Source organism: Pseudomonas sp. PSPC3-2, from assembly GCF_049897085.1.
GTDB classification, from domain to species: Bacteria; Pseudomonadota; Gammaproteobacteria; order Pseudomonadales; family Pseudomonadaceae; genus Aquipseudomonas; species Aquipseudomonas paraveronii.
Map to the genome: position 1 here is coordinate 1 of NZ_JAFCVO010000018.1, position 113,817 is coordinate 113,817.

General features: G+C 61.5%; 103 protein-coding genes, 1 tRNA gene and 1 pseudogene (1 of these 105 only partly in view). 53 read left to right on the forward strand and 52 right to left on the reverse strand.

Translation table 11 applies throughout. The annotated features are described in order from the left end of the window. The 11 genes and pseudogenes from ACP7CJ_RS23715 to fdhA form a co-directional block, all read left to right on the forward strand. The coding region (locus tag ACP7CJ_RS23715; protein ID WP_426102260.1) for an RHS repeat-associated core domain-containing protein at window positions 1–3,879 on the forward strand (3,879 nt) is incomplete at its 5' end. A gap of 22 nt (window positions 3,880–3,901) precedes the next feature. Further along, entirely contained in the window at window positions 3,902–4,096 is a 195-nt protein-coding gene (locus ACP7CJ_RS23720) for a hypothetical protein (protein WP_426102262.1), read from the forward strand. A gap of 56 nt (window positions 4,097–4,152) precedes the next feature. Beyond that, complete coding sequence (locus ACP7CJ_RS23725) at window positions 4,153–4,344, forward strand: hypothetical protein (RefSeq protein WP_426102264.1); 192 nt, start codon at window positions 4,153–4,155, stop codon at window positions 4,342–4,344. A gap of 57 nt (window positions 4,345–4,401) precedes the next feature. Further along, window positions 4,402–4,557 (forward strand): annotated as a pseudogene (locus ACP7CJ_RS23730) (bacteriophage T4 gp5 trimerisation domain-containing protein); the annotation flags it as partial. Window positions 4,558–4,970: 413 nt separating this feature from the next. Next, complete coding sequence (locus ACP7CJ_RS23735) at window positions 4,971–6,224, forward strand: serine hydroxymethyltransferase (protein WP_247403722.1); 1,254 nt, start codon at window positions 4,971–4,973, stop codon at window positions 6,222–6,224. 22 nt (window positions 6,225–6,246) lie between these two features. After that, window positions 6,247–7,497, forward strand: a complete 1,251-nt coding sequence (locus ACP7CJ_RS23740) for a sarcosine oxidase subunit beta (RefSeq protein WP_003176546.1) — start codon at window positions 6,247–6,249, stop codon at window positions 7,495–7,497. 15 nt (window positions 7,498–7,512) lie between these two features. Next, a complete protein-coding gene (locus ACP7CJ_RS23745; protein WP_276195207.1) occupies window positions 7,513–7,815 on the forward strand; it encodes a sarcosine oxidase subunit delta in 303 nt (100 codons plus the stop codon). After that, on the forward strand, window positions 7,812–10,829 hold the full coding sequence (locus ACP7CJ_RS23750; protein ID WP_426102266.1) for a sarcosine oxidase subunit alpha: 3,018 nt from the start codon (window positions 7,812–7,814) through the stop codon (window positions 10,827–10,829). The genes ACP7CJ_RS23745 and ACP7CJ_RS23750 overlap by 4 nt, the downstream gene beginning before the upstream one ends. A gap of 122 nt (window positions 10,830–10,951) precedes the next feature. After that, window positions 10,952–11,584 carry a sarcosine oxidase subunit gamma gene (locus tag ACP7CJ_RS23755; protein WP_426102268.1) on the forward strand — a complete coding sequence of 211 codons (633 nt, stop codon included), beginning with the start codon at window positions 10,952–10,954 and terminating at the stop codon, window positions 11,582–11,584. 10 nt (window positions 11,585–11,594) lie between these two features. After that, window positions 11,595–12,452: a formyltetrahydrofolate deformylase gene (gene purU / locus ACP7CJ_RS23760; protein ID WP_247407268.1), complete on the forward strand. Its 858-nt coding sequence runs from the start codon at window positions 11,595–11,597 to the stop codon at window positions 12,450–12,452. 185 nt (window positions 12,453–12,637) lie between these two features. Beyond that, complete coding sequence (fdhA, locus tag ACP7CJ_RS23765) at window positions 12,638–13,837, forward strand: formaldehyde dehydrogenase, glutathione-independent (protein WP_048722231.1); 1,200 nt, start codon at window positions 12,638–12,640, stop codon at window positions 13,835–13,837. Between the two features lie 46 nt (window positions 13,838–13,883). Here the strand turns inward: fdhA and ACP7CJ_RS23770 are convergent, their stop codons facing one another. The 4 genes from ACP7CJ_RS23770 to ACP7CJ_RS23785 all read right to left on the reverse strand — a co-directional run bounded on the left by ACP7CJ_RS23770 (window position 13,884) and on the right by ACP7CJ_RS23785 (window position 16,114). Then, complete coding sequence (locus ACP7CJ_RS23770; protein ID WP_426102270.1) at window positions 13,884–14,300, reverse strand: hypothetical protein; 417 nt, start codon at window positions 14,298–14,300, stop codon at window positions 13,884–13,886. 186 nt (window positions 14,301–14,486) lie between these two features. Beyond that, window positions 14,487–14,849, reverse strand: a complete 363-nt coding sequence (locus ACP7CJ_RS23775; RefSeq protein ID WP_426102272.1) for a hypothetical protein — start codon at window positions 14,847–14,849, stop codon at window positions 14,487–14,489. A gap of 137 nt (window positions 14,850–14,986) precedes the next feature. Further along, complete coding sequence (locus ACP7CJ_RS23780; protein WP_247404332.1) at window positions 14,987–15,247, reverse strand: hypothetical protein; 261 nt, start codon at window positions 15,245–15,247, stop codon at window positions 14,987–14,989. Between the two features lie 408 nt (window positions 15,248–15,655). Next, window positions 15,656–16,114 carry an anti-sigma factor domain-containing protein gene (locus tag ACP7CJ_RS23785; protein WP_426102274.1) on the reverse strand — a complete coding sequence of 153 codons (459 nt, stop codon included), beginning with the start codon at window positions 16,112–16,114 and terminating at the stop codon, window positions 15,656–15,658. Window positions 16,115–16,250: 136 nt separating this feature from the next. Between ACP7CJ_RS23785 and ACP7CJ_RS23790 the strand changes: the two genes are divergently transcribed. Together ACP7CJ_RS23790 and ACP7CJ_RS23795 are read left to right on the forward strand one after the other, a co-directional pair. Then, complete coding sequence (locus ACP7CJ_RS23790; protein ID WP_247404327.1) at window positions 16,251–16,823, forward strand: DUF2780 domain-containing protein; 573 nt, start codon at window positions 16,251–16,253, stop codon at window positions 16,821–16,823. A gap of 154 nt (window positions 16,824–16,977) precedes the next feature. Next, entirely contained in the window at window positions 16,978–17,184 is a 207-nt protein-coding gene (locus tag ACP7CJ_RS23795) for a hypothetical protein (protein WP_426102276.1), read from the forward strand. Window positions 17,185–17,199: 15 nt separating this feature from the next. On the opposite strand, the gene ACP7CJ_RS23800 is transcribed toward ACP7CJ_RS23795, so the two are convergent. Further along, window positions 17,200–18,093 carry an acyltransferase gene (locus ACP7CJ_RS23800; protein WP_276195198.1) on the reverse strand — a complete coding sequence of 298 codons (894 nt, stop codon included), beginning with the start codon at window positions 18,091–18,093 and terminating at the stop codon, window positions 17,200–17,202. Window positions 18,094–18,265: 172 nt separating this feature from the next. On the opposite strand from ACP7CJ_RS23800, the gene ACP7CJ_RS23805 reads away from it, so the two are divergent. Genes ACP7CJ_RS23805 through creD form a run of 4 tightly spaced genes read left to right on the forward strand, consistent with a single transcriptional unit; the run spans window position 18,266 to window position 22,308 of the window. Continuing rightward, window positions 18,266–18,766 carry an ATP-dependent zinc protease gene (locus ACP7CJ_RS23805; RefSeq protein WP_426102278.1) on the forward strand — a complete coding sequence of 167 codons (501 nt, stop codon included), beginning with the start codon at window positions 18,266–18,268 and terminating at the stop codon, window positions 18,764–18,766. A gap of 9 nt (window positions 18,767–18,775) precedes the next feature. After that, on the forward strand, window positions 18,776–19,444 hold the full coding sequence (gene creB, locus ACP7CJ_RS23810; RefSeq protein ID WP_426102280.1) for a two-component system response regulator CreB: 669 nt from the start codon (window positions 18,776–18,778) through the stop codon (window positions 19,442–19,444). Beyond that, complete coding sequence (creC, locus tag ACP7CJ_RS23815; protein WP_276195195.1) at window positions 19,444–20,883, forward strand: two-component system sensor histidine kinase CreC; 1,440 nt, start codon at window positions 19,444–19,446, stop codon at window positions 20,881–20,883. The genes creB and creC overlap by 1 nt, the downstream gene beginning before the upstream one ends. A 51-nt stretch (window positions 20,884–20,934) precedes the next feature. Continuing rightward, window positions 20,935–22,308: a cell envelope integrity protein CreD gene (creD, locus tag ACP7CJ_RS23820; protein ID WP_426102282.1), complete on the forward strand. Its 1,374-nt coding sequence runs from the start codon at window positions 20,935–20,937 to the stop codon at window positions 22,306–22,308. 153 nt (window positions 22,309–22,461) lie between these two features. On the opposite strand, the gene ACP7CJ_RS23825 is transcribed toward creD, so the two are convergent. From ACP7CJ_RS23825 to ACP7CJ_RS23865, 9 genes are all read right to left on the reverse strand, one after another. Then, entirely contained in the window at window positions 22,462–23,091 is a 630-nt protein-coding gene (locus ACP7CJ_RS23825) for a glutathione S-transferase (RefSeq protein ID WP_426102284.1), read from the reverse strand. A 174-nt stretch (window positions 23,092–23,265) separates the two neighbouring features. Beyond that, window positions 23,266–23,448 (reverse strand): hypothetical protein, encoded by a 183-nt coding sequence (locus ACP7CJ_RS23830; protein ID WP_426102286.1) that lies wholly within the window; start codon window positions 23,446–23,448, stop codon window positions 23,266–23,268. Window positions 23,449–23,651: 203 nt separating this feature from the next. Continuing rightward, window positions 23,652–23,834 (reverse strand): hypothetical protein, encoded by a 183-nt coding sequence (locus ACP7CJ_RS23835; RefSeq protein WP_426102288.1) that lies wholly within the window; start codon window positions 23,832–23,834, stop codon window positions 23,652–23,654. Further along, the gene (locus ACP7CJ_RS23840; RefSeq protein ID WP_426102290.1) at window positions 23,831–24,934 is read right to left on the reverse strand and encodes a PepSY-associated TM helix domain-containing protein; all 1,104 of its coding nucleotides are present in this window, start codon (window positions 24,932–24,934) and stop codon (window positions 23,831–23,833) included. Before ACP7CJ_RS23840 ends, ACP7CJ_RS23835 begins: the two co-directional genes overlap by 4 nt. A 62-nt stretch (window positions 24,935–24,996) precedes the next feature. Continuing rightward, window positions 24,997–27,423, reverse strand: coding sequence for a TonB-dependent siderophore receptor (locus ACP7CJ_RS23845; RefSeq protein ID WP_426102292.1), 2,427 nt, complete (start codon window positions 27,421–27,423; stop codon window positions 24,997–24,999). 228 nt (window positions 27,424–27,651) lie between these two features. Further along, window positions 27,652–28,620, reverse strand: coding sequence for a FecR family protein (locus ACP7CJ_RS23850; RefSeq protein WP_426102294.1), 969 nt, complete (start codon window positions 28,618–28,620; stop codon window positions 27,652–27,654). Next, window positions 28,617–29,135, reverse strand: coding sequence for an RNA polymerase sigma factor (locus tag ACP7CJ_RS23855; protein ID WP_253399741.1), 519 nt, complete (start codon window positions 29,133–29,135; stop codon window positions 28,617–28,619). Before ACP7CJ_RS23855 ends, ACP7CJ_RS23850 begins: the two co-directional genes overlap by 4 nt. Window positions 29,136–29,232: 97 nt before the next feature. Then, entirely contained in the window at window positions 29,233–29,940 is a 708-nt protein-coding gene (locus ACP7CJ_RS23860) for a 3'-5' exonuclease (RefSeq protein ID WP_276195188.1), read from the reverse strand. Continuing rightward, on the reverse strand, window positions 29,937–31,859 hold the full coding sequence (locus ACP7CJ_RS23865; protein WP_276195187.1) for a DUF294 nucleotidyltransferase-like domain-containing protein: 1,923 nt from the start codon (window positions 31,857–31,859) through the stop codon (window positions 29,937–29,939). The genes ACP7CJ_RS23860 and ACP7CJ_RS23865 overlap by 4 nt, the downstream gene beginning before the upstream one ends. 247 nt (window positions 31,860–32,106) lie before the next feature. On the opposite strand from ACP7CJ_RS23865, the gene ACP7CJ_RS23870 reads away from it, so the two are divergent. After that, a complete protein-coding gene (locus ACP7CJ_RS23870) occupies window positions 32,107–32,553 on the forward strand; it encodes a response regulator (RefSeq protein WP_247403154.1) in 447 nt (148 codons plus the stop codon). A gap of 174 nt (window positions 32,554–32,727) precedes the next feature. On the opposite strand, the gene ACP7CJ_RS23875 is transcribed toward ACP7CJ_RS23870, so the two are convergent. Then, a complete protein-coding gene (locus tag ACP7CJ_RS23875) occupies window positions 32,728–34,905 on the reverse strand; it encodes a malate synthase G (RefSeq protein WP_426102296.1) in 2,178 nt (725 codons plus the stop codon). Window positions 34,906–35,294: 389 nt separating this feature from the next. Between ACP7CJ_RS23875 and ACP7CJ_RS23880 the strand changes: the two genes are divergently transcribed. Next, a complete protein-coding gene (locus ACP7CJ_RS23880) occupies window positions 35,295–35,813 on the forward strand; it encodes a glycine cleavage system protein R (protein ID WP_247403160.1) in 519 nt (172 codons plus the stop codon). 222 nt (window positions 35,814–36,035) lie between these two features. Here the strand turns inward: ACP7CJ_RS23880 and rarD are convergent, their stop codons facing one another. The 5 genes from rarD to ACP7CJ_RS23905 all read right to left on the reverse strand — a co-directional run bounded on the left by rarD (window position 36,036) and on the right by ACP7CJ_RS23905 (window position 41,793). Continuing rightward, a complete protein-coding gene (gene rarD / locus ACP7CJ_RS23885; RefSeq protein WP_276195184.1) occupies window positions 36,036–36,920 on the reverse strand; it encodes an EamA family transporter RarD in 885 nt (294 codons plus the stop codon). A gap of 180 nt (window positions 36,921–37,100) precedes the next feature. Continuing rightward, entirely contained in the window at window positions 37,101–38,075 is a 975-nt protein-coding gene (locus ACP7CJ_RS23890; RefSeq protein ID WP_276195183.1) for a serine/threonine protein kinase, read from the reverse strand. Window positions 38,076–38,243: 168 nt separating this feature from the next. Further along, window positions 38,244–40,142: a PhoX family protein gene (locus ACP7CJ_RS23895; protein ID WP_426102298.1), complete on the reverse strand. Its 1,899-nt coding sequence runs from the start codon at window positions 40,140–40,142 to the stop codon at window positions 38,244–38,246. A gap of 90 nt (window positions 40,143–40,232) precedes the next feature. After that, entirely contained in the window at window positions 40,233–40,997 is a 765-nt protein-coding gene (locus ACP7CJ_RS23900; protein ID WP_276195181.1) for a TOBE domain-containing protein, read from the reverse strand. A 58-nt stretch (window positions 40,998–41,055) separates the two neighbouring features. Next, a complete protein-coding gene (locus ACP7CJ_RS23905; protein WP_426102300.1) occupies window positions 41,056–41,793 on the reverse strand; it encodes a ComF family protein in 738 nt (245 codons plus the stop codon). 92 nt (window positions 41,794–41,885) lie between these two features. On the opposite strand from ACP7CJ_RS23905, the gene bioB reads away from it, so the two are divergent. The 10 genes from bioB to ACP7CJ_RS23955 all read left to right on the forward strand — a co-directional run bounded on the left by bioB (window position 41,886) and on the right by ACP7CJ_RS23955 (window position 54,169). Then, the gene (bioB, locus tag ACP7CJ_RS23910; RefSeq protein WP_426102302.1) at window positions 41,886–42,941 is read left to right on the forward strand and encodes a biotin synthase BioB; all 1,056 of its coding nucleotides are present in this window, start codon (window positions 41,886–41,888) and stop codon (window positions 42,939–42,941) included. A gap of 144 nt (window positions 42,942–43,085) precedes the next feature. Further along, entirely contained in the window at window positions 43,086–44,267 is a 1,182-nt protein-coding gene (gene bioF / locus ACP7CJ_RS23915) for an 8-amino-7-oxononanoate synthase (RefSeq protein WP_426102304.1), read from the forward strand. After that, window positions 44,260–44,991, forward strand: coding sequence for an alpha/beta fold hydrolase (locus ACP7CJ_RS23920; protein WP_426102306.1), 732 nt, complete (start codon window positions 44,260–44,262; stop codon window positions 44,989–44,991). The genes bioF and ACP7CJ_RS23920 overlap by 8 nt, the downstream gene beginning before the upstream one ends. Continuing rightward, window positions 44,984–45,796, forward strand: a complete 813-nt coding sequence (gene bioC, locus ACP7CJ_RS23925) for a malonyl-ACP O-methyltransferase BioC (RefSeq protein ID WP_426102308.1) — start codon at window positions 44,984–44,986, stop codon at window positions 45,794–45,796. The genes ACP7CJ_RS23920 and bioC overlap by 8 nt, the downstream gene beginning before the upstream one ends. Then, entirely contained in the window at window positions 45,793–46,473 is a 681-nt protein-coding gene (bioD, locus tag ACP7CJ_RS23930) for a dethiobiotin synthase (RefSeq protein ID WP_426102310.1), read from the forward strand. Before bioC ends, bioD begins: the two co-directional genes overlap by 4 nt. A 104-nt stretch (window positions 46,474–46,577) precedes the next feature. Beyond that, a complete protein-coding gene (locus ACP7CJ_RS23935; RefSeq protein WP_426102312.1) occupies window positions 46,578–46,859 on the forward strand; it encodes a pyrroloquinoline quinone biosynthesis protein PqqE in 282 nt (93 codons plus the stop codon). Window positions 46,860–47,108: 249 nt separating this feature from the next. Further along, entirely contained in the window at window positions 47,109–48,914 is a 1,806-nt protein-coding gene (locus ACP7CJ_RS23940; RefSeq protein WP_276195173.1) for a phenylacyl-CoA dehydrogenase, read from the forward strand. 204 nt (window positions 48,915–49,118) lie between these two features. Beyond that, entirely contained in the window at window positions 49,119–50,408 is a 1,290-nt protein-coding gene (locus ACP7CJ_RS23945) for a GGDEF domain-containing protein (protein WP_276195172.1), read from the forward strand. Window positions 50,409–50,498: 90 nt separating this feature from the next. Continuing rightward, window positions 50,499–52,268 carry an acyl-CoA dehydrogenase C-terminal domain-containing protein gene (locus tag ACP7CJ_RS23950; protein ID WP_426102314.1) on the forward strand — a complete coding sequence of 590 codons (1,770 nt, stop codon included), beginning with the start codon at window positions 50,499–50,501 and terminating at the stop codon, window positions 52,266–52,268. A 122-nt stretch (window positions 52,269–52,390) separates the two neighbouring features. Continuing rightward, entirely contained in the window at window positions 52,391–54,169 is a 1,779-nt protein-coding gene (locus ACP7CJ_RS23955; protein ID WP_276195170.1) for an acyl-CoA dehydrogenase C-terminal domain-containing protein, read from the forward strand. Between the two features lie 226 nt (window positions 54,170–54,395). On the opposite strand, the gene ACP7CJ_RS23960 is transcribed toward ACP7CJ_RS23955, so the two are convergent. Beyond that, window positions 54,396–55,295 carry a LysR family transcriptional regulator gene (locus ACP7CJ_RS23960; protein ID WP_276195169.1) on the reverse strand — a complete coding sequence of 300 codons (900 nt, stop codon included), beginning with the start codon at window positions 55,293–55,295 and terminating at the stop codon, window positions 54,396–54,398. Window positions 55,296–55,504: 209 nt separating this feature from the next. Between ACP7CJ_RS23960 and ACP7CJ_RS23965 the strand changes: the two genes are divergently transcribed. Both ACP7CJ_RS23965 and ACP7CJ_RS23970 read left to right on the forward strand, forming a co-directional pair. Continuing rightward, entirely contained in the window at window positions 55,505–56,773 is a 1,269-nt protein-coding gene (locus ACP7CJ_RS23965; protein WP_426102316.1) for an aspartate aminotransferase family protein, read from the forward strand. A gap of 182 nt (window positions 56,774–56,955) precedes the next feature. Then, window positions 56,956–57,114 (forward strand): YqaE/Pmp3 family membrane protein, encoded by a 159-nt coding sequence (locus ACP7CJ_RS23970; RefSeq protein WP_010207008.1) that lies wholly within the window; start codon window positions 56,956–56,958, stop codon window positions 57,112–57,114. A gap of 5 nt (window positions 57,115–57,119) precedes the next feature. Here ACP7CJ_RS23970 and pqqE read toward each other — a convergent pair whose 3' ends face one another. From pqqE to ACP7CJ_RS24015, 9 genes are all read right to left on the reverse strand, one after another. Further along, a complete protein-coding gene (gene pqqE, locus ACP7CJ_RS23975; protein ID WP_282598688.1) occupies window positions 57,120–58,250 on the reverse strand; it encodes a pyrroloquinoline quinone biosynthesis protein PqqE in 1,131 nt (376 codons plus the stop codon). Continuing rightward, window positions 58,243–58,518 carry a pyrroloquinoline quinone biosynthesis peptide chaperone PqqD gene (pqqD, locus tag ACP7CJ_RS23980; protein WP_426102318.1) on the reverse strand — a complete coding sequence of 92 codons (276 nt, stop codon included), beginning with the start codon at window positions 58,516–58,518 and terminating at the stop codon, window positions 58,243–58,245. Before pqqD ends, pqqE begins: the two co-directional genes overlap by 8 nt. After that, entirely contained in the window at window positions 58,515–59,267 is a 753-nt protein-coding gene (gene pqqC, locus ACP7CJ_RS23985) for a pyrroloquinoline-quinone synthase PqqC (RefSeq protein WP_276195166.1), read from the reverse strand. The genes pqqD and pqqC overlap by 4 nt, the downstream gene beginning before the upstream one ends. 11 nt (window positions 59,268–59,278) lie before the next feature. Next, entirely contained in the window at window positions 59,279–60,190 is a 912-nt protein-coding gene (gene pqqB / locus ACP7CJ_RS23990) for a pyrroloquinoline quinone biosynthesis protein PqqB (RefSeq protein WP_253399713.1), read from the reverse strand. Window positions 60,191–60,261: 71 nt separating this feature from the next. Then, window positions 60,262–60,336, reverse strand: coding sequence for a pyrroloquinoline quinone precursor peptide PqqA (gene pqqA, locus ACP7CJ_RS23995; protein WP_003194766.1), 75 nt, complete (start codon window positions 60,334–60,336; stop codon window positions 60,262–60,264). A 159-nt stretch (window positions 60,337–60,495) separates the two neighbouring features. Beyond that, complete coding sequence (gene pqqF, locus ACP7CJ_RS24000) at window positions 60,496–62,886, reverse strand: pyrroloquinoline quinone biosynthesis protein PqqF (RefSeq protein WP_426102320.1); 2,391 nt, start codon at window positions 62,884–62,886, stop codon at window positions 60,496–60,498. 48 nt (window positions 62,887–62,934) lie between these two features. Further along, a complete protein-coding gene (locus ACP7CJ_RS24005; RefSeq protein WP_276195164.1) occupies window positions 62,935–63,729 on the reverse strand; it encodes a carbon-nitrogen hydrolase family protein in 795 nt (264 codons plus the stop codon). Between the two features lie 11 nt (window positions 63,730–63,740). After that, window positions 63,741–65,423: a flavin monoamine oxidase family protein gene (locus ACP7CJ_RS24010; protein ID WP_426102365.1), complete on the reverse strand. Its 1,683-nt coding sequence runs from the start codon at window positions 65,421–65,423 to the stop codon at window positions 63,741–63,743. Between the two features lie 165 nt (window positions 65,424–65,588). Then, a complete protein-coding gene (locus ACP7CJ_RS24015; protein WP_426102322.1) occupies window positions 65,589–66,035 on the reverse strand; it encodes an Lrp/AsnC family transcriptional regulator in 447 nt (148 codons plus the stop codon). A gap of 115 nt (window positions 66,036–66,150) precedes the next feature. On the opposite strand from ACP7CJ_RS24015, the gene ACP7CJ_RS24020 reads away from it, so the two are divergent. After that, window positions 66,151–66,576 carry a VOC family protein gene (locus ACP7CJ_RS24020; RefSeq protein WP_426102324.1) on the forward strand — a complete coding sequence of 142 codons (426 nt, stop codon included), beginning with the start codon at window positions 66,151–66,153 and terminating at the stop codon, window positions 66,574–66,576. Between the two features lie 74 nt (window positions 66,577–66,650). Here ACP7CJ_RS24020 and ACP7CJ_RS24025 read toward each other — a convergent pair. From ACP7CJ_RS24025 to rpsU, 5 genes are all read right to left on the reverse strand, one after another. Continuing rightward, window positions 66,651–66,727: transfer RNA gene (locus tag ACP7CJ_RS24025), tRNA-Ile, on the reverse strand. A gap of 15 nt (window positions 66,728–66,742) precedes the next feature. Further along, complete coding sequence (locus tag ACP7CJ_RS24030; protein WP_426102326.1) at window positions 66,743–70,486, reverse strand: EAL domain-containing protein; 3,744 nt, start codon at window positions 70,484–70,486, stop codon at window positions 66,743–66,745. Between the two features lie 135 nt (window positions 70,487–70,621). Continuing rightward, on the reverse strand, window positions 70,622–72,472 hold the full coding sequence (gene rpoD, locus ACP7CJ_RS24035) for an RNA polymerase sigma factor RpoD (protein WP_276195146.1): 1,851 nt from the start codon (window positions 72,470–72,472) through the stop codon (window positions 70,622–70,624). Between the two features lie 67 nt (window positions 72,473–72,539). Then, window positions 72,540–74,510: a DNA primase gene (gene dnaG, locus ACP7CJ_RS24040; protein ID WP_276195145.1), complete on the reverse strand. Its 1,971-nt coding sequence runs from the start codon at window positions 74,508–74,510 to the stop codon at window positions 72,540–72,542. Between the two features lie 449 nt (window positions 74,511–74,959). Continuing rightward, entirely contained in the window at window positions 74,960–75,175 is a 216-nt protein-coding gene (gene rpsU, locus ACP7CJ_RS24045; protein WP_002551877.1) for a 30S ribosomal protein S21, read from the reverse strand. Window positions 75,176–75,378: 203 nt separating this feature from the next. Here rpsU and tsaD point away from each other — a divergent pair, with 203 nt between their 5' ends. Further along, a complete protein-coding gene (gene tsaD / locus ACP7CJ_RS24050; protein ID WP_247395853.1) occupies window positions 75,379–76,404 on the forward strand; it encodes a tRNA (adenosine(37)-N6)-threonylcarbamoyltransferase complex transferase subunit TsaD in 1,026 nt (341 codons plus the stop codon). Between the two features lie 33 nt (window positions 76,405–76,437). On the opposite strand, the gene plsY is transcribed toward tsaD, so the two are convergent. Continuing rightward, window positions 76,438–77,007 (reverse strand): glycerol-3-phosphate 1-O-acyltransferase PlsY, encoded by a 570-nt coding sequence (gene plsY, locus ACP7CJ_RS24055; protein ID WP_025857033.1) that lies wholly within the window; start codon window positions 77,005–77,007, stop codon window positions 76,438–76,440. A gap of 72 nt (window positions 77,008–77,079) precedes the next feature. On the opposite strand from plsY, the gene folB reads away from it, so the two are divergent. Then, entirely contained in the window at window positions 77,080–77,433 is a 354-nt protein-coding gene (gene folB / locus ACP7CJ_RS24060; protein ID WP_026140135.1) for a dihydroneopterin aldolase, read from the forward strand. Beyond that, the gene (gene folK, locus ACP7CJ_RS24065) at window positions 77,424–77,942 is read left to right on the forward strand and encodes a 2-amino-4-hydroxy-6-hydroxymethyldihydropteridine diphosphokinase (protein WP_276195142.1); all 519 of its coding nucleotides are present in this window, start codon (window positions 77,424–77,426) and stop codon (window positions 77,940–77,942) included. The genes folB and folK overlap by 10 nt, the downstream gene beginning before the upstream one ends. Here folK and ACP7CJ_RS24070 read toward each other — a convergent pair. The 11 genes from ACP7CJ_RS24070 to ACP7CJ_RS24120 all read right to left on the reverse strand — a co-directional run bounded on the left by ACP7CJ_RS24070 (window position 77,937) and on the right by ACP7CJ_RS24120 (window position 92,005). Beyond that, a complete protein-coding gene (locus ACP7CJ_RS24070; RefSeq protein ID WP_426102328.1) occupies window positions 77,937–79,166 on the reverse strand; it encodes a multifunctional CCA addition/repair protein in 1,230 nt (409 codons plus the stop codon). The two genes, folK and ACP7CJ_RS24070, sit on opposite strands and share 6 nt — an antisense overlap. Window positions 79,167–79,229: 63 nt before the next feature. Beyond that, window positions 79,230–80,792, reverse strand: coding sequence for a SpoVR family protein (locus tag ACP7CJ_RS24075; RefSeq protein WP_426102330.1), 1,563 nt, complete (start codon window positions 80,790–80,792; stop codon window positions 79,230–79,232). Then, on the reverse strand, window positions 80,789–82,060 hold the full coding sequence (locus tag ACP7CJ_RS24080; RefSeq protein WP_276195139.1) for a YeaH/YhbH family protein: 1,272 nt from the start codon (window positions 82,058–82,060) through the stop codon (window positions 80,789–80,791). Before ACP7CJ_RS24080 ends, ACP7CJ_RS24075 begins: the two co-directional genes overlap by 4 nt. A 113-nt stretch (window positions 82,061–82,173) precedes the next feature. Beyond that, complete coding sequence (locus ACP7CJ_RS24085; protein ID WP_426102332.1) at window positions 82,174–84,096, reverse strand: PrkA family serine protein kinase; 1,923 nt, start codon at window positions 84,094–84,096, stop codon at window positions 82,174–82,176. Window positions 84,097–84,381: 285 nt separating this feature from the next. Further along, window positions 84,382–84,711, reverse strand: a complete 330-nt coding sequence (glpE, locus tag ACP7CJ_RS24090; protein WP_426102334.1) for a thiosulfate sulfurtransferase GlpE — start codon at window positions 84,709–84,711, stop codon at window positions 84,382–84,384. Between the two features lie 33 nt (window positions 84,712–84,744). After that, window positions 84,745–85,596 (reverse strand): symmetrical bis(5'-nucleosyl)-tetraphosphatase, encoded by an 852-nt coding sequence (locus ACP7CJ_RS24095; RefSeq protein WP_426102336.1) that lies wholly within the window; start codon window positions 85,594–85,596, stop codon window positions 84,745–84,747. Beyond that, window positions 85,596–85,976: a Co2+/Mg2+ efflux protein ApaG gene (gene apaG / locus ACP7CJ_RS24100; protein WP_247395841.1), complete on the reverse strand. Its 381-nt coding sequence runs from the start codon at window positions 85,974–85,976 to the stop codon at window positions 85,596–85,598. Before apaG ends, ACP7CJ_RS24095 begins: the two co-directional genes overlap by 1 nt. 108 nt (window positions 85,977–86,084) lie before the next feature. After that, window positions 86,085–86,897, reverse strand: coding sequence for a 16S rRNA (adenine(1518)-N(6)/adenine(1519)-N(6))-dimethyltransferase RsmA (gene rsmA / locus ACP7CJ_RS24105; RefSeq protein ID WP_017847810.1), 813 nt, complete (start codon window positions 86,895–86,897; stop codon window positions 86,085–86,087). Next, entirely contained in the window at window positions 86,894–87,883 is a 990-nt protein-coding gene (gene pdxA / locus ACP7CJ_RS24110) for a 4-hydroxythreonine-4-phosphate dehydrogenase PdxA (RefSeq protein WP_426102338.1), read from the reverse strand. Before pdxA ends, rsmA begins: the two co-directional genes overlap by 4 nt. After that, complete coding sequence (locus tag ACP7CJ_RS24115) at window positions 87,880–89,220, reverse strand: peptidylprolyl isomerase (RefSeq protein WP_276195135.1); 1,341 nt, start codon at window positions 89,218–89,220, stop codon at window positions 87,880–87,882. Before ACP7CJ_RS24115 ends, pdxA begins: the two co-directional genes overlap by 4 nt. Next, window positions 89,195–92,005, reverse strand: coding sequence for an LPS-assembly protein LptD (locus tag ACP7CJ_RS24120; RefSeq protein WP_426102340.1), 2,811 nt, complete (start codon window positions 92,003–92,005; stop codon window positions 89,195–89,197). Before ACP7CJ_RS24120 ends, ACP7CJ_RS24115 begins: the two co-directional genes overlap by 26 nt. 130 nt (window positions 92,006–92,135) lie before the next feature. Here ACP7CJ_RS24120 and ACP7CJ_RS24125 point away from each other — a divergent pair, with 130 nt between their 5' ends. The 3 genes from ACP7CJ_RS24125 to ACP7CJ_RS24135 are packed head-to-tail and all read left to right on the forward strand — an operon-like array spanning window position 92,136 to window position 94,598. Beyond that, window positions 92,136–93,161: an aminoglycoside phosphotransferase family protein gene (locus ACP7CJ_RS24125; RefSeq protein ID WP_426102342.1), complete on the forward strand. Its 1,026-nt coding sequence runs from the start codon at window positions 92,136–92,138 to the stop codon at window positions 93,159–93,161. Then, entirely contained in the window at window positions 93,158–93,832 is a 675-nt protein-coding gene (gene murU, locus ACP7CJ_RS24130; RefSeq protein ID WP_426102344.1) for an N-acetylmuramate alpha-1-phosphate uridylyltransferase MurU, read from the forward strand. The genes ACP7CJ_RS24125 and murU overlap by 4 nt, the downstream gene beginning before the upstream one ends. Before the next feature lies 1 nt (window position 93,833). Next, complete coding sequence (locus ACP7CJ_RS24135) at window positions 93,834–94,598, forward strand: TerB family tellurite resistance protein (RefSeq protein ID WP_276195131.1); 765 nt, start codon at window positions 93,834–93,836, stop codon at window positions 94,596–94,598. Between the two features lie 26 nt (window positions 94,599–94,624). Here the strand turns inward: ACP7CJ_RS24135 and ACP7CJ_RS24140 are convergent, their stop codons facing one another. Beyond that, window positions 94,625–95,599 (reverse strand): alpha/beta hydrolase family protein, encoded by a 975-nt coding sequence (locus ACP7CJ_RS24140; RefSeq protein WP_276195130.1) that lies wholly within the window; start codon window positions 95,597–95,599, stop codon window positions 94,625–94,627. Between the two features lie 77 nt (window positions 95,600–95,676). On the opposite strand from ACP7CJ_RS24140, the gene ACP7CJ_RS24145 reads away from it, so the two are divergent. From ACP7CJ_RS24145 to ACP7CJ_RS24210, 14 genes are all read left to right on the forward strand, one after another. Further along, window positions 95,677–97,671, forward strand: a complete 1,995-nt coding sequence (locus tag ACP7CJ_RS24145) for a sensor histidine kinase (RefSeq protein WP_276195129.1) — start codon at window positions 95,677–95,679, stop codon at window positions 97,669–97,671. A gap of 18 nt (window positions 97,672–97,689) precedes the next feature. Further along, window positions 97,690–98,319, forward strand: a complete 630-nt coding sequence (locus ACP7CJ_RS24150; protein ID WP_426102346.1) for a response regulator — start codon at window positions 97,690–97,692, stop codon at window positions 98,317–98,319. Between the two features lie 225 nt (window positions 98,320–98,544). After that, entirely contained in the window at window positions 98,545–99,657 is a 1,113-nt protein-coding gene (locus ACP7CJ_RS24155) for an ABC transporter ATP-binding protein (RefSeq protein WP_276195127.1), read from the forward strand. 44 nt (window positions 99,658–99,701) lie between these two features. Continuing rightward, complete coding sequence (locus tag ACP7CJ_RS24160; RefSeq protein ID WP_253399628.1) at window positions 99,702–100,742, forward strand: ABC transporter substrate-binding protein; 1,041 nt, start codon at window positions 99,702–99,704, stop codon at window positions 100,740–100,742. A 149-nt stretch (window positions 100,743–100,891) separates the two neighbouring features. Then, window positions 100,892–102,139, forward strand: coding sequence for an ABC transporter permease (locus ACP7CJ_RS24165; protein WP_276195126.1), 1,248 nt, complete (start codon window positions 100,892–100,894; stop codon window positions 102,137–102,139). Between the two features lie 12 nt (window positions 102,140–102,151). After that, window positions 102,152–102,976 (forward strand): ABC transporter permease, encoded by an 825-nt coding sequence (locus tag ACP7CJ_RS24170; RefSeq protein WP_024077705.1) that lies wholly within the window; start codon window positions 102,152–102,154, stop codon window positions 102,974–102,976. 122 nt (window positions 102,977–103,098) lie between these two features. Continuing rightward, the gene (locus ACP7CJ_RS24175) at window positions 103,099–104,247 is read left to right on the forward strand and encodes an iron-containing alcohol dehydrogenase (RefSeq protein ID WP_276195125.1); all 1,149 of its coding nucleotides are present in this window, start codon (window positions 103,099–103,101) and stop codon (window positions 104,245–104,247) included. Window positions 104,248–104,331: 84 nt separating this feature from the next. Then, window positions 104,332–105,006 carry a ribulose-phosphate 3-epimerase gene (gene rpe / locus ACP7CJ_RS24180; protein ID WP_276195124.1) on the forward strand — a complete coding sequence of 225 codons (675 nt, stop codon included), beginning with the start codon at window positions 104,332–104,334 and terminating at the stop codon, window positions 105,004–105,006. After that, complete coding sequence (locus ACP7CJ_RS24185; RefSeq protein ID WP_426102348.1) at window positions 105,003–105,821, forward strand: phosphoglycolate phosphatase; 819 nt, start codon at window positions 105,003–105,005, stop codon at window positions 105,819–105,821. Before rpe ends, ACP7CJ_RS24185 begins: the two co-directional genes overlap by 4 nt. A 70-nt stretch (window positions 105,822–105,891) precedes the next feature. Next, window positions 105,892–107,373: an anthranilate synthase component I gene (trpE, locus tag ACP7CJ_RS24190; RefSeq protein ID WP_276195122.1), complete on the forward strand. Its 1,482-nt coding sequence runs from the start codon at window positions 105,892–105,894 to the stop codon at window positions 107,371–107,373. Window positions 107,374–107,393: 20 nt separating this feature from the next. Further along, window positions 107,394–107,987, forward strand: coding sequence for an aminodeoxychorismate/anthranilate synthase component II (locus ACP7CJ_RS24195; RefSeq protein ID WP_247401720.1), 594 nt, complete (start codon window positions 107,394–107,396; stop codon window positions 107,985–107,987). 9 nt (window positions 107,988–107,996) lie between these two features. Then, entirely contained in the window at window positions 107,997–109,046 is a 1,050-nt protein-coding gene (gene trpD / locus ACP7CJ_RS24200; RefSeq protein ID WP_247401722.1) for an anthranilate phosphoribosyltransferase, read from the forward strand. After that, window positions 109,043–109,879 carry an indole-3-glycerol phosphate synthase TrpC gene (gene trpC, locus ACP7CJ_RS24205; protein WP_276195121.1) on the forward strand — a complete coding sequence of 279 codons (837 nt, stop codon included), beginning with the start codon at window positions 109,043–109,045 and terminating at the stop codon, window positions 109,877–109,879. Before trpD ends, trpC begins: the two co-directional genes overlap by 4 nt. 176 nt (window positions 109,880–110,055) lie before the next feature. Next, window positions 110,056–110,751, forward strand: a complete 696-nt coding sequence (locus ACP7CJ_RS24210) for a lipoate--protein ligase family protein (RefSeq protein WP_426102350.1) — start codon at window positions 110,056–110,058, stop codon at window positions 110,749–110,751. Here ACP7CJ_RS24210 and crp read toward each other — a convergent pair. Continuing rightward, the gene (gene crp, locus ACP7CJ_RS24215; RefSeq protein ID WP_247406562.1) at window positions 110,748–111,392 is read right to left on the reverse strand and encodes a cAMP-activated global transcriptional regulator CRP; all 645 of its coding nucleotides are present in this window, start codon (window positions 111,390–111,392) and stop codon (window positions 110,748–110,750) included. The two genes, ACP7CJ_RS24210 and crp, sit on opposite strands and share 4 nt — an antisense overlap. A gap of 248 nt (window positions 111,393–111,640) precedes the next feature. Between crp and ACP7CJ_RS24220 the strand changes: the two genes are divergently transcribed. Beyond that, window positions 111,641–112,063: an OsmC family protein gene (locus ACP7CJ_RS24220; protein ID WP_005792019.1), complete on the forward strand. Its 423-nt coding sequence runs from the start codon at window positions 111,641–111,643 to the stop codon at window positions 112,061–112,063. Between the two features lie 57 nt (window positions 112,064–112,120). Here ACP7CJ_RS24220 and coq7 read toward each other — a convergent pair whose 3' ends face one another. The 3 genes from coq7 to ACP7CJ_RS24235 form a co-directional block, all read right to left on the reverse strand. Further along, window positions 112,121–112,768, reverse strand: a complete 648-nt coding sequence (gene coq7, locus ACP7CJ_RS24225; protein WP_426102352.1) for a 2-polyprenyl-3-methyl-6-methoxy-1,4-benzoquinone monooxygenase — start codon at window positions 112,766–112,768, stop codon at window positions 112,121–112,123. A 117-nt stretch (window positions 112,769–112,885) separates the two neighbouring features. Next, window positions 112,886–113,224 (reverse strand): histidine triad nucleotide-binding protein, encoded by a 339-nt coding sequence (locus tag ACP7CJ_RS24230; protein ID WP_010568016.1) that lies wholly within the window; start codon window positions 113,222–113,224, stop codon window positions 112,886–112,888. A gap of 46 nt (window positions 113,225–113,270) precedes the next feature. Then, window positions 113,271–113,817: the 3' portion of an SDR family NAD(P)-dependent oxidoreductase gene (locus ACP7CJ_RS24235; RefSeq protein ID WP_276195118.1), read on the reverse strand. Its footprint extends 242 nt past the window's final position; 547 of the gene's 789 nt are visible here — the last part of the coding sequence; its start codon lies off the right edge, out of view; the stop codon is at window positions 113,271–113,273.

The following is a 113,817-nucleotide window of genomic DNA, read 5'->3' on the forward strand; positions in this document are numbered from 1 at the left end:
CCTTGTCCTGGCGATAAAGTCGACTGCCATAAACACCCGCCGATGCCAGAGCAATACATGGCCGAGGGTTCCAGTCGCGTATTTATCAACGGCCAGCCCGCCGTGCGCAGTGGGGATCGGAGCACCTGCGAGGCCAAGGTTGGGACGGTACAGATTTCGCCGAATGTGATCATCGGCGGAGCGCCCGTGGTGGTTCGCGAGATTCGCAGCGGCAAGACGCCCGGTGTCGGGCTGGCGGTGACGGCGCTGCTGACGTTGCGCGGCGGTGGCGCGAAATTCTTCAGCAAGTTGCCGTGCATGGCCGTGGGCGGGCTGGTGTCGTGGGGCAGCGGCCAGGTGAGCAATGCGTTGACCGCTGCGGCCGCAGGTTCGCCCAACCCGGTACACAGCGCCACGGGCGCGAAAGTTCTCGACGGTGAAGACGACGTGGACTTCGCCCTGCCGGGCCTGTTGCCGATCGAGTGGCAGCGTTACTACAGCAGTCGGGATGAACGCCGCGATGGCCTGTTCGGCGCCGGTTGGAGTGTGATCTACGAAGTCTTCGTCGAGACGGGTGGGCTTCCCGAGGGCGGCGAGCGCCTGGTCTACACCGACGAGCAGGCCCGGCAGATCGACATGGGCGTGATCCCCTTGGGCGGCGCGGTGTTCAGCGCGGGCGAAGGCCTGAGCGTGCGGCGCCATGCCGACGGGCAGTTGCTGATTGAAAGCGTCGACGGGCTCTATCGGCTGTTCGAACCAACGCCCGGCAACCCGTCGCACCTGCGCCTGAGCCAGTTAGGGGACCGCAACGACAACCGCATCCTCCTCGACTATGACGCCCAAGGTCGCTTGAGCCGGTTACGCGATTCCTTCAATGATGTGCGAATCGAGCTGGGCTACAGCCAGCAAAAACTCGGGCGGGTCGAGCAGATTGAACGGCTGTTCGCCGACCACAGCCGCGAAACCCTAGTCAGCTATGCCTATGACGCTCATGGCGACCTGGCCGAAGTTCGCGATACTTCCGGGCATCTACAGCGCCGCTTTGCCTACGACAGCGGCCGGCACATGGTCGAGCACCAACGGCCTACCGGGCAGCGCTGCTATTACCAGTGGGCCTGTGTGGACGACGCCGAATGGCGCGTGATCCGACACTGGACCGATGAGGGCGACGACTACCAGTTCGACTATGACCTACACGCTGGGATCACGCGGATTACCGATGGCTTGCAACGGGTCAGCACCCGTCGGTGGAATGCCCAGTACCAGATCACCGAATACACCGACAACCTCGGCCAAACCTGGCAATTCGAATGGAATGACGAGCGCCAGTTGCTCGGTGCCACCGATCCTCAGGGCGGTCAGTGGAGGTTCGGTTACGACGAGTCCGGCAACCTGTGCGAGACGCAAGATCCGTTGGGGCCGATCGAATCCACCTTGTGGCTGCAGCATTGGTCGCTGCCGTTGGTGGAAACCGATGCCGCCGGACAGGCCTGGCAATACCGGTACGACCCGCGCGGCAACTGCGTCAGCGAAATCGATCCACTTGGTCAGACAACGCGCTACCGCTATGACGCGTTTGGCCAGGTGGTGGAAATCATCGACGCCACCGGCAAAAATAAAAAGCTGCGCTGGAACCCATTCGGGCAATTGTCCGAGCATGTCGATTGCTCAGGCCACCCCACGCGCTTTCGCTACGACGAGCGCGGCTATTTGCAGGTCATCACCGACGCCCTCGGCGAACGCACTCAATTCAGCTACAACGCTCAAGGGCGCTTGCTCAGCAGCCAACTGCCGGACGGGCGCACCGAGCAGTATCAGCGTGATGCCAGCGGTCAGTTGGTGGGTTACACCGACCCCGCCGGCCACACCACGCTCTACCAGCACAACCGTCGCGGCCAGGTACGCCAGCGCACCGACGCCCATGGACGACAGGTGCAATTCAGGTATGACAGCTATGGGCGACTGCAAGCGCTGACCAACGAGAACGGCGAACGTTATCGGTTTGCCTGGGATGCCGGGGATCGGTTGACCGAGCAACAAGATCTTGACGGCAGCGCCAAGCGCTACGACTACGACCGGCTGGATAACATCACGATGGTGACCGCCTTCGCGGCACCTTACGGAAACGGCCTGGCCCTGATTCCCGAGACACCTCCCGCCCCCATCGTGCATCGGCTGGAGCGCGATGCGGTTGGCCGGTTGATTGCCAAGACCACCGACGATGGCCGCACCGACTACAGCTACGATGCGGTGGACCAGCTAACCGCCGTCACCTTCACCGACTTGCAGGGCAATACCCAGGCTCTTGGTTTCGCTTACGACGCCTTTGGCCAGTTGCTTGCCGAACAGAGTTCAGCGGGCAATCTGAACCATCACTACGACGAACTCGGCAACCTGATCCAAACGCAACTGCCCGACGGCCGCTGGCTCAATCGCCTGTACTACGGCAGCGGCCACCTGCACCAGCTCAACCTCGACGGCCACGTCATCAGCGACTTTGAACGCGACCGTCTACACCGCGAAGTGCTGCGCACCCAAGGCCAACTCAGCACCCGCAGCGAATACGACCGCAGCGGTCGCCTGCGCGCACGCCAGCGCCGCCACGCCAGCCAGCCCTCGTTGATGCCGGCGGCCGCGCAAAAGCACTTCGAGTACGACCCCGCCGACAACCTGACCGGCAAACTCGACCAGCAACCCACCGCGCAACACCGCCAACTGCTGCACTACGACGCCACCGGCCGCATCATCGCGACCCAGGACAACGTACAAGGCCAGCGCGAAACCTTCGCCTACGACGCCGCCGCCAACCTGCTCGACGGCCCGCAAACCTCAGGCGGCTTGGTGCGCCATAACCGATTGCTGACCTATCAGGACAAACGTTACCGCTACGACGGCTTCGGCCGGCTGATCGAAAAACGCAGCGCCGCACGGGGTTTGCAGCACTTTACCTACGACGCCGAACACCGCTTGATCCAAGTGCGCAGCCAAAAAGGCGAGCGAGAAACGGTCGTGAACATGACCTACGACCCACTTGGCCGACGCATCGCCAAAACCGAACACGACAGCCGGGGTTATGCGCTGGGAGAAACCCGCTTCACCTGGGATGGCCTGCGCCTGCTGCAGGAGCATCGGCATAGTCAAACCAGCCTGTATCTCTATGAGGACGATGGCTATACGCCGCTGGCCCGGGTTGATGGCGTGGGCGAACACCAGAGCGTGCGCTATTACCACAACGACTTGAATGGGTTGCCGGAGCAGTTGACCGAAACCGACGGGCACAACGTCTGGCGCGCGACTTATCGGGTATGGGGCAATACGCTGGAGGAGGTGAGTGAGCCTTACTACATTGAAGAGCAGAACCTGCGGTTTCAGGGGCAGTATCTGGATCGGGAAATCGGGCTGCACTACAACACGTTTCGATTTTACGATCCGGATATGGGGCGGTTTACGACGCCGGATCCGATTGGTCTGGCGGGCGGTCTGAGCCTATACCAATTTGCATCGAACCCAGTTGGCTGGGCTGATCCTTGGGGATGGAAGTGCTGGAGTACTGCTAGGAAAGACCACTGGAAAGAAGGGGCACGTACAGCTCCTAAGGGTAAGTACTCTGCTAAGAATCTGGCGCGGATGTCGGAAGGAAAAGCGCCCAGGATGAAAGTGGAGATCCGTTACCGTGACAGCGCGAGGAATCGAAGACTCAAGCGTGTCGGCACGAAGAGGGAGATAGATATATCGATGGAGCTGAACCATCAATACATTCCTCAGCGCTCCGGCTCGAAGGTCGCTCATGAGGATTGGAATTTGACCAAAACCCCACCTTGGGGGCATGAGTCGATGGACAAGTATCGCCATACTGGTTGGGATGTGGTGAGAGTTGTAAAAACAACCGGGCAATGGTGATACGGAACTTATAGGAGAGAACATGAATGAGTTGACGGATTTTCACGTTTTTTGGGGCGCTGCAATGGGGGTCGCACAAAAGCAATCCGCTTCCATGGAAGCCGATGGCGCAGAGGAATTTGCTCGATCGTTGTATGACGATTATGTAGAGCAAGGCGCTCCAAAAAATAAAAAAAATGGCTGTCTGAGCGCCTTAAAAGTGAGTTTCTTTGTTTGAAAGAAAAACCCGTATGGGTAGGAGAGCCCGCCTGGTTGTATCACCAGGGGCGCCCCATGACCTTTCTACATCAATTTTTAATATCACCTTCGGCGCTGCACTTAGGAGAAAAAATGTCATTGGGCGATACCGTCTATGTGTTTGGCTCAAAACACATCGTCGAAAAATCGAAAGAGAGTGGCTGGACAGTAATCTATCGAATAGCTGTGCAAACATTTGAGGGTGAAACGGTAACGGAAATTTCATAAGTTCAGTTTTGGAAAGGGAATTAAATGAACTTGTTTAATAACTCCCTATGCACAACTGGCACGCCGGCCAACTTCAATGAAATCCGCATGGAGGACAAGAAGGGGTTGGAACAGGTGTATATCCATACCGAGAGGAATCAGGGCATCGTGGTTGAGGTGGATGAGAGCCACTCCGTCGGGCATGACCGGAACAAGCATATTAGGCATGACGAGGTGGGTGAACACCTGCGACTGGTGTGCGGCAGGAGCGTGCTGGAGCTTAATGCCAGCGGGCAGATCAACCTGACGGGAGTGTAGATCAATGCCTACTCTGAGGGGAGCGCTCAAGTGAATACCTGGGGCTAGTTGAACATCAACATCGGAGGTAAAGAGCGCACGAGCCCGATGGACCAAGGGGTTAGATAGCGGTGTGTCTGCCACGGCATGTGCAAGCTGATCCACCGCTATCGGGGGCAAGTCGAACCGTCGCACCGCCCCTTCCACATTTGTTCGGCGTTGTTGTCGCCATGTCGTAAACGCACCTTTGCGTGGCGTCCGTAGGCATTTGACCTATCGGCGCCAGCCCTACCATCGCATCAAAGGGCTCTGCATGGGCCTTAACAATACGAAAGGCTGGGAGAGACGCGATGTTCAGCAAACAAGACCAGATCCAGGGATATGACGACGCACTGCTCGCGGCCATGAATGCCGAGGAGCAGCGGCAGGAAGATCATATCGAGCTGATCGCGTCGGAGAACTACACCAGCAAACGCGTGATGCAAGCCCAGGGCAGCGGCCTGACCAACAAATACGCCGAAGGCTACCCGGGCAAGCGCTACTACGGTGGCTGCGAGCACGTGGACAAGGTCGAAGCCCTGGCCATCGAACGCGCCAAGCAGTTGTTCGGCGCCGATTACGCCAACGTGCAACCGCACTCCGGCTCCTCCGCCAACAGCGCGGTGTACCTGGCGCTGTTGAACGCCGGTGACACCATCCTCGGCATGAGCCTGGCCCACGGCGGTCACCTGACCCACGGCGCTAAAGTGTCGTCCTCGGGCAAGCTGTACAACGCGGTGCAATACGGCATCAACACCGACACCGGCCTGATCGACTACGACGAAGTCGAGCGCCTGGCCGTGGAGCACCAGCCGAAGATGGTGGTGGCCGGTTTCTCCGCCTACTCAAAAACCCTGGATTTCCCACGCTTTCGTCAGATCGCCGACAAGGTCGGTGCGCTGCTGTTCGTCGACATGGCCCACGTCGCCGGCCTGGTGGCTGCCGGTTTGTACCCGAACCCGCTGCCCTACGCCGACGTGGTCACCACCACCACCCACAAGACCCTGCGCGGTCCGCGTGGCGGCCTGATTCTGGCGCGTGCCAACGAGACGATTGAAAAGAAACTCAACGCCGCCGTATTCCCCGGCGCCCAGGGCGGCCCGCTGATGCACGTCATCGCCGGCAAGGCGGTGTGCTTCAAGGAAGCCCAGGAGCCGGGCTTCAAGGTCTACCAGCAACACGTGATCGACAACGCCCAGGCCATGGCCAGCGTGTTTATCAAACGCGGCTACGATGTAGTGTCGGGCGGCACCGATAACCACCTGTTCCTGGTCAGCCTGATTCGCCAGGGCCTCACCGGTAAAGAGGCGGACGCCGCCCTCGGTCGCGCCCACATCACCGTCAACAAGAACGCCGTGCCGAATGACCCGCAGTCGCCGTTCGTGACCTCGGGCCTGCGCATCGGCACCCCGGCGGTGACCACGCGCGGTTTCAAAGTGCCGCAGTGCATCGAACTGGCTGGCTGGATCTGCGACATCCTCGACAACCTCGGCGACGCCGATGTCGAGGCCGACGTGGCCAAGCACGTGTCTGCCCTGTGCGCTGATTTCCCGGTTTATCGCTGAGCGCGGTTTTGGAGTAATGACTATGCAACGCTACTCGGGCTTCGGCCTCTTCAAGCACTCACTCAGCCACCACGAAAACTGGCAGAAGATGTGGCGCACGCCGACCCCTAAAAAGGTCTACGACGTGGTCATCGTCGGCGGTGGCGGGCATGGTCTGGCGACCGCCTACTACCTGGCCAAGGAGCACGGCATCACCAACGTGGCCGTGGTCGAGAAAGGCTGGTTAGGCGGCGGTAACACCGCACGCAACACCACCATCGTGCGTTCCAACTACCTGTGGGACGAGTCGGCGCACCTGTACGAACACGCGATGAAACTGTGGGAAGGCCTGTCCCAGGACCTGAACTACAACGTGATGTTCTCCCAGCGCGGCGTCTACAACCTGTGCCACACCCTGCAGGACATCCGCGATTCCGAGCGTCGCGTCAGCGCCAACCGCCTCAACGGCGTGGACGGCGAGTTGCTCAACGCGCAACAAGTGGCAGACGAAATTCCGTACCTCGATTGCTCGAAGAACACCCGCTACCCGGTGCTCGGCGCCACCGTGCAACGGCGCGGCGGCGTAGCCCGTCACGACGCCGTGGCCTGGGGCTTTGCCCGCGCCGCCGACGCACTCGGGGTGGATTTGATCCAGCAAACCGAAGTGATCGGCTTCCGTAAGGAAAACGGCGTGTGCATCGGCGTGGAAACCAACAAGGGCTTTATCGGCGCCAAGCGCGTCGGCGTGGTCACGGCCGGTAACTCCGGGCACATGGCCTCGCTCGCCGGTTTCCGCCTGCCGATCGAATCCCACCCGCTGCAAGCGCTGGTGTCGGAGCCGATCAAGCCAATTATCGACAGCGTGATCATGTCCAACGCTGTACACGGCTACATCAGCCAGTCCGACAAGGGCGACCTGGTGATCGGCGCCGGTATTGACGGCTACAACGGCTACGGCCAGCGCGGCTCGTACCCGGTGATCGAACACACCATCCAGGCCATCGTCGAGATGTTCCCGGTGTTGTCGCGCGTGCGCATGAACCGCCAGTGGGGCGGCATCGTCGACACCACGCCGGACGCCTGCCCTATCATCTCCAAGACCCCAGTGCCGAACATGTTCTTCAACTGCGGTTGGGGCACCGGTGGCTTCAAGGCCACTCCGGGTTCAGGCAACGTATTTGCCGCGAGCCTGGCCAAGGGTGAAATGCACCCGTTGGCCGCACCTTTCTCCATCGACCGGTTCCACAACGGTGCGTTGATCGACGAACACGGCGCCGCGGCCGTCGCCCACTAACAGGAGAAATTTCCTATGTTGCATATCTTCTGTCCTCACTGTGGCGAACTGCGCTCCGAAGAGGAATTTCATGCGTCCGGCCAAGCGCACATCCCGCGCCCGCTGGACCCGAACGCCTGCACCGATGAAGAGTGGGGCGACTACATGTTCTTTCGCGACAACCCCCGTGGCCTGCACCACGAGCTGTGGATTCACGCCGCCGGTTGCCGTCAGTACTTCAACGCGACCCGCGACACCGTGACTTACGAAATTCTTGAAACCTACAAGATCGGCACCACGCCGCAATTCACCGCCAAGGCTGCTGGAGCGAAGGTATGAGCCAGATCAATCGCCTGTCCAACGGTGGTCGGATCGACCGTAACAAAGTCCTGACCTTCAGCTTCAACGGCCAGAGCTACAAAGGCTTCGAAGGCGACACCCTGGCCGCCGCGCTGCTGGCCAACGGTGTCGACATCATCGGCCGCAGCTTCAAGTACTCGCGCCCCCGCGGCATCTTTGCCGCCGGTGCCGAAGAGCCGAACGCGGTGCTGCAGATCGGCGCCACCGAAGCCACCCAGATTCCCAACGTGCGCGCCACGCAACAAGCGTTGTACCAGGGGTTGGTCGCCACCAGCACCAACGGCTGGCCGAGCGTGAACAACGACGTGATGGGCATTCTCGGCAAAGTCGGCGGCAAGCTGATGCCGCCGGGTTTCTACTACAAAACCTTCATGTACCCGCAGTCGTTCTGGATGACTTACGAGAAGTACATCCGCAAGGCCGCTGGCCTGGGCCGCTCGCCGACCGAAAACGACCCGGACACCTACGACAACTTCAACCGTCACTGCGACGTGCTGGTGGTGGGCGCAGGCCCGGCTGGCCTGGCTGCCGCATTGGCCGCCGCGCGCAGCGGTGCCCGCGTGATCATCGCCGATGAACAGGAAGAGTTCGGTGGCTCGTTGCTCGATTCCCGCGAAAGCCTCGACGGCAAGCCTGCGGATCAATGGGTTGCCAGCGTGATTGCCGAACTCAAAGCCCTGCCGGACGTGGTGCTGCTGCCCCGCGCCACGGTCAACGGCTACCACGACCATAACTTCCTGACCATTCACGAGCGCCTCACCGATCACCTCGGCGACCGCGCCCCGATCGGCCAGGTGCGCCAGCGTATCCACCGCGTGCGTGCCAAGCGCGTGGTGCTGGCGACCGGTGCGTGCGAGCGTCCGCTGGTGTACGGCAACAACGACGTGCCGGGCAATATGCTCGCCGGTGCGGTCTCGACTTACGTGCGCCGTTACGGCGTGGCACCGGGTCAAAAGCTGCTGCTGTCGACCAACAACGACCACGCCTACCGCGTCGCGCTGGACTGGTTAGAGGCCGGCCTGAAGGTGGTGGCCGTGGCCGATGCCCGTCACAACCCACGCGGCGCGCTGGTGGAAGAAGCCCGCGCCAAAGGCATTCGTATCCTCACCGGCAGCGCCGTGATCGAAGCCCGTGGCAGCAAACACGTGACCGGCGCCCGCGTTGCCGCCATCGATGTCAAAGCGCATACCGTCACCAGCCCCGGCGAGTGGTTGGACTGCGATCTGGTCGCCAGCTCCGGCGGCTACAGCCCGGTGGTCCACCTGGCGTCGCACTTGGGCGGCAAGCCGACCTGGCGCGAAGACATCCTCGGTTTTGTACCGGGTGAAGCACCGCAAAAGCGCGTGTGCGTCGGCGGTATCAACGGCGTCTACGGCCTTGGCGATTCCCTGGCGGATGGTTTTGAAGGCGGCGTGCGCGCCGCCAGCGAAGCCGGTTTCGCGCCGGTGCAAGGCACGCTGCCAAAAGCCTTGAACCGCCTGGAAGAACCGACCCTGGCGCTGTTCCAGGTGCCTCACGAAAAAGCCACCGCACGGGCGCCCAAGCAATTTGTCGACCTGCAGAACGACGTCACCGCCGCGGCCATCGAGCTCGCCACCCGCGAAGGTTTCGAGTCGGTGGAGCACGTCAAACGCTACACCGCGCTGGGCTTCGGCACCGACCAGGGCAAGCTGGGTAACGTCAACGGCCTAGCCATTGCCGCGCGCTCGCTGAACGTGACCATCCCGCAGATGGGCACCACCATGTTCCGCCCCAACTACACGCCGGTGACCTTCGGCGCGGTCGCGGGCCGGCACTGTGGGCATATCTTCGAGCCCGTTCGCTACACCGCGCTGCACGCCTGGCATGTGAAGAACGGCGCCGAGTTTGAAGACGTCGGTCAGTGGAAACGCCCGTGGTACTTCCCGCGCAATGGTGAAGACCTGCACGCGGCGGTCAAACGCGAATGCCTGGCGGTGCGCGACAGCGTCGGCCTGCTGGATGCGTCGACCCTCGGCAAGATCGACATTCAAGGCCCGGATGCCCGCGAGTTCCTCAACCGCATCTACAGCAACGCCTGGACCAAGCTCGACGTGGGCAAGGCGCGCTACGGCCTGATGTGCAAGGAAGACGGCATGGTCTTCGACGACGGCGTGACCGCGTGCCTGGCCGACAACCACTTCCTGATGACCACCACCACCGGCGGCGCCGCCCGTGTGCTGCAGTGGCTGGAAATCTACCAACAGACCGAATGGCCAGACCTCAAGGTCTACTTCACCTCGGTCACCGACCACTGGGCGACCATGACCCTGTCCGGCCCCAACAGCCGCAAGCTGCTGGCCGAAGTCACCGACATCGACCTGGACAAGGACGGCTTCCCGTTCATGACCTGGAAAGAAGGCCTGGTCGGCGGTGTGCCGGCGCGGGTGTTCCGCATCTCGTTTACCGGCGAGCTGTCGTATGAAGTCAACGTGCAGGCCGACTACGCCATGGGCGTGCTCGAACAAATCGTTGAGGCCGGCAAAAAGTACAACCTGACCCCGTATGGCACCGAGACCATGCACGTATTGCGGGCCGAGAAGGGCTTCATCATCGTCGGCCAGGATACCGATGGCTCGATGACCCCGGACGACTTGAACATGGGCTGGTGCGTCGGCCGCACCAAACCGTTCTCGTGGATCGGCTGGCGCGGCATGAACCGTGAAGACTGCGTGCGCGAAGAGCGTAAGCAACTGGTGGGCTTGAAGCCGATCGATCCGACGGTGTGGCTACCAGAAGGCGCGCAACTGGTGTTCGACGCCAAGCAGACGATCCCGATGAAGATGGTCGGCCACGTCACTTCCAGCTATGCGCATAACTCCCTGGGTTATTCGTTTGCGATGGCGGTGGTCAAGGGCGGCTTGAAGCGCATCGGCGAGCGGGTGTTTTCGCCCCAGGCCGATGGCAGCGTGATCGAGGCGGAGATTGTGTCTTCGGTGTTCTTCGATCCGAAAGGCGAACGCCAGAACATCTGACGGACCGAGTCGCCTGCATCGGGGGCAAGCCCCTCCCACATTTTGAAATGCATTCCCCTGTGGGAGGGGGCTTGCCCCCGATGAGGCCAGAACAGTCACCACAGAATTCAAACAGGTGCTTTATGACAGCAGCCAACGTTTACCCACAACGCCCCACCACCGGCGCCAAGGCCGAGTCGTCGCTGCACCATGCCGACCTCGCCAGCCTGATCGGCAAGGGCCGCAAAAATGCCGGCGTGACCGTGCGTGAAAAGAAACTCCTCGGCCACCTGACCCTTCGCGGTGATGGTCACGATGCTGCGTTTGCGGCCGGCGTCCACAAAGCCCTGGGCATCGAACTGCCCGGCGCCCTGAGCGTGATCGTCAAGGGCGACACCAGCCTGCAATGGCTCGGCCCGGATGAGTGGTTGCTGGTGGTGCCGAGCGGTGAAGAATTCGCCGCCGAACAAAACCTGCGCGCCGCCCTGGGCGATCTGCACATCCAGATCGTCAACGTCAGCGGCGGTCAGCAGATCCTCGAACTGCGCGGCCCGAACGTGCGCGACGTGCTGATGAAGTCCACCAGTTATGACGTACACCCCGACAACTTCCCGGTGGGCAAGGCGGTGGGCACGGTGTTCGCCAAGTCGCAATTGGTGATCCGCCATACCGCTGAAGACACCTGGGAGCTGGTGATTCGTCGCAGCTTCTCGGATTACTGGTGGTTGTGGTTGCAGGATGCCTCGGCCGAATTCGGCCTGAGCGTTCAAGCCTGAGGAGTGACCCATGAGCCGCGCACCCGATACATGGATTTTGACCGCCGACTGCCCCAGCGTGCTCGGCACGGTGGACGCGGTCACCCGCTACCTGTTCGAGCAGGGGTGCTACGTCACTGAGCACCACTCGTTCGATGACCGGTTGTCAGCGCGCTTTTTTATCCGCGTGGAGTTTCGCCAGCCGGACGGTTTCGATGAACAAGCGTTCCGCGACGGCCTGGCCGCGCGCGGGCAAGCGTTTGGGATGATCTTCGAGCTGACGGCGCCGAACTACCGGCCCAAAGTGGTGATCATGGTGTCGAAGGCTGATCACTGCCTGAACGACTTGCTGTATCGCCAGCGTATCGGCCAACTGTCGATGGACGTGGTCGCGGTGGTGTCCAACCACGCCGATCTGAAACCGTTGGCCGACTGGCACCAGATCCCCTACCACCACTTCGCCCTCGACCCCCACGACAAACCGTCCCAGGAGCGTCAGGTGTGGCAAGTGATTGAACAGACCGGCGCCGAACTGGTGATTCTTGCGCGCTACATGCAAGTGCTGTCGCCGGAGCTGTGCCGCAAGCTCGATGGCAAGGCGATCAATATCCACCACTCATTGTTGCCGGGGTTCAAGGGTGCCAAGCCGTATCACCAGGCGTACAACAAGGGCGTGAAGCTGGTCGGCGCGACGGCGCATTACATCAACAACGACCTGGATGAAGGCCCGATCATCGCCCAGGGCGTGGAAGTGGTGGATCACAGTCACTATCCCGAGGACTTGATTGCCAAGGGGCGCGATATTGAAGGGCTGACCCTGGCCAGGGCGGTGGGGTATCACATTGAGCGGCGGGTGTTTTTGAATGCCAATCGAACGGTGGTGCTCTGACTGACGCCATCGGGAGCAAGCCCCCTCCCACATTTTGATTTGTGAACACATTCAACTGTGGGAGGGGGCTTGCTCCCGATAGGGCCATTACTAACAACGCAAAAACAGCATCTGTACCCGAGCACTCAACGCGCTGCCCACCCACGGGCAACGCGCTTCCATAAAAACAACAGCGAGGTGAAAGCATGTCTGGTAATCGTGGTGTCGTGTATCTCGGCAACGGCAAGGTCGAAGTACAGAAAATCGACTATCCCAAAATGCAGGACCCGCGTGGCAGGAAGATTGAACACGGCGTCATCCTGCGCGTGGTCTCCACCAACATCTGCGGCTCCGATCAACACATGGTGCGCGGCCGCACCACCGCCCAGACCGGCCTGGTGCTCGGTCACGAGATCACCGGTGAAGTGATCGAGAAGGGCAGCGACGTCGAGAACCTGAAAATCGGCGATCTGGTGTCCGTGCCCTTCAACGTCGCCTGCGGCCGCTGCCGCTCCTGCAAAGAGCAACACACCGGCGTGTGCCTCACCGTCAACCCGGCCCGTGCCGGTGGCGCTTACGGCTATGTCGACATGGGCGACTGGACCGGCGGCCAGGCCGAATACGTGCTGGTGCCCTACGCCGACTTCAACCTGTTGAAACTGCCGGACCGCGACAAGGCCATGGAGAAAATCCGCGACCTGACCTGCCTCTCCGACATCCTGCCCACCGGCTACCACGGCGCCGTCACTGCCGGCGTTGGCCCAGGCAGCACCGTGTACATCGCCGGTGCCGGCCCGGTCGGCCTGGCCGCTGCCGCCTCCGCGCGCCTGTTGGGCGCGGCGGTGGTGATCATCGGCGACGTCAATTCCATCCGCCTGGCCCACGCCAAGGCGCAAGGGTTTGAAGTGGTCGACCTGTCCACCGACACCCCGCTGCACGAACAAATCGCCGCCCTGCTCGGTGAGCCGGAAGTGGACTGCGCCGTCGACTGCGTGGGCTTCGAAGCACGCGGCCACGGGCATGACGGCGCCAAGGCGGAGGCCCCGGCCACCGTGCTCAACTCACTGATGGGCGTGGTGCGCGTGGCGGGCAAGATCGGCATCCCCGGGCTGTACGTCACCGAAGACCCAGGCGCCGTCGACGCCGCTGCGAAAATGGGCAGCCTGAGCATCCGCTTTGGTTTGGGCTGGGCAAAATCTCACAGCTTCCACACCGGGCAGACGCCGGTGATGAAGTACAACCGCCAACTGATGCAGGCGATCATGTGGGACCGTATTCACATTGCCGACATCGTGGGGGTTGAGGTGATCAGCCTGGATGACGCGCCGCGTGGGTATGGCGAGTTTGATGCGGGTGTGCCGAAGAAGTTTGTGATTGATCCGCATAAGTTGTTCAGCGCGGCGTAAATGCCAGAGCAAAAAATAAGGGCGCCCCGACGGGCGCCCTTATCAATTAGAGTGGGGTCGAGAGTCTAAGGTTAGCGGTCGATTTTATAGTTTCTGGCTCGCCCTTCTCATTTGTCCACGGTACTTCAATTATTTTTCCGCCGTAGTTGCAGAATAGTTTTCCGTTAGCCTCCTGAGCAGTCTCTGCTTTTAGTTCGTACTTGTCTTCAAGGTAAGTGTCGTTGGAACCGTGTACTTCACCTGTCCATTGTTTTCCGCCAGAGGAGGCTTTGTATTTAAATGCATTGGCAAATTCTCCTCTTACGGCGTCTTTGACTTTCTCAGTCGCGACGACGGGGTCAGTGTCTTTGAAAGGAACTGCCGTTATGTCCTCGACTTTTGGGCAGATACTGATATCCGCAGCATAAGCGCTCCCAGTAAAAGCCATGATGGCCAACATTCCCAACGTAAGTTTAGAGTTCATCTCAATGTCCCGGATTGATTTGGGAACTCAATTCTAGATAGACGGGTTGGCTGTTGATACTGTGAGAGTTGACAGTTGGCTATGGCTTTTTTGCATGGGGGATATTTCTTTTTGTTTGGTTGTATCTGTTGTTGGCGTTTCAGGCATGGGCTAAATAACTCCAGGCGGACGCTGACAATACGTTAGTCATTTGAGCGTTGTGAGGCGCAGGTAGGGGTCGACCCCCTCGCCGTTTTTTATCAAGCGCTTTGCACCGTAATCACAATGAACCTTGTCGTCCCGTTCGTTGATGGCTTCTGCCTTTAGTGCATATTCTGAGTCCAGATAGTCATCGTTGGTCCCTGCCGTTTGCCCCGACCACGTTTTGCCATTGGCATTGGCGGTGTATTGATAGCCTTCGCCATACGGTGGGGGCAGGGCGGGGTCTGTGTAGGCTTTGGATTGGATGTTGCTGGGGGCGGGGCACTGGTCTATATCGGCGGGTGTGTGTTTTTGCTGTGCGCTGAATAGGTTGAAGCCTGAGAAAAGGTTGGGTATCAATCCGATCATGATCGTTACAGCTCCTGTCTGGGTGAGCCTGTGAGAGGCTGTTTTGAGCGAGCTGTCACGATGTTCAGGTTTCGTAGAGTTGCTTACCCTAGGCAGGAGAAAGGGCGACAGGGCGTCGCCCCTTTTGCCTCTGGTGTTTAAGCCTGCAAGCGCCGGCTGATCACGTCGAGCAAATCACACCCATCGCGCAACGGAATGGCACAAAGCAGGGCGAAGTCCTGGAGGACGATCGTGTCGGTTTGCAGGCCTTCGCGAAACGCCAGGTTTTCCATGACTTGGGTCACTGCGCGGATGCGGTAGACGGCGGCGTCGTGGAGGACGTCGAGGGGGACTTGGGTGTCGATGAGCAGGGAAGGGGTGGTGCTGTCGTGGCCGGTGAGCGGCATGTATCGGTTCATGTTTTAACCTTTATTCCAGAGAGTGAGGCTGCTACTCACACGTCGCCAAACGAATGGGTGGCAGCTATACGCAGGTTGGCGAACCGGGGAATAAAGCAAAGCCGGCAGACCCGTAGGTCTCCCGCGTACAGCCGCCATAGAGCAGCTTTGCGCGTGCAAAAAAACCTACAAAGGAGCAGGTGCTTTTGCATGCTTTATATCCATCGAGTCGCCAAACCCGTGTCGCCATGTGGACGACCGCCGAACTATAAGCGCCATCCTTCGCCGGGAGCAAGTCGCCTGGGCGCCGACGATCAAATGTGGGAGTGGGCTTGCCCGCGATAGCGGTGTGACAGTCCCTGCAACATTGACTGAAACTCCGCTATCGCGGGCAAGCCCACTCCCACAGGGTTTTGTGGTGCCTGTGGCTTAGCGAGTCGCCAGCGCGCCTTGATACACCGTCGGCCCGGTCGGTTGCTTGCTCACCGACCCACCCTTGGTTTCCGAACTCACCATCAAGTCCACCGGTTTGCTGATGGACTCCTGCTGGCGTGGGTTCAAGCCGATGATGCCTTTGCCATCTTCGGGCAACAGGCCGAGGGACACCGGTGCGCCGTCTTCGGGAATCGCCCACAGTTCCAGGCTTTGATCAGGAGCGGGCGCCGTCGAGGCGATCGGCTGCACTTCCAGGTAGTCCTTGTGGGCCATGATCTGCGCCGCCGGCTGCTGGGTGGTGGTCACCAGCGTGGCGGAGGATTTGACGGTGTCCTGGGTGTAGAGCGCGGCGCCGATGCCGGCAGCCACTACCGCGCAGGCGCCGATGAACAGGCGCGGGCGGCTCCAGAATGAAGGCTTGTGATCAATCACTTGGGGGTGGATCGCAGTCATAAGTCGCTTCCTGACAAATTTTGTAGTCAGTTCATGGACCGGTGTATCACAGTTGGGTTCCGGAGCGGGTTTGGAACAAGTGACGCAAAGGCCAGTCAAACGCCTGCTTTTACCCCTACATCCTGAGGTTGTTTCGATGAAGATTTCACGCGGTTTCGCCCTTTCCTGCCTGATGACCCTGGCAGCCGGCCCGGTGTTCGCCGCCGGATTCAGCCTTGGCGACGCGGCCAATGCGATTTCCGGTATGCAGGGCGGTAACAACAAAGCCGCTGCCGCCGCGCCGTCGTCCGAGACGGCCGGTTTGCTGAGTGCCCTGACCTCACAATTGAATGTCACCCCCGAGCAAGCCGTCGGCGGCACCGGTGCCATGCTCGGCCTGGCCAAGAACCAACTGAGTGGCTCCGACTATTCGCAACTGGGCAAAAGCGTGCCGGGCCTCGATCAACTGTCGGGCAGCAATGCGTTGGGCAGCCTCGGCGCCTTGAGTGGGATGCTTGGCCAGAGCGGTGGCAGCAAGACCAGCGGCTTGGACGGCCTGCTGGGTAACGTGAAGAACACCAACGACCTGAACACCGCGTTCAGCGCGCTGGGCATGGACAGCGGCATGGTCGGCCAATTTGCCCCGGTGATCCTGCAATACCTGGGCGGCCAGGGTGCCAACAGTTCGCTGCTGGGCAAACTGGCCCAGGCTTGGGGCACCGGTAGCTAAGGGCGTTGCCCGCATTTGGTCAGCACCTTTTTGGCAATACGACGCAACATCTCTCGAGGAACCGTGTGGGACGTTTCACCACCTACGCAGACCGCTCCAGGAAAATTAACCCTCCTGGAGTGGATTCTTCAATCCAGTTAGGTAGGAATCGTCCATGAACATCGTTAACACCTTCAGCACTCTCGCTAACGCTGCATATCTCCAAGCAACTACCCATAAGCCCGCTGCTGCAGAGCAAGAAAAAGCGCCTGTCCACGCGAGCCAGGAGCAGGCTGATGCGGTGAACAATCACGACACCGTCGAAAGACAGCACCAATGGCGTACCGGCGATAATTCGGCCACGTGGCCTAAACGTTCGTAACGGTTACGTTGGCAATCAGGCTTCAGCAGTTGTGCTTCGCAGTTGCTGAATCCGCTGATCCTTCTCCCTCCAGAGCTGGTTGACCCAGTTCTGCACGGCCTGGCGAAACGCCGGGTCGTTTTCGTAGTCCCCCTGCCATAACGCCGGGTCCAGTTCACGGGTGCGGATGTCGATGATCACCTTCGGCACCGCGCCGCTGATCAAGTCCCAGAACCCCGGAATCTTCGCTTGCGGATAGACCACGGTGACGTCGAGCACCGCGTCCAGTTGTTCGCCCAGCGCCGCCAATACGAACGCCACGCCACCGGCCTTGGGCTTGAGCAGGCGGGTAAACGGTGAGTGTTGCTGGGCATGCTTGGTCGCGCTGAAGCGTGTGCCTTCCAGATAGTTGACCACCGTCACTGGCTGGCGCTTGAACAGCTCGCAGGCCTGCCGGGTGATCTTCAGGTCCTGGCCCGCCAGTTCCGGGTGCTTGGCCAGGAACGCCTTGCTGTAGCGCTTCATGAACGGATAATCCAGCGCCCACCAGGCCAGGCCCAGGAAGGGCACCCAGATCAGTTCTTTCTTCAGGAAGAACTTGAAGAACGGCGTGCGGCGGTTGAGGGCCTGGATCAGCGCGGGGATATCGACCCAGGATTGGTGATTGCTGATCACCAGATAGGAGGTGTCACGACGCAGGTCGTCTGCGCCGCGAATGTCCCATTGGGTCGGGATGCACAGCGCGAAGATCAGTTTGTCGATTTCGGCCCAGGTCTCGGCGATCCACATCACGGCCCATGACGCGTCATCGCGATAGCGCCCGGGGGCGACCAGTTTGAGCAGGGCCAACACCGTCAGCGGTCCGATCAGGACCAGGGTGTTGAGCAGGAGCAGCAGTGAGACGAAACAGCCGGTGAGCAGGCGGCGCATAAGTAACTCTTGGAATCCTGTGGGCAGGCCATGATAAGAGAGCGGCGTCTAGAGGCCAAATCGCAAATCGCCCCACGAATGTTTCACAATGTGCCGGGTATGGTCGTAGAACTAACTAAGTGCTGCCTTTGCGGTCTAGAATTCGCCCACTTCTTTCCGAGGAAATCACTTCGTGAAACTGCTCCTTGCCTCGCTCGCCCTGGCGGCCTTGCCGGTCATGGCCGCCGAACCGACCCTTTACGGTCGCTACGAATACATCCAGTTGCCGGAGATCGGCGAAACCTTCAAGGCCAAGATGGACACCGGCGCGCTGACCGCCTCGCTGTCGGCCCGTGACATCGAGACCTTCACCCGTGACGGCGACGACTGGGTGCGCTTTCGCGTTGGCGGCAAGGATGCTGGCAACAAAGTCTACGAACACAAGGTAGCGCGCATCAGCAAGATCAAGAGCCGCGCCGACGAAGACGAGGACAAGGAAGAAGCCACCGTGGCCACGCGCCCGGTGATCGACCTGGAAATGTGCCTGGGCAACGTCAAGCGCACCGTCGAGGTCAACCTCACCGACCGCAGCAGCTTCAACTACCCGCTGCTGATCGGCGCCAAGGCCCTGCGTGAGTTCGGCGCAGCGGTGAACCCGGCGCGTCGCTACACCGCTGACAAACCGGACTGCTGACGGACCGCCATGCCGCACATCCTGATTGTCGAAGACGAAGCGGCGATAGCCGACACGCTGGTCTTCGCCCTGCAAGGCGAAGGCTTCACCACCACTTGGCTGAGCCTTGGCCAGGAGGCGCTGGCCCACCAGCGCCAGACGCCGGCCGACCTGATCATCCTCGACATCGGCCTGCCCGACATCAGCGGCTTTGAAACCTGCAAGCAACTGCGGCGTTTCAGTGAAGTGCCGGTGATGTTTCTCAGTGCCCGCGATAGCGAGATCGACCGCGTGGTCGGGCTGGAAATCGGTGCCGACGATTATGTGGTCAAGCCGTTCAGCCCGCGCGAAGTGGCGGCGCGGGTCAGGGCGATCCTCAAACGTGTCGGCCAAGGCGTCGCACCGGCGTTGTTCCAGGTCGATCTGGAGCGCATGCAGATCAGCTACCGGGGCCTGGCACTGAGCCTGACCCGTCATGAGTTCCGCCTGCTGCAAAGCCTGCTGGAACAGCCCGAGCGTGTGTTCAGCCGCGAACAGCTGTTGGACGCGGTCGGCGTGCCGGCCGATGCCGGTTACGAGCGCAATATCGACAGCCATATCAAAAGCCTGCGCAGCAAACTACGCAGCGTGGCGGCGCAGGCCGAACCGATCCAGACCCATCGCGGCCTGGGCTACAGCTACAGCCCGAGCCACAGCTGATGCGCCTGGGGCTGCGGATTTTCCTGGTCTACGCGCTGTTTATCGGCCTCACCGGTTACTTCGTGCTGAGCACCGTGATGAAGGAAATCCGCCCCGGCGTGCGCCAGTCCACCGAGGAAACCCTGGTGGACACCGCCAACCTGCTGGCGGAAATCCTGCGCAATGACGTCAAGCACGGCACCCTCGGCCAAAGCCACTGGCCGGAGCTGCTCAAGGCCTACGGCACCCGCCAGCCGGGCGCGACCATCTGGGGCCTGCCGAAAAACCAGGTCAACCACCGCATCTACGTGACCGACGCCAACGGCACGGTGTTGCTCGACTCCAGCGGCGAAGCCGTGGGCCAGGACTATTCCAAATGGAACGACGTGTACCTGACCCTGCGCGGCGAATACGGCGCACGTTCCACCCGCAGCGCACCGGATGACCCAGCCTCGTCGGTGATGCACGTGGGCGCGCCGATTCGCGACAACGGCCAGATCATCGGCGTGGTCACGGTGGCCAAGCCGAATAGCTCGTTGCAGCCCTATGTCGACCGCACTGAGCGGCGTTTGCTGTGGTACGGCACCGGGCTGGTGATCCTCGGCCTGCTGCTCGGCGCGCTGTTGTCATGGTGGTTGAGCGTGGCACTGCGTCGGCTCACCGCGTATGCCGAGGCGGTCAGCGAGGGTCGACGCGCCGAATTGCCCCATTACCGTGGCGGCGAGCTGAAGCAGTTGTCCACCGCCGTGGAGCACATGCGCACGCAACTGGAGGGCAAGGCCTACGTCGAGCATTACGTACACACCCTGACCCACGAATTGAAGAGCCCGCTGGCGGCGATTCGCGGCGCGGCGGAGCTGTTGCAGGGCGACATGAGCCGTGAGCAGCAACAGCGCTTTGTCGCCAATATCGACACTGAAAGTAAGCGCCTGCAGCAGTTGATCGAGCGCTTGCTGAACCTGGCGCAAGTCGAGCAACGCCAGGGCTTGGAGGCGCAGGCGAGTCTCTCGCTGGCCGCGTTGGTCGACGATGTGCTCAAGGCTCAATGCGCACGCATCGAAGGCGCCGGCTTACACGTTGAACACATGATCGGCGCTGAGGTGGCGGTCTTCGGCGAACCCTTCCTGCTGCGCCAGGCCCTGGGCAATCTGCTCGACAACGCCCTGGACTTCACACCGGCGGGCGGGGTGTTGCGGTTCAGCGCACAGACCCTCCATAACGCTGTGCAGTTCACGCTGTTCAACCAGGCCGCGCCGATCCCCGACTACGCCTTGCCGCGCCTGAGCGAGCGCTTCTACTCGCTGCCCCGCCCGGCCAGCGGGCGCAAGAGCACCGGGCTGGGCCTCAACTTTGTCGAGGAAGTGATGAAGCTGCACGGCGGCACCTTGCAGATCGGCAATGTGCAAGGTGGCGTGCAAGTGGTGCTGCATCTCCATACAGTCTCCACAGTGCCCACATAAATCCCCCACACGCGCGGCTCACGCTCTGCCCATCCATACAGGGAGAGTCCCATGAACCGCAGCCTGCTTTTCAAACTGGGCGCGATTGCGCTATTGATCCTGCTATTGCTGATTCCATTGCTGATGATCAACGGCATCATCGCCGACCGCCAATACACTCGCGACAGTGTCCTGATGGACATCGCCCGCAGCTCCAGCTACAGCCAGCGCCTCACCGGCCCGGTGATGGTGGTGCCGTACCGCAAGACCGTCCGTGAGTGGAAGCTCAATGAAAAACTCAACAAGCGCTACGAGGAAACGCGTGAAGTGCGCGGTCGTCTGTATTTCCTGCCGGAGCATTTTGAACTCGACGGCCGGGTGCAAACCGAACTGCGCGCGCGTGGCATCTACCAGGCACGGCTGTTCCACGCCGACAACCGCATCAGCGGACGCTTTGCGTTGCCCGAGCAATGGGGGATCAAGGAGGATTTCGCCGATTATCGCTTTGAGCCGGCGTTTCTGGCGGTGGGTATCAGCGATATTCGCGGCATCGAAAACGCGCTGACACTGGAGCTGGGCAGCCAGCGCCTGACGTTCTCGCCAGGCACCCAGGTGGAGTGGCTGGGCGAGGGCGTGCATGTGGCGCTCCCCGAGCAGGACAGCAAAAAACCAGCCGCGCTGGACTTCGCCTTCGACCTGCGCCTGCAAGGCACCGAGCAGTTGCAAGTGGTGCCGGTGGGCAAGACCAGCCAGGTTGCACTCGCCTCCAATTGGCCGCACCCGAGCTTTATCGGCAACTTCCTGCCGGCGCAGCGGGAAGTCACCGACAAGGGCTTCAGTGCCAACTGGCAGACCTCATTTTTCTCCACCAACCTTGAAGAGGCCCTGCGCAGTTGCCTGACCGAGCGAGGCTGTGACGACTTCAACAACCGCAGCTTCGGGGTGAACTTCATCGACCCGGTGGACCAGTACCTCAAGAGCGACCGCGCGATCAAATACGCGCTGCTGTTCATCGCCCTGACCTTTGCCGGTTTCTTCCTGTTCGAAGTGCTCAAGGGCTTGGCGGTGCATCCGATCCAGTACGCCCTGGTGGGGGTTGCCCTGGCGTTTTTCTACCTGCTGTTGTTGTCGTTGTCCGAGCACCTGGGCTTTGCCTTGGCGTACCTGATCTCCGCCAGTGCCTGTGTGTTGTTGATTGGTTTCTACGTGTGCCATGTGCTGCGCAGCGTCGTCCATGGCCTGGGGTTCTCGGCAGGGTTGGCGGCGTTGTATGGCTTGTTGTACGGGCTGTTGAGTGCCGAGGACTACGCGCTGCTGATGGGCTCGCTGCTGCTGTTCGGCCTGCTGGGCACGGTGATGGTGCTGACACGCAAACTGGATTGGTACGGCGTGGGCAAGCGCAAGGCGGTCGAGCCGTTGGCATTTGATCTGGAGGCGGTGCAATGATCGGGTTGCGTGAGGATCAGCGGGTGCGAGCAGAACTGGTCGTGCGGATTAACCAGTTGTTTTGTGTGGCGAGGGCGCTTGCTCCCGTTGGACTGCAGGGGCGCTTCGCGCCCAAGCGGGAGCAAGCGCCCTCGCCACACTAGACTCGCGCAATCACACGGGCGGCTGTGTCTCAAGCATCGAAGGCCGCTCGCTGACTTCGGCATACCAGGCGGCAAGCCGGGGGTTGGCGTCGCGCCATTGCAGGTATGGGTGACGGAAGTCCAGGTAACCCAAGGCGCAGGCCACGCTGATCGCGGCGATATCGAAGTGGCTGGCCAGTTCGGCAATCGCATCCGCTTCCAGCTCCGCCAGGCTACGGCGGATCTTGTTGCGCTGTTCGTCGAGCCACGGGGCCCAGTGTTTTTCCGGCGGGCGCAGGGCGCTCTCGTAACGCACCAGCACGGCGGCATCCATGATGCCGTCGGCCATCGAGGCCAGGGTCAGGCGGCGCCAGCGGGCCGAGCCGTCACGGGGGATCAGCGGGTTGCCGACGTGCTGGTGGTCGAGGTAATCGAGGATCACCCGGCTGTCGTGCAGCACCGTGCCATCGGGCAGGCGCAGGGCTGGGATCTTGCCCACCGGGTTTTCGTTGACCAGTTGTACGTCCGGGTTGACGGGTGTCGGCATGCAGAGCTGCAGGGCCACACGGTCCTGCTGGCCGGTTTCAGCCAGCAACACGCGGACTTTGCGCACGAACGGCGAAGCGGGGTTGTGGAACAGGGTCATGCTGGGAGCGGACATGGGCATTCCTCTGGATGGACCGTCGCTAGCCTAGAGGGTTGCGCAGTGGCTGGCGAGGGGGATTTTTGGGGTTCTTGAGGGCCTCATCGGGGGCAAGCCCCCTCCCACAGTTGACCGAGTTCTGCCTTTGAAATGCGGTCGAATGTGGGAGGGGGCTTGCCCCCGATGGCGTCCTCAACCGCGCCGCCTGAACAACCCCCAAGCCCCAATGACCGCAGGAACACCTAACCCGCCCCAGCTCAGCGCATCCCACCATCCATCCCCCAGCAGCGCGGCAATCAAACCGGCCGCGCTGAGCAGGCCGATCCCCAGGGGAATGCCAAACACCTTCCAGAAACTCGACTGACGCGGCCTCATGCCTTGCCTGCCTTGCGTCTGACGACCCACAGGTAAACACCGCTGCCGAGCACGCTAGCCCAGAGGGTTGCGCAGTGGCTGGCGAGGGGGATTTTTGGGGTTCTTGAGGGCCTCATCGAGGGCAAGCGCCCTCCCACAGTTGACCGAGTTCTGCCTTTGAAATGCGGTCGAATGTGGGAGGGGGCTTGCCCCCGATGGCGTCCTCAATCGCGCCGCCTGAACAACCCCCAAGCCCCAATGACCGCAGGAACACCTAACCCGCCCCAGCTCAGCGCATCCCACCACCCATCCCCCAGCAGCGCGGCAATCAAACCGGCCGCGCTGAGCAGGCCGATCCCCAGGGGAATGCCAAACACCTTCCAGAAACTCGACTGACGCGGCCTCATGCCTTGCCTGCCTTGCGTCTGACGACCCACAGGTAAACACCGCTGCCGAGCACGATGAGGGTCAGCCCATCCAGCACCGCCCAGAGGATTTTCATCGGCATGCCGCCGTAGTCGCCGAAATGCAGCGGCTGAGACATGCCCATGGCGTCCATGTACCACGGCCGTTTGGCGATGGCGGTGACGGCGAGCGTGCTGGCGTCGATCAGCACGGGGGTGAGCAGGTGCGCGGTCAGGTGCGTGCTGCCCTTCATGAACACGGCGTAATGGTACTCGCTGGAAAAGCGTGTGCCGGGAAAGGCGATGAAGTCCGGCTGCATGCCGGGCGCGGCCTCAGCGGCGATCTTGAGCAGATCGCTGGCCGGTGCGCGCTGGGTCAGCGGCGGCGCGTGCTTGTACGGTTCGACCATCGCGCTGAGGCTGTCGGTGCGCCAGGCGGCGATGATCAGGTCGGCACAGGCACTGATCACGCCCGTCACGCCGACCACCAGCGCCCAGGTCAGGGTGACCACGCCGATCAGGTTATGCAGGTCGAGCCAGCGCAGGCGGGTGGACTTGTCCTGGCGCACGGTGGCGAATTTCAAGCGGCGCATGAACGGCAGGTACAGCACGGTGCCCGAGACAATCGCGAGCACGAACAGAAGGCCCATGAACGCCAGCAGCCATTTGCCCGGCAGGCCGGCGAACATATCCACATGCAGGCGCAGCAGGAACAGCGTAAAGCCGCCGTTGGCCGACGGCATCGCGACCGCTTCACCGGTGCGAGCATCGAGCATGAAGGTGTGGGAGGCGTTGGGTTCGGTGCCAGCGGTGGCGGCCATGATTGCGATCACGCCGTTTTTGTCGTCTTCGTCCCAGGCCAGGTACTGCATGGCTTCGCCGGGGCGATGGGCCTGGGCCTTGGCCACCAGTTGCTCAAGGTTCAGCAGTGGCGTATCGGCGGGCAGCTGCGCCAGTTGTGGCTCGTTGCCCAGCAGGTGATCGATCTCGTGGTGGAAAATCAACGGCAGGCCAGTGAGGGCGAGCAGCAGCAGGAACACCGTGCAGATCAGGCTGGCCCAGGTGTGGATAAAGGACCAGCGGCGGATGGTGGTGCTTTTCATGTTCTAGCCTTCGGACACGCCCAGGCCGCCCTTTGGGGCGGCCGGGTGGTTAACCCAGTCGGTTACCACTGGTAGGTGGCACTGGCGACGACGCTGCGTTGGTCGCCGAAGTAGCAGTAGCTGCCATCGCAGGTCGACAGGTAGTCCTTGTTGAACAGGTTGGTGGCGTTCAACTTCACCGAGGCACCCTTCAGGCTGTTGTCCAGGCGGCCCAGGTCGTAATGCACCGCGCCGTCGAACACCGTGTAGGCATTGGCCTTGCCCAGCCAGGTGTTGGCCTGGTCGCCATAGGTATTGCCGGTGTAACGGGCGCCGAAGCCGATGCCGAAACCGTCGAGCACACCGGTGTGCCAGGTGTAATCGGTCCACAGCGAGGCTTGCTGATTGGGCATCAGTTGCAGGCGGTTGCCTTTGTAGATGCCTGTTTGCACCTCGGACTTGGCCAGGGTATAGGCGGCGATGACCTTGAGGTTCTCGGTCACGTCAGACACCGCTTCCAGCTCCAGGCCCTTGACCTTCACTTCGCCGGCCTGGTCGGTGATCGACTGGTTACCCGAGCCGATTCGGGTCACCAGCACGTTTTTCTGGGTCAGGTCATAGACCGCCGCACTCAGCAGCGTCGTGGAGCCGGGCGGCTGGTACTTGATCCCCAGTTCCCATTGCTGGCCTTCGGTGGGCTTGTACGACTTGACCGGGTCGACGCTGGCGTTGCTCGCCGGCTGGAAGGATTCGGCGTAGGACAGGTACGGCACAAAGCCAGAATCGAACACATAGCTCAGTGCCGCGTTGCCGCTGAAATTCTTGCTGCGATCCGTGTTGGTCGTATCCAGTTTGTTGAAGTAGGTGGTGCCCTGGTGCACCCAGTCTTCGCGTCCGCCCAGGGTCAGGCGCCAGTTGTCCAGGGCCATCTGGTCTTGCGCGTAGAGGCCGGTCTGTACGGTTTTCTGGTTGTAGTCGTAATACGCATCGCCGGTCGGGCGGACCGTGGGCACGGTGTTGACCGGGTTGAAAATGTTGATGCTCGACGCCGTACCGTAGATCGTCCGGAAGGCGGTATCGGTGCGCTGGTGATCCAGGCCGAGCAACACGGTGTGGGTCACGTCGCCGGTCGTGAAGTCAGCCTGGAAGTGGTTGTCCAGCGCAAACTGACCGATGTTCTCGTCAACGTTGGTGGTGGAGCGAGTGATGGTGCCCGCAGCGTCAGCCGGGGAGTAGGCATAGGAACCCACGGTCAGTTGCTGGAACGACAACTGCGACTTGGTGTAGCGCAGGTTCTGCTTGAACTGCCAGGTGTCGTTGAAGCGATGTTCGAAGGCATAGCCCAGCGCGTAGTAGGTGCGGTCGTAGAACTCGTAGTCCGGATCGCCGAGGTTCTTGTGGTGGGAGATCTCGCCCAGGGGCGATTTGATCTTGGTGCCCTGGATCGGCAGGAACTGGCTGGTGGTGCCGGTATCGTCGCGGGTGAATTGCGAGAGCAGGGTCAGCTGGGTGTCGGTGTCGATGTTCCAGGTCAGGCTGGGGGCGATGTTGTAGCGCTTGTTGTCGATGTGGTCGACCTGGGTGCCGGCATCCCGTACCACGCCGCTGACGCCGTAAAGGAACTGGCCGTCATCATCGATCTTGCCGGTGCTGGCGAAATTGATCTGGCGATAGTTGTCACTGCCGTATTGCACTTGAATAGCATGGCTCGATTCGGCGCTGGGACGCCGGCTGACCATGTCCAGCAGGCCGCCAGGCGGTGTCTGGCCATACACCGACGACGCCGGTCCGCGCAGCAAGGCGATGCGGTCGAGGTTCCAGGTTTCGGCTTTCGGGTTGGCGTACACGCCGCGTGGCAACGGCAGACCGTCGAGGAACTGGGTGGGCTCGAAGCCACGCACGCGCATCCAGTCGTAGCGGGTGTCGCTGCCGTAGCTGGCGGACACGATGCCGGGCATGTATTTGACCGCGTCATCGAGGTTCTGCACGTTGCGGTCCTGCATCTGCTCGCGGGTGGCGACGGAGATCGAGCGCGGCGCTTCGACCAGCGCGGTATCGGTCTTGGTGCCGGCGGCGGTACGCGTCGCCAGGTAGCCTTGCACCGGGCCCCAGGCACTTTCAGCGTTGCCTTGGGCAACGATGCGGGTCTGCGGCAACGCCACGGCCCCTTCGGCGATCGCCACCAGCGTGTAAGTCCCCGCGCTGCTCTGCTCCACTTGCAACCCGGTGCCGCGCAGTGCCTCGCTCAGTGCGCCTTGCGCATCGAACTGGCCCTGGACCGGCGCGGAGGTTTTGCCTGCGGCGAGTGCCGGGCTGAGGGTCAGCGCGAGGCCGGCCTGGCTGGCGATCTGGTTCAGGGTGGTGGCCAATGGCGCGGCGGGCAGGTTGTAGGCGCGCACGTTGGACGCTTGCTCGGCGGCGATCAGCACGGTGCTGGCCAGCGGGGTGCTGAGGGCAATGGCCACGGCTAACAGGCTGGGGCGCAACAAGGTGTCTAGCGTGCGGGACATGGGGCGGCTCCTGAATGGAAGTAATTCGCAATTACCCCTGTGCCGAGCGAGATTCGAAAAGTGATAGGGCCAGATGAAAATAATGTTTGCCTGGGGCTATTCGGTGTTCTTGAGGGCCTCATCGCGAGCAAGCCCGCTCCCACCTTTGATCGCGTTATGTCTGGCTGAACGCGGTCGAAGGTGGGAGCGGGCTTGCTCGCGATAGCAATCGCTCAGACACCGCTGGACCTAGGGCTTGCCCTTCACCGTCACCCACCACGGCGTGCGCTGCTCGATCTGCACCGGCAGGGTCGGCAGCAGGGCATTCAGCGCCAGAGTGGTGTCGTGCAGCGGGAAGCTGCCAGTGATGCGCAGGTCGGCCACGCGGTTATCCACACCCAGGTGGCCACGGCGATAACGGCTCAGTTCCTCGACCACATCGCCCAGGCGGGCGTTGTCCACCACCAGCATGCCGCGGGTCCAGGCGTCGGTGGCGGGGGTGACGGCCAGCAGCGGGCCGAGGCTGTCGCTGCGCATCAGCACTTGCTGGCCGGCCTTGAAGACCTGCGCCTGATGCAACGCCTCGGGTTGGGCGGCCACCGCCGATTGCAGCACGCTCAGGCGCGTGGCGTCGTCCTCGCGCTTGACGATAAACCGCGTGCCCAGCGCGCGCAGGCTGCCGTCGCGGGTTTGCACATAGAACGGGCGCGCATCGTTGTGGCCGGTTTCGACGAGGATTTCGCCTTCCTGCAACACGATCAGCCGGCGCGTTTCATCGAAACGCACATCGATGGCGCTGTGGGTGTTGAGGTTGATCTGCGTGCCGTCCGCCAGTGTCAGCGTGCGTTGCTCGCCGGTGGCGGTGCGTTGATCGGCCAGCCAATAGTCGAGCGGCCCATAACGTTCAGCGGCAAACAAGGCCAGGCCGCACACCAGCGCGATACTCGCCAGGCCGCTGCCGAGTTTGCGCACACGCTGGCGAATGCCCTCGCGTGACTGCAACAACGCCGCGCGCGCTGGGCCCGAGGCCACGCTGAAACGCTGGTCGAGCAGGCCCAGTTGGTGCCAGGCGCGGGCATGTTCGGCATCGCTGGCCAGCCACTTGGCGAATCCTTCCTGTTCCACGGCGCTGCCGTCGCCTGAGTCGAGGGACAGTTGCCAGGCAATCGCCGCATCCAGCACCCGGGCCGCCACCGGTTTGCAACTGACCGCGCTCATAACGGCTCGCCGTACAGCGCGATGTAGCACTGGCGGATGCCCTGGGCCAGGTACTGGCGCACGCGCGGCACCGACACGCCGAGGCGCCGGGCGATGTCGGCGTGGCCCAGGCCGTCGATACGGTTGTAGAGGAACGCGGCGCGGGCCTTGCTCGACAGTGTGCCGAGCAGGCGGTCGATGGCCTTGAGGTCTTCGAGGATCAGTTGCTGGTCTTCTGGCGACGGGTGTTCGCTTTCCGGGATCAGCATCAATTCGCTGAGGTAGGCCTGTTCCAGGGCGGCGCGGCGGAAGTAGTCGAACAACAAGCCCTTGGCGATCGCCACCAGAAAGGCGCGCGGCTCGCGGGGTTCGCGCAACCCGTCGCGGCCGAGCAGGCGCATGAAGGTGTCCTGGCTCAGGTCTTCGGCGCGGCTCGGGCAGGCCACGTTGCGTCGCAGCCACGCCAGCAGCCAGCCGCGATGGTCGCGATACAACGCGCCAACAAGCTCACTGTGGGGGGGCTGGACCGACGACAAGGCATCACCGAATAAACAAGTTTAAAATAACGAGAATTATTCGCGATTGTGTCAGAGGCGTGGAGCCGGCGCAATTGGCGTCTGTCGGGAGATGCTATTAAAACGAGGGCGCTTGTTTACGCCGTTTCCATTGGCTCAAACGTGCTTGCAGGGCGCGTGGCGTGTCGATGTGCTGCTGGCGCGCGCGGCTGAGCAGGATGAGCATCAGTTCCGCCGTGGCCAGGGCGTCGGCGCTGGCGTGGTGGCGTTCGCCCACCTGCAGGTGGAAGTAGTTGATCCAGTCATCCAACCCGGCTTCGCGGATCGGCGCCTCGGGGCACAGCAGCGGGGCGATGTCGGCCACGTCGAGGAACGAATGGGCCAGGCGATAACCCAGGCTGTCCTTGAGCGCCCGGCCCAGCATGTGTTGATCGAACGGCGCATGGAAGGCCAGCAAGGGGCTGTCGCCGACGAAGTCCATGAAATCCAGCAGCGCGTCCACTGGGTCACTGCCGGCGGCGATTGCACTGGGGCCGAGGCCGTGGATCAGCACGGCGGGGTTCAGTTTTGTTTCGGCGCGTTGCAGCGTGCGCTCGAACATTTGCGAAAAGTCCACCGCGCCGTCCTCGATCACCACGGCACCGATGGATAACACTTGGTCGCGGTTCAGGTTCAGGCCGCTGGTTTCCAGGTCCAGCACCACCCAGCGCTGGCTGCGCAAGGCAACGTCGCCCAGCGCGATAGGCAGGGGCAATTGCTCCAGGCGCTGGCGTTGCGTTGCGTCGAGATGGGGTTTGGCCGTGCGCAACCAACCAAACAGGCTCACAACTGATACCGCACGGTCAGGCTGCTTTGCAGGCGCTGGGCCTGGCGCAGGGATTCACGCAGGATGCGCCGGTCCAGGTGGTTGAGGCTCTCGGGGTCGACGCGGTTGGAATACGGCAGGTTTTCCCGGGTTTGCAACTGGTGCTGTTGCATGCGGGTTTGCTGGATAAAGTGATACGCCTCTTCATAAGCGGCGCCATCCAGCGGCTCGATCACCTCCTTGACCACCAACTGGCGCAAGCGCTCCAGGGTGTTGATGGCGTGGACGTCGTTGGCCAGGGCCAGCAGGCGCGCGCCGTCGACAAAGGGCGTCAGGCCTTGCACCTTGAGGTCGAGGGTGGCTTTTTCGCTGCCTTTGCGCGTCAGTACGAACTCGCGGAAGCGTCCCACCGGCGGGCGTTGGCGCAAGGCGTTCTCGGCCAGCATGCGCTGGAACAGGCGGTTATCCGCGACCTGATCGAGAATGCCCTGGCGCAGTTGTTCACAACCCTGCTCATCGCCCCACACTACCCGCAGGTCGAAATAGATGGTCGACGCCAGCAGGTTGTCCGGCGTCGCTTCGCGTATAAACGCCGCAAACCGTCGCGCCCATTCGGCCCGCGACAGGCACAGCTCGGGGTTGCCGGCCATGATGTTGCCTTTGCACAGGGTGAAGCCGCACTGCGCCAGGCTCTGGTTGATCTGCTGCGCGAGGGGCAGCAGGCGCGCGCGAATCTCAGCCGCTTCGGCGGCGTCCTTGGCGTCGAACAGGATGCCGTTGTCCTGATCGGTGTAGAGCGTCTGCTCGCGGCGGCCTTCGCTGCCGAAACACAGCCAGGTGAACGGCACGCCGGGGTCGCCTTTGTCGGCGAGGGTCAACTCGATGACCCGGCACACGGTGTGATCGTTGAGCAGCGTAATAATGTGGGTGATCTGGGTCGACGACGCGCCATGGGCGAGCATGCGCTCCACCAACTGGCCGATCTCGCCGCGTATCGCCACCAGGTTTTCCACCTTGGGCGCATTGCGGATGGTGCGGGCCAGGTGGACCAAGTCCACACGCTGCAGGGAAAACAGGTCGCGCTCGGACACCACGCCGCACAGGCGATGGTCTTTGACCAGGCACACGTGGGCGATATGCCGCTCGGTCATGGCGATGGCAGCATCGAAGGCGCTGTGGTCCGGCGTGAGGAAGAACGGCGCAGGGGTCATGTGCGCGTCGATCGCGAGGGTGAAATCGCTGGTGCCGTCGGCCACCACTTGGCGCAGATCGCGCAGGGTGAAAATCCCCAGGGGCGCCTTGTGCTCATCCACGATCACAATGCTGCCGACCTGTTGCTCGTGCATCAGCGTCACCGCTTCGCGCAGCGGCGTATCCGGGCCGCACATCACCGGGTGGCGCATGGCCAACTCGCCCAGGCGGGTATTCAAGGAGTATTGGGTGCCGAGGGTTTCCACGGCCTTTTGCTGCACTTGCTGGTTGATCTGATCGAGCAGGCTGCTGACGCCGCGCAAAGCGAAATCGCGGAACTCGCTGGACAGCGCGAACAGCTTGATAAACGCCGGCTTGTTCAGTTGCAGGCAGAAGGTGTCTTCGGCGGCCTTGTGCTCGGTGCGCGTCGCGCGTTCGCCCAGCAGTGCCGCGAGGGGGAAGCACTCGCCGGTGGCAATCTCAAAGGTGGTTTCGGCCGAATCCGGCCGCTCGCCGACAACCCGCCCCTGCTTGACGATATAGAAGTGCTCCACCGGCCCATCCGACGGCTTGAGGATGCTGTCGCCGGGGCCGTAAAAGCGCAATTGGCACTGCTCTACCAGGAACGCGAGGTGCGCGTTTTCCATTTGGTTGAACGGTGGGAAGCGTTGCAGGAACTGCAAGGTGCCGTGGATGTTCTGCAACACCGCAGTTTTCCCCGCCTGGTCGAATGCATCAGCTTTACTCATAACTATGACCGCGATGTTTTTGTCGTTATCGTTCTGCATGGTCGACTCCTGCACGGCGGGTGCCCATTGGACGTAAGTCTAGGTCGATGAAAACGGCGCATAACTAGGGAAAAACCTTACATGACTATCGTCCAAACCCCGTAGAACGCCCACTAGGCAAACTTTCCGACGAAGTGCACATTGTTCGGCCTTCCGCAGATGTCTGACGAGTGTGCAGGGAGATTGATGAGAGCTAGCTGAGAACCGTATGTCCGACCACGATATTTTGAGTGATGCCGAGCGCGAGGCGCTGAGCGCCGTGATGCTGGAGCCTGATTTACCGCCACAACGCGTGTTGATTGTCGACGACGACAAGGACGCGCGCGAACTGCTGGCGGAGATCCTGGGCCTGGACGGTATTCGCTGCATGACCGCTGAGAGTGGTGAAACGGCGTGGAAACTGCTGGAGTCGAGCAGTTCCATTGGCTTGCTGATCACCGACCTGCGCATGGCGCCGAGCAATGGCCTCCAGTTGATTCGCCAGGTGCGCAGTTCTACCCGAGCGGCGTTGCCGATCATCATCATGTCCGGGGACGCCGAAGCGCCAGATGTGATCGATGCGATGCATTTGAGCGTGGTGGACTTTTTGCTCAAGCCGATTGATAGCGTGAAGTTGGCGAAGTTGGTGAAGCGGGAGTTGGGGATGGCTTCCTGATTTTTGCGGTGTATGTAAAGGCCTCATCGGGGGCAAGCCCCCTCCCACAGTTAGCTGCATTCCTACAGGATGTACGCGGTCAACTGTGGGAGGGGGCTTGCCCCCGATAGCGCCATTGCGGTCACCACAAGCCTCAAAGAAAAAGCCCTGATCGCAAGATCAGGGCTTTTTCATTTACAGGCCGTTTTTAGCCTTGAACTCCCGACGCCTGCGGTGCAACACCGGCTCGGTATAACCATTGGGTTGCTGGGTCCCTTCAATCACCAACTCCACCGCCGCCTGGAACGCGATGTTGCTGTCGAAATCCGGTGCCAGCGGACGGTACAGCGCATCCCCGGCATTCTGACGGTCCACCACCGGCGCCATGCGCTTGAGGCTTTCCATCACCTGGTCCTGAGTGACAACGCCGTGGCGCAGCCAGTTGGCGATGTGCTGGCTGGAGATGCGCAGGGTGGCGCGGTCTTCCATCAGGCCGATGTCGTTGATGTCCGGCACTTTCGAGCAGCCGACGCCCTGGTCGATCCAGCGCACCACATAGCCGAGGATGCCCTGGGCGTTGTTGTCCAGCTCGTTGCGGATTTCTTCGTCCGACCAGTTGGGGTTGCTGGCCAATGGGATGGTCAGGATATCGTCCAGCGACGCACGCTCGCGCTTGGCCAGTTCGGCCTGGCGCGCGAACACGTCGACCTTGTGGTAGTGCAACGCGTGCAGCGCCGCCGCTGTCGGCGATGGCACCCAGGCGGTGTTGGCGCCGGCCAGTGGGTGGGCGATTTTCTGTTCGAGCATCGCCGCCATCAGGTCGGGCATGGCCCACATGCCTTTACCGATCTGCGCACGGCCTTGCAGGCCGGTGGCCAGGCCGATATCGACGTTCCAGTTTTCGTAGGCGCTGATCCATTTTTCCGTCTTCATCGCGGCCTTGCGCACCATCGCGCCGGCTTCCATGGAGGTGTGGATTTCATCGCCGGTGCGGTCGAGGAAGCCGGTGTTGATAAACACCACGCGCTCGCTGGCGGCCTTGATGCAGGCCTTGAGGTTGACCGTAGTGCGGCGTTCCTCGTCCATGATCCCGACTTTGAGCGTGTTGCGCGGCAGGTTCAGCACGTCTTCGATGCGGCCGAACAGTTCGTTGGTGAACGCGGCTTCTTCCGGGCCGTGCATCTTCGGTTTCACGATGTACACGGAACCGGTGCGGCTGTTCTTGCGGCTGCTGTTGCCGTTGAGGCTGTGGATCGCGGCCAGGCTGGTGAGCAGGCCGTCGAGAATGCCTTCGGGTACTTCGTTGCCGTTTTTGTCGAGGATCGCGTCGATGGTCATCAAGTGGCCAACGTTGCGCACGAACAGCAGCGAGCGACCGTGCAGCGTTACGTCCTGGCCATCCACGCCGGTGTAGACGCGGTCGGCGTTCATGGTGCGGGTGAAGGTCTTGCCGCCCTTGGCCATTTCTTCGGCCAGGTCGCCTTTCATCAGGCCGAGCCAGTTGCGGTAGATCACCACTTTGTCATCGGCATCGACGGCGGCGACGGAGTCTTCGCAGTCCATGATGGTGGTCAGCGCGGCTTCCATCAGCACGTCTTTGACGCCGGCCGCGTCGGTCTGGCCGACCGGGGTGCTGGCATCGATCTGGATTTCGAAATGCAGGCCGTTGTGTTTGAGCAGGACTGCAATCGGTTGGGCGCTGTCGCCCTGGAAGCCGATCAACTGGGCATCGTCGCGCAGGCCGCTGTTGCTGCCGCCTTTGAGGCTGACCACGAGTTTGCCGTCAACGATCTTGTAGCCGGTGGAATCGACGTGGCTGCCGGCGCTGAGCGGTGCGGCTTCGTCGAGGAAGGCGCGGGCGAAGGCGATGACCTTGTCGCCGCGCACCTTGTTGTAGCCCTGGCCCTTTTCGGCGCCGTCGGCTTCGCTGATGGCGTCGGTGCCATACAGCGCGTCATACAGCGAGCCCCAGCGCGCATTGGAGGCGTTGAGGGCGAAACGGGCGTTCATCACCGGCACGACCAGTTGGGGGCCGGCCATACGGGCGATTTCGTCATCGACGTTTTGGGTCGAGGCCTGGAAGTCTGCGGCTTCTGGCAGCAGGTATCCGATATCTTGCAGGAAGGCTTTGTAGGCCACCGGGTCATGCGCCTGGTCAGCGTGAGTCTGGTGCCAGGTGTCGATCCGCGCTTGGAAATCGTCGCGTTTGGCGAGTAGGGCTTTGTTCTTCGGTGCCAGGTCGTGGATGACCTTGTCGGCGCCGGCCCAGAACTGGTCGGCAGTGACGCCGGTACCGGGAATGGCTTCGTTGTTCACGAAGTCGAACAGGACTTTGGCGACCTGCAGGCCACCGACTTGAACGTGTTCAGTCATTGCTTGCCTCACTCTACGGAGCTTATGCGCTTTTCAGCTTTTCAATTTACCAATGAAGCCTCTGGCCATTTAAACCGCAGGCACGCTGCGCCGGTACATGCCTATGAAGGCGGCTGGGCAGGCTGTGTCGCGGAGCAAGGTTGCCGTGGCAGACATCGACCCAACGTTTATGTAGTGCGCGATTGCGCATACTACATGATGACTTGCGGTTGTGAAAATTAGACTAAATACGTCGTTTAGCGACCCACTTTGGTCGTATGGTCACAGTGGGGTATCGGATGTTCTCAAGAAAGCGATGGATTGTTCCAGATAAATATAAAAATGGTACACGATTTGTCTTCGAGGGCATCTGCGTCCACCTTGTAGATTGAATTCCAGAGGGCTTCGCCATGGACCATCTTGTACTCACTATCATTGCCGCCGACAAACCCGGCCTGGTTGAACGCATCGCGCAGAACATTGCGGCCCACGGCGGCAACTGGCTGGAGAGCCGCATGGCGCACATGGCCGGGCAGTTTGCCGGGATTCTGCGGGTCAGTGTTCCCGCCGAGAACCGTCAGGCCCTGGTGAATGCACTGGAGGACTTATCCACACACGGCATCCGTGTGCTGGTGGGCGAGAGTAGCGCCGCGCAGGCGGCAGCGTCCAAACCGATCACCATGACACTGGTGGGCAACGACCGGCCGGGGATCGTGCGTGAGATCACCGCGTTGTTGAGCAAGCAGGGGGTAAACCTCGAACGCCTGAGCACCGACGTGCGCCCGGCGCCGATGAGCGGCGACCCACTGTTCCACGCCGATGCGTCACTGGCCGTGCCGGCGGGCCTGGCGCTGGACACCCTGCAAGCGGCGCTGGAAACCCTGGCCGATGATTTGATGGTGGAGTTGGAACTGCGCAGCGAGGAATAACCACCCACAAGGTTATGCATGGAAATCTTGCATGGGTCTGTGGATAACCTGTAGAGACCCGGCGCCAGGCCACGCCGGCCGGGCGTATCCGTCACCTGAGCAAAAAACGAGCAGTTTCAAGGGCTTGTACACAAATGGCGGGGATCAGGCTGTGGATAACCTTGGGGTGGATGTCTGCAAGCCAGGCAGGCTGTGGCTTGCAGAGTTTTGTACGTTATTTGATCAGCGTTTACGCACCGTCAGCCATGCGTCCAGGCTGTAGACCACCAGGCCGGCCCAGATAAAGGCGAAGGCGATCAGTGTGCTTGGCGCCAGTTGTTCCCCAAACAGCAGCACCGCTTCGAGCAGCACCAGTGTCGGCGCCACGTACTGCAAAAAGCCCAGGGCGGTGTAGGGCAAGTGCCGTGCGGCGGCGTTGAAACACACCAGCGGGATCAGCGTCACCGGGCCGGCGGCCACCAGCCACCAGGCTTCGGACGTACTCCAGAATGCCAGTTGCGCGCTGTGTGCCGATGGGTTGAACAGCAACCAGGCGACGGCGATCGGCACCAGCATCCAGGTTTCCACCACCAGCCCCGGCAGCGCCTTGACCGGCGCCTGCTTACGGATCAGGCCGTAGAAGCCGAAGGTCAGCGCCAGCACCAGCGACACCCACGGCAAACTGCCCACCTGCCACACCTGCTGCGCCACACCCACCGCTGCCAGCCCGACGGCGACCCATTGCAGGCGGCGCAGGCGTTCGCCGAGGAGCAGCATGCCGAGCAACACGTTCACCAGTGGGTTGATGTAGTAACCCAGGCTGGCCTCGAGCATGCGTCCGCTGTTCACCGACCACACATAGGTCAGCCAGTTAGCCGCAATCAACGAGCCGCTGAGGGCCAGGATCGCCAGGCGCTGGGGGTTATCGCGCAGTTCGCGGAACCAGCCGGGGTGTTTCCAGACCATCAGCAGCAGCGTGCCGAACAGCGCTGACCACAGCACGCGATGCACGATGATTTCGGCGGCGGGGACACTGGCGATAGCTTTGAAGTAGAGCGGGAAGAGACCCCAGATGACATAGGCACTCAGGCCCAGGATGTACCCCTTGCGGGGGTTGGCGGCGTGCATTGCAGAATCCTTGCTTAGGCAGCTAACAAAGCGCGATTGTAAGGATATTTTTCCGCTCGTGGGGCCTGCAGTGTTTTATGTGGGCGGGGGCTTGCTCCCGATAGCGGTACATCAGTCGGCTCATCCGATACTGACACACCGTTATCGGGAGCAAGCCCCCTCCCACAGGAAGCACAGCCGTCAGAACAGTTTCAGCGGTTCTTCGTTGAGCGCCGACAACTGTTCGCGCAACGCCAGCACCTGATCACCCCAATACCGCTCGCTGCCGAACCACGGAAAGCTGTGCGGGAACGCCGGGTCATCCCAGCGCCGTGCCAGCCAGGCGCTGTAGTGCATCAGGCGCAAGGCGCGCAGCGGTTCGATCAGCGCCAGTTCACGCGGGTCGAAATCGTGGAATTCCTGGTAGCCGTCCATCAACTCCGACAACTGGCCCAGGCATTCCTGACGGTCGCCGGCAAGCATCATCCACAGGTCCTGTACGGCGGGGCCCATGCGGCAGTCATCGAGGTCGACGATGTGGAACATCTCATCGCGGCACATCATGTTGCCGGGGTGGCAATCGCCGTGCATGCGGATGTTCTTGTGCGGCGTGGCCTTGTACACCTCTTCCACGCGCTTGAGCAGGTCGCGGGCCACGGACTCGTAGGCCGGCAGCAGGCTTTTGGGAATGAAGTTGCCTTCGAGCAGGGTGGCCAGGGAATCGTGACCGAAGTTCTTCACACCCAGGGCTTCGCGGTGTTCGAACGGACGGGTCGCGCCGACCGCGTGCAAGCGCCCGAGTAACTGGCCAAGGCGATAGAGCTGGTCCAGATTGCCCGGCTCCGGCGCCCGGCCGCCACGGCGCGGAAACAGGGCGAAGCGGAACCCGGCGTGTTCGAACAGGCTGGCGCCGTTATGGATCATCGGCGCGACCACCGGCACATCGCACTCGGCCAGCTCGAAGGTAAAGCTGTGTTCTTCGAGGATCGCCTCGTTGGTCCAGCGCTGTGGCCGGTAGAACTTGGCGATCAGCGGTTCTGAGTCTTCGATGCCGACCTGATACACACGGTTTTCGTAGCTGTTGAGCGCCAACACGCGCGCATCGCTGAGGAAGCCGATACTTTCGACTGCATCGAGTACCAGGTCGGGGGTGAGTGTTTCAAACGGATGGGCCATGCAAACTCCTGCGCGCAGCAGGGCGCCGCGTCCGACCCGGTATGGTAACGCACCGGGCTTGAGATAGGGGGCGGCTGTGCCATTGCTATCGGGAGCAAGCCCCCTCCCACATTTTGATTTGTGAATACCTTCAACTGTGGGAGGGGGCTTGCCCCCGATGACGGTCTATCAGGCCCCGACAATCCCACCATCATCCCGCCGAATCGCCATCACCGACGACCGCGGCTTGCCATTGGGCAGATGCTCCGGCCAGGTCGAACCACCGGTTTCCCCTGGATGCTGAATCCCCACGAACAAGGTCTTCTGATCCGGCGAGAAGCTGATCCCGGTCACCTCGCACGCCACCGGCCCGACCATGAAGCGACGGATTTCTCCGGTGCTCGGGTCGGCGCAGAGCATCTGGTTATTGCCCATGCCGGCGAAGTCGCCGCTGTTGCTGTAGTCGCCGTCGGTCAGGATCCACAGGCGCCCGGCGTTGTCGAAACCCAGGCCGTCGGGGCTGTTGAACATGTTCTGCGGGTTGATGTTGGACGAGCCGCCCTTCGGCGTACCGGCATGCACGCCGGGATTGCCGGCGACCACAAACAGATCCCAGGTGAAATCGGCGGCGCCGTGGTCATCGGCATTGGCCTTCCAGCGCAGGATCTGGCCGTAGACGTTTTTCTCGCGCGGGTTGGGACCGCCTACCGGCTGGCCGTCTTCGCCACGCTTGGCGTTGTTGGTCAGGGTGCAATAGACCTGGCCGTCGGTGGGACTGACCACGATCCATTCCGGGCGGTCCATGCGCGTGGCTTTCACCACACTGGCGGCCTGGCGTGCGTGGATCAGCACTTCGGCCTGGCCGGCAAAACCTGTGCTGGCGTCGATGCCGTTTTTGCCATGGGTCAGCTCGACCCACTGGCCTTTGCCCTTGGGGTGGTCGGCGTTGCCGTCGCCCGCGTCGAAGATCGCAACAAACAGCGTGCCGTGGTCGAGCAGGTCTTTGTTGGCCTTGGGGTTCTGGTGATTGATCGGGTCGCGGCTGACGAACTTGTAGATGAACTCGCCGCGCTCGTCGTCGCCCATGTACACCACGGCGCGGCCGTCGCGGGTTTCCGCTAGGGCGGCGTTTTCATGCTTGAAGCGGCCGAGGGCGGTGCGTTTGGCGGGCGTGGACTGTGGGTCGAACGGGTCGATTTCCACCACCCAGCCATGGCGATTGAGCTCGTTGGGGTGCTTGGCCATATCGAAACGCGGGTCGTGTAGGTGCCAGTTGATGTCTTTGCTGGCCGCGACCACGCCGTAGCGCTTTTGCCCGGCGTCGAAGGCTTGCTGTGGGTTGCTGCTGCCGAAACAGTCGGTGAAGTTCTCTTCGCACGTCAGATAAGTGCCCCACGGCGTCTTGCCGTTGGCGCAGTTCTGGAAGGTGCCGAGGGCTTTCTTGCCGGATTTGTCGGCGCTGGTTTTCAGCCAATCATGGCCGGCCGCCGGGCCGCTGAGGCGGATCGGCGAGTTACCGTGGATGCGCCGGTTGTAGCGCGAGTCCTGGACGAACTGCCAGGTGTCGCCCTGGCGGCGCACTTCGATCACCGACACGCCTTCGCTGGCCTGGGCCTTGCGCACGTCTTCGGCCGATTGCGGCGCGCCGCCGTGGGCGAAGAGGTAGCGGTAGTTGGTGTATTCGTTGTTGATCGCCATCAGCGCGCGGTTGTCGTCACCGGGGAAGGCGAACAGGCTCATGCCGTCGTTGTTGTCGCCGAACTGCTGCTCCTGGGCCTTGGCCGTGCCGTTGCCGGAGGGGTCGAACGCCGGGGCGTTCTTGTGCAGCGGCTGGCCCCAACTGATCAGCACCGAGGCGCTGTAGCCGGGCGGCAGGGTAATGCTGTCGCTGGTGGCGGCGGCGATGCTGGCGAACCCCAGCAGCGGGCTGGCGTTGGCGGCATTCACGGCCAGGGCGCTGCGGGTCAGCAGGTTGCCGCCGAGGAACATTGCGGCACCGCACAGGGCACCAGCGCCGATAAAGCGGCGGCGGGTGAGGCCGACCATTTGTTCGAGGTCGGTGGCTTGGTTTTCTTCTAATAGGCTCATGTCAGGCTCCCTGCGGTTTTTGCAGACACCTTAAGGAGCGGGCGTGACGAAATTGTTGCAGTTTGAAGGCGCGCGCCGCCGGGCCAGCGCCTAGACGGGTGTGCCGAGCAACACATTGCTCGGCGCGAATTGCACCTGGATCGGTTGGCCTTCGGCGGCGCCCAGGGTCTTGAGCGCGTGGGGCTGGGCCAGGGCGCAAAGCACCTGGCCGTTGGGCAGGGCAATCCGCACCTCGCTGGGGCCGTCCTCGGCGTCGAGAATGGCGTCGACGCTGCCGATCAGGCAATTGTGTCCGGGTGTTTCGGGGTGCTCGCTGGCGCACACTTCCAGCCAGCCGGCCTTGATCAGGGCGACCACTTCAACGCCGGCTTCCAGCTCCAGCCGTTGCGTGCTGTCGTGGGTGATCTGCGCGTCCAGCGCCAGGCCGCCGGCCAGTTGCAGGCGGATCAGATCATTGCGGCCGTGGCGCTCGATGGCGACGACCTGGCCATGCAGTTGGTTGCGCGCACTGGTGCGCAGCATCAAGCGGCCCAGCAGGTTGAAGTCGCTGGCGGCTTCGTCCGAGCCGAGCACTTCGGCCTGTAACACTTGCAGGCGCTGATAGAGGCGCAGCACGCGCTCACCTTCGGCCGTCAGCTTGGCGCCGCCGCCGCCCTTGCCGCCAACGCTGCGTTCCACCAGCGGGTTTTGCGCGAGGTTGTTCAGTTCGTCGATGGCGTCCCAGGCAGCCTTGTAGCTCAAGCCGGCGCTCTTCGCCGCGCGGGTGATCGAACCCTGCTCGGCGATATGCGCCAGCAAGGCGATGCGCTGGGGGCGGCGGATGATGTGTTGGCTGAGGGAGGTCGGCAGAGACATGGGACTACGCTTCGATGGGATGGGCGGAACGTTGCGGGCAAGGCCGGGCGGAGTCAAGTCAGGCGCCCGGTTTGGGCGTGCGGGCCAGGCAGTACACGTCAACCTGTCGCGCCCCGGCGTCCATCAACAGGCGTGCCAGGCTGTGGGCGGTCGCGCCGGTGGTGAGCACGTCGTCGACCAGCGCAAAGTGGCGGTCGTGTACCGGTATGTCGCGCGCCAGGGCGAAGGCGCCGCGCAGGTTGCGTTGGCGGGTCTTGGCGTCGAGCGCCTGTTGCGCGACGGTTTCATGCGGGCGTAACAACAGGTGTTCATCGTAGGCAATGTGCAGCTCCGCGCTGAGCCAGCGCGCCAGCATCAGCGCCTGGTTATAGCCGCGCTCGCGCAGGCGTTTGCGCGCCATGGGCACGGGCAACAGGCAGTCGGGGCGCGGCAGTTCGGTGTTGTCGAAGCGGTGTTGCAGGTGGCGTCCCAGCAAACGGCCCAGCAGATGCCCGAGGGGCCAGCGTGCCTGATGCTTGAACCGGCTGATCAGCGTGTCGATGGGGAAGCTGTAGGTCCAGGCGGCGATGACCTGTTTAAAGGCCGGTGGGTGTTTCTGGCACTGGCCGCAGATCAGGCCGTCCATCGGCAAGGGCAGGGCGCAGACCTCGCACTGCTCCATCAGCCAGGGCAGCTCGGTTTCGCAGACGTTGCACACACAATCGGCTGACTCAGTCGCTTCGTCGCAGATTAAACAGTGCTGTGTGTTTTTTGACCATATGTAAACTTGGTGTTTGTGTCCAGGTTGACAGTGCATGAATCTTCCTTAAATATGCCGAGCATCCGTGTCGTGTCTGTGGGTATTGCCCTTCCCGCAGCGCTTGCCAAAGCATAATCAAGGAATCGCCCATGAGCGCCCGCACCACTGCCACCCTGCGTCACGATTGGTCCCTAGCTGAAGTCAAAGCACTGTTCGTGCAACCGTTCAATGACCTGTTGTTCCAGGCGCAGACCGTGCACCGCGCGCATTTCGATGCCAACCGTGTGCAGGTGTCGACCCTGCTGTCGATCAAAACCGGCGCCTGCCCGGAAGATTGCAAATATTGTCCGCAGTCGGGCCACTACAACACCGGCCTGGAAAAAGAAAAGCTGATGGAAGTGCAGAAGGTCCTCGAAGAGGCAGCCCGCGCCAAGGCCATCGGTTCGACCCGCTTCTGCATGGGCGCGGCGTGGAAACATCCGTCGGCCAAAGACATGCCCTATGTGCTGCAGATGGTCGAAGGCGTGAAGGCCATGGGCCTGGAAACCTGCATGACCCTCGGCCGTCTCGACCAGGACCAGACCGAAGCCCTGGCCCAGGCCGGCCTCGACTACTACAACCACAACCTCGATACGTCGCCGGAATTCTACGGTTCGATCATCACTACCCGCACCTATGCCGAGCGTCTGCAAACCCTGGCCTACGTGCGTGATTCGGGGATGAAGATCTGCTCCGGCGGCATTCTCGGCATGGGCGAGTCCCTCGACGACCGCGCCAACCTGCTGATCCAACTGGCCAACCTGCCGGAGCATCCGGAGTCGGTGCCGATCAACATGCTGGTGAAGGTGGCCGGGACGCCGCTGGAAAACGCCGAGGACATCGACCCGTTCGACTTCATCCGCATGCTGGCGGTGGCGCGCATCCTGATGCCGCAATCGCATGTGCGCCTGTCGGCCGGCCGTGAGGCGATGAACGAACAGATGCAGGCCCTGGCATTCTTCGCTGGCGCCAACTCGATCTTCTACGGCGACAAACTGCTGACCACCGCCAACCCGCAGGCCGACAAGGACATGCAACTGTTCTCGCGCCTGGGCATCCTGCCGGAAGCGCGTCAAGAGCACGCCGATGAAGTGCACCAGGCGGCGATCGAGCAAGCGTTGGTGGAGCAGAAAAGCAGCGAGCAGTTCTACAACGCCGCCGTCTGATCCAAATGCGATCCAAATGTGGGAGGGAGCTTGCTCCCGATAGCGGTGGGTCAGTTAATGCATTTCATACTGATACGCCGCCATCGGGAGCAAGCTCCCTCGCACATTTTCTGACCGAGTTGAACCTGCCAATCCGAGGCCTGCATGTCTTTCGATCTCGCCGCGCGTCTCGCTGCCCGTCGTGCCGAACACCTTTACCGCCACCGCCCACTGCTGGACAGCCCGCAAGGCCCGGAAGTGGTGGTGGACGGTCAACCGTTACTGGCGTTCTGCAATAACGATTACCTGGGCCTGGCCAATCACCCGCAGGTGATCGAGGCCTGGCGTGCCGGTGCGTCCCGTTGGGGCGTGGGCGGTGGCGCTTCGCACTTGGTGGTCGGGCATGCCACGCCGCACCATGAACTGGAAGAAGCCCTGGCCGACCTTACCGGGCGCCCGCGCGCGTTGCTGTTTACCACCGGCTACATGGCCAACCTCGGCGCGGTCACAGCGCTGGTGGGGCAGGGCGATACGGTGCTGGAAGACCGTCTCAACCATGCCTCATTGCTGGATGCTGGCCTGTTGTCCGGGGCGCGCTTCAATCGCTACCTGCACAACGACGCCGCCAGCCTGGCCAAGCGCCTGGAGAAAGCCACCGGCAATACCCTGGTGGTCACCGATGGCGTGTTCAGCATGGACGGCAACCTGGCCGACTTGCCGGCGCTGGCCCGTGAAACGCGGGCCAAAGGCGCCTGGTTGATGGTGGACGACGCCCATGGCTTCGGCCCGCTGGGCGCGAACGGCGGCGGCATCGTCGAGCATTTCGGCTTGAGCCAGGAAGACGTGCCGGTACTGGTCGGCACCCTGGGCAAAGCGTTCGGCACTGCCGGCGCCTTTGTCGCGGGCAGTGAAGAGTTGATCGAAAGCCTGATCCAATTCGCCCGGCCCTACATCTATACCACCAGCCAACCCCCGGCCCTGGCCTGCGCCACCCTGAAAAGCCTGGAGCTGCTGCGTACCGAGCATTGGCGACGCGAGCACCTCAACAGCCTGATCCGCCAGTTCCGCCAGGGCGCCGAGCAGATCGGCCTGACGCTGATGGACAGCTTTACGCCGATTCAGCCGATCCTCATCGGCGAGAGTGCCAAGGCCATGGCGTTGTCGCGGATGTTGCGCGAGCGCGGCCTGATGGTCACGGCGATCCGCCCGCCCACCGTGCCCGCCGGCAGCGCCCGTTTGCGCGTGACGCTGACGGCGGCCCACAGTGCGGCGCAGGTGCAACTATTGTTAAACGCATTGGAAGAGTGTTTCCGCTTGTCAGGTGCCACGGAGCCCGACCATGCGTGATCGACTGATATTGCTGCCCGGCTGGGGCCTCGGCGTTTCGCCGCTGGAACCCTTGGCCGCCGCACTGCACGGCCTGAACGAACACCTGCGCGTACAGATCGAGCCGTTGCCGGCGTTGGGCTCCAGCGACCTGGGCGAATGGCTCGACGAACTCGACGCGACCTTGCCGGACAACGCCTGGCTCGGTGGCTGGTCTTTGGGCGGCATGCTCGCTTCGGAGCTGGCTGCGCGACGCGGCGAGCGTTGTTGCGGGTTGCTGACCCTGGCGAGCAATCCGTGTTTCGTCGCCCATGATGGCTGGCCGAACGCGATGCCTGGCGAAACCTTCGATGCGTTCCTCGCCGGTTGCCATGCCGACTCCCAGGTCACCCTCAAGCGTTTCGGCCTGTTGTGTGCCAAAGGCGCCGCAGACCCGCGCGGGCTGGCGCGTTTGCTGGTCAGTGGGGCGCCGAATACGCCGTCGAACGTGTTGATGAACGGCCTTGAGCTGCTGGCTCAACTGGACACCCGCGAGGCCTTGATGGGCTATCGCGGCCCGCAATTGCATCTGTTCGCGGGCCTGGATGAGTTGGTGCCCGCCGAAGCCGCCAGCGATCTGCTGAGCCTGCTTCCCGATGTCGAAATCGGCCTGATTGAACAGGCCGGTCACGCTTTTCCCCTGGAGGACCCCCACGGTGTAGCGGGGGCCATCCAGGCTTTTTTGCACGAGTGCGTTGATGACTGATTTAGCCCATGCCTACCTGCCGGGTGCGTTGCCGGACAAGCGCCAGGTGGCGGCATCCTTTTCCCGTGCCGCCGCCAGTTACGACAGCGTGGCCGAGTTGCAGCGGGCGGTGGGGCATGAACTGCTGGCCCGTCTGCCGGCGGCCTGCTGCGCGCAACGCTGGTTGGACATGGGCTGCGGCACCGGCTATTTCAGCCGCGTGTTGGGCGATCGGCTGCCTGCCGGCCAAGGTGTGGCGCTGGATATTGCCCAAGGCATGCTCAACCATGCGCGGCCGTTGGGCGGCGCGCAGCATTTCATCGCCGGTGATGCCGAGCGCCTGCCGTTGCAGGCGGCCAGTTGCGGGCTGATCTTCTCCAGCCTGGCGGTGCAATGGTGCGCGGATTTCGCGGCAGTGCTCAGCGAGGCCTATCGCGTGCTGCAACCGGGCGGCATGCTGGCCTTCGCCAGCTTGTGCGTGGGTACATTGGACGAGTTGCGCGAAAGCTGGCGGGCGGCGGACGGGCTGGTCCACGTCAACCGCTTCCGCACCTTCGAGGCCTATCAACAGCTATGCGCGGCCAGCGGCTTCCAGGTACTGAGCCTGGAGCGGCGTGCCCATGTGTTGCATTACCCGGATGTGCGCAGCCTGACCCATGAGTTGAAAGCGCTCGGTGCGCACAATCTCAACCCGGGGCGGCCGGGCGGGTTGACCGGCCGCGCGCGGATGGTTGCACTGATCGACGCCTACGAGCAGTTCCGCCAGGCCCAGGGCCTGCCGGCCACCTACCAAGTGGTGTACGCCGTGCTGGAGAAACCGCTATGAGCGCCGCTTATTTCATCACCGGCACCGATACGGATGTCGGCAAGACCACCATCGCCGCCGGCCTGCTGCATGCCGCGCGCCTGGCCGGCAAAAGCACCGCCGCCGGCAAGCCAGTGGCTTCCGGTTGCCAGGTTACCGCCAAAGGCTTGCGCAACGCCGATGCGCTGGCGCTGCTGGCCGAGTGTTCGTTGCCGTTGAGCTACGCCGAGGTCAACCCGGTGGCGTTCGAACCGGCCATCGCGCCGCACCTGGCTGCGCGCGAGGCGGGCGTTGCGCTGACGGTGCAATCGCTGCTCAAACCCATGCAGCAGATACTCGACCGAAAAGCCGATTTCACCCTGATCGAAGGCGCGGGCGGCTGGCGTGTGCCGTTGGCCGATCAGGACAACCTGTCCGACCTGGCCATGGCGCTGCAATTGCCGGTGATCCTGGTGGTGGGTGTGCGCCTGGGTTGCATCAGCCATGCGCTGCTCACGGCCGAAGCCATCGCCCGCGACGGCCTGTCGCTGGCCGGTTGGGTGGCGAATATCATCGACCCGAAGACCTCTCGTCTGGAAGAAAACCTCGCCACCCTGGCCGAACGCTTGCCCGCGCCGTGCCTGGGCCGGGTGCCCAAACTCAAGCACGCCGGCAGCGACGCGGTGGCCGAGTACCTGCAACTGGACCTGCTTGACTGATTTTGGCTATCGGCAAGGCATTGTGCCATTAGTGTTTTTGACGGGCCTTTTGCCAGAATGTCTGCTTCAATTCAACTTCACGATTCTCTCAGCAGGTCCACGCCATGGAAATCTCTGGCAGCAGCGCGTTTTATTCAGGCTTGAGTACGATTCAAGCCGGGCAGAGCCGTGTCGACCAGGCAGCCGGCAGGATTGCCAGCGCCGCCACTACCCAGCCGTCGGCCGCCCAGAGCGACCTTCTGCAGGCCAATGACCGCGCCCAGCCGACCAACTCGGCGAGCAATATGGTCGAAATGGCCCAAGGCAAGTTTCAAGTGGAGCTGGGTGCGAAAGTCGCCAAGGCTTCCGATCAAATGCTCGGCACGTTGATCGACACCTTCGCCTGACCTCCCTATGGCAATGCGGTGTACCCGGTACACCGCTAGCGCCTACATCGTCTGTTTTTTCTGATAACCCTTGTGGCGCCTCGCCGCAGGCATTGTCGTGCGCGCTGTTGAGCCGCGTCATGACAAACGGCAGCGGGACGACGCTTGACATCCCCAGGTCGTAAACGTATGTTTCAAACACCTGTTTGACCGCAACAACAAATCCCACGCGGTTGTTCATCCCAGATACATCAGCAGAGGTTTATCGCTATGCCTGACTACAAGGCCCCCTTGCGTGATATTCGCTTCGTTCGTGACGAACTGCTCGGCTATGAAGCGCACTATCAGAGCCTGCCGGCTTGCCAGGACGCTACTCCGGACATGGTTGACGCCATTCTCGAAGAAGGCGCCAAGTTCTGTGAGCAAGTACTGGCACCGTTGAACCGTGTGGGTGACATCGAAGGGTGTACCTGGAGCGAGTCAGGCGTTAAGACCCCTACTGGTTTCAAAGAAGCCTACAAGCAGTTCGTCGAAGGTGGCTGGCCGAGCCTGGCCCACGACGTGGAGCACGGTGGCCAAGGCCTGCCGGAATCCCTGGGCCTGGCAGTCAGCGAAATGGTCGGCGAAGCCAACTGGTCGTGGGGTATGTACCCAGGCCTGTCCCATGGTGCGATGAACACCATCTCCGAGCACGGCACCCCCGAGCAGCAAGAGGCCTACCTGACCAAACTGGTGTCGGGCGAATGGACCGGCACCATGTGCCTGACCGAGCCACACTGCGGCACCGACCTGGGCATGCTGCGCACCAAGGCCGAACCTCAGGCCGACGGTACCTATAAAGTCTCCGGCACCAAGATCTTCATCTCGGCCGGCGAACACGACATGGCCGATAACATCGTCCACATCGTATTGGCCCGCCTGCCGGACGCACCGGCCGGCACCAAAGGTATCTCGCTGTTTATCGTGCCTAAATTCCTGCCGAACGCCGATGGCTCGATCGGTGCGCGCAACGCGGTGACCTGTGGTTCCCTGGAACACAAGATGGGCATCCACGGTAACGCCACCTGCGTGATGAACTTCGACGCGGCCACCGGTTTTCTGATCGGCCCGGCGAACAAAGGCCTGAACTGCATGTTCACCTTTATGAACACCGCTCGCCTGGGCACCGCGCTGCAAGGCCTGGCCCACGCTGAAATCGGCTTCCAGGGCGGCCTGAAATATGCGCGTGACCGCCTGCAAATGCGTTCCCTGACTGGCCCGAAAGCGCCGGACAAGGCCGCCGACCCGATCATCGTCCACCCCGACGTGCGCCGCATGCTGCTGACCATGAAAGCCTTCGCTGAAGGTAACCGTGCGATGGTGTACTTCACCGCCAAGCAAGTGGACATCGTCAAGTACGGCACCGACGACGAAGCCAAGAAACAGGCCGATGGCCTGCTGGCATTCATGACCCCGATCGCCAAGGCGTTCATGACCGAAGTCGGTTTTGAATCCGCCAACCACGGCGTGCAGATCTACGGCGGTCACGGCTTCATCGCCGAGTGGGGCATGGAGCAGAACGTGCGCGACAGCCGCATTTCGATGCTGTACGAAGGCACCACCGGCATCCAGGCGCTGGACCTGCTCGGCCGTAAAGTGCTGATGACCCAAGGCGAAGCGCTCAAGGGCTTCACCAAGATCGTGCACAAGTTCTGCCAGGCCAACGAAGGCAACGAAGCGGTCCAAGAGTTCGTGACGCCGCTGGCTGCGCTGAACAAAGAGTGGGGCGAGTTGACCATGAAGGTCGGCATGGCGGCGATGAAAGACCGTGAAGAAGTCGGTGCCGCTTCGGTGGACTACCTGATGTACTCCGGTTATGCCTGCCTGGCTTACTTCTGGGCCGACATGGCGCGCCTGGCGGCCGAGAAACTGGCAGCCGGCACCAGCGAAGCGGCGTTCTACACCGCCAAGCTGCAGACCGCGCGCTTCTACTTCCAGCGCATCCTGCCGCGTACCCGTACTCACGTGGTCACCATGCTGTCGGGCGCCAACAACCTGATGGACATGAAAGAAGAGGACTTCGGCCTGGCTTACTAAGCCTCACCGAGCCCACTTGAAAAACCGTCGCTCCTTCTCGGGGCGGCGGTTTTTTTTGCGCGATAAAAAACACAGCGCAGCGCTCAGGGATTGCGATGGTCTGCCGTTACAGTGATGGCAATGTGATACAAGCCTGGCAGGGTATGTTTAACTGTCTGAACTGTGGCACAGTGCCATCATTCCTGGCGGGTCGGAGTTTTACCCTTGTCACGCGCGTCCGCTTTACGTTTCAGTCATTTCCTACCTTCACTGCTGCTGTTACTGGCCGGGCTCTCGGCTGCGTATGTCAAAGATCTCAACGTCTTCTTTACCTCGCTGTTCAACGTGTTGCCGACCCTGGTGCTGTTGCTCGGCGGTTCGTATTGCGCGGTCTATCGTCGCCAGCGCGAACTGTTCCTGATGATCACGGTGTATATCGCCTACTTCCTGCTCGATACCCAGACCGACTTCTACCGCGACAACGGCCGCGTGCGCGAAGACGCCGCCGTGGTGTTCCACTTGTGTTGCCTGTTGCTGCCGCTGCTGTTCAGCATCTATGCGCTGTGGCAGGAAAAAACCCACTTGTTCCGTGATTTTGTCGCGCGCTGTGCGGTGCTGCTGGCGATCGGCAGCGTGGCGTTGGCCCTGGAGCAAAGTTATCCCCAGGCGCTGCTGAACTGGCTGGCGGAAATCCGCTGGCCGGCGCTGCATGGCACCTGGATGAGCCTGATCCAGCTGTCATACCCGATGTTCCTGATCGGTTTTCTGACCTTGGCGGCGCAGTACTGGTACCAACCGCGTCCGTTGCACGCGGCGCAGATGGTGGGGTTGATCGGGCTGTTCTGGATGTTGCCGCAGACGTTTATCCTGCCGTTCACCCTGAACATCATGTGCAGCCAGGTGATGCTGACGATTGCGGCCGCGGTGGCTCACGAGGCGTATCAAATGGCGTTTCGCGACGAGCTGACCGGCCTGCCTGGGCGGCGCGCGCTCAACGAGCGCATGCAGCGGCTGGGACGCAACTATGTGCTCGCGATGAGCGACGTCGACCACTTCAAACGCTTTAACGACACCCATGGTCACGACGTAGGGGACCAAGTGCTGCGCCTGGTGGCCAGCAAGCTGTCGAAGGTCAATGGCGGCGGACGCGCCTACCGTTATGGCGGTGAAGAGTTCGCCGTGGTGTTTGCCGGCAAGACCCTGGATGAGTGCATGCCGCACTTGGAAGAACTCCGCGAGATCATCGCCAACTACGACATCAAGCTGCGCAACCCGGACCGCCCGCAGGATGACCTGCAAGGCCGCCAGCGGCGCGCGGGCAGCGGTGCGTCGAGTGTGTCGGTGACCGTCAGCATCGGCGTGGCCGAGCGCCAGGCCGAGCACCGCACGTCCGAAGAGGTGCTCAAATCCGCCGACCAGGCGCTGTATGCCGCCAAGGGCGCCGGGCGTAACTGCGTGGTCGCGGCCGGGCAAACCCGCCGTGGCGCGGTGCGCACGCAGAGTGCTGCCGGTTGAGTGATAGCGCTGTATTCAGCGGCTCTACAGTAATTGTTCGCGGCGGCGGCCGGCAGTAGGTTGAAACCATCTGCTGCCGGAGACATTGCCATGCCTGAGTACAAAGCTCCCCTGCGCGACATGCGCTTTCTGATCGACAACGTGTTTGATTTCCACGCTCACTACGCCGCCCTCGGCGCGACAGACGCCAGCCCGGACATGGTCAGCGCGATCCTCGAAGAAGGTGCGAAATTTTGCGAGAACGTACTCGCGCCACTCAACCGCAGCGGCGATGAAGAAGGCTGCCATTTCGACAAAGGTGTGGTGACCACGCCCAAGGGCTTCAAGGAAGCGTTCGCCCAGTATGTGCAAGGTGGCTGGCACGGCGTGGCGGCCGACCCGGCCTACGGTGGCCAAGGCTTGCCGCAATCTCTCGGGCTGGTGCTCAGCGAGATGATCGGCTCCAGCAACACGTCCTGGGGCATGTACCCAGGGCTGACGCACGGCGCGATGTCGGCGATCCACGCCCACGGCACCGACGAACAGAAAGCCACCTACCTGAGCAAACTCACCGCCGGCGAATGGACCGGCACCATGTGCCTGACCGAAGCCCATTGCGGCACCGACCTGGGCCTGATCAAGACCCGCGCCGTGCCCCAGGCGGATGGCAGCTATGCGGTCAGCGGCAGCAAGATATTCATCTCCGCCGGTGAGCACGACCTGAGCGCCAACATCATCCACCTGGTGCTGGCCAAGCTGCCGGATGCCCCGGCCGGCACCAAAGGCATCTCGCTGTTTATCGTGCCCAAGTTCCATGCGGATTCGGGCGAGCGCAACGCGGTACATTGCGGCTCCATCGAGCACAAGATGGGGATCAAGGCCTCGGCCACCTGCGTGCTGAACTTCGACGCTGCCAAGGGCTTTTTGATCGGCGAGGCGAACAAAGGCCTCAACTGCATGTTCACCATGATGAACCACGCGCGCCTCGGCACCGGGATGCAAGGGCTGTGCAATGGCGAAGCGAGCTTTCAGGGCGCGGTCAAATACGCCAACGACCGCTTGCAAATGCGCGCGCTGACCGGCGCCAAGGCCCCGGAAAAAGCTGCCGACCCGATCATCGTCCACCCCGACGTGCGGCGCATGCTGCTGACCATGAAGGCGTTCAACGAAGGCAACCGGGCGCTGACCTATTTCACCGCGCAACTGCTCGACACCGCGCACTTGAGCCGCGACGCCGGCCAGCGCCAGGAAGCCGAAGACCTGCTGGCGTTCCTTACGCCGATCTGCAAAGCCTTTATGACCGACACCGGGCTGGAGGTGACCAACCACGGCATGCAGGTGTTCGGCGGCCATGGTTTTATTCGCGAGTGGGGCATGGAGCAGTTGGTGCGCGATTGCCGGATTGCGCCGATCTACGAAGGCACCAACGGCATTCAGGCGCTCGACTTGCTGGGGCGCAAGGTGCTGGGCAGCCAGGGCAAGCTGCTGCGCGGTTTTACGCGGATTGTGCATAAGTTCTGCGAGGCGAATGCCGAGCATGCGCAGCTCACGGCGTATGTGGCGCAACTCGATCAACTGAACCAGCAATGGGGTGAGCTGACAACCAAGGTCGGGCTGGCCGCGATGAAAAACCCTGACGAAGTGGGCGCTGCTGCGGTGGACTACTTGATGTACAGCGGCTACATCATCCTCGCCTATCTGTGGCTGCGCATGGCGATCGCGGCGCAGACGCATGATGATGCCGAGTTTGCCAAGGCCAAGCTGGCCACCTGCGACTTTTACTTCAAGCGCTTATTGCCACGCACCGCCACCCATCGGGCCGCCGTGGAGGCGGGCAGCGAGTGCCTGATGAGTCTGCCCGCGGAGGCATTTGGCTTGTGATGACCTAAAAATACCAATCGGTCACAAGTGGACCCTATGTGTCTGAAAAGTTGTTCGGGTACACTCGGCGCCTGTAAAACCGACCCTATCGAATCACTTTTTACGTTCTCACGAGGTTTGCCATGGCTGATTACAAAGCGCCGCTGCGTGATATGCGCTTCGTCCTCAACGAAGTGTTTGAGGTCGCCACACTTTGGGCCCAATTGCCGGCATTGGCAGACACGGTCGACGTCGAAACCGTTGAGGCAATCCTCGAAGAAGCCGGCAAAGTCACCGCCAAATCCATCGCCCCGCTCAGCCGCAGCGGCGATGAACAGGGCTGCCGCTGGGCAGACACCGTTGTCAGCACCCCGGACGGTTTTCCACAGGCCTACACCACCTACGCCGAAGGCGGTTGGGTGGGCGTGGGCGGTGATCCGGCCTTTGGCGGCATGGGCATGCCCAAGGCGGTCTCGGCGCAGGTTGAAGAGATGATCAACTCGTCGAGCCTGGCCTTCGGCCTGTACCCGATGCTGACCTCCGGCGCTTGTGTATCGATCAACACCCACGCGAGTGAAGTACTCAAGGCAACCTACTTGCCGAATATGTACTCCGGCAAGTGGGCCGGCTCCATGTGCCTGACCGAGGCCCATGCCGGTACTGATCTGGGGATTATCCGCACCAAGGCCGAGCCGCAGGCTGACGGTTCCTACACCATCAGCGGCACCAAGATCTTCATCACCGGCGGTGAACACGACCTCACCGAGAACATCATCCACCTGGTGCTGGCCAAACTGCCGGATGCCCCGGCCGGTCCCAAGGGCATCTCGTTGTTCCTGGTGCCGAAGTTCATGGTCAATGCCGACGGCAGCCTGGGCGCGCGTAACCCGGTGAGCTGTGGCTCCATCGAACACAAGATGGGGATTCAGGCCTCGGCGACCTGCGTGATGAACTTTGACCAAGCCGTGGGTTACCTGGTGGGTGAGCCGAACCGTGGTCTGGCGGCGATGTTCACCATGATGAACTACGAGCGCCTGGGCGTGGGTATCCAAGGCCTGGCGTCCGGTGAGCGGTCCTACCAGAACGCGATTGAATACGCGCGCGACCGCCTGCAGAGCCGTGCGCCGACCGGCGCGCAGGCCAAGGATAAAATCGCCGACCCGATCATCGTCCACCCCGACGTGCGTCGCATGCTGCTGACCATGAAGGCGTCGAACGAAGGCGGCCGTGCATTCTCCACATATGTGGCGATGCAGCTGGATATCGCCAAGTTCAGCGAAGATACCGCCGCCCGCGAGCGCGCGGATAGCCTGGTAGCCTTGCTGACCCCGGTGGCCAAGGCATTCCTGAGCGATCTGGGCCTGGAAACCACGGTGCTCGGCCAACAAGTCTTTGGCGGCCACGGTTACATCCGCGAGTGGGGCCAGGAGCAATTGGTGCGTGATGTGCGCATCACCCAGATCTACGAAGGCACCAACGGCATTCAGGCCCTGGACCTGATGGGACGCAAGATCGTCGGCAGTGGCGGTGCGTTCTACACCTTGTTCGCTGATGAGATCCGCCAGTTCACCGCCACTGCAGGCGCGGAGCTGGCCGAGTTCACCACGCCGCTCAACGCCGCAGTGGATAGCCTGGATGAATTGACGGCCTGGGTGCTGGATCGCGCCAAGAGCAACCCGAATGAAATCGGTGCGGCCTCGGTGGAGTATTTGCATGCATTCGGATACATGGCCTACGCCTATATGTGGGCAATGATGGCCAAGGCGGCGCTGGGTAAAGAGGCCGAGGAAGACTTCTACGCCAGCAAACTGGGCACTGCGCGCTTCTACTTTGCCCGTCTGCTGCCGCGTATTCACTCGTTGAGTGCGTCTGTAAAAGCCGGTAGCGAATCGCTGTTTTTGCTGGATGAGTCCCTGTTCTAAGGGTGTAGAGGCTTTGTAAGCATTCTCTTACATGACGTGCTGCTAATCGTCCTCTATCGCCAAATTGGATCCACGGATAATCTACTTCACATGGACGTCGCGCAGGAAGCGCAAAGCAACAACACGGACACGTAGGATTCTGCCAGGATGGCGGAGTGAAAGGGATGTCAGGGAAACAGTCTGCAAAACCCCGCCTCGGCGGGGTTTTCTTTTGCCCGCGAAAAAGTCAGGCCGGCACCTGCGGGGCATTCATCACGTCCTCCAGCAAGGTGCGCAGCAACGCCAACGTCGCTTGCTGGCGCTGCACATCGCGGCAGACCAACCCCACTTTCAGCGGCACCCTGGGTTCACTCAAGGGTTTCCACAGCAGCGCCTTGCTGTTGTGTTCGTCCTGGGAGCGTCCCGGTAGCACCGTGGCCAATTTGGTATGAGGCAGGCTGTCGAGAATCCCCACCATGGTATTCAACTCCGCCTGTACCTGCGGGCGCCGCCCGAGGTTGGACAACTGGCTCTGCCAGATCTGCCTGATCTGAAACTCCTCCCCCAGCAGTAACATCGGCAACTCGGCCGCCTGTGTCAGGGAGACTTTCTTGAATTCACGCAGGGGGTGATCCTCCGGGATGACCACCTTCAGCTCATCTTCATACAGCAGCACGCCGTGCAACCCCGGCTGGCGGGGTGGCAGGTAACTGATGCCGATGTCCAGCGAGCCGTTGAGCAGGCGCCGTTCAATTTCAATCCCGGTCAGTTCGTAGATTTGCACCACTAGGTGCGGCTGGGCCTTGCGCACGCGCTCCAGCATTTGCGGGACCAGGCTGGTGTGTACGGTTTGCAGCACGCCGATGGCCAAGGTGCGCAATGCCTGGCCCTTGAAGTTGCGCAATGCCTCCACGGCTTGCTGCATGCCATCGATCAACGGCAAGGCGTGGTTGTATAACGTATGGGCTGCGAGGGTCGGCAGCAGGCGCTTGCTGCTGCGTTCGAAGAGGCTCACATCGAGGTTTTGTTCGAGCTGGCGGATCTGCTGTGACAGGGCCGGTTGGGAGATCGACAGACGCTCAGCGGCACGGCCTACGTGGCCTTCCTCATACACCGCGACGAAATAACGCAGTTGCTTAAAATCCATAAGTAATTCTTATCGAAAAAGCTGGAAAATCGAAATGGCCGATGGCCCCCGAGACGCCTAGTCTAGCGCCTATCCACAAGGCTTACAGGGCCAGATCGGGCGATGATTAGCGTTTATGTTGATGGTATTTGCATAGGCAAGACAAAAAACCTCCAGGCAGGTTTTACGGGGTACACCGACCACGGCATGCTTGCCATGGGAGAAAAAGTGTGAACCTGTTCAATTTGCGCCGCTCGGCGGCCAGTCTGGATGACTTGATCCTGGATGCTTGTGGCGAAGATTTTCCCAGTGAATGCTTGATGCCTACCGTAGCGCGCCCCCCGCATGTCTTCGTGCGCGGCCAGGGTTCCTGGTTGTGGGACAGCGATGATCGCGCCTATCTGGACTTCAGCCAGGGTTGCGCGGCCAACAGCCTCGGCCACAGCCCGCAGGTATTGATCAGGGCCTTGGCCGATCAGGCCCATGCGCTGATCAATCCCGGTCACGGCTTGCATAACCGCCCCCAACTCAACCTCGTCGACCGCCTGTGCCACCGCACCGGCAGCGATCAGGCGTATTTGCTCAACAGCGGCGCGGAAGCCTGCGAAGCGGCGATCAAACTGGCGCGCAAGTGGGGCCAGCTGTATCGCGGTGGCGCTTATCGCATCATCAGCGCAAGCAACGGTTGCCATGGGCGCAGCTTCGCGGCGATGTCGGCTTCGGCGAGCAGCCGCGAAAACCGCTTTGAACCGCAGCTGCCGGGCTTCAGCCACGTCCCGCTCAACGATCTGGCGGCGCTGCACGCGGCCGTTGACGCGCAAACCGTTGCCATCATGCTCGAGCCGATCCAGAGCGAAGCCGGCGTTATCCTCGCGACCGAGCATTACCTCAAGGGTGTCGAGCGACTGTGCCGCGAGCTGGGTATTTTGCTGATCCTCGATGAAGTGCAAACCGGTATCGGCCGTTGCGGCACCTTGCTTGCCGAAGAGCACTACGGTGTGCGCGCCGACATCATTACGCTCGGCAAAGGCCTGGGCGGTGGTGTGCCGCTGGCGGCACTGCTGGCGCGCGGCAAAGCCTGTTGCTTCGAAGTCGGTGAGCTGGACGGCACCCATCATGGCAATGCGCTGATGGCCTCGGCCGGGGTGGCGGTACTCGATACCGTGCTGGGGCACGGTTTCTTCGAGCATGTACAAGAGTCTGGTTGCTACCTCGGCGAAGGTCTTGCCCGCCTGTCTTACCGCTACAGCCACGGTCAACTGCGCGGCCACGGCCTGATGTGGGGACTGACGTTGTCGGATGATTCTGCAGACGCCGTGGTAAAAGCCGCTCTGGACGAAGGACTTATCCTCAACGCCCCGCAACCCAACTGCCTGCGCTTCACCCCGGCCCTAACGGTGAGCAAAAGCGACATCGACGAAATGCTCCTGCGCCTGACTCACGCTTTTTCCCGGGTGCGTACCGCACAGGTGCAATGCCGCAAGGGCATCGCCGTTTGACCCCTAATTCCTGAACCGTCTCGCGGTATACGCGGCGCCCCCAGCTTGTTTGTTTTGGCTGGGGGCGTTTTTTTTTGTTCAGAGAAGGATGGCCGCAGTGCCAGATCCCACTGAACCCCCACGAACGTCCAAGGTCGATTAGCTAGACGGCTCACACGAGCCGATTTTCAGGAGCTGACCCCATGGACATCATTCGCATCATCATCGCCATCCTGTTGCCGCCACTGGGTGTGTTCCTGCAAGTGGGTTTCGCCGGCGCGTTCTGGCTGAATATTCTGCTGACCTTGTGCGGTTACTTCCCAGGCATCATTCACGCGGTGTACATCATCGCCAAGCGCTGAGGCCCTCAGCCTTTTGCGATGAGCCGGGAGTTGCGCTCGTTGCGAAAGGCCAGTTGCTCGATGGTCTGGGTGGCGTGTTCGGCGTCTTCCCGGGCTTGAAGGATGATGCCGTGGTGCTCGGATTTGCTGCACACCGGGTCGGCGTTGCTCGCATCGCCGGTCAGCATGAACGCCTGGCAACGGCAGCCGCCGAAGTCCTTCTCCTTTTCATCGCATGAGCGGCACGGCTCCGGCATCCAGTCGTAGCCGCGAAAGCGGTTGAAACCGAACGAGTCGTACCAGATGTGCTGCATGCTGTGGTCACGCACATTAGGAAATTGCACCGGCATCTGTCGGGCACCGTGGCAGGGCAGGGCGGTTCCATCCGGAGTGACTGTCAGAAAGATGCTGCCCCAGCCGTTCATGCAGGCTTTCGGGCGTTCTTCGTAGTAATCCGGGGTGACGAAAATCAGCTTGCACGGGTGCCCTTCGGCTTCGAGCTTGGCGCGGTATTCGTTGGTGATACGTTCGGCGCGCACCAGTTGTTCCTGGGTCGGCAACAACCCCACACGATTGAGCTGCGCCCAGCCGTAGAACTGGCAGGTGGCGAGTTCGACAAAGTCCGCCTCCAGTGCAATGCACAGCTCGATGATGCGGTCGATCTTGTCGATATTGTGCCGATGAGTGACGAAGTTCAGCACCATCGGGTAGCCGTGGGCCTTCACCGCGCGAGCCATTTCGAGTTTTTGTGCGAAGGCCTTTTTCGAGCCGGCCAGCAGGTTGTTCACCTGTTCGTCGCTGGCCTGGAAGCTGATCTGGATATGGTCCAGACCCGCCTTTTTGAAATCGCTGATCTTCTGCTCGGTCAAGCCGATGCCGGAAGTGATCAGGTTGGTGTAGAAGCCCAGTTTGCGCGCTTCGGCAATCAGTTCGGCGAGGTCCTGGCGCACCAGCGGCTCACCGCCGGAAAAGCCCAACTGCGCGGCACCCATCTCGCGTGCTTCGCGAAACACCTTGATCCATTGCTCAGTGCTCAGCTCCTTGCCCTGCTCGGCGAAATCCAGCGGGTTGGAGCAATACGGGCACTGCAGCGGGCAGCGATAGGTCAGCTCGGCGAGCAGCCACAGCGGCAGACCGATGGCCGGTTGTTCAGGCAAGCGTGATCCAGTGCTCAGCACGGGCGACCTCCATGAATTGCTCGATGTCGTCACCGAGCTCAGGCACACCAGGGAATTGTTCATCCAGCGCGGCGATGATCGCCGTGACGTCGCGCTCACCGTCGATCAACCCGCCAATCAACGCGGCGCTGTCGTTGAGCTTGATCATGCCTTCCGGGTAGAGCAGCACATGGCCTTTTTGCGCAGGCTCGTACTGGAAGCGATAGCCCGGGCGCCAGGCCGGTGTTCTGCTGCGATCAAAGCTCATAGGGTGATCCCTTTATGCCAGACCCGCTGCTCGGTCACGCTGTGATACGGCGGGCGATTCAGTTCGTAGGCCATGCTCATGGCATCGAGCATGCTCCACAGGATGTCCAGTTTGAACTGGAGAATTTCCAGCATGCGCTCCTGGCCTTCACGGGTGGTGTAGTGCTGCAGGGTGATCGCCAGACCATGCTCCACATCGCGGCGGGCCTGGCCCAGGCGGGTGCGGAAATACTCATAGCCGGTGGGGTCGATCCACGGGTAATGCTGCGGCCAGCTGTCGAGACGCGATTGGTGGATCTGCGGCGCGAACAGTTCGGTCAGCGAGCTGCTGGCGGCTTCCTGCCAGCGCGCACGGCGGGCGAAGTTGACGTAGGCGTCCACCGCAAAGCGCACGCCGGGCAGCACCAGTTCCTGGGAGCGCAGTTGGTCCGGATCGAGGCCGACGGCCTGGCCCAGGCGCAGCCAGGCTTCGATGCCGCCGTCTTCACCGGGGGCGCCATCATGGTCGAGCAGGCGCTGAATCCACTCGCGACGGATTTCGCGGTCCGGGCAGTTAGCCAGGATCGCGGCATCCTTCAGCGGAATGTTCACCTGATAGTAGAAACGGTTCGCGACCCAGCCCTGGATCTGCTCGCGGGTGGCGCGGCCTTCATACATCGCCACGTGGTACGGGTGATGGATATGGTAGAAGGCGCCCTTGGCCCGCAGGGCATGCTCGAACTCGGCGGGCGTCAACGGTGTGTCAGTCATGTCGTCTGCTCCTACAATTCAATGCTCATGCCATCGTAAGCCACTTCGACATTGCGCCGCACCAACTCGGCCCGTTCGGGAGAATCTTCATCGAGGATCGGGTTGGTGTTGTTGATGTGGATAAGCACCTTGCGCTGCTTCGGCAGGTGTTCCAGCACTTCGAGCATGCCGCCCGGGCCGTTCTGCGACAGGTGGCCCATCTCGCGGCCGGTGCGGGTGCCGACGCCACGGCGCTGCATTTCATCATCGTCCCACATGGTGCCGTCCACCAGCAGGCAGTCGCTGCCAGCCATGATGTCCAGCAACGGCGCGTCAACCTTGCCCAGGCCCGGGGCGTAGAACAGTTTGCCGCCGGTGCGCAGGTCTTCGACGATCAGGCCGATATTGTCGCCGGGGTGCGGGTCGAAGCGGTGCGGTGAATACGGAGGTGCGGCACTGCGCAGCGGCAGCGGGGTGAAGCGCAGGTTGGGGCAGGCCGGGATGGTGAAGCTGGCGTCCAGCTCGATGCGGTTCCAGGCCAGGCCGCCGTTCCAATGGGTGAGCATGGTGAACAGCGGGAAACCACTGCTGAGGTCTTCATGGACCATGTCGGTACACCACACCTGGTGCGGGCAACCTTCACGCAGGCTCAATAGGCCGGTGGTGTGGTCGATCTGGCTGTCCATCAGGATGATCGCGCTGATGCCGGTATCGCGCAGTGCGCGGCCGGGTTGCATCGGCGCGAAGCCCTGCAGTTGTGCGCGGATATCCGGCGAGGCATTGCACAGCACCCAGTTCACGCCATCGTCGGAAATCGCGATGGATGACTGGGTACGCGCCTGAGCTCGCAGGCTGCCATCACGAAAGCCTGCGCAGTTCGCGCAGTTGCAGTTCCACTGCGGGAAGCCGCCGCCGGCGGCGGAACCTAGAATCTGGACAAACATGGCCGCTCCATCAAGCAAAGCTGAAAACAAAAACGCCCCGGACGGGCCGAGGCGTTGTATTACCCAGCCAATCAGCGGCTGGCGAAGTACATAGTCACTTCGAAACCGATGCGCAGATCAGTGTAAGCAGGTTTGGACCAAGTCATATTCTTACTCCTACGAAGGGATGGGGCGTTTACTACCAAGTAATACATATAGTCCACCTCCAATCGGAGATGTTCAGATGTGCTCGTAGGAATATTACGCATTTTTTTCCAAGTTAGCGCTGTCTTGGTGGAAAAAGCCTATTGCAGGGGCGGCAATGATCAGCCCGCCGATTGCCAACCCTCGCCAATGCGCGGGCCGTTGGCGATACAGTGCCAGCCGCCTGCAGCGTCCCGTAACTGTTGGGCGGCGCGTTGCAAGTCCTCCCGGGTTAGGGCTTGGATTGCGTGTTGAAGCAGCGCGAGATAATCCGACGGATGGCCGGCCAGGCGCGCCTGCCACAACAATTCGGCGGCCTGGGCGATGGGCAGCGCCTGCGCCGTGAATTGTTGCGCCAGCGCCGGGTGGCCGAGGTTGTCGCTGGCGTCGATCAATGCCGGCAATTGTGCGAGGAAGGTCCTCAGGTGCTCCATGATCCCGTCAAGGGAAACACTGGGGGATTGCACGCCAAACAGCAGGCCTGTTTGCCCATTGATCTGTCGGACGCCGCTGAACACCGCGTAGCCGATTTGCAGCTCTACCCGCACACGTTGGTAGAACGGCCCTTGGAGCAGGTGCGCCAGCAGGCGCCACGCGGCTTCATCTGCCAGGGACCGCGTCGGCGTCGGGCAGAACAGCAGCAACGCTGCGTCGAGGGCATCGGTATTGATCTCATGCCATAGATACTGGCCGCTGAGGCTGGCGAATTCGCCTTCGAGCGTGTCCGGTTGCCCAGGCAAGCGGGCGGCGGCAGATTTGAGCGCCGCTTCGCAGTGGGCGGGCAGCCCAATGCCCAGGCCTTCCCAGCGTGCGCGTGTCCACGACATCGAGGGTGCTTGGGTGTGCGGCTGCACGCCGGCACAGCACGCGGGCAACGCCTTGAGCAATTGCCGAATGGCAATCATCGGTGTGGCGGCAGGGCCTGGCCGCAGATCATCTTCAGGCGGGTTCAGGCTGCGTGCGAGCTCATCGAGTATCGCCGGCATGGGCTGGTGAAGACCGACCATTTTCACCCGCCAGTCATTGCCGATCGAGTCGAAGGATAAGTCGACACCTGCCTGGCCGGCATTTTCGCGCAACGGCTGCAGGGCGTTTTCCAGTGCCGTTGGGAGCGGGCAATCAAGCCGCCAACGCAGGTAGAGCGCGCCTTCATCATGCTCATCGGCCAACGCCGGGCTGAACGACAACGCTGACAGCTCTCGCCGCCCCCGGGAACGGTCCTGGGCAAAAGTGCGCAGGCCCCGGTGGGCACTGGTCTGGCCGCGAATCAGGCCGGCGCGCTCGTCCTTTACGGGTGGGCGCAGGAACGGATTGTTGGGCGGCAGTTGCCACGCGTGTCGGCAGGCTTGCAGCGGCAGGGCATCAAGCAGAGCCTTGAGGGCGGCAACGTGGTGCTCCGACAAGGACGCTTGCAGCTCTTCGCTGTCATGCCTCGCCAATGCGAGGGCGCCTTGGATCTGCTGTTGACGCGCGTTGAGCAGGGCGAATTCCTCGCGCAGAGAAGTCCAGTCGCTGTGTGCGAAAAAGCTCAGCCAGTCGTACAACAGTGCTTCGATCTGCGTCGCCGCGTCGCTTTGCGCGCCGAGGGTAAAGTCGAGATCCAGTAACGCTTGCCCGGCGAAGTGGTAAAGCACGGACGCCTGCAGGGCGCTGGCCAGTTGGCGCGCTTGCAGTTCCGCGCGCAGCCCGCCCGGCGCCGAGGCGTTGAGCCAGAGACAGAGGAAATCCAGGGCTTCCTTGGGGGTGTTGACGCTGATGACATGATGCAGATGGCCGTTGGCGCTGTGTTGAAAACGCGGTGTATGAGCGGGCAGCAGGGCCGGAGGGGCCTCCTGCGGGTGCCGCGGGCCGGCGTTCAGTTGCTCACCGAAGCGCCGCGCCAAGCGTTCCAGTTCTGCCAGCGGTTGCGGGCCGGCCAGGCTCAACGTCATTTGCCCCGACGGGTAGAAGTGTTGGTGGAAATCCCGCAACGCTTGCTGAAACGCCTGACGTTCCACCGGCAAGCTGTCGCGATTGCCCGCATGGAAGCCCCGAAGCGGATGATCGGCTGCCAGACCTTCCAGCAGCGCGACCTGTTGTTGCGCGCTGGCATCCTGGGACCAGGCGACAAATTCCGCGTGCAGCACTTCGCGCTCGCGCAGTTGATCGTCCAGCGCCAGGCGCGGATGGGTCAGCATATCGGCCAAGCGTTCGAGACCGTCGGCGAAGGTCGGCTGCGGCAGCTCAAAGAAGAAATCCGTGGTGCGCTCACGCGTACTGGCATTGACCTGGCCACCGTGGCGCTGCACGTAGGCCATCAGCCCTTCTTCGGTCGGAAAACGCTCAGTGCCAAGAAACAATAAGTGTTCCAGAAAGTGCGCCAGGCCGGGCCACGCCAAAGGCACGTCATGGCTGCCGGCCGCCACCCGTAAAACAGCGGCGCAGCGCTTTAAACGCGGGGCATGGCGCAGGGAAACCCGCAGGCCGTTGACCAGGGTCAGGTGAAGGTGATGAGGCTGGGCCGGCGCAGGCATGGGCACTTCCGATACGAGGGAAGTGCCTATGCTAGCAAACCCTCCAGATCAGGGCTTGTGCAGCGTGCCGTACAGTTCGGGGCGACGGTCTTGCAGATAGTCATTGGCGGCGCGGGCATCGAGAATCGATTGGTGTTCCAGCGTGCCGACGATCAAGGCTTCATCCAGGCCGGCCTGGGCGATTCGCTGACCATCCGGTGCGGCGATGCTGCTTTGCCCGCAATACTGAATCTCGCCTTCGTGCCCGCAGTAGTTGGCGTAGGCCACGTAGCACTGGTTCTCAAAGGCCCGCGCCCGCACGGTGACGTCGGCGACAAAGTCGAACGGCACCATATTCGCGGTGGGCACCAGGATCAGATTGGCGCCGGCCAGGGCCAGGCGCCGGGTGTTTTCCGGGAACTCCAGGTCGTAACAGATCAGCACGCCCAGTTTCCAGCCGTTGAGTTCCACCAGCGGAAAATCATCGCCCCCGGCACTGAACATCGAATGGTCGAGGTCGCCAAACAGGTGCGTCTTGCGGTAGTTGCACAGGCGCTGGCCGTGGGCGTCGATCAACTGCACGGCGTTATAGATCTGCCCGTCTGCGGCCCGCTCCGGGTAACCGTACAGGATCGCTCGTCCGGCACTTCGCGCCAGTTCGGCAATCGTTCGCGCTGACTCGCCATCCTGCGCCTCGGCCAATGCGCCCACAGCTTCGGCGCCGATGTTGTAACCAGTGAGGAACATCTCCGGCAGCACCAGCACGTCGGCGCCGGACGCCTCGTGCACGAGGCGGTGCAGGCGCTTGAGGTTACCGGCCACATCCAGCGGCAGCGGTGGGCATTGGTACAGGGCGACACGCATGGCTTGGCTCCTTAATCGGCCAGGGCAATCGGCCCGATTTCATCGAACACATCACCCGGCCCTGGGTTCTCTGGGTGAGTGTGGCCGCCGAAGTGGGTCATGATGCCCCAGACGGCGTTCAACGAGGTTTGCACCGCGCCTTCGACCCAGGCAGGTGTCCAGGATACGTCATCGCCGGCGATAAAAATCCCACGTTGCTCGGCGGGCATGTCCTTCTGCATGAAGTGCGCGTACATCCGCTGGTTGTAGCGATAGTGGCCGGGCAATGCACCTTTGAAGGCTCCGAGGAAATGCGGGTCGGCTTCCCAGGACACAGTGATCGGGTCGCCGATGATGCGCGCCTTAATGTCGACTTTCGGGTAGATCTTGTTCAGCGCGTCGAGGGCCAGCTTCACGCGTTTATCGATGGGCTGCGGGAGCATTTTCAGCGCATCGCTCATCCACGAGTACGACAGGCAGATCACGCCCGGCTTGTCGTCGCCGTTGTCGAACAGGTAAGTGCCACGGGTCAGGCGATCGGTGAGGGTCATGCTCATCAGGTCGCGGCCGGTTTCTGGGTCTTTGTCTTTCCAGAACGGGCGGTCGACCATCACGAAGGTCTTCGACGATTGCATGTAGCGGGTGCGATCCAGGGCCATCCACATTTTTTGCGAGAACAGGGTTTCGTCGCATTCGATCTGGGTGGTCAGCAGCCAGCTTTGGCAGGTGGTCAGCACGGCGGCGTATTCGCGGGTATCGCCGTAGTTGTCGGTCACGGCGAAACGACCACCGGCCGCGTGGGCAATGCGCTTGACCCCGGCCCGTGGCGCGCCGCAGTGCAACGAACTCAGGCTGGTGCCCGCTGGCCAGTGGGCGCAGCACTCCGGCACATGGCGCCAGATACCCATGGGCACCTGTGCCACGCCGCCGACCACCAGGTGTTGATGGTCGTCGCAGTTGGTCATCACCACACGGAAGATTTCCAGCATGGAGTTGGGGAAGTCCGAATCCCAGCCGCCGGTGCCGAAGCCGACTTGACCGAACACTTCACGGTGATGGAACGACAACTTGGCGAAGGCCTTGGAGGTGGCGACGAAGTCGTAGAAGGTGCGGTCGTCCCACAGCGGCACGAGTTTATTCCACAGCGCTTTGAGGCGCGGTACGTCGCGGTCGCGGATGGCTTGCTGGATATCGCCGAACTGCGAGCCGGCTTCCAGGGCGTCGGCCCAGGCGTCAGCCACTTCCTGGAACAGCGCAGGCAAGTCGGACAGTTTTTGTGCGTAGTGGGTCTGGCCTTCCAGGTCTATGACCGTGCTGCCGGAAGCCGGCGTCAGCGGGTTGGGGAAGGGTTTGGTGTCCAGGCCAAGTTTGTCGACATAGTGGTAGAACGCGGTGGACGACACCGGGAAACGCATACCGCCCAGTTCGGCGATGATGCCTTCGGCCCCTTCAAACGCTTGGGAGCGCAAGCGCCCGCCCATCTTCGAGGCCTCGTACACCACGGGCTTGAGGCCCAGCTTCATCAACTCATAGGCGGCCACCAGGCCGGCAATCCCGGCGCCGACGATCGCCACTTCGGCGCCATGGTTGGCCGCCGGAATACTGCCCAGGCCGGCGGGGTGCTCGATCCAGTCATCAAACGCGAACGGGAAATCCGGGCCGAAGATGGTGATCGGTTTCTTACCGTCGGCGGGGTGGCGATTGGTCTTGCTGATGCTGCTGGACGGAATGCTCATGGCTGACCTTACTAGCGGCTCGCGGGACGTGCCCGCTGAGTATAGGAAAAGATGGCAGCCAGTTTAGGGAGCGTAGCGTTCGTTAATAAGACGCAAAGTGTCGTCGAATTGAATTGTTTTCAGTCAAAGTGACGAGATTGCTGGTCAGATTGGTTGTCTGCGATCGAGTTTGTTACTGAGGATGATCGACGTGGTGGTTTTTTCCACGCCTTCGACGCTGCCGATTTGATCCAGCAATTGATCGAGCTGTTCCGGCGAATCGGTGCGCAGCCATGCTACGTAATCGAACTCGCCGCTCACCGCGCACAGTTGCTGAACCTGGGCCATCGCACTGAGCTTGCGCAGCACGTCCTTGCCCGAACGCGCCTGCACGGTGATGCCGACATACGCCTGCAAACCGCTATCCACCACACGCTGGCCGAGACGCACGCCATAACCGGTAATCACCTGGGTTTTCTCCAGGCGTGCCAGGCGCGACGTCACCGTGGTGCGCGCAATACCCAACTGCCTGGCGAGCATGGCCACGCTCTCGCGGGCGTTGATCTGCAACGCGGCGATCAGTTGGCGGTCGATTTCATCGAGGACAGGCAAGGGCAGCTCCGGTGCGGACGGATAGGGGGCATATGTTACAGGCTTGCGTGGTCTTTTCATCGCCGGGAGCAAGGCTAAACTCAGAGCACTCCACGACCCACAGAGGTTTGACCTGATGACACTGGCACCTTTTCACCTGGCTATTCCGGTATTCGACCTGGCGGCTGCCCGGCATTTCTACGCTGAGGTGTTCGGCCTGCAAGAGGGCCGCTCCAGCGACCATTGGGTCGACTTCAACTTCTTCGGCCATCAGTTGGTGATTCACGAACATCCCAAAACCGCGTCCCAGGCCGCGGCTCACACTAACGCAGTCGACGGCCACGACGTACCCGTGCCGCATTTCGGCGTGGTATTGAGCTGGGACGACTGGCATGCGCTGGCAGCGCGATTGCAGGCGCGGCAGACCGCATTCGTGCTGGAGCCGCATATTCGGTTCAAAGGCCAGGTGGGGGAGCAGGCGACGCTGTTCTTGTTTGACCCCTGCGGTAACGCGTTGGAGTTCAAGGCGTTCCGGGATATTGGGCAGTTGTTTGCGAAGTGAGCCTGTGCACGGTTGCGCTCGCTAAAACGGCAGTGGCAGAGACACAAAAGCCGCGCAATGCGCGGCTTTGGAGTTGGTGGGCCCACACGGACTTGAACCGTGGACCAAAGGATTATGAGTCCTCTGCTCTGACCAACTGAGCTATAGGCCCTTAACAGGTCGCGGATTATAGCGATGGTTTCTCCACTGTGCTATCCGAAAAATCCTGAACCTTCATACGAAGAAACGTCGCGGCAAAAAGCTCCGGTGGCAGGGGCAGGCTGACGATGTAGCCTTGCATCTGTTCGCAGCCTTCGGCGGCGAGGAAAGTTTGTTGTGCGGGGGTCTCCACGCCTTCGGCAATGATGGTGAATTGCATGCTGTGGCCCAGGGCAATGATGGCGCGCACGATCGCCACGTCGTGGGGGTCGTCGGGCAGGCCGCGGATGAAGGATTGGTCGATTTTCAGGAAGTCCAGCGGCAGGCGCTTGAGGTAGCTGAGGGATGAATAACCCGTGCCGAAATCATCGATCGCCAGTTGTACGCCAAGGTGTTTGAGCTGGTGCAGCACGTCCAGCGCTTCTTCGGCCTGGCTCATGATGAAGTTTTCGGTGATCTCCAGTTGCAGGCAGCCCGGTTCGAGACGGTAATCGCGCAGTAACTGTTCGATGCGTGACAGCAGGTTGGGTTGGCGCAGTTGTGCGCCGGCGAGGTTGACTGACAGCGGGCCGAAGCGCTCGAAGGCGGTTTGCCAGGCGTGCATTTGTTGGCAGGCCTGTTCCAGGACCCAATCGCCGATTTGCAGGATCATGCCGTTCTCTTCGGCCAGGGCGATGAAGTGTTCGGGCGACACGTCGCCGAAGGTCGGGTGGTGCCAGCGGATCAGCGCTTCGGCGCCGATCAGTTGTTGGGTCTTCAGGCTCAATTTGGGCTGGTAATACAGGCTCAGCTCATCGCGCTCGATCGCCCGGCGCAGTTCGTGTTCCAGCGCCACGCGTTCTTTGGCCTGGGCGGTCAGGTCGCGGGTGTAGCCTTCGACACGGTTGCGGCCCTTGGCTTTGGAACGGTACATCGCGGCGTCGGCGTTTTTGACCAGAGTGGCGACGTCCATGCCGTCCTGCGGGTATAGGCTGGTGCCGATACTGGCGCTGATAAAAAACTCGTGTTCGCCCGCCTGGAATGGCGGGGTGAAGCAGGCCAGTAGTTTATTGGCCAGGTACTGGGCGTCGCTGGCTTGCTGCAGGCCGGGCAGGAGGATGATGAATTCGTCGCCGCCCAGGCGGGCGACGGTGTCGATGTCGCGCAGTTGCTCCTTGAGGCGCACGGCGATGTTCTGGAGCAGCAGATCGCCGATCGGGTGACCGAGGCTGTCGTTGATGTGTTTGAAGCGGTCCAGGTCGAGGAACAGCACGGCGCCCTGGTTGCCGCTCTCCTGTTGATTGGCGAGCGCGGCCTGTAGCCGGTTTTCAAACAGCGTTCGGTTGGGCAGGCCGGTCAGCGGGTCGTGATGCGCCTGGTAGTCGAGGCGCGCTTGGGCGTGTTTCAGGCTGGAGATGTCGGCAAACACCGCGACGAAGTGCGTGATCGCCTGGTCGCGGTTGCGCACGGCGCTGATGGTCAGCCAACTGGGGTAGACCTCGCCGTTCTTGCGGCGGTTGGCGATCTCGCCTTGCCAATGCCCATAGGTGGTCAACTGGTGCCACATCGCGGCATAGAACGCGCTGTCATGCAGGCCGGAGGCGAGCAGGCGCGGGGTGTGGCCGAGGGCCTCAGCTTCGCTGTAGCCGGTGATTTCGCTGAAGGCGCGGTTAACGGCGCTGATGTTTTGTCGGGTGTCGGTGATCAACACGCCTTCGGCGGTGCTTTCGAAGACGGTGGCGGCCTGTTGCAGTTTTTCCTGCATCTGTTGGCGTTCGGTGATGTCCCGGGCGATGGTCAGCATGCAATCGTCATTGCCGATGGGCAGCGGGCTGCTGGACACCTCGCAGAGCCGAATCTGCCCGTCGCTGCGGCGGATATGGCAGATGAAATCGCGGACAGACCCGTCGCGTTGCAGCAGCTCCAGCATGTGTGTGCGTTCGTTGAGGTCGACCCAGATGCCCAGGTCCAAGGTCGACTGGTCAAGGGAGGTTGCGGCGGGGAAGCCGGTAATGCGGCTGAACCCCTCGTTGACCTCAATCAGCAGACCGTCGCTCTGACGGCTCAGCAGCAAACCGTCGGGCGAGGCGTGGAAGGCCTTGGCGAATTTTTCTTCAGACGTTTGCAACTGTTGCTGGGTTTCCTTGAGCTCGGTGATGTCGCGCACCACCACTACCAAGGCTTCGGTCGTGTCGAGCTGGAATGGCTCGGCGGAAATCAGCCCGGTAAAGGCTTGGCCGTTGCTGCGCAGGAAGGGCATTTCCAGGTTGCGAATGCTGGTGGACTGCACCCGTTTCAACAGCTCCAGGCCGATGCCCGGGATACCCCAGATATTCAGCGTAGTAGCGGTTTTACCGATCACGTCCTCGGCCTTCAGGCCTACTTGATCCTCAAACGCTTTGTTGACCTCCAGCAGGCAGCCATCGGACATCCGTGCGATCACCAGGATGTCGGGGCACTGCTGGAACACCGAGGCAAACTTTTGCTCGGATAACTGCAACGCCTCTTCCGTGCGCTTGGCTTCGCTGATATCGATCATCAAACCGCGCAGCACCGGTTCATGGCCGTGTTCGATCAGGCTGACAATGTCGCGTACCCACAGGCACCGGCCGTCGGCGGTGATCACTCGGTAATCGACGCTGTGATCGCGGTTGGCGCGGGTTTCGCGGTAGCAATAGGCTTCTGTGCGCGTCAGGTCGGCGGGGTGAATGATGTTGCGCCAGAAGCCTGGAATCAGCCAATGGGCGCTAGGGTAGCCGAGTAATTCTTCGGCATGCGGCGACACGTAGCTGTAGGTGAAATCGGCAATGCTGGCCTCCCAGGCAATGGCGGACAAGCTTTCCACCAGGCCGCGATAGTGATATTCGCTGCTGCGCAATTCCTGCTCGAGGGCGACACGCCGGGAAATTTCTGAACTGAGCCGACGATTGATCCTAATCACGATGACCAATACGGTGCTCAGCAGCAGTATCGTGGGCAGGCCATACGTCAGCAGATCCGTCCAGAACGTGTGGTGATCGGTGAGGCTGCCGCCCCAGTGTTGCTGGATCGCTTGCGTTTCGTCCGGGCTGAGGTCGGCAAGGACCTTGTCCAAAATCCCCACCAGCATTTTGTTGTCACGAGGCACGCCCATTGCGAGTTGGTAGCGGTAGGGCGTTTCACCGCTGACGTACAAGCCATCGAGCTTGAGCTGGCGCAGGCTCCACACGATCGAGGCCAGGTCGCCGACCACCGCGTCCACTTCATCAGTGGCCAGCGCTTGCAGGGTCGAGCTCACATTCGGCATGGCCACCAGGTTGAGGTCGGGGTGGTGGGTGCGCAGCAATTCATGGGGCGCGTAGTTTTCCACCACGGCAATCTTGAGCCCGTAGAGGTCCTTCAGGTTGCGCGGTTGCGCACCGCCTTCATGGGCGAGGATGACGATGGGGAAATCCAGGTATGGCCGCGTGAACGCCATATAGGCCTGGCGCTCGGGGGTGGACATGATGCCCGGCAGCAGGTCGAGCTGGTTGTTGCGGGCCTGCTCGAGTACAGCGCTCCAGTTTATCGGCTCGATCAGCTTGATCCTGATGCCCAGGCGGTCCTGGATCAGGCGCACGTAATCCGCCGCCAAGCCTTGGTAGCGACCATTCTCGTCGCGGTATTCGAAGGGGGGCCAGGAGGCATCCACCCCCAGGCGCAGCTCCTGGTGGTCCGCCAACCAGCCACGCTCATCCTCCGTGAGAGTCAAGGCGCCAGCCGTTGCGGTCCAGGTCAGCAGCGACAGCAACAGCACAGTCGGCAATCTGGGCATAACGGTCTCGTTATGGCACGGGGAATGTTTCGAGTGTAGACGGGCATTGCGAGGATGGGGTGTTGCGCGGGACTGAATCTATAGAAAGTAATCTATAGAAAGCAAAACCCCCGGCCTGGGCCGGGGGTTCTGGGATCACTCGTCGAGGAAGGAGCGCAGATGCTCGCTTCGCGTCGGGTGGCGCAACTTGCGCAGCGCCTTGGCTTCGATCTGACGAATCCGCTCACGGGTCACGTCAAACTGTTTACCGACTTCCTCAAGGGTGTGGTCGGTATTCATGTCGATGCCAAAACGCATGCGCAGTACCTTGGCTTCACGGGCAGTGAGGCCGGACAGTACGTCGCGAGTCGCTTCTTTAAGGCTCTCAACGGTGGCGACATCGATTGGCGACTGCATCGTCGAGTCTTCGATGAAGTCACCCAGGTGGGAGTCTTCGTCATCACCGATCGGGGTTTCCATGGAGATCGGCTCTTTAGCGATCTTCAATACCTTGCGGATTTTATCCTCAGGCATTTCCATGCGTTCGCCCAGCTCTTCCGGGGTCGGTTCGCGACCCATTTCCTGCAACATCTGCCGGGAAATACGGTTGAGCTTGTTGATGGTCTCGATCATGTGCACCGGAATACGGATGGTGCGGGCCTGGTCGGCGATCGAGCGAGTGATCGCCTGACGAATCCACCAGGTGGCATAGGTCGAGAACTTGTAGCCGCGACGGTATTCGAACTTATCCACAGCCTTCATCAAGCCGATGTTGCCTTCCTGGATCAGATCGAGGAATTGCAGGCCACGGTTGGTGTACTTCTTGGCGATGGAGATCACCAGACGCAAGTTCGCTTCAACCATCTCTTTCTTCGCGCGGCGGGCCTTGGCCTCACCGATCGACATGCGACGGTTGATGTCCTTGATCTCGGCAATCGTCAGACCGGTTTCGGTCTGAAGTGCGGTCAACTTGTGCTGGCAGCGGATGATATCGGGCTGCAGGCGACCAATGGCTTCAGCGTATTTCGCCTTGCCCTTGGCCAGTGCGTCGGTCCAGCTTTCGTCAACTTCGTTGCCCGGGAACTGGCGCAGGAAGTCGGTACGCGGCATGCGCGCATCACGAACGCAGAGCTGCATGATCGCCCGCTCTTGTGCGCGCAGACGCTCAAGGGCACTGCGAACGCGTTCAACCAGGCCTTCGAATTGCTTCGGCACCAGCTTGATCGGCATGAACAGCTCAGCCAGCGCCGCCAGTTCGGCAATCGTCAGCTTGTTGGAGCGACCGTGCTTTTTCAGGGCTTTGCGGGTGATTTCCATTTGATCGGAAACCGCACCGAAACGCTGGGCAGCGACGATCGGATCTGGACCGCTTTCGACTTCATCTTCGTCATCGGTGCTGGCTTCAGCGTCGTCCTCTTCGGCATCGTCGTCCGCTTTCACGGCTTTCGGGTCGACAGGCGGCGGCACTTCGGCAGCAGGTGGCGCAATGCCGTCGTCCGGGTCGATATAACCGCTCAGGACGTCGGACAGGCGGCCACCTTCGGTGGTGACGCGAGTGTACTCGGAGAGAATGTGGTCAACCGTGCCAGGGAAGTGCGCGATTGCGCCCATCACTTCACGGATACCCTCTTCAATACGCTTGGCGATTTCAATTTCGCCTTCGCGTGTCAGCAACTCGACGGTACCCATTTCACGCATATACATGCGCACAGGGTCAGTCGTGCGACCGATGTCGGTCTCCACCGCGGCCAACGCGGCAGCGGCTTCTTCAGCTGCTGCCTCGTCGGTATCGGAGTCGGCCAACATAAGGGCGTCCGCATCCGGAGCACTCTCGTGTACGGGGATCCCCATGTCATTAATCATGCGGATGATGTCTTCCACCTGCTCTGGATCTGAAATATCCTCAGGCAGGTGGTCGTTGACCTCTGCGTAAGTCAGATACTTCTGCTCACGACCCAGGGTGATCAACTCTTTGATACGAGACTGCTGTTGCGCTTTTCCGGACATAACACCCTATCCACTGAAGGTCTTGGCGGGCAAAAAACAAGCCGAGGATTATACCCGAGCTACGACCTCACGCGCCAGTTAAGGTCGGGTTTGATGCGGAAACATTCTGTTTTAAGAGGTCGCGCATCTGTTTTGCTATCTGAATTTGCTCTTCAGCCGATAATCCCGGCTGCCTCGCTCTCTTGATGAGTTCATCGAGGGTCTGCGTGTGCTGACCCGCAGATAACCTAGTAATGGTGTCTAAAAACTGTTGTTCAAGGTTATCGCCGTCAATTAGCCACTCCTTTTCCGCGAGGGCTTTCAACAAACGACCTTGTTCGGTGCCATGCCAGCGGGCCATCAGTTGGATGGAGTTTAGCTTAGGATTTTTCTGCACGGCCTCGATCAGTGCGATCAGGACCTGGGCATAGGTGTTGCTCTCGTTGGCAAAGTGCTCGGCACTCTCCACCTTGCCCGCCAATTGCGGATGGTGGATGAGTGTGCGCAAGGCAATCAGCGTAGGTGCTTCTACGGCCACCGGGGTGCGCGGGGCGTAGGCCTCGTCGCGATCACCCCGCTTGCCGTTTTTGCTCCAGGGTTTCTTGTCCCATTTCTTGCCGCCGGCGCCGGGCTTTTTCGGTGTCCACTCCTGCTGGGGCGTGTAGGCCTCCTGCGATTGGTGGAAGTCGGAATAGTCCGGCATGGCGTCGTAATCCATGCCTGGGTCGTAGGCGGGCGGTGCGTCTTGCGGCGCGCTGTGGACCAGTTGGCTGACCGCTTCGCCGCTCAGTCCGGTGATTTCCAGCAGGCGCTGACGCATCAGGATGCGCAGGTTGGCGCCCGGCACTTTGTCGATCAGCGGCGCTGCGAGGGTGGCCATGTGCGCCTTGCCTTCGAGGGAGCGCGGGTCGGCTTCTTCGGTCAGTTGTTGGAAGAAATAGTCCGCCAGCGGTTGCGCATGTTGATTGATGCGCGCGCGGAAGGCGTCGGTGCCTTCGGAGCGGACCAGGGTGTCCGGGTCTTCGCCTTCGGGCAGGAACAAAAAGCGTGCGCGGCGTCCATCCTGCAGGCACGGCAGCGTGGCTTCGAGGGCGCGCCAGGCGGCGTTGCGGCCTGCCTGGTCGCCGTCGAAACAGAACAGCACGCTGGGCACTACACGGAACAGGCGCTTCAAGTGTTCTTCGCTGGTGGCGGTGCCCAGGGTCGCCACGGCATTGCGCAGGCCCTGCTGGGCGAGGGCGATCACGTCCATATAGCCTTCAACCACGATGATTTCGTCGAGGTTGCGGTTGTTCTTGCGCGCTTCGAACAGGCCGTAGAGTTCCTGGCCCTTGTGAAACACTGGGGTTTCCGGCGAGTTGAGGTACTTGGGCTTATCGTCCCCGAGTACGCGGCCACCGAAGGCGATGATCCGGCCGCGGCTGTCGCGGATCGGGAACATCACGCGGTCGCGGAAGCGGTCGTAGCGTTTGCCGGTCTCGGCGTTTTCCACCAGCAGGCCGGCGTCGATCATGGCTTTTTGCTGGAGGGTGTCGCTGCTCAGGTGTTTGTACAGGTTGTCCCAGCCCGGCGGGGCGAAGCCCAGGCCGAAGTCGCGGGCGATTTCGCCGGTCAGGCCGCGACCCTTGAGATAGTCGACGGCGGCCTTGCGCTGCGGATGGCTCTTGAGTGCCTGGCGATAAAAGTCTGCGGCGGCGGTCAGGAGTGGGTACAGCGGCGAATCGGTGGGTTGTCGCGGTTTGTGCGGGCGGCCACTTTCTTCGCGGGGGATTTCCATGCCGGCGGCTTTGGCCAGTTCCTCGACGGCCTGGGGGAAGTCCAGGTTGTCGTGGTCCATGATAAAGCCGAGGGCGTTGCCGCCCGCGCCGCAGCCGAAGCAGTAGTAGAACTGCTTGTCGGGGCTGACGCTGAACGACGGGGTCTTTTCCTTGTGAAACGGGCAGCAGGCGGTGTAGTTCTTGCCCGCCTTCTTCATTTGCAGGCGCGAGCTGACCACATCGACGATGTCGGTGCGGTTCAGAAGGTCGTCAATAAAGCTCTGGGGAATTAGCCCGGCCATGGCGTTCTCGTCATCACTGCGTGGGAATGAGGGCCCGTGAAGTGCTCAAGCGCACGTATCGTATGGCTCGACCATCAATCGTCTGCTTGGGCTGTCAGGAAGTGTATCTGCCGAACATTCACTGACGTTAATTTCTATTCAGTCTGTTCGGCGAAGAAATGTCGCCCCGGCGTCCGGTTTAGGCCAATGGCAGGCCTCGGAAGCGCATCGATGGGCACAGCCGACACAGTCGATCGTCTGCTTGAAGAAATTAAGTGTGCTCGTCAGTAGCCTTGTTAGGCTCGTCAGAAGAGACGCGCACCGCTGGCAGAAGAGCCAGTCCTGACGTGTGAAGCTGTGTCTCGGTCGCGTGTGCGGCGTCGACGATGAAGCATCAAGCGATATCCGCAAATGCCAACAGCCCGGCTGAGGGCCGGGCTTGGCAGAAGCTTGCTACGAACGTCTGTGTATTAGTACAGACGAACGGCGCGGCGCTGCTCGCGCTGAACTTTCTTGGCGTGACGCTTAACAGCGGCTGCTGCTTTACGCTTACGCTCAGAAGTTGGCTTCTCGTAAAATTCGCGGCTACGAACTTCAGCCAGAACACCGGCTTTTTCGCAGGAGCGCTTGAAACGACGCAGAGCTACGTCGAAGGGTTCGTTCTCTTTTACTTTGACGGCTGGCATCCAGAGCTACCTTCTTTCATTACCGGGAATCAACGTTCTCGTCGCAAAAAATTCGCGGCTGAGGTCGTCGGTTTTTAAGGGTTGCGGATGTTAACCCCTCATTGCCAGGAATGCAAAGCCTCTGATCGAAAACCGCTAGTCGGGAGGGGGTGTGGCGACTATTATGCGCGCCTTCGAATTCAGCCTCTACAAGGCGCAAACCCATGCTAGTACTGGGACTTGAAACCTCCTGCGACGAAACCGGTGTCGCACTTTACGACAGTGAACGCGGGCTTTTGGCCGATGCACTGTTCAGTCAGATCGACCTGCACCGTGCCTATGGCGGCGTGGTGCCGGAGCTTGCCAGCCGTGATCACGTCAAGCGCATGCTGCCGTTGATTCGCCAGGTGCTCGACGAGGCCGGCTGCGTGCCGACCGAGATCGATGCGATCGCCTACACCGCCGGCCCAGGATTGGTCGGAGCCCTGCTGGTTGGGGCTTCTTGCGCCCAAGCGCTGGCATTTGCCTGGGATATTCCGGCCCTCGGCGTACACCATATGGAAGGCCATCTGTTGGCGCCGATGCTGGAAAAAACACCGCCGCAGTTCCCGTTCGTCGCTTTGTTGGTTTCGGGGGGGCATACGCAGCTGGTTCAGGTCGATGGGATCGGTCAATACACGCTGTTGGGCGAGTCCCTGGATGATGCCGCCGGTGAAGCATTCGACAAGACCGCGAAGATGATGGGCCTCAATTATCCCGGCGGTCCGGAAATCGCGCGCCTGGCTGAAAAGGGGGTCGCCGGCCGCTTCACCTTCCCGCGGCCGATGTGTGATCGCCCGGGCCTGATGTTCAGCTTCAGCGGCTTGAAAACCTCCGCGTTGAATACCTGGCAGCACAGCGTCAGCGCCGGGGACGACAGTGAGCAAGCCCGTTGCGACATCGCGCTGGCGTTCCAGCAGGCCGTGGTGGAGACTTTGACCATCAAGTGCAAGCGTGCCCTGAAACAGGCGGGCATGCAGCGCCTGGTGATCGCAGGCGGCGTCAGCGCCAACAAGGCTTTGCGCGCGTCCCTGGAAAAAATGCTCGGCGACATGAAGGGCGATGTGTTTTATGCGCGCCCCGAGTTCTGCACTGACAACGGCGCGATGATCGCTTATGCCGGGTGCCAGCGCCTGCAGGCCGGTCAGCACGAAAGCCTGGCGATCAGCGTACAGGCACGCTGGCCGATGGAGCAGTTGTCACCGTTGTGAGCGCTCAAGGTGAGCGGGATTCATCGGCGGGATTTAAAAATGCCGTTCGCGCCCGGCAAACAGGTCGCGTAAATTGCCGCGATGGCGCCAGACGATCAGCAGGGTCAGCACGCTCATCGGCAACAGCGCCGCCGGTTCCTGCCAGGCCAGCAACGGCAGGGTGAGCGGCGTGGCGATCAGTGCGGCCAGCGAGCTGGTGCGGGTCAGGTAGAACGTCAGCAGCCAGGCGAGCACCGCCAGCAGCGCCGCCGGAGGGTAAATCCCCAGCAGCATGCCGGCCGCCGTGGCGACACCCTTGCCGCCGCGAAAACGAAAGTACAGCGGAAACAGATGGCCGAGGACGGCGCATACGCCAATCCAGGCTTGCTGTTGTAGGGTAAGGCCGGCGAGGCTGGCGATCAGTACGGGCAGCAGGCCCTTGCAGACGTCGCCCAGCAGCGTCAGGACGGCGAGCTTCTTGCCGGCCAGGCGCAACATGTTGGTGGCGCCGGCATTGCCTGAGCCACTCATTCGCGGGTCGGGATTTCCCGTCAGGCGGCTGAGCAAAATGGCGAAGGACAGCGAGCCGAGCAGGTAGGCGAGAATCGCCAGTGACCAAAACATGCTAACTATTCCGGGCGAGGACGCCCTGATTCTAACGGGGCATCGCGCCCTTGTCGTGCTGCGGAGAAGAGCTTGGACAGAGTGTTTATCGAAGGCCTGGAAGTCGACACCGTGATCGGGGCCTACGACTGGGAGCGCGGCATCAAGCAATGCCTGCGCCTGGACCTGAGTTTCGCCTGGGACAACCGCCCGGCCGCCGCGGGTGACGACCTCACTCTGGCGCTGGATTACGCCAGTGTGTCCGCGCGCATCCAGGCCTTTGCCGAGCAGTCGCAATACCAGTTGGTGGAAACCTTTGCCGAGCGTCTGGCCGAAGTGCTGATGAGTGAATTCCAGATTCCCTGGCTGCACCTCAAATTGACCAAGCCGGGGGCCGTGCCGGCCGCCAAGGGCGTGGGCGTGGAGATCGAGCGCGGATGTCGCTAACTCAGATTTACCTGGGTCTTGGCAGCAATATGGAGCGCGAGCCCCATCTGCGTGCGGGCCTGGATGCGCTGGCGGGCTTCTTGATCGACGTGCGCTGCTCGGCGGTGTTCGAGAGCCAGCCGGTGGGCATCAAGAGCGGGCCGTTCTTCAACCTGGTGGTGTCGGCTTTCACCGATCTGTCGTTGATGGAGCTGGATCGCCGGTTGAAATCCATTGAGGCGGACAATGGCCGCTATGCGCCGGATCGCAAAGGCCTGCCGCTGGATATCGATGTGCTGTTGTACGGTGACCTGGTGGGTAACTTCGATGGCCTGGTCCTGCCGCGTGCAGAAATCCTGAAAAACGCCTTCGTGCTGTGGCCGCTGTCGATGATGGCGCCGGATCGCGTACACCCTGAAGTGGGCAAGACGCTGGCTGAGCTGTGGCGGGATGCGCAGATCGATCAGGTGCTGGCGCCCGTCGGATTCGAATGGCAGGGCCAGCAACTGACACCGAGCACGCTCCTATAGGGCGTGTTGGTTCTTGTAGGCTTTCAATGTCTTGAGCCGTTCGCGCTTCAGGGCCTCGCCCAGTTCGGGGCCTTTAAAGCCCTTTTCCAGCAACGGCGCCACCGCGACCTCGCGCGCGGCCTTTGCGGCGCCGCGCAAATAATCAGCCTGTGGATAACTGCGTTGCTCGAAGCCTGTGCGACCTCGTGCGTCCATCTCGCAGGCGACCACAAACTCTTCAAAACGCTGCGGCCGACGGTAAACGTCAAAACTCTGCAGCAACTCCAGCAATGTCGAGGCTTTCAGCTCCAGCGCGCGATGACCATGGGTGTGGTATTGGCCCACCAGCAGCGCCAGTTCCTGGCAGTCCTTGGGCGCCTTGAAGCGTTCATTGACCGCTTTGATCAGCTTCAGGCCGCGCTGCTCGTGGGCAATATGCTGCGGCAACTTATCCACAGGCGTCAGGCCTTTGTCGACGTCATGCAGCAGGCAGGCCCAGCGCACCGTCAGGGGCTGATGATGCACGGCGGCCTGTTCGAGCACGCTCAAGGTGTGAACGCCGGTGTCGATCTCGGGGTGATGGGCTGCGGGCTGCGGCACGCCAAACAGTGCGTCGACTTCCGGCATCAAGGTTTTCAGGGCGGCGCAATCGCGCAGCACCTGGATGAACACCTGGGGTTGATCTTCCATCAGGGCGCGGGAAATCTCTTTCCAGTTGCGCTCTGGCGTCAAGGCTTGCAGTTCACCGGATTCGCTGAGTTGACGCATCAGGTCCAGGGTTTGCGGGGCTACCGTAAAACCCAGGTGGGCGTAGCGCGCAGCAAAACGCGCAACCCGCAATACACGTAGTGGATCTTCGGCGAACGCCGGGGAAACGTGGCGTAAAATGCGTGCTTCAAGGTCGCGCTGGCCGTGATAGGGGTCGGTCAGCCTGCCGTCGTCGTCCTCTGCCATGGCGTTGATGGTCAGGTCGCGGCGGATCAGGTCTTCTTCCAGCGTAACTTCGGGGCTGGCGTGAAACACAAAGCCGCCATAGCCCCGGCCGCTCTTGCGCTCGGTACGGGCGAGGGCGTACTCGTCGCCGTTTTTCGGGTCGAGGAATACCGGGAAGTCCGCGCCCACCGGTTTGTAGCCCTTGGCGAGCATTTCCTCGGTCGTTGCGCCGACGACGACGCGGTCGATATCGGTGACTTTGATGCCGAGAAGGCGATCACGCACCGCGCCGCCGACTGTGTAGATTTTCATGAAAAAGCCTCCATTAGCCGCACAGGATAACGCCTGTGTCCGGCCAATGGAGGCTTTGCCGTTTCAGAGATGAACGACGGCCAGGTCCAGGCGGCCGTAATCGTTGTCGTTGTGATCGCTGCGCGGTGGTACGTGGTGGGTTTTCATCACCTGATCGCCCTGCAGGGTTTCCAGGTGGATATCGAACCCCCACAGCCGATGCAGGTGCTTGAGCACTTCCTCAGTGGACTCGCCCAGGGGTTTGCGGTCGTGCTGCTGGTGACGCAGGGTCAGCGAGCGGTCGCCGCGCACATCGATGCTGTAGATCTGCACGTTGGGCTCGCGGTTACCCAGGTTGTATTGCGCCGCCAGGGTTTCGCGGATGGTGCGGTAGCCGGGCTCGTCGTGGATGGCCGGCACCGTGAGGTCGTCCTTGAGGTCGTCATCGAGGATGCTGAACAGCTTGAGGTCGCGAATCACCTTGGGCGACAGGTATTGCAGGATGAAACTCTCATCCTTGAAGCTGCTCATGGCGAACTTGATGGTGGAAAGCCAGTCGGTGCCGGCGATTTCCGGGAACCAGTGGCGGTCTTCTTCGGTGGGGTGTTCGCACATGCGCCGGATGTCGCGGTACATGGCAAAGCCCAGCGCATAGGGGTTGATGCCGCTGTAATACGGGCTGTCAAATCCAGGTTGCAACACCACGCTGGTGTGGGAAGTGAGGAACTCCATCATGAAGCCGTCGGTGACCAGGCCTTCGTCGTACAGATCGTTGATCAGGGTGTAGTGCCAGAACGTTGCCCAGCCTTCGTTCATCACTTGGGTCTGGCGCTGTGGGTAAAAGTACTGGGCGATCTTACGCACGATGCGTACGATTTCCCGTTGCCAAGGCTCTAGCAGCGGCGCGTGTTTTTCCAGGAAATAAAGGATGTTTTCCTGAGGTTCGGCGGGGAAGCGTGCATTGTCCTTGTCGTTGTTTTTGCCGGCGCGTTTGGGAATGGTACGCCATAGGTCATTGATCTGCTTCTGCAGGTGTTCTTCTCGCTCCTTCTGGCGCAGGCGTTCTTCTTCCGCGGAAATCGGGTAAGGGCGTTTGTAGCGATCGACGCCGTAGTTCATCAGGGCATGGCAGGAGTCGAGTAAGTCTTCCACCGCATCGATGCCGTGGCGCTCCTCGCACTGCATGATGTACTGCTTGGCAAACACCAGGTAATCGATGATGGAACTGGCGTCGGTCCACGTGCGAAACAGGTAGTTGCCCTTAAAGAAACTGTTATGCCCGTAGCAGGCATGAGCCACCACCAGTGCCTGCATGCAGATGGTGTTTTCTTCCATCAGGTAGGCAATGCACGGGTCGGAGTTGATGACGATCTCGTAGGCCAGGCCCATCTGGCCGCGGCTGTAGGACTTCTCAGTGCTGAGGAAGTGTTTGCCGTAGGACCAATGGTGGTAGCCCAGGGGCATGCCGACCGAGGCGTAGGCGTCCATCATCTGTTCGGCGGTGATCACTTCGATCTGGTTGGGGTAGGTGTCCAGGGCATAACCGGCCGCGATACGGCTGATTTCCCGGTCGTAGGCCTGGATCAGTTCAAAGGTCCACTCGGACCCGGTGGAAATGGGTTGGCGTTTCTGCTCTTTGGCGGTCATGTCACTAACCTGCGCTGGAAGAGTTCACGGAAGACCGGGTAGATATCGCCGGCCGAGACCAATTGCTGCTGGGCGAATGTATCGGCGAAGGCTTCGCCGATGCGCTCGTATTCGAACCACAGCGCCTGATGCTCACGAGGAGTGATCTCGACATACGTGTAGTACTGCACGAATGGCATGATCTGGTTGATCAAGATATCCCGGCAGATCGGCGAGTCGTCGTTCCAGTTGTCGCCGTCGGAGGCCTGCGCTGCGTAGATATTCCAATCGTTGGCCGGGTAGCGCTCGGCCATGATTTCCTGCATCAGTTTCAACGCGCTGGAGACGATGGTGCCGCCGGTTTCCCGCGAGTAGAAGAACTCTTCTTCGTCGACTTCCCGGGCGCTGGTGTGGTGGCGGATGAAGACCACATCGATCTTGTCGTAGTTTCGCTTGAGGAACAGGTACAGCAGGATGAAAAAGCGCTTGGCGATGTCTTTGGTGGCCTGGGTCATGGAGCCAGACACGTCCATCAGGCAGAACATCACCGCCTTGGAGCTTGGGTTGGGTTGTTTGACCAGCAAGTTGTATTTCAAGTCGAAGGTGTCGAGGAACGGCACGCGGTGGATGCGCGCGCTGAGTTTCTCGATTTCCGCCTCGATTGCCTGGATATCGCCGAAGTTGTCCGGCTCTTCGCGCTTCATGCGCTCCAACTCTTCCTTGGCCTCTCTCAGTTTGGCGCGGCTGCTGCCGGACAGGGCGATACGCCGGGCATGAGCCGAACGCAGGGTGCGGATAATGTTGATTCGCGAAGGGTTGCCTTCATTGCTGATCCCGGCGCGCACGGTCTTGAACGTGTCGGTGCCGGTCAGGTTGCGCTTGACCAGGTTGGGTAGTTCCAGGTCTTCGAACATGAATTCGAGGAATTCTTCCTGGGTGATCTGGAACACGAACTCATCCATGCCTTCGCCGGAGTTACCCGCCTTGCCGGGGCCCTTGCCGCCGCCACCGCCTTGGGGGCGCGGGATATGTTCGCCGGTGGTGAATTCCTTGTTGCCCGGATGCACGACAGTCTGTTTGCCGCCCCGGCCGTGGTGCAGCACCGGTTCGTCGATGTCGCGTCCGGGAATGCTGATTTGTTCGCCATGCTCCATGTCGGTGATGGAGCGGCGGCTGACGGCCTCTTCAACGGCCTTTTTGATGTGGTCACGGTAACGCCGCAGGAAACGTTGACGGTTTACCGTGCTCTTGTTCTTGCCATTGAGGCGTCGGTCGATCACATAGCTCATGGGGAGCCCTCCGGGCAGCTTCACGTTACAAGCTTCAAGCCGCGAGCTGGAAGCTTAGAGACAAGCGGTCGCCTGCCAGGCCATGGGCCTGGCATTGCACACCTGTCGCTGCCTTACTGCGATTTGCGCACCCGCAGATACCACTCGGAGAGCAGCCGTACCTGTTTGTCGGTGTAGCCACGCTCGACCATCCGTGTAACGAAGTCGTTGTGTTTTTGCTGATCCTCCTTGCTGGCTTTGGCGTTGAAGCTGATGACCGGCAGCAGATCCTCGGTGTTGGAGAACATTTTCTTCTCGATGACCACCCGCAGCTTCTCGTAGCTGAGCCAGGTGGGGTTCTTGCCATTGTTGTTGGCGCGGGCGCGCAGCACGAAGTTGACGATTTCGTTGCGAAAATCCTTCGGATTGCTAATGCCGGCCGGTTTTTCGATCTTTTCCAGTTCCTCGTTGAGGGCCACACGGTTGAGGATTTCGCCGGTTTCGGGGTCGCGGTATTCCTGGTCCTGAATCCAGAAGTCGGCATACAGCACGTAGCGGTCGAAGATGTTCTGGCCGTACTCGCTGTAGGACTCCAGGTACGCGGTCTGGATTTCCTTGCCGATAAACTCGATATAGCGCGGCGCCAGGTATTCCTTGAGGAAGCGCAGGTAGCGTTCGCGGGTCTCGGCCTGGAACTGTTCCTGTTCGATCTGCTGTTCCAGCACATAGAGCAAGTGGACCGGGTTGGCGGCGATCTCGTGAGGGTCGAAGTTAAACACTTTGGACAGGATCTTGAACGCGAAGCGCGTCGACAGGCCGTTCATGCCCTCATCCACGCCGGCGGTGTCGCGGTATTCCTGGATAGACTTGGCCTTGGGATCGGTGTCCTTCAGGTTTTCGCCGTCGTACACACGCATCTTCGAGTAGATATTCGAGTTTTCCGGCTCCTTGAGGCGCGACAGCACAGTGAACTGCGCGAGCATCTTCAAGGTGTCGGGCGCGCAATGGGCTTTGGCCAGGGCGCTGTTGAACAGCAGCTTGTCGTAGATCTTGATTTCATCGCTGACCCGCAGGCAATACGGCACCTTGACGATGTAGATCCGGTCGATGAAGGCTTCGTTGTTCTTGTTGTTGCGGAAGGTGTGCCATTCCGATTCGTTGGAGTGGGCCAGCAAAATCCCGGTGAACGGAATCGCGCCAAGGCCTTCGGTACTGTTGTAGTTGCCTTCCTGGGTGGCGGTGAGCAGTGGGTGCAGCACCTTGATCGGGGCCTTGAACATCTCCACGAATTCCATCAGGCCCTGGTTGGCCCGGCACAGTGCGCCCGAGTAGCTGTAGGCGTCGGCGTCGTTCTGTGGGAATTCTTCCAGTTTGCGGATATCGACTTTACCCACCAGCGCCGAGATGTCCTGGTTGTTCTCGTCGCCCGGCTCGGTCTTGGCCACGCCGATCTGGTTGAGGATCGACGGGTAGAGTTTCACCACGCGGAACTGGCTGATGTCACCGCCGAACTCGGACAGGCGTTTGGTGGCCCACGGCGACATGATGGTGTTGAGGTAGCGCCGTGGGATGCCGAAGTCTTCTTCGAGAATCGCGCCATCTTCCGTGGCGTTGAACAGGCCCAGGGGCGACTCGAAGACCGGTGAGCCCTTGATGGCGTAGAAGGGCACCTTCTCGATCAGTTGTTTGAGTTTTTCGGCCAGGGACGATTTACCGCCGCCAACAGGACCGAGCAGGTAGAGGATCTGTTTCTTCTCTTCCAGGCCTTGGGCAGCGTGCCGGAAGTAGGAGACGATCTGGTCGATGCACTCTTCCATGCCGTGGAAGTCTTCAAAGGCCGGGTAGCGGCGGATCACCTTGTTCGAGAAGATTCGCGACAGGCGCGAGTTATTGGCGGTGTCCACCAACTGCGGCTCGCCAATTGCCAGTAACAAGCGTTCGGCGGCAGACGCGTAGGTGCTGCGGTCGCTTTTGCACAGCTCGAGATACTCTTGCAGCGTGAGTTCTTCCTGCTGTGTGGACTCGAAGCGTTGTTGGAAGTGGCTAAAGATACTCATGACGTCGTCACCTCGCTCGATACGTGGAGCCGACGCCGGATCAATCAGTCGATGCTGGCAGTCATTGACGATCGCCAATGGCCGTTTTCCCCCCAGAACACCCTATAACGCTACCGATGACCCGCACGCCGGTGTACCGGCTCTCCCCTGATTCGGATGGCCTGCGCTTAAGGATAGTTCGGAATCTGCGAGGTAAAGGCGTGATACACAATTAGTTTGACTGCGCCGTTCGTCAGAAACGGCGCAAGCCCAAGCGTCACGCGGGATAGCGGGGGGTGAAAAAAATTATAGCGAATCGTCAGAGGCAATTTCTGCAGGATAGGTCGTGCGCCACAGCTCAAAGCCGCCGTCCAGACTATAGACGTCGGAGAAGCCTTGGCTGATGAGATAGGCGGCCGCGCTCTGGCTGGAGTTGCCGTGGTAGCAGGCCACGATCACGGGCGCGTCGAGGTCGGCGGCGCGGATGAAGTCGGCGATGTTGTGATTGTCCAGGTGTCGTGCGCCTTTGATGTGGTTCAGGGCGTAGGTCTGGGGGTCACGAATGTCCACCACCACCGCGCCTTGTTCGCGCAGGGCCTGGGCTTGTTCGGGTGGGATACGTTTGAATTCGCTCATGGCGGGCTCCTTGGGCTTGGCGGCTCGCGGCGTCTAGCGCTTGGCGGCAACCGTCGGGGTAAGGGGAGTAGGGGAGGGGCACTGGCAGCTCAGGCGCTCGCCGGTGTCGATGTTCATCAGGGTCATGGCGCCGCCCCACACGCAGCCGGTGTCGAGGGCGAACACGCCGGGTTCATCGCATTTGCCTTCGAGGGCCGCCCAGTGACCGAAGATGATCTTCGTGTCGCGGGTCTTGCGTTCCTTGTGCGCGAACCACGGCTTGTAGCCGGGCAGCGCGGTGTCGGCGCCTTCCTTGCTCTTGAGGTCCAGCTTGCCGTCGGCGGTGCAGAAGCGCATACGTGTGAAATAGTTGGTGATCACGCGCAGGCGCGCGACGCCCGTCAGCTCGTTGTCCCATTTCACTGGCTCATTGCCGTACATGCCCTCGAGGTAGGCGATGTACCGGTTGTCATCGGCCATGGCGCTTTCTACTTCGGCGGCGCACTTGAGGGCTTTTTTCAGCGTCCACTGCGGTGGAATACCGGCGTGGACCAGCACCATGTCGCGGTGCTCGTCGTAGTGCATGATCTTTTGCCTGCGCAGCCAGTCCAGCAGGTCGACTCGGTCCGGCGCTTCGAGGATTTCCCGCAGGGTATCGCCCTTTTTCAGACGCTCGATGTTACTGCCAGCCGCCAGCAGGTGCAGGTCGTGGTTGCCCAGTACGCACACCAGGGAATCGCGCAGGCCATATAAGTAGCGCAGGGTCTCCAGGGATTCGGGGCCACGATTGACCAGGTCGCCCACCAGCCACAGGCGATCGTTCGCCGGGTCGAAGGCCACGCGTTCGAGCAGGCACTTGAGGGGTTCCAGGCAGCCTTGCAGGTCGCCGACCGCATAGGTTGCCATCAGTGCAGGGCTCCGGGCACGGCGAGACGAAATGGCTGGATGATCGCGTCGAACAGTTTGCCGTCGGTGGCTTTCATCTGATACGAGCCTTGCATGGTGCCGACCTTGGACGTCATCACCGTGCCGCTGCTGTAGGTATGGCTGGCACCGCTATCGATCAGCGGTTGCTGGCCGACAACGCCGGCACCACGCACTTCCTCCACTTGACCGTCACCGTCGGTGATCACCCAGTGGCGTGACAGCAGCTTGGCCGGCACCAGCCCGTTGTTTTTCACCGTGACGGTGTAGGCAAAGGCGAAACGGTTGTGTTCGGGTTGCGATTGGTCCGCCAGGAAGCGGGTAACGACGCTGACGTCGATCTGGTAGCGAGGATCGGACATGCAAGAGGCCTTAAAAGCAAAAGCGGAGGACAGCAGATGCGGGTCAGTCTAGGCCAAGAGGTGTGCACTAGGCCAGACATGCTGTCTGGCCGGGTGCAGGGTCGGGCTTCAGTCCGCGACGGGTGGCGGCTGGATCGCAAGCTGGTCGGCCAGGCGCACGAACGCGGCCAGGTCCAGTTGTTCCGGACGCAGGCTGCCGTCGACGCCGGCGGCTTCGATCTCGGCGTTGCTCAACAGCGCTTTGAGCGTATTGCGCAGGGTCTTGCGGCGCTGGTTGAAGGCTTCGCGCACGACGCGCTCCAACAGTTTGTGATCCTTGGCCGGGTGCGGGAGCACGGCGTGGGGCACCAGGCGCACGATGGCCGAATCGACCTTCGGCGGCGGGTTGAACGCGCCCGGGCCAACGTTGAACAGGTGTTCGACGCGGCAGTGGTACTGAACCATGATCGACAGACGGCCCCAATCACCGCCGCCCGGGCCGGCAGCCAGGCGCTCAACCACTTCTTTCTGCAACATGAAGTGCATGTCGCGGATGATCCCGGCGTTGTTCAGCAGGTGAAAGATCAGCGGCGTGGAGATGTTGTACGGCAGGTTGCCCACGACCCGCAGGCTGTTGGGCGCGGCATTGAGGCTGGTGAAGTCGAACTTCAGCGCATCGCCCTGGTGCAGGATGAAATTGGACTTGCCGCCAAACTGCTGGTTGAGGATCGGGATCAGGTCTTTATCGAGTTCAACCACGTCCAGTTGAGCGCCGCTGGCCAGCAGGCCTTGGGTCAGTGCGCCCTGGCCCGGGCCGATTTCCAGCAGGCGGTCTTCGGGCTTGGCGTGGATGGAGCGCAGGATGCGGTCAATCACGCCAGCGTCGTGCAGGAAGTTTTGCCCGAAGCGCTTGCGCGCCCGGTGTTGGTAATGCTCGGTCATATACGGGTCTCGGCCATCTGATAGGCGGTTTCCAGGGCCACGCGCAGGCTGCCGGTGTCGATCTTGCCGCTGCCTGCCAGGTCCAGGGCGGTGCCATGGTCGACGGAAGTACGGATGATCGGCAGGCCCAATGTCACGTTGACTGCGGCGCCGAAGCCTTTGTATTTCAGCACGGGCAGCCCTTGGTCATGGTACATCGCCAGCACTGCGTCGCAGTGCTCCAGATATTTGGGGGTAAACAGAGTGTCCGCAGGCAATGGGCCGCGCAGGTCCATGCCGTCTTGGCGCAGACGCTCCAGGGTGGGTTCGATGATGTCGATTTCTTCATGGCCCAAGTGGCCGCCTTCACCGGCGTGAGGGTTGAGCCCACAGACCAGGATGCGCGGTTGGGCGATGCCGAATTTTTGTTGCAGGTCGGCGTGCAGGATGCGCGTGACGCGCTCCAGACGCTCGACGGTGATGGCATCGGCCACATCGCGCAGCGGCAAGTGTGTGGTCACCAGGGCGACGCGTAGGCCATGCGTGGCCAGCATCATCACGACTTGGGCGGTGTGGGTCAGTTCGGCGAGGAATTCGGTATGGCCGGAAAAGGCGATACCGGATTCGTTGATCACGCCCTTGTGTACGGGGGCAGTGATCATGCCGGCGAAGTCGCCGTCGAGGCAGCCTTGTCCGGCGCGGGTCAGGGTTTCCAGCACAAAGGCCGCATTGGCCTTGTTCAGTTGCCCGGTGACCACCTTGGCCAGCAGCGGGGTATCCCACACATACAGGCTGCCCGCAGGGGCTGGCAGGTCGGGCCAGTTACCCGGCGCAACGTCCAGCAACTTGACGGGCACGCCCAGTTGCGCGGCCCGCTCAAGGAGCAGGTCGCGGCTGGTAATGACGATCAGGGGATGTGGCTGGGGTTGCGAGGCGAGCAGCAGGCACAGGTCTGGACCAATGCCGGCCGGCTCGCCGGGTGTGACTGCGAAACGCTGGGGTTTCACTGGTTTGCCTGGTTGGTGCCTGTTTGCTCGGCGCCTGGCAGTTTGTTTTCAACGTAGGCTTCGTCACGGATCTGACGCAACCAGGTTTGCAGCTCTTCATCGTACTTGCGGTTGCGCAGCACGGTCAGGGCTTGCTGTTCGCGGGCCTGGCTGGTGTTGTCGGTGGCGCGGCGGCCAAGGACTTCCAGTACATGCCAGCCATATTGAGTCTTGAAGGGTTTGGACAGTACGCCTTGCGGGGTCTTAGCCATCACTTCCTGGAACTCCGGCACCAGCGCTTTCGGGTCGATCCAGTTGAGGTCGCCGCCGTTGAGGGCAGAGCCTGGGTCTTCCGAGAAACTTTTGGCCAGGGTGGCAAAGTCTTCGCCGCTTTCGATGCGGTCATAGATCTTCTGGGCCAGTTCCTTGGTTTGCGCTTCGGTGCGGATTTCGTTTGGTTTAACCAGGATGTGACGAACGTGTACTTCGTCTTTCAGCGAGGTTTCGCCGCCACGACGTTCCAGCAACTTGAGGATGATGAAGCCGCCAGGGGTACGGGCTGGCTGGGTAATGCCGCCCACTTCCATGGCACTCAGTTCACGGTCAAACGGAGGTGGCAATTGAGCGGCTTTGCGCCAGCCCATATCGCCGCCTTCCAAGGCGTTGTCGCTGCCGGACTGGGCAATGGCCATTTGAGCAAAGTCAGCACCGCCCTTCAGGCGATCATAGATCGCCTGGGTTTTGGCGGCGGCGGCATTGAGCTGCTCGGAGTTGGCGCTGTCCGGTGTCGGGATCAGGATGTTGGCCAGGTGCAGTTCTTCGGAGAGCTGCATCTTGCCCAGGTCCGATGCGAGGAAGTTCTTCACTTCCTGCTCGGAGACCTGAACTCGCTCGGCCACACGGCGCTGACGCACACGGCTGATGATCATTTCGCGGCGGATCTGGTCACGTGCGTCCTCATAGGACAGGCCATCGTGGGCCAGGGCGGCGCGGAATTGATCGATGCTCATGTTGTTGCGTTGCGCGATGGTGCCGACGGCCTGGTTCAGTTCTTCGTCCGAAATACGGATGCCGGAACGGTCGCCGATCTGCAACTGCAGGTTTTCGACGATCAGGCGCTCCAGGACCTGTTGGTCCAGGACGCTGGTAGGCGGCACGCCACCGCCACGCTTGGCGATGGTTTGCTGAACTTCCTTGACCCGTTGGTCCAGTTGGCTCTGCATGATCACGTCGTTATCGACGATGGCCACGACCTTATCCAGCTGTTGAACCGCGGCATGCGCCGATACGGTACCCAGGAACAGCGCGCCCAGCACGAGCGGGCGCAGACAATCAGAAAGCTTGATCTTCACGTTCACGATAACCTTGAATGCCTTTGTCGAGGAAGCTCTCTACCTTGGCGCCGGTCAGGCCGCCGAGTCCTTTGAGGACGATCTGGAGGAAGAGCCCGTGGTCACCCTTTTCGTTAAGCGGGGCGATCTGGCTGTATTCGTCGTTGGAAACCCAGTAACGGTTGATGACGCGCAGTTTCCAGCAGCAGTTGTCGTACTCGAAACCACCGAAGGCTTCCAGGGTACGGTTGCGGGCGTAATCGTACTGCCAGCGGGTGATCAGGTTCCACTGGGGAATGATCGGCCACATCATCGAGAAGTCGTGTTGTTGGATTTTGTAGTAATCCTTCACGTAGTTATCTGTACCAGGAGTGCCGTAGTCGCCGCCAAACTGCCATTTGCCGGTCAGCTGGTTGTAGACCACCTGGTCGTTACGATAGCGATAACCGAGGTTGACGACCTTGTTCGGGTTGTCTTCCGGCTGGTAGTGGAACATCGCGCTGCCGGAACGCGGGCTGTGGCTGTCGGTGTCCCAGTTGTAGTCGGCAGTGGCGCGCCAGTCGCGGTTGAAGCGGAACTCGTAGTCCAGGGCGATGGGCGATACGTTCGACTGCGCATCGGCGCGGTCGGCTGCCACGATACCCGGCAGTTGGACTTCGCGGTCCTTGAAGTACAAGGCCTGGCCGACGCTGACGCGTTGGCGTTCGAAGCCGTTTTCTTCGATCCAGCGGCTGGTGACACCCAGGGACAGTTTGTTCTCATCGCCGATCCGGTCGGAACCGCTGAAGCGGTTGTCACGGAAGAGCGAGGCGTAGCTGAACGAGTATTCACTGGTGTCGAAAACCGGGATGTCGCTCTGGTCTTTATTCGGCACATAAAGGTAGAACGCACGCGGCTCGAGGGTTTGGCGATAGTCTTTGCCGAACCAGTTGGTATTGCGGTCGAAATACAGGCCGCTGTCGACGCTGGCGATTGGAATCGCGCGGTCTTGCGAGCTTTTGAATACTCCGCCTGTATACGGATTAGTCGCTGTTGCATTCGCTTGCGCGGTAATAATGTCGTTCTTGCCTTTGCTATCCAAGTCCAAATCGTACTTGGTATAGACGTACTTCAACTTCGGCGTAATAAAACCGTAGGTCCAGTTCATCGGGTAGTCGACGGCGGGGGCCGCGTTCAAACGCGTACCGTTTGCACGGGTCAGGCCTGTGACGTATGTGTCCAGTCGAGCCGACTCTACGCCATTCTGATCGGTAAACGTGCCGTTTTCGAGGCTGCGTTCAAAGCGAACCGCCTCGGTCTCGTAGGTAAAATTCAACCCGCCCGGATGGTACGGCAGCGCACCATTGAAAGTGATCTGAGGCAACCGATCATATGGCGTGATCTGAGAGATCGTTGCCAACTGATAAGCCTGGACGTTCAAGCGCGCTTGGTAAGAATCGCCTCGATAAGCCACAGACCCTTGCTGGTTCAGGAAATCGCGACTCTGAACCCCTTCTTCATACGACTTCAAATCCTGGAAGTAGTAAGGATCGCTGATCTTGGTGTAATCCACCTGAGTCGTCAGACGCGAATCCAGCCCGCCCTTATGCTGCCAATTGAGCATATAGCGCGTTTTTTCGTAATCGGTCTGCTTGCTGCGTTCGTCGCTGTCGTCGTTCAGGTACGCGCCGCCGAACTGGCCTTCGCTGGATTTGGTGAGGTAGCGGAATTCGCCTTCCATCAACAAGCCGCGTTTGGTCATGTATTGCGGGTACAACGTGGCGTCGTAGTTCGGTGCCAGGTTGAAGTAGTAAGGCGTCACCAGCGTAAAGCCAGTCTCGCTGCCGGTGCTGAAGCTCGGCGGCAGGAAGCCGGATTGACGACGGTTGTCGATCGGGAAATAGATGTAAGGGGTGTACAGGATCGGGATGTTCTTGATCCGCAACGTCGCGTTGGTGGCAGTACCGAAACCGGTGGCCGGGTTCAACGTGATGTTGTTGCCCTTGAGCTGCCAGGCGTTGCTGTCTGGCTCGCAGGTGGTGTACGTACCGTCCTTGAGACGGATGATCGCGTTTTCGGCGCGCTTGGCGTACAGCGCGTTACCGCGCACGCGTGACTTGTGCATCACGTATTCGGCGTTGTCGATCTGCGCCGCGCCGGTATCGAGCTGGACCTGGGCGTGGTCGCCGACGATCAGGGCGCCGTTGTCGCGCAGACGGACATTGCCGTTCAGCTCGCCACGGTTTTCGGCCTGGTACAGGCTGGCTTCCTCAGACTCCAGCTGCATGCTGCCCTGGCGCATGACGACGTCACCGGCCAGGGTCGCGACCTGTTGTTCCTGCTCGTAACGCGAAGCCTTGGCGCCGATGAAGGTCGGTGCATCGCTCTGGTTCGTCTTGTCGTTCATGCCAGGACGAGTCGGCTCGATGTACGCGCCGGAGCAATAAGGGCCGGTTTCAGCCAGTTGGGCGGCGGTCAGCTTCTCGCGGGGCACCCAGTCCAGGTGGCTGTAGTCGGCGCTGCGCGAACGCAGGCCACGGCCCTTGGCTTCGGTGACCAGCATGGTCTTCGGCTCGGCCTCGGTGCTGCCTTCAGCGTTGGCTTGCGCCGTGCCGTTGGCCGAGCTGACGGCTGCACCGTCATGCACCGGGCGCGGTGGCAATGGGGCGGCGGCGGTTTTCGGCGCGCAATCCCAGGCACCCGAAGCAGAGACTGAGCAGTCATACTGTTCCGCGGCGACCACGAATGAGGTGGCGAAAGGTTGCATGGCCAGCAGACTGCCGGTTACCAGCAACGGAAATTTTCTACGAAACGCGGGGGATTTCAATGCCATCTTATTAGTCCGGGCTTCCTGCGTGCCATCTGCCCGCGGTGTGGGCCGCACGCCTCTCGATGGTCTGAAAAAGATGCGTGATAATAAAGCATGACCCGCTTGACGGCTAGCGCCGTCGGAGACCCTTGTAATGCCCGAGCAAGATCTACGTTTACAACAGCTGAAAGTCTGGCTGGATGAGCAGTTGCCGATCCTCTTCAACGCTCAGGACTGGGGCGTCGTACCCCCGGCCACATTGACCGCGGCCAGTAGCGACGCGAGTTTCAGGCGCTACTTCCGCTGGGAAGGCGGGGCGCATACTTTCGTGGTGATGGACGCTCCACCCCCCCAGGAAAACTGCAAACCTTTCGTCGATATCGCCGATTTGTTGGCGAAATCCGGAATAAATGTGCCAAAAATTTATGCAGAAGATTTGCCGCGCGGCTTTCTTTTGCTCAACGACCTGGGCAGAAAAACCTACCTGGACGTGATTGACGAGCAAAATGCCGATCAATTGTTTGTCGATGCCATCGACGCCTTGCTGGCTTTTCAGCAGTTGCCGATGCACGCGCCGCTGCCCAGCTATGACGTCGCTTTACTGCGCCGCGAGCTGGAACTCTTCCCCGAATGGTACGTGCGCCGCCACCTGGGTATCGAATTCGACGCGCACCAGCAGGCGCTCTGGCAGCGTGTCAGCGAGCGCCTGATCGACAGCGCCCTGGCCCAGCCGAAAGTGCTGGTACACCGCGACTACATGCCGCGCAACCTGATGATCAGCGAGCCCAACCCCGGCGTGCTGGACTTCCAGGACGCGGTCTATGGCCCGGTGACCTACGACATCACCTGCCTGTTCAAGGACGCGTTCCTCAGCTGGCCCCAGGCCCGCGTGCGCGAATGGCAGCGCGGCTACTGGGAGCGCGCCGCGACGCTGGGCATCCCGGTGCAGGCGGATTTCGACGACTTCCAGCGCGCCTGCGACCTGATGGGCGTGCAGCGTCACCTCAAGGTGATCGGTATCTTCGCGCGCATTTGCCACCGCGACGGCAAGCCACGCTACCTGGCCGACGTGCCGCGCTTCTTTGCCTATATAGAAGCGGTGCTGGCGGACCGCCCGGAGCTGGGCGAACTGGCTGAACTGTTGGCCAGCCTGCGCGAACCCGCCGAGGCGAGCGTATGAAGGCGATGATCCTGGCGGCCGGCAAAGGCGAGCGGATGCGTCCGCTCACCTTGCACACGCCCAAGCCGCTGGTGCAGGCGGGCGGCAAACGCCTGATCGAGTACCACCTGGAAGCGCTGGCCAGGGCCGGTTTCAGCGATATCGTGATCAACCATGCCTGGCTCGGCCAGCAGATCGAAAGCTATTTGGGCGACGGTGCGCAGTTTGGTCTGCGCATCCGCTACTCCCCCGAGGGCGAGCCTTTGGAAACCGGCGGCGGGATTTTCCAGGCATTGTCGTTGCTGGGGGGTGAGCCCTTTGTGGTGGTCAATGGCGATATCTGGACCGACTACGACTTCGCCCAGCTCCAGCGCCCCCTCCAGGGCCTGGCCCACTTGGTGATGGTCGATAACCCGGCGCATCACCCCTCGGGCGGAGATTTCTACCTGGATCATGGCGTGCTTCATGATGCAGCGCCCGGTGCCGATAACCTGACCTTCAGTGGCATTTCAGTGCTCGACCCCAAATTGTTCGCGGGTTGCAGCGCCGGTGCTTTCAAGCTGGCGCCGTTGTTGCGCGCGGCGATGGCGAAAGGGCAGGTAACGGGGGAACACATGACGGGACGCTGGATTGATGTCGGCACGCTAGAGCGCCTGGCGCAAGTCGAAACCCTGCTGACAGCGGGGCGCTAAGATGTTGTGGCCAGGGACGCTGATCGGCGCCGGGGCTGGCTTCGCCATTGCCAGTATTCCGGGTGGCTTGTTGGGCGCCTTGCTGGGGCAGGCGCTGGATCGCCGCCTGCAACTGCAAAGCTGGGCACAATTGCGTGAGCGCCTGGGCGGGCGCCCGGCGTTGCGCAATGACGAACTGTTGTTTGTGCTGCTGGGCCGCCTGGCCAAAAGCAATGGCCGCGTGGTGGACGGGCATATCCAGCAGGCACGCCAGGAAATGCGTGCGCTGGACATGACGGAGCCGGCCCAGCGCCGCGCGATTACGGCGTTCAATCGCGGTAAATCCGGTTCTGACCGGGTGCGTGCCTACCTGCGCGTCCTCAAGTCCCAGCCCCACGCGGCAGAAGGCGTATTGCGCGCCTGTTGGCGGATGGCTTGGGCGGATGGCCGTGCGGATGATGCCGAGCGCGACTTGATCAGCCTGTGGGGCAAGTGGTTGGGCTGGACACCACAACAGCTTCAGGCGCTGGCCGCCGATTACGCGCCGGAGCGCAAGCCAGTGGCCAGCCGTGGCGCAGCGTATCAGGAGGCGTTGCGGATTCTGGGGGTGACCACCACCACCGAACCGTCGGTGATCAAGCACGCCTATCGCCGCCTGCTCAGCCGCCATCACCCGGACAAAATCGCCGGCACCGGTGCCAGCCCGGCGCAAGTGCTTGAGGCCACCGAGCGAACCCGCGAACTGCATAACGCCTATACGTTGATTCGCGAGCGGCGGGATTTCTGATAGTCGCCCCGTTTTGGCGCGGGCGATCAGCTGTCTTTGGGCTCGGGGCTCAACCACCCGCGAACCCGTCGATACAGTTGCTCATGCTCGGCCGCACTGTTACCGGGCACGGTCTTGAGTGACACCTGCTTGTAGCCGTTATTCTTCAAACGTTTGGCGGCCTGGGCGCGTTCCCGTGCGGTGTCTCGGTCCTGGGCGGCGTCCTGGTAGAAGACATCCGCCGTGGGCACTTTCAAACCCGGGGCGAGTTGTTGCAGGTCCGGTTGGCGACCCACGGGTGCCTTGCCCGCAACCATCACCAGCTTCTGCACCTGGCTCGGTTGTTTCTCGCTCAAGTAACGCGCGGCCCACCAGGCGCCGCTGCCATGGCCGAGCAGCACGACGCTGCGGGCGCCTTGGGTCTGGGCGAAAGCGACGGCGGCATCGATACGCTCGAAGATGCGCTTGGCATCGGTCTTGTCCTGTTCATCCGTGCCTGGCACCACGGCCGGGTCGGTGCCTTCGGCTTCCGCGCTGGCGGCTTGCTCGACCGGTTTGGCGGCGGTGCTGCCGTCTTTGCTGCTGGTGTCGACGGCAGCCTTGGGCGCCTCGATCACCCGTGGCGGCAACGTGTCCAGGTTCACGTCCGGCAGCGATAGGCTGAGGGTGCCCCAGCCGGCATCCGGCAATTTACGTCGCAATGGCGCAATTGCTTGCGGCCAGTCAGCATTTTCACCCGCGCCAGGTACGATAATCACCACGCCTTCGGCTTCGGCGCTGTTGGCCGGTTTCCACAGGGCCAGGAATGAATCGCTGCCGGCCTGCAACTGTTGCTGTTCTTCTCGTGGGATTTGGCGCTCGAGGGCGCTGGCTTCTTCCCGGCTACGCTCCGGCAGGGGCAGGCGTTCGACCGGTTTTTCGGCTGCCGGCGCAGGCGCGTCGGCGGCCTGGGCAGAAAAGACGGCGGTAAAGAGGAGTGACAGGCACAATGCTGGCAGTGCCGAACGGTTTCGAGGTGGCATCGTTAATTCCCGGCCAGAAGTGATTCCAGCAGCCTAATGGGTTGGTCAGTATTTGTCAGTGATGTGAGACGTGGATCATGGGTTTTCGCTGTCTGCTGGTTATCGGCTGTATGTGCTTTGCCTTGATGGCGGGCGCCGCGCCCGTGCCTGTCGCTGCGCAAGCGCAGCTCACTGTGCCGCAGCGTGAATGGCTGGCGCAGCACCCGCAATTGCGGGTGGGGTTGGTCTTGCAGGCGCCGTATGCGCAATACGATCGGCGCCTGCAGCGGTTGTCGGGGGCCAATGTCGAGTTGATGCAATGGCTGGCCAAGGCCCTGAATATCGAGCTGACGTGGCGCAACTTCCCCACTCAGGATCAGTTGGAAGCCGCCCTGCGCGACGGCGAGGTGGACATTGCCCCTGGTCTGCAGCAAACCCCGGCCGGCTTGCGCCTGTGGTTGTTTACGGACCCGTATATGCGCGTGCCCCAGCACATTGTCGGTGTCCGTGAGGGCGGCGGTGCGGTGGAGCTGGAAAAACTCGACGAACATTCCCGCGTTGCCGTGCGCATGCCCAGCGCCGTGGCCGATTACCTGCGTAGCACTTATCCCAGCCTCAACCTGCAAGGCGTGCCCATGGAACGCCAGGCCTTGCAGTTGCTGGTCAGCCAGCAGGCACGTTATGCCGTGGTGGATGAGGCGCAACTGAGCCGGTTGTCGGGCGAGGCTGAGTTTTCCGGGCTGGCGGTGGTCGGCGATATCGGCCTGCCGCAATTGCTGCGCGTGGCGACCCGCCGCGATTGGCCGGAACTGTCCGGCATCATGGAAAGCGCGTTGCGCGCCATCCCCGCCCGCGATCTGGACCAGTTGCACAACCGCTGGCTGCAACCCAAATACCCGCGTCTATCCGAGTCTCCCGGCCTGTGGCAAAACCTCTGCCTGCTGTTGGGGTTGCTGCTGCTCGCCAGCCTCGCGGTAGTGTTTTGGCAGCGTCGCCAGCAACGAGTACTGGAACACAACCTGCTCGCCGCTCGCGAAGAAAGCGCCGCACGCGCTGCCGGCGCCGAAGCGCTGCGCCTGACACAATTTTCCATCGATCAAAGTACCGTCGGCATCCTCTGGGTCAATTGGGACAGTCATGTGCGCTACGCCAACCTGGCGGCGGAAACCATGCTCGGCTACGGTCCCGGCGCGTTGATCGAGCGTCCGCTGGCCGATTTCGACCCGAGCCTGAGCATGGACCGCTGGCTGAACCTATGGAAACGCGCGCGCAACAGTGAAGACGGCCCGCAGCACTTCGCCGCCGACTGCCTGCGCGCAGACGGCAGCATCCTGCCGGCCGAGGTGTCGTTGAGCTTTCTGCGGTTTGCCGAAGGCGAATACTTGGTGGTCTACCTTAATGACGTCACCGAGCGTCGCCGCTATGTGGCCGCGTTGCTGCAAAGCGAAGCGCAGTTGCGTGAGCTGTCGGCGCACCTGGAAACCGTGCGCGAAGAAGAAAAGGCGCGCATCGCCCGGGAAGTACACGACGAACTTGGGCAAATGCTCACCGTGCTCAAGCTGGAAACCTCCATGTGCGAGTTGGCCTATGCGCAACTGGACCCCGGCCTGAACGAGCGCCTGAACAGCATGAAGCGCCTGATTGCCCAACTGTTTCAATTGGTGCGCGACGTGGCCACCGCGTTGCGCCCGCCAATTCTCGACGCGGGGATCGCCTCGGCCATCGAGTGGCAGGCGCGGCGCTTCGAAGCGCGCACGCAGATTCCCTGCCTGGTGCAAGTCCCGGATAACCTGCCGGCCTTGAGCGATGCCAAGGCCATCGGCCTGTTCCGTATCCTGCAGGAGGCGCTGACCAATGTGATGCGCCATGCGCAGGCGCATACTGTCGAATTGACCCTGGCGGTGGAGGGCAAGCAACTGCGGCTGACCATCAGCGACGATGGCGTCGGTTTCGTCGAGGCCCAGGGTCGCCCGGTGTCGTTTGGCCTGGTCGGCATGCGTGAGCGTGTGCTGATCATGGGCGGGCAGTTGAGCCTGGACAGCGAGCTGGGGGAGGGCACCACCCTGAGTGTGACGGTGCCGCTGGATGCATAACGATAAGAGGAAGCCCCTGTGATCCGTGTACTGGTAGCCGAAGACCACACCATCGTGCGTGAAGGCATCAAGCAATTGATCGGCCTGGCCAAAGACCTGCTGGTGGTGGGCGAGGCGGGCAATGGCGAGCAGTTGCTGGATACCTTGCGCCATGTGCCTTGCGAGGTGGTGCTGCTGGATATCTCGATGCCTGGCGTCAACGGCCTGGAAGCCATTGCGCGGATTCGTGCGCTGAGCAACCCGCCGGCGATCCTGGTGCTGTCGATGCACGATGAAGCGCAGATGGCCGCGCGGGCCTTGAAGGTGGGCGCGGCCGGTTATGCCACCAAGGACAGCGACCCGGCCCTGCTCCTGATGGCGATTCGCAAGGTTGCGGCCGGTGGTCGTTATATCGACCCGGACCTGGCCGACCGCATGGTCTTCGAGGTCGGCCTGACCGATTCACGGCCCTTGCATTCGCTGCTGTCGGAGCGCGAGTTCTCGGTGTTCGAGCGCCTGGCCCAGGGCGCCAACGTCAACGACATCGCCCAGCAACTGGCGTTGAGCAGCAAGACCATCAGCACCCACAAGGCGCGCCTGATGCAAAAACTCAATATCACCTCCCTGGCGGAACTGGTGAAGTACGCCATGGAACACAAGCTGCTCTGACGACATGCCTGTTTGCGACCCCCTTCAAAGCGACAGTTGCCGGTTCTTGCCGCTTGCAGCCTGGCGCTCATAGCGGCTCTGTCCTATCCCCGCCATCGCTGTAGGGCATGCCCTACCCACAACCTTCCATCCGGCTGATGTGATTCTCTCCTGGCCCCCGATTTCCGGGGCCCCGTCCCTGGACTACGCTTGTGCCACAGCAGTCCAAAATACAAAGGTGCGGGTATGAGCGAGGTGGATTCAAATGATGTGCTGGTCAGCTTTCGTGGCGTGCAGAAGAGCTACGACGGCGAGAACCTGATCGTCAAGGACCTCAACCTGGAGATTCGCAAGGGCGAGTTCCTCACCCTGCTAGGGCCGTCGGGTTCGGGTAAGACCACCAGCCTGATGATGCTTGCCGGTTTCGAAACGCCGACCGCTGGCGAAATTCAGCTGGCCGGGCGCGCGATCAACAACGTGCCGCCGCACAAGCGTGATATCGGCATGGTGTTCCAGAACTACGCGCTGTTCCCGCACATGACCGTGGCCGAGAACCTGGCGTTTCCGCTGTCGGTGCGGGGGTTGAGCAAGACCGATGTCAGCGAGCGGGTTAAACGCGTGCTGAGCATGGTCCAGCTCGACGCCTTCGCCCAGCGCTACCCGGCGCAACTCTCCGGCGGCCAGCAACAGCGTGTGGCATTGGCTCGGGCGCTGGTGTTCGAACCGCAGTTGGTGCTGATGGACGAACCCCTCGGCGCCCTCGACAAGCAACTGCGCGAGCACATGCAGATGGAGATCAAGCACCTGCACCAACGCCTCGGCGTGACCGTGGTGTATGTGACCCACGATCAGGGCGAAGCCTTGACCATGTCGGACCGGGTGGCCGTGTTCCACCAGGGCGAGATCCAGCAGATCGCTGCGCCGCGCACCTTGTATGAAGAGCCGAAGAACACCTTCGTCGCCAACTTCATCGGCGAAAACAACCGTCTCAACGGTCGCCTGCACAGCCACACCGGCGACCGCTGTGTAGTCGAGCTGGCGCGGGGCGAGAAAGTCGAGGCGCTGGCGGTGAACGTCGGCCAGGTCGGCGGCCCGGTGACCTTGTCGGTGCGGCCTGAGCGCGTCAGCCTCAATGGCTCCAGCGAACGTTGCGTGAACCGCTTCTCCGGGCGAGTAGCGGAATTCGTTTACCTGGGCGACCACGTGCGCGTGCGCCTGGAAGTCTGCGGCATGACCGATTTTTTTGTGAAACAACCGATCGCCGAGCTGGACCCGGCACTGGCGGTCGGCGACGTGGTACCGATTGGCTGGCAAGTCGAGCACGTTCGCGCACTCGACCCACTTCTAGAGGCGAAATAATCGCCCCCATGGCTTCACCAACCCTGCACGTGGAGAGAACAACAATGTTGAGATCCCTTAAGTATTCCGCACTGGCGATCGGTTTGATCGGCGCGACACAGGCCATGGCCGGCCCGGACCTGACGGTCGTGTCCTTTGGTGGCGCGAACAAGGCAGCACAGGTCAAGGCCTTCTATGCACCGTGGGAAAGTGCAGGCAACGGCAAAATCGTCGCTGGCGAGTACAACGGTGAGATGGCCAAGGTCAAGGCCATGGTCGACACCAAGAGCGTGTCCTGGGATCTGGTGGAAGTGGAATCGCCGGAACTGTCCCGTGGTTGTGACGAAGACATGTTCGAACCGCTGGACCCGAAACTGTTCGGTAACACCGCTGACTACGTGAAAGGCGCCATCCAGCCATGCGGCGTGGGCTTCTTCGTGTGGTCGACCGTGCTCGCCTACAACGCTGACAAGCTGAGCAGCGCGCCGACCAGTTGGGCGGATTTCTGGGACACCAAGAAATTCCCTGGCAAACGCGGCCTGCGCAAGGGTGCCAAGTACACCCTCGAGTTCGCCTTGATGGCCGACGGCGTAGCGCCGAAGGATGTGTACAAAGTGCTGGCGGGTAAAGATGGCCAGGACCGTGCGTTCAAGAAACTCGACGAACTCAAGCCGTCGATCCAGTGGTGGGAAGCCGGCGCGCAACCGCCGCAGTACCTCGCCTCGGGTGACGTAGTGATGAGCTCGGCCTACAACGGTCGCATCGCTGCCGTACAGAAAGAGAGCAACCTGAAAGTGGTCTGGAACGGTGGCATCTACGACTTCGACGCGTGGGCTATTCCAAAAGGCCTGGCCAAGGATCGTGCAGAAGCGGCGAAGAAGTTCATCGCCTTCTCGGTGCAGCCGCAGCAGCAGAAGATCTACTCGGAAAACATCGCTTACGGCCCGGCCAACACCCAAGCCGTACCGTTGCTGGCCAAGGACGTGCTCAAAGACATGCCGACCACGCCTGAGAACATTGCCAACCAGGTGCAGATCGATGTGAGCTTCTGGGCCGATAACGGCGAGCAACTCGAGCAGCGCTTCAATTCCTGGGCTGCCAAGTAACTCCATGTGGGAGGGGGCTTGCCCCCGATAGCGGTGTATCAGTTGGTATATGTACTGACTGACATTCCGCCATCGGGAGCAAGCCCCCTCCCACAGGGGATCTGCTGCGTTTGGAAGAGTGCATTCATTTTCAAGTTTCGGAGTTAGCCATGGCCATCGCCGTTCCCTCGACCGAGGTCAACAGCCCCACCCTCAAGCAGCGCCTGGCGCGTGCCGAGCGGCTTAATCGCTGGAAGGCCCAGGCCTTGATTGCGCCACTGGTGCTGTTTTTGCTGCTGGTGTTCCTGGTGCCGATCGTTGCGCTGCTGTACAAAAGTGTCGGTAACCCGGAAGTCGTGGGTGGCTTGCCGCGCACGGTGGTGGCGGTGAAGACCTGGGACGGTCGCGGCTTGCCTGGTGAGCCGGTGTACCAGGCGCTCAGCGAGGACCTCGGCGAAGCGCGCAAAAACCAGACCCTCGGCGATCTGTCCAAACGCTTGAACATGGAACTGGCCGGCTATCGCAGCCTGCTGACCAAAACCGCCCGTGCGCTGCCGTTTACCGCAGCGCCGGCCTCTTATAAAGAAGCGCTGGAAACCCTCGATGAACGCTGGGGCGACCCGGCGTACTGGCAGGCGATCCGACGCAATACCAGCAGCCTGACGCCTTACTACCTGCTGGCGGCCGTCGATCACCGCATCGACGACCTCGGCGAAGTGGCCCCGGCCACGCCGGACCAGGCGATCTACCTGGACATCTTCGCCCGCACCTTCTGGATGGGCCTGGTGATCACCTTTGTTTGTCTGCTGTTGGCCTATCCGCTGGCCTACCTGCTGGCCAACCTGCCTGCACGGCAAAGCAACCTGTTGATGATTCTGGTCCTGCTGCCGTTCTGGACGTCGATCCTGGTGCGCGTGGCGGCTTGGATCGTGCTGCTGCAGTCCGGCGGCCTGATCAACAGCGCGCTGATGGGCATGGGCCTGATCGATAAGCCGTTGGAACTGGTGTTCAACCGCACCGGGGTCTACATCTCCATGGTGCATATCCTGCTGCCGTTCATGATTCTGCCGATCTACAGCGTGATGAAAGGCATCTCGCCGACCTACATGCGCGCCGCGATTTCCCTGGGCTGTCACCCATTCGCCAGCTTCTGGCGTGTGTACTTCCCGCAAACCTACGCCGGTGTGGGCGCAGGCTGCCTGCTGGTGTTCATCCTGGCGATTGGTTACTACATCACCCCGGCCTTGCTGGGCAGCCCGAACGACCAGATGGTCAGCTACTTCGTGGCCTTCTACACCAACACCAGCATCAACTGGGGCATGGCGACGGCGTTGGGCGGCTTGCTGCTGCTGGCCACCGTGGTGCTGTACTTGATCTACAACCGGCTGGTGGGCGCCAGCCGCCTGCGCCTGAGCTAAGGAGACCTTGCGATGCTGAGCCCTTATATGTCGCCCGTGGAGCGGGTGTGGTTCTACAGCTTGCGGATCCTCTGCGGCTTGATCCTGCTGTTCCTGATTCTGCCCGTGCTGGTGATCATCCCGCTGTCCTTCAACAGCGGCAGTTTCCTGGTGTACCCGCTGCAAGGCTTCTCGCTGCACTGGTACCAGGACTTCTTCGCCTCGGCCGAATGGATGCGTGCGCTGAAGAACAGCATCATCGTCGCCCCGGCGGCCACCGTGCTGGCCATGGTGTTCGGCACGTTGGCGGCGATCGGCCTGACCCGTGGGCATTTCCCCGGCAAGGCGCTGGTGATGGCCTTGGTGATCTCGCCGATGGTGGTGCCGGTGGTGATCATCGGCGTGGCCAGTTACCTGTTCTTCGCGCCGCTGGGGCTGGGTAACAGTTTCTTCTCGCTGATCGTGGTCCACGCCGTGTTGGGCGTGCCGTTTGTGATCATTACCGTGTCCGCGACCTTGCAGGGGTTTAACCATAACCTGGTGCGGGCGGCGGCCAGCCTGGGGGCATCGCCGTTGACCGCGTTTCGCCGGGTGACCTTGCCGCTGATTGCGCCGGGGGTGATTTCCGGCGCGTTGTTCGCGTTTGCCACCTCGTTCGACGAAGTGGTGGTGACGCTGTTCCTCGCCGGCCCCGAGCAAGCTACCCTGCCGCGCCAGATGTTCAGCGGTATCCGCGAAAACCTCAGCCCGACGATTGCGGCAGCGGCGACCTTGCTGATTGCCTTTTCGGTGTTGTTGCTGCTGACCCTGGAGTGGTTGCGCGGCCGTAGTGAAAAACTGCGTACCGCCCAGGTCTAAATGTGGGAGGGAGCTTGCTCCCTCCCACATGGGTTCTGTGACCATTCAGCTGTTGAATGGAATACAACCGATCTCCTTCAGCTACTCTTGTGCCAGCCCACAATCAACAAGAGGCCGCGCACATGAGTACTTCCTCATTCAAGATCGCCCATAAACTGCTGACTGGCGCCGGTGCCATCGAACAACTGGCCGCCGAGCTGACGCGGCTGGATGTCGACAACCCGCTGATCGTCACCGACGCCGCGCTGGTCAAGTCAGGCACTGTTGCGCTGGCGCTGGCGCATTTGGGCGGGCGCGCCTACGAGATCTTTGACCGGGTGCTGCCCGACCCGGAAATCGCCATTGTCGAAGATTGCATGCGCGCCTACCGCGAAGGCGGGCACGACGGCCTGATCGGCTTGGGCGGCGGCAGTGCAATCGATATCGCCAAAAGCGTGGCGGCCTATGCCGGTTATCACGGCGCCCTGGCGGATCTGTTCGGCGTCGACCAGGTACCGCGCAAGGGCCCGCCGTTGATCGCCATTCCCACGACGGCCGGCACCGGCTCGGAAGTGACCAACGTCGCGATCCTCTCCGACAAGGTCGCACAACTGAAAAAGGGCATTGTCAGTGACTTCCTGCTGCCGGACGTCGCACTCATCAGCCCGCAGATGACCCTGACCTGCCCGCGCAGCGTCACCGCCGCCAGTGGCGTGGATGCGCTGGTGCATGCCATCGAGTCCTACCTGTCGCTGAATGCCTCACCGATTACCGATGCCTTGGCCATCGGCGCGATCAAGCTGATTACCAAGGCGTTGCCCAAGGCTTACGCCAACCCGGCCAACCTGCAGGCCCGCGACGACATGGCCACCGCCAGCCTGATGGCCGGGATGGCGTTCGGTAACGCCGGGGTCGGGGCGGTGCATGCGTTGGCCTACCCGCTGGGCGGGCGCTTCAATATCGCCCATGGCGTGAGCAACGCGCTGTTGCTGCCGTATGTCATGCACTGGAACAAGCTGGCCTGTGTCGAGCGCATGCAGGACATTGCCCAAGCAATGGGCGTGAATGTCGCCGGCCTGAGCGTCAACGCTGCCGCCGACCAGGCGGTCGAGGCGATGACGCGGTTGTGTGCCGACGTGGAGATCCCTTCGGGCCTGCGCAGTTTCGGCATCCCCGAAGACGCCCTCGCGGGCATGGCCACGGAAGCGGCGGGTATCGAGCGCCTGATGCGCAACAATCCGCGCCGGCTCAGCGTCGCCGATATCGAGAAAATCTACCGGGCAGCGTACTAGCCGTTTAGTTAGGTCACGGTGCGCAGGGCAAAGCATGAGGTATACAATGCGCGCCATCGTGATTTAGCTCAAAAAAGGTGCGTCATGCAGCCCTTCGTTATCGCTCCATCGATTCTCTCCGCCGACTTCGCCCGCCTCGGCGAGGAAGTGGACAAGGTGTTGGCCGCCGGTGCCGACTTCGTCCACTTCGACGTCATGGACAACCACTACGTTCCCAACCTGACTATCGGCCCGATGGTTTGCGCGGCGTTGCGCAAGTACGGCGTCACCGCGCCGATCGACGCGCACCTGATGGTCAGCCCGGTGGACCGCATCGTCGGTGACTTCATTGACGCGGGTGCGACTTACATCACCTTCCACCCGGAAGCCTCGCTGCACGTCGACCGTACCCTGCAACTGATCCGCGAAGGCGGCTGCAAGGCGGGCCTGGTGTTCAACCCGGCCACCCCGCTGGACGTGCTCAAGTACGTGATGGACAAGGTCGACATGGTGTTGCTGATGAGCGTCAACCCAGGTTTCGGCGGGCAGAAGTTCATCCCCGGCACCCTCGACAAGCTGCGCGAAGCCCGCGCGCTGATCGATGCCTCGGGGCGTGACATCCGCCTGGAAATCGACGGTGGGGTCAACGTCAACAACATCCGCGAAATCGCTGCGGCCGGCGCCGACACCTTTGTGGCCGGCTCGGCGATCTTCAATGCGCCTGACTACCAGGAAGTCATCGCCAAGATGCGTGCAGAACTGGCGCTGGCGCGTCCATGAGTGGCTTTGAGCGGCTGTTCCCCGGCAAACTGCCACGGTTGGTGATGTTCGATCTGGACGGTACGTTGATCGATTCGGTGCCGGACCTGGCAGCGGCGGTGGACGAGATGCTGCTCAAGCTGGGGCGCAAGCCGGTAGGCATCGAGTCGGTGCGCGAATGGGTCGGCAACGGCGCGCAGAAGCTGGTGCGCCGGGCGCTGGCCAACCACATCGATGCCGAGGGTGTCGATGATGTCGAGGCCGAGCACGCCCTGGAATTGTTCAATGCGGCCTATGAAGACCACCACGAACTGACCGTGGTGTACCCCGGCGTGCGCGACACCCTCAAATGGCTGAGCAAGCAGGGCGTGGAAATGGCCCTGATCACCAACAAGCCGGAGCGCTTCGTCGCGCCGCTGTTGGACCAGATGAAAATCGGCCGTTACTTCCGCTGGATCATCGGTGGCGATACGTTGCCGCAGAAGAAGCCCGACCCGGCGGCGCTGTTCTTTGTGATGAAAATGGCCAATATCCCGGCGTCCGAGTCGTTGTTTATCGGCGACTCGCGCAGCGATGTGCTCGCGGCCAAAGCGGCGGGCGTGCAGTGCGTCGCCTTGAGTTACGGCTATAACCACGGTCGGCCGATCGCCGAAGAGTTGCCCTCGCTGGTGATTGATGACCTGCGCCGGCTAATCCCCGGTTGCTTGGGAGCTGGCGCTGAGATAACGTTGCCAGACACCGATCCGTCCCCCTCTGGAAGTGCCATCGTGGTAGTCACTCGCAAACTCTGGATGAAAGTCATCAAGGCCCTGGCCCGCTGGCGTTGGCGCGCCTGACTGATCCTCGCCGCGCGTTGCGGCACGTTTGCATACCTGACCGTTAGACCCTCATGCCACGAGGCACCTCATGATCCGCGAAGAATTCCTGCGTTTGGCCGCTGCCGGCTATAACCGTATCCCCCTGGCCTGCGAAACCCTGGCCGACTTCGATACGCCGCTGTCGATCTACCTGAAGCTGGCCGACGAGCCCAACTCGTACTTGCTCGAATCGGTACAGGGCGGCGAGAAGTGGGGCCGTTACTCGATCATCGGCCTGCCGTGCCGCACTGTCATGCGGGTGTACGACCATCACGTCAGCATCACCCATGACGGCGTCGAGATCGAAAGCCATGACGTCGAAGACCCGCTGGCCTTCGTCGAAACCTTCAAGGCGCGCTACAACGTGCCGACCATCCCTGGGTTGCCGCGTTTCAACGGCGGCCTGGTCGGGTATTTCGGCTACGACTGCGTGCGTTATGTGGAAAAGCGCCTGGGCAAATGCCCGAACCCCGATCCGCTGGGCGTTCCGGATATTCTGCTGATGGTCTCCGACGCCGTGGTGGTGTTCGACAACCTCGCCGGCAAGATGCACGCGATCGTGCTCGCCGACCCATCCCAGGCCGACGCTTTCGAGGAAGGCCTGGCGAGCCTCGAAGCCCTGCTGGAAAAACTGCGCCAGCCGATCACCCCGCGTCGCGGTCTGGACCTGCGCCGTCCGCCTGCGGCCGACCCGGTGTTCCGCTCCAGCTTTACCCAGGATGACTACGAGCGGGCGGTCGATACCATCAAGGAATACATCCTGGCTGGCGACTGTATGCAGGTGGTGCCGTCGCAACGCATGTCCATCGACTTCAAGGCCGCGCCGATCGATCTGTACCGCGCGCTGCGTTGCTTCAACCCGACGCCGTACATGTACTTCTTCAACTTCGGCGACTTCCACGTCGTCGGCAGTTCGCCGGAAGTGCTGGTGCGCGTCGAGGACAACCTGATCACCGTGCGCCCGATCGCCGGCACCCGCCCGCGTGGCGCGACCGAGGAAGCGGACCTGGCGCTGGAAGAAGACCTGCTCAGCGACGACAAGGAAATCGCCGAGCACCTCATGCTGATCGACCTGGGCCGTAATGACACCGGGCGCGTCTCGGAAATCGGCTCGGTGAAGTTGACGGAGAAGATGGTCATCGAGCGCTATTCCAACGTGATGCACATCGTCTCCAACGTCACCGGCGAGTTGAAGGCCGGCCTGACCGCGATGGACGCGTTGCGGGCGATTCTGCCGGCGGGCACCTTGTCGGGCGCGCCGAAGATTCGGGCGATGGAGATCATCGACGAGCTGGAGCCGGTCAAGCGCGGTGTTTACGGCGGCGCCGTAGGGTATTTCGCCTGGAACGGCAACATGGACACCGCCATTGCGATTCGCACTGCGGTGATCAAGGACGGGGAGCTGCATGTGCAGGCCGGTGGCGGGATCGTCGCCGACTCGGTGCCGGCCCTCGAATGGGAAGAAACCCTGAACAAGCGCCGCGCCATGTTCCGCGCAGTGGCGTTGGCTGAACAGACCCCCCAGGGCTAAGAATTCTTGAGGTTTCCCCCATGTTGCTGATGATTGATAACTACGACTCCTTTACCTACAACGTTGTGCAGTACCTGGGCGAACTCGGTGCCGAGGTCAAGGTGGTGCGCAATGACGAACTGACCGTCGCCGAAATCGCCGCACTGAACCCGGAGCGCATCGTGGTTTCGCCTGGCCCGTGTACGCCGACCGAAGCGGGCGTGTCCCTTGAAGCCATCAAATATTTCGCCGGCAAGCTGCCGATCCTCGGCGTTTGCCTGGGCCACCAGTCTATCGGCCAGGCGTTTGGCGGTGAGGTGGTGCGGGCGCGCCAAGTGATGCATGGCAAGACCAGCCCGGTGTTCCATAACAACCTCGGCGTGTTCGAGGGCCTCAAGCTGCCGGTCACCGTGACGCGCTACCACTCGCTGGTGGTCAAGCGCGAAACCCTGCCCGACTGCCTGGAACTGACCGCCTGGACTCAGTTGGACGACGGCTCGGTCGACGAGATCATGGGCCTGCGCCACAAGACACTGAATATCGAAGGGGTACAGTTTCACCCCGAGTCGATCCTGACCGAGCAGGGCTACGAGCTGTTCGCCAACTTTCTCAAGCAGAGCGGCGGCACGCGCTAAGGACTTTTCATGGATATCAAGACTGCCCTGAGCCGTATCGTCGGCCATCTGGACCTGAGCACCGCGGAAATGAGCGATGTGATGCGTGAGATCATGACCGGTCAATGCACCGACGCGCAGATCGGCGCGTTCATGATGGCGATGCGCATGAAGAGCGAGAGCATCGACGAAATCGTCGGCGCCGTGTCGGTGATGCGTGAGCTGGCAGACAAGGTCGAGCTCAAAACCCTCGACGGTGTGGTCGATGTGGTCGGCACTGGCGGCGACGGTGCGAATATTTTCAACGTGTCCACGGCGGCGTCCTTCGTGGTCGCGGCGGCCGGTTGCACCGTGGCCAAGCACGGCAACCGAGCGGTTTCCGGCAAAAGCGGCAGCGCGGATCTGCTCGAAGCGGCCGGGATCTACCTGAACCTGACACCCGTCCAAGTGGCGCGCTGCATCGACAACGTGGGCATCGGCTTCATGTTTGCCCAGTCCCACCACGGCGCGATGAAACACGCTGCCGGCCCGCGCAAGGATCTCGGCCTGCGTACCCTGTTCAATATGCTCGGCCCGCTTACGAATCCGGCCGGTGTGAAGCATCAGGTGGTGGGCGTGTTCAGCCTGGCCCTGTGCCGGCCGTTGGCAGAAGTGTTGCAGCGCATGGGCAGCAAGCATGTGCTGGTGGTGCATTCGAAAGACGGCCTGGACGAATTCAGCCTGGCGGCGCCGACCTTTGTGGCGGAGCTGAAGAATGATCAGATCACCGAATATTGGGTCGAGCCTGAAGACCTCGGCATGAAGAGCCAGAGCCTGCACGGCCTAGCGGTGGAAAGCCCGGCGGCCTCCCTGGCGCTGATTCAGGACGCCTTGGGGCGTCGCAAGACCGAAAACGGCCAGAAAGCCGCAGAAATGATCGTGCTCAATGCCGGTGCTGCGCTCTATGCCGCCGATCACGCCTATAGTCTTAAAGAAGGCGTGGCCCTCGCGCATGACGCGTTGCACACCGGCCTTGCACGCGAGAAGCTCGAAGAACTGGGTGCCTTTACTGCGGTGTTCAAGATGGAGAATGAAGGATGAGTGTGCCGACCGTTCTAGAAAAGATCCTGGCCCGCAAAGCCGAAGAAATCGCTGAACGCCGTGCCCGCGTGAGCCTGGCCGAGCTGGAAAGCCAGGCGAAAATCGCCGATGCGCCGCGTGGCTTCGCCAAGGCCTTGATCGCCCAGGCCAAGCTCAAGCAGCCGGCCGTCATCGCTGAAATCAAGAAGGCCTCGCCGAGCAAAGGCGTGATCCGCGAAAACTTCGCACCGGCGGAAATCGCCGTCAGCTATGAGAAAGGCGGGGCGACTTGCCTCTCCGTGCTGACCGACGTCGACTATTTCCAGGGCTCCGATCTGTTCCTGCAACAGGCCCGCGCGGCGTGCAAATTGCCGGTGATCCGCAAGGACTTCATGATCGATCCATACCAGATCGTTGAAGCCCGCGCCCTGGGCGCCGACTGCGTGCTGCTGATCGTCTCTGCGCTGGATGACGTGAAGATGGCCGAGCTGGCGGCCGTGGCCAAAAGCGTTGGCCTGGATGTGCTGGTGGAAGTTCACGACGGCGATGAACTGGAACGTGCGCTGAAAACCCTCGACACGCCGCTGGTGGGGGTCAACAACCGTAACCTGCACACCTTCGAAGTCAGCCTGGAAAATACCCTCGACCTGCTGCCGCGTATCCCGCGCGACCGTCTGGTGATTACCGAAAGCGGCATCGTCAACCGCGCCGACGTGGAGCTGATGGAAATCAGCGACGTGTATTCGTTCCTGGTGGGCGAGACCTTTATGCGCGCTGAGAACCCGGGCGCCGAACTGCAACGCCTGTTCTTCCCGGAGCGCGGTGTGGCGGTCAGCGGTTCGACCCTGGATTGATCAAACCACGGTCAGTATTTGAAGTGCGGTCAACATGTGGGAGGGGGCTTGCTCCCGATAGCGGTGTATCAGTTGATAGATGTACTGACTGACACTCCGCCATCGGGAGCAAGTCGAACCGTCGCACCGCCCCTCCCACATTGGGTTTTGTGTTTATTCAGCGAGGTAGGTGTTCGATGATCCAGCCAGTGTCGATGACCGTCGAAGCCGGGCTTGCTGCGGAGCAGGCCTTACTGGCGCAAGTGTGCGCGGGTGAGCGGGCGTTTGGCTTGCTGTTCTGGCAACCCAGCGACCAGGCATTGGTGATGCCGCGTCGTTTGAGCCGCTTGCCGGCGTTCGAGCTGGCTAGCCAGGTGTCGGCGCAGGCCGGTTGGCCGGTGCTGTTGCGCGAAACCGGCGGCGAGCCGGTGCCGCAGTCGAGCGCCACGGTGAATATCGCTTTGGTCTACGCACCGCCGCGCAGTGAAGGCGATCAGGCGCGCATCGAAACCGGCTACCTGCGTTTGTGCCAGCCGATCTGCGACCTGCTGCTCGAATTGGGCGGCGATGCCTCCGTCGGCGAGATCGATGGGGCGTTTTGCGACGGTCGCTACAACGTCAACCTTAATGGCCGCAAAATGGTCGGCACCGCCCAGCGCTGGCGCCAAAGTGGTGGCCGTCCGGTGGGGTTGGTACACGGAGCCTTGTTGCTGGACAACGACCGCGAAGAACTGATTGCTGCGGTCAATCGTTTCAATCAAGCCTGCGGCCTGGAACAGCGCGTTCGCGCCGACAGCCATATCGCCCTGCACGAAGCCTTCCCCGCGCCGGACGCGATCACCCGGCTGGATACTTTGTACCGGCAGATGCTGGCCGGCTTCCTGCCGGGTTAGCGGGTGCCGAACACGACCATCGTCTTGCCTTTGACGTTTACCAGGTTGCGCTCTTCCAGATCCTTGAGCACGCGGCCGACCATCTCCCGTGAACAACCGACAATGCGCCCGATCTCCTGGCGCGTGACTTTGATCTGCATGCCATCCGGGTGAGTCATGGCGTCGGGCTGTTTGCACAGCTCCAGCAGGCAACGGGCCACGCGGCCGGTGACATCAAAGAATGCCAGGTCGCCGACTTTGCGTGTGGTGTCCCGCAGGCGCTGGGCAATCTGGCCGCTCAGCGCGTAGAGGATGTCGGGATCGTGCTGAGTCAGTTCACGAAACTTCGCGTAACTGATCTCCGCCACTTCGCTCTCGATTTTGGTCCGCACCCAGGCGCTGCGCTCCTGCTCTTTGCCGGCTTGTTCAAATAACCCCAGCTCCCCGAAGAAATCGCCGGTATTGAGGTAGGCAATGATCATCTCGCGGCCGTCTTCATCCTCGATCAGGATGGTGACCGAGCCCTTGATAATGAAGAACAGTGTTTCGGAGCGTTCGCCTGCGCAGATGATGTTGTGCTTGGCCGGGTACCGACGACTCTGGCAATGCGTCAGCAGTCTGTCGAGATTCTTGATCTTGGGTATGGGAGTAAAAGCAACCATGGTTGTATCCCGAAAAAGACTGCACAGGGTGGTTGGACTTGTTTTTATATAGCCGTATCTACATTGATACACGTCGCACAAAGGATGGCAATGCGCCACTCATTTGGCGCCAGCTTACCAGACACATTGTGACTCTATTAACCAATTTACCGTGGCACCCTGACGATTGATGACGTTGCGCGGAAAAGCTGTCGGCCGCGGGCCCTGTGCTAAGCTGGCGACCCTTTTTTAGCAGTGGAGTCTGGGCGATGAAGGCACGCATCCAATGGGCGGGCGAAGCCATGTTCCTCGGTGAGTCGGGCAGTGGCCATGTCGTTGTCATGGACGGTCCGCCGGAAGCCGGCGGCCGCAACCTGGGCGTTCGCCCGATGGAAATGCTCCTGCTTGGTGTAGGCGGTTGCAGCAATTTCGACGTGGTCAGCATCCTGAAAAAATCCCGTCAGGCCGTGGAAAGCTGCGAAGCCTTCCTCGAAGCCGAGCGTGCGACTGAAGATCCCAAGGTGTTCACCAAGATCCACATGCATTTCGTGGTCAAGGGCCGGGCGCTGAAAGAAGCCCAGGTCAAGCGCGCCATCGAACTGTCGGCCGAGAAGTATTGCTCGGCGTCGATCATGCTTGGCGCGGCGGGTGTCGCGATTACCCATGATTACGAAATCATTGAGTTGGGCTGATACAGGGAGTTTCCGGCAATAAAGACAGGGCGCTTCGATAGCGCCCTTTTTTGCGGCTTAGATGCGGTAGGTGCTTTTGGTCATGACCTTGGCCATCAGGCTCATGCCAAACCTCACCGGCGCTGGGAAGCGGAAACCGCCGGCATCCAGTGCGCTTTCTGCGTGGTGTTCTTCGTCGATGCGCATCTGCTCAAGAATCGCCCGGGACTTTTCGTCTTCGGCCGGTAACTGTTCCAGGTGCTCATCCAGGTGCTTGCACACTTGCCGTTCCGTGGCGGCGACAAAACCCAGGCTGACTTTGTCGCTGATCAAGCCGGCGGCGGCGCCAATCCCAAACGACAGGCCATAGAACAGCGGGTTCAGCACGCTGGGATGACTGCCCAATTGGCGAATACGTTGCTCGCACCAGGCCAGGTGGTCGATTTCTTCCTCGGCAGCATGCTCCATTGCCGCGCGCACTTGCGGCAGCTTGGCGGTCAACGCCTGGCCCTGGTACAGCGCTTGGGCACAGACTTCACCGGTATGGTTGATACGCATCAGGCCAGCGACGTGGTGGGTGTCGGTCTCGCTCATTTGCGCATCGGGCTGCACGATGGCGGGCGACGGGCGATACGGCTGGCCGCTGAATGGCAACAGCGTGCGCATGGCCGTGTCGGCTTGCAGCAACAGACGGTCAATCGGCGAGTAGTGACGTTGGGTAGTCATGCTGACCTCCGGGAAGAATCTCGGCGGCCAGTTTACCGCAAGAGAGGGCGAAGCGTTTGCGCTGAGTCAAGGGCATGGGGTCGCATGCCGGGGCTGGCGACCCTTGTGTCAGGCGTATCAGCCCGGCGGCCAGTTCATCTGGCGCTGACCCAGCACATGCATATGGATGTGGTAAACGGTCTGTCCACCTTCTTCATTGCAGTTCATCACCACACGGAAGCCTTTCTCGCAGCCCAGTTCCAGCGCAAGGCGCTGGGCGGTGAACAGGATATGTCCGGCCAAGGTTTTGTCGTCCTCGGTCAGGTCGTTCAGGGTGCGGATCGGTTTTTTCGGGATAACCAGAAAATGTACCGGCGCTTGTGGGGCGATATCGTGGAAGGCCAGGACCTGGTCATCTTCATAGATGATCTTCGCGGGTATTTCTCTGTTGATGATTTTGGTGAACAGAGTATCCAAAGCTGTTTCTCCATTGTGAATGTGCAGGGTGAGTGTACTCAGGCCGTCAGCGCGGGCAATAGGCCTTGTTGATCGCGCCGGCGATCTTGCGTGTCAGCCAGCGTGGGCTCAAGCGCGGGCTGAAAGCCAGCCAGCGGTTGCGGCGGCCGGGGATGATGATGGCTTTGTTCTTTTCCAGTGCGCGCACGGTGTAGAGCGCCACTTCTTCCGGGCTCATCAAGTGCGCGCTGCGCTCGAGCTTGGTGGTGTCCATTTGCGCCGTGCCGAAGAACGCCGTGCGCGTCGGGCCGGGGCACAATACCGAGACCTTGATGCCGCAGGTTTTCAATTCTTCGCGCAAGCCTTCGGAGAAGTGCAGTACATAGGCCTTGCTGGCGTAGTAACTGCTCATCCATGGGCCGGGTTGGAATGCGGCGATCGAGGCGACATTCAGGATCTGCCCGCCGCCATGCAGGGCCATGGCATTGCCGAGGGCGTGGCACATACGGGTCAGTGCGAGGATGTTGACTTCGATCAGGTCCTGCTCGGTCATCCAGTCCTGGGCCAGGAACGGCCCGCTGGTGCCCATGCCTGCGCAGTTGATCAGCAAGTCG

Excerpts from the sequence above, each read along its gene's own strand:
- rpe (WP_276195124.1), top strand. The coding sequence starts at position 104,332 with ATGCAGCCCTTCGTTATCGCTCCATCGATTCTCTCCGCCGACTTCGCC.
- purU (WP_247407268.1), top strand. The coding sequence starts at position 11,595 with ATGAGCCGCGCACCCGATACATGGATTTTGACCGCCGACTGCCCCAGC.
- ACP7CJ_RS23880 (WP_247403160.1), top strand. The coding sequence starts at position 35,295 with ATGGACCATCTTGTACTCACTATCATTGCCGCCGACAAACCCGGCCTG.
- creC (WP_276195195.1), top strand. The coding sequence starts at position 19,444 with ATGCGCCTGGGGCTGCGGATTTTCCTGGTCTACGCGCTGTTTATCGGC.
- ACP7CJ_RS23800 (WP_276195198.1), bottom strand. The coding sequence starts at position 18,093 with ATGCGCCGCCTGCTCACCGGCTGTTTCGTCTCACTGCTGCTCCTGCTC.
- ACP7CJ_RS23890 (WP_276195183.1), bottom strand. The coding sequence starts at position 38,075 with ATGGCCCATCCGTTTGAAACACTCACCCCCGACCTGGTACTCGATGCA.
- bioF (WP_426102304.1), top strand. The coding sequence starts at position 43,086 with ATGTCTTTCGATCTCGCCGCGCGTCTCGCTGCCCGTCGTGCCGAACAC.
- ACP7CJ_RS23750 (WP_426102266.1), top strand. The coding sequence starts at position 7,812 with ATGAGCCAGATCAATCGCCTGTCCAACGGTGGTCGGATCGACCGTAAC.
- ACP7CJ_RS24135 (WP_276195131.1), top strand. The coding sequence starts at position 93,834 with ATGTTGTGGCCAGGGACGCTGATCGGCGCCGGGGCTGGCTTCGCCATT.
- ACP7CJ_RS23905 (WP_426102300.1), bottom strand. The coding sequence starts at position 41,793 with ATGCACTGTCAACCTGGACACAAACACCAAGTTTACATATGGTCAAAA.
- rpoD (WP_276195146.1), bottom strand. The coding sequence starts at position 72,472 with ATGTCCGGAAAAGCGCAACAGCAGTCTCGTATCAAAGAGTTGATCACC.
- ACP7CJ_RS24140 (WP_276195130.1), bottom strand. The coding sequence starts at position 95,599 with ATGCCACCTCGAAACCGTTCGGCACTGCCAGCATTGTGCCTGTCACTC.
- ACP7CJ_RS23795 (WP_426102276.1), top strand. The coding sequence starts at position 16,978 with ATGAACATCGTTAACACCTTCAGCACTCTCGCTAACGCTGCATATCTC.
- ACP7CJ_RS23955 (WP_276195170.1), top strand. The coding sequence starts at position 52,391 with ATGGCTGATTACAAAGCGCCGCTGCGTGATATGCGCTTCGTCCTCAAC.
- ACP7CJ_RS23960 (WP_276195169.1), bottom strand. The coding sequence starts at position 55,295 with ATGGATTTTAAGCAACTGCGTTATTTCGTCGCGGTGTATGAGGAAGGC.
- ACP7CJ_RS24155 (WP_276195127.1), top strand. The coding sequence starts at position 98,545 with ATGAGCGAGGTGGATTCAAATGATGTGCTGGTCAGCTTTCGTGGCGTG.
- ACP7CJ_RS24185 (WP_426102348.1), top strand. The coding sequence starts at position 105,003 with ATGAGTGGCTTTGAGCGGCTGTTCCCCGGCAAACTGCCACGGTTGGTG.
- pqqB (WP_253399713.1), bottom strand. The coding sequence starts at position 60,190 with ATGTTTGTCCAGATTCTAGGTTCCGCCGCCGGCGGCGGCTTCCCGCAG.
- ACP7CJ_RS24160 (WP_253399628.1), top strand. The coding sequence starts at position 99,702 with ATGTTGAGATCCCTTAAGTATTCCGCACTGGCGATCGGTTTGATCGGC.
- trpE (WP_276195122.1), top strand. The coding sequence starts at position 105,892 with ATGATCCGCGAAGAATTCCTGCGTTTGGCCGCTGCCGGCTATAACCGT.
- ACP7CJ_RS23745 (WP_276195207.1), top strand. The coding sequence starts at position 7,513 with ATGTTGCATATCTTCTGTCCTCACTGTGGCGAACTGCGCTCCGAAGAG.
- ACP7CJ_RS23780 (WP_247404332.1), bottom strand. The coding sequence starts at position 15,247 with ATGAACCGATACATGCCGCTCACCGGCCACGACAGCACCACCCCTTCC.
- trpC (WP_276195121.1), top strand. The coding sequence starts at position 109,043 with ATGAGTGTGCCGACCGTTCTAGAAAAGATCCTGGCCCGCAAAGCCGAA.
- rarD (WP_276195184.1), bottom strand. The coding sequence starts at position 36,920 with ATGCACGCCGCCAACCCCCGCAAGGGGTACATCCTGGGCCTGAGTGCC.
- ACP7CJ_RS23840 (WP_426102290.1), bottom strand. The coding sequence starts at position 24,934 with ATGAAAAGCACCACCATCCGCCGCTGGTCCTTTATCCACACCTGGGCC.
- ACP7CJ_RS23920 (WP_426102306.1), top strand. The coding sequence starts at position 44,260 with ATGCGTGATCGACTGATATTGCTGCCCGGCTGGGGCCTCGGCGTTTCG.
- pqqD (WP_426102318.1), bottom strand. The coding sequence starts at position 58,518 with ATGAGCTTTGATCGCAGCAGAACACCGGCCTGGCGCCCGGGCTATCGC.
- ACP7CJ_RS23870 (WP_247403154.1), top strand. The coding sequence starts at position 32,107 with ATGTCCGACCACGATATTTTGAGTGATGCCGAGCGCGAGGCGCTGAGC.
- ACP7CJ_RS24165 (WP_276195126.1), top strand. The coding sequence starts at position 100,892 with ATGGCCATCGCCGTTCCCTCGACCGAGGTCAACAGCCCCACCCTCAAG.
- rpsU (WP_002551877.1), bottom strand. The coding sequence starts at position 75,175 with ATGCCAGCCGTCAAAGTAAAAGAGAACGAACCCTTCGACGTAGCTCTG.
- ACP7CJ_RS24020 (WP_426102324.1), top strand. The coding sequence starts at position 66,151 with ATGACACTGGCACCTTTTCACCTGGCTATTCCGGTATTCGACCTGGCG.
- ACP7CJ_RS23950 (WP_426102314.1), top strand. The coding sequence starts at position 50,499 with ATGCCTGAGTACAAAGCTCCCCTGCGCGACATGCGCTTTCTGATCGAC.
- ACP7CJ_RS23740 (WP_003176546.1), top strand. The coding sequence starts at position 6,247 with ATGCAACGCTACTCGGGCTTCGGCCTCTTCAAGCACTCACTCAGCCAC.
- bioD (WP_426102310.1), top strand. The coding sequence starts at position 45,793 with ATGAGCGCCGCTTATTTCATCACCGGCACCGATACGGATGTCGGCAAG.
- murU (WP_426102344.1), top strand. The coding sequence starts at position 93,158 with ATGAAGGCGATGATCCTGGCGGCCGGCAAAGGCGAGCGGATGCGTCCG.
- ACP7CJ_RS24175 (WP_276195125.1), top strand. The coding sequence starts at position 103,099 with ATGAGTACTTCCTCATTCAAGATCGCCCATAAACTGCTGACTGGCGCC.
- plsY (WP_025857033.1), bottom strand. The coding sequence starts at position 77,007 with ATGTTTTGGTCACTGGCGATTCTCGCCTACCTGCTCGGCTCGCTGTCC.
- ACP7CJ_RS23755 (WP_426102268.1), top strand. The coding sequence starts at position 10,952 with ATGACAGCAGCCAACGTTTACCCACAACGCCCCACCACCGGCGCCAAG.
- ACP7CJ_RS23770 (WP_426102270.1), bottom strand. The coding sequence starts at position 14,300 with ATGAACTCTAAACTTACGTTGGGAATGTTGGCCATCATGGCTTTTACT.
- ACP7CJ_RS23775 (WP_426102272.1), bottom strand. The coding sequence starts at position 14,849 with ATGATCGGATTGATACCCAACCTTTTCTCAGGCTTCAACCTATTCAGC.
- folK (WP_276195142.1), top strand. The coding sequence starts at position 77,424 with ATGTCGCTAACTCAGATTTACCTGGGTCTTGGCAGCAATATGGAGCGC.
- ACP7CJ_RS23735 (WP_247403722.1), top strand. The coding sequence starts at position 4,971 with ATGTTCAGCAAACAAGACCAGATCCAGGGATATGACGACGCACTGCTC.
- ACP7CJ_RS24125 (WP_426102342.1), top strand. The coding sequence starts at position 92,136 with ATGCCCGAGCAAGATCTACGTTTACAACAGCTGAAAGTCTGGCTGGAT.
- glpE (WP_426102334.1), bottom strand. The coding sequence starts at position 84,711 with ATGAGCGAATTCAAACGTATCCCACCCGAACAAGCCCAGGCCCTGCGC.
- ACP7CJ_RS24085 (WP_426102332.1), bottom strand. The coding sequence starts at position 84,096 with ATGAGTATCTTTAGCCACTTCCAACAACGCTTCGAGTCCACACAGCAG.
- ACP7CJ_RS23720 (WP_426102262.1), top strand. The coding sequence starts at position 3,902 with ATGAATGAGTTGACGGATTTTCACGTTTTTTGGGGCGCTGCAATGGGG.
- creB (WP_426102280.1), top strand. The coding sequence starts at position 18,776 with ATGCCGCACATCCTGATTGTCGAAGACGAAGCGGCGATAGCCGACACG.
- ACP7CJ_RS23825 (WP_426102284.1), bottom strand. The coding sequence starts at position 23,091 with ATGTCCGCTCCCAGCATGACCCTGTTCCACAACCCCGCTTCGCCGTTC.
- coq7 (WP_426102352.1), bottom strand. The coding sequence starts at position 112,768 with ATGACTACCCAACGTCACTACTCGCCGATTGACCGTCTGTTGCTGCAA.
- bioC (WP_426102308.1), top strand. The coding sequence starts at position 44,984 with ATGACTGATTTAGCCCATGCCTACCTGCCGGGTGCGTTGCCGGACAAG.
- pqqF (WP_426102320.1), bottom strand. The coding sequence starts at position 62,886 with ATGCCTGCGCCGGCCCAGCCTCATCACCTTCACCTGACCCTGGTCAAC.
- trpD (WP_247401722.1), top strand. The coding sequence starts at position 107,997 with ATGGATATCAAGACTGCCCTGAGCCGTATCGTCGGCCATCTGGACCTG.
- ACP7CJ_RS23895 (WP_426102298.1), bottom strand. The coding sequence starts at position 40,142 with ATGAGCCTATTAGAAGAAAACCAAGCCACCGACCTCGAACAAATGGTC.
- ACP7CJ_RS24120 (WP_426102340.1), bottom strand. The coding sequence starts at position 92,005 with ATGGCATTGAAATCCCCCGCGTTTCGTAGAAAATTTCCGTTGCTGGTA.
- crp (WP_247406562.1), bottom strand. The coding sequence starts at position 111,392 with ATGGTTGCTTTTACTCCCATACCCAAGATCAAGAATCTCGACAGACTG.
- ACP7CJ_RS24070 (WP_426102328.1), bottom strand. The coding sequence starts at position 79,166 with ATGAAAATCTACACAGTCGGCGGCGCGGTGCGTGATCGCCTTCTCGGC.
- ACP7CJ_RS23725 (WP_426102264.1), top strand. The coding sequence starts at position 4,153 with ATGACCTTTCTACATCAATTTTTAATATCACCTTCGGCGCTGCACTTA.
- ACP7CJ_RS23850 (WP_426102294.1), bottom strand. The coding sequence starts at position 28,620 with ATGAGCGCGGTCAGTTGCAAACCGGTGGCGGCCCGGGTGCTGGATGCG.
- ACP7CJ_RS23865 (WP_276195187.1), bottom strand. The coding sequence starts at position 31,859 with ATGAGTAAAGCTGATGCATTCGACCAGGCGGGGAAAACTGCGGTGTTG.
- ACP7CJ_RS23970 (WP_010207008.1), top strand. The coding sequence starts at position 56,956 with ATGGACATCATTCGCATCATCATCGCCATCCTGTTGCCGCCACTGGGT.
- ACP7CJ_RS24030 (WP_426102326.1), bottom strand. The coding sequence starts at position 70,486 with ATGCCCAGATTGCCGACTGTGCTGTTGCTGTCGCTGCTGACCTGGACC.
- ACP7CJ_RS23940 (WP_276195173.1), top strand. The coding sequence starts at position 47,109 with ATGCCTGACTACAAGGCCCCCTTGCGTGATATTCGCTTCGTTCGTGAC.
- fdhA (WP_048722231.1), top strand. The coding sequence starts at position 12,638 with ATGTCTGGTAATCGTGGTGTCGTGTATCTCGGCAACGGCAAGGTCGAA.
- pqqC (WP_276195166.1), bottom strand. The coding sequence starts at position 59,267 with ATGACTGACACACCGTTGACGCCCGCCGAGTTCGAGCATGCCCTGCGG.
- ACP7CJ_RS23835 (WP_426102288.1), bottom strand. The coding sequence starts at position 23,834 with ATGAGGCCGCGTCAGTCGAGTTTCTGGAAGGTGTTTGGCATTCCCCTG.
- ACP7CJ_RS24210 (WP_426102350.1), top strand. The coding sequence starts at position 110,056 with ATGATCCAGCCAGTGTCGATGACCGTCGAAGCCGGGCTTGCTGCGGAG.
- ACP7CJ_RS24220 (WP_005792019.1), top strand. The coding sequence starts at position 111,641 with ATGAAGGCACGCATCCAATGGGCGGGCGAAGCCATGTTCCTCGGTGAG.
- dnaG (WP_276195145.1), bottom strand. The coding sequence starts at position 74,510 with ATGGCCGGGCTAATTCCCCAGAGCTTTATTGACGACCTTCTGAACCGC.
- ACP7CJ_RS23875 (WP_426102296.1), bottom strand. The coding sequence starts at position 34,905 with ATGACTGAACACGTTCAAGTCGGTGGCCTGCAGGTCGCCAAAGTCCTG.
- ACP7CJ_RS23785 (WP_426102274.1), bottom strand. The coding sequence starts at position 16,114 with ATGACTGCGATCCACCCCCAAGTGATTGATCACAAGCCTTCATTCTGG.
- apaG (WP_247395841.1), bottom strand. The coding sequence starts at position 85,976 with ATGTCCGATCCTCGCTACCAGATCGACGTCAGCGTCGTTACCCGCTTC.
- ACP7CJ_RS23830 (WP_426102286.1), bottom strand. The coding sequence starts at position 23,448 with ATGAGGCCGCGTCAGTCGAGTTTCTGGAAGGTGTTTGGCATTCCCCTG.
- ACP7CJ_RS24195 (WP_247401720.1), top strand. The coding sequence starts at position 107,394 with ATGTTGCTGATGATTGATAACTACGACTCCTTTACCTACAACGTTGTG.
- ACP7CJ_RS24080 (WP_276195139.1), bottom strand. The coding sequence starts at position 82,060 with ATGAGCTATGTGATCGACCGACGCCTCAATGGCAAGAACAAGAGCACG.
- bioB (WP_426102302.1), top strand. The coding sequence starts at position 41,886 with ATGAGCGCCCGCACCACTGCCACCCTGCGTCACGATTGGTCCCTAGCT.
- ACP7CJ_RS23790 (WP_247404327.1), top strand. The coding sequence starts at position 16,251 with ATGAAGATTTCACGCGGTTTCGCCCTTTCCTGCCTGATGACCCTGGCA.
- ACP7CJ_RS24095 (WP_426102336.1), bottom strand. The coding sequence starts at position 85,596 with ATGGCAACCTATGCGGTCGGCGACCTGCAAGGCTGCCTGGAACCCCTC.
- ACP7CJ_RS24005 (WP_276195164.1), bottom strand. The coding sequence starts at position 63,729 with ATGCGTGTCGCCCTGTACCAATGCCCACCGCTGCCGCTGGATGTGGCC.
- tsaD (WP_247395853.1), top strand. The coding sequence starts at position 75,379 with ATGCTAGTACTGGGACTTGAAACCTCCTGCGACGAAACCGGTGTCGCA.
- ACP7CJ_RS23845 (WP_426102292.1), bottom strand. The coding sequence starts at position 27,423 with ATGTCCCGCACGCTAGACACCTTGTTGCGCCCCAGCCTGTTAGCCGTG.
- creD (WP_426102282.1), top strand. The coding sequence starts at position 20,935 with ATGAACCGCAGCCTGCTTTTCAAACTGGGCGCGATTGCGCTATTGATC.
- rsmA (WP_017847810.1), bottom strand. The coding sequence starts at position 86,897 with ATGACCGAGCATTACCAACACCGGGCGCGCAAGCGCTTCGGGCAAAAC.
- ACP7CJ_RS23935 (WP_426102312.1), top strand. The coding sequence starts at position 46,578 with ATGGAAATCTCTGGCAGCAGCGCGTTTTATTCAGGCTTGAGTACGATT.
- ACP7CJ_RS24075 (WP_426102330.1), bottom strand. The coding sequence starts at position 80,792 with ATGACCGCCAAAGAGCAGAAACGCCAACCCATTTCCACCGGGTCCGAG.
- ACP7CJ_RS24145 (WP_276195129.1), top strand. The coding sequence starts at position 95,677 with ATGGGTTTTCGCTGTCTGCTGGTTATCGGCTGTATGTGCTTTGCCTTG.
- ACP7CJ_RS24170 (WP_024077705.1), top strand. The coding sequence starts at position 102,152 with ATGCTGAGCCCTTATATGTCGCCCGTGGAGCGGGTGTGGTTCTACAGC.
- ACP7CJ_RS23900 (WP_276195181.1), bottom strand. The coding sequence starts at position 40,997 with ATGTCTCTGCCGACCTCCCTCAGCCAACACATCATCCGCCGCCCCCAG.